The sequence below is a fragment of the Mariniflexile sp. HNIBRBA6329 genome, assembly GCF_043558645.1.
In the GTDB taxonomy this organism is placed as follows: Bacteria; Bacteroidota; Bacteroidia; order Flavobacteriales; family Flavobacteriaceae; genus Mariniflexile.
This window is the reverse complement of the sequence record NZ_JBIFXS010000003.1, coordinates 403,700-484,703: the sequence shown is the minus strand read 5'-3', so window position 1 is coordinate 484,703 and position 81,004 is coordinate 403,700. Positions and strand designations below refer to the sequence as shown.

The 81,004-nt window shown below is 33.3% G+C and carries 66 protein-coding genes and 1 other RNA gene (1 of these 67 only partly in view); 39 read left to right on the top strand and 28 right to left on the bottom strand.

Translation table 11 applies throughout. From position 1 onward, the window contains the following. Nucleotides 1-210: 210 nt before the first annotated feature. Nucleotides 211-1,338, bottom strand: coding sequence for a site-specific tyrosine recombinase/integron integrase (xerA, locus tag ACGK9U_RS06580; protein WP_394465567.1), 1,128 nt, complete (start codon nt 1,336-1,338; stop codon nt 211-213). Nucleotides 1,339-1,430: 92 nt separating this feature from the next. Between xerA and ACGK9U_RS06575 the strand changes: the two genes are divergently transcribed. Further along, nucleotides 1,431-1,811, top strand: a complete 381-nt coding sequence (locus tag ACGK9U_RS06575) for a hypothetical protein (protein WP_394465566.1) — start codon at nt 1,431-1,433, stop codon at nt 1,809-1,811. A 1,249-nt stretch (nt 1,812-3,060) separates the two neighbouring features. On the opposite strand, the gene ACGK9U_RS06570 is transcribed toward ACGK9U_RS06575, so the two are convergent. Beyond that, the gene (locus tag ACGK9U_RS06570; protein ID WP_394465565.1) at nt 3,061-3,213 is read right to left on the bottom strand and encodes an SsrA-binding protein; all 153 of its coding nucleotides are present in this window, start codon (nt 3,211-3,213) and stop codon (nt 3,061-3,063) included. Nucleotides 3,214-3,310: 97 nt separating this feature from the next. Between ACGK9U_RS06570 and ACGK9U_RS06565 the strand changes: the two genes are divergently transcribed. Continuing rightward, nucleotides 3,311-3,490, top strand: coding sequence for a T9SS type A sorting domain-containing protein (locus ACGK9U_RS06565; RefSeq protein ID WP_394465564.1), 180 nt, complete (start codon nt 3,311-3,313; stop codon nt 3,488-3,490). A 65-nt stretch (nt 3,491-3,555) separates the two neighbouring features. Here the strand turns inward: ACGK9U_RS06565 and ACGK9U_RS06560 are convergent, their stop codons facing one another. Together ACGK9U_RS06560 and ACGK9U_RS06555 are read right to left on the bottom strand one after the other, a co-directional pair. Further along, nucleotides 3,556-5,490, bottom strand: a complete 1,935-nt coding sequence (locus ACGK9U_RS06560; protein WP_394465563.1) for a M56 family metallopeptidase — start codon at nt 5,488-5,490, stop codon at nt 3,556-3,558. Between the two features lie 2 nt (nt 5,491-5,492). Next, on the bottom strand, nt 5,493-5,852 hold the full coding sequence (locus ACGK9U_RS06555) for a BlaI/MecI/CopY family transcriptional regulator (protein ID WP_209656990.1): 360 nt from the start codon (nt 5,850-5,852) through the stop codon (nt 5,493-5,495). A 232-nt stretch (nt 5,853-6,084) separates the two neighbouring features. Here ACGK9U_RS06555 and ACGK9U_RS06550 point away from each other — a divergent pair, with 232 nt between their 5' ends. Next, nucleotides 6,085-7,032: a calcium/sodium antiporter gene (locus ACGK9U_RS06550; RefSeq protein WP_394465562.1), complete on the top strand. Its 948-nt coding sequence runs from the start codon at nt 6,085-6,087 to the stop codon at nt 7,030-7,032. Between the two features lie 80 nt (nt 7,033-7,112). Here the strand turns inward: ACGK9U_RS06550 and ACGK9U_RS06545 are convergent, their stop codons facing one another. Next, the gene (locus tag ACGK9U_RS06545) at nt 7,113-8,135 is read right to left on the bottom strand and encodes a glutamine synthetase beta-grasp domain-containing protein (protein WP_394465561.1); all 1,023 of its coding nucleotides are present in this window, start codon (nt 8,133-8,135) and stop codon (nt 7,113-7,115) included. Between the two features lie 261 nt (nt 8,136-8,396). Between ACGK9U_RS06545 and ACGK9U_RS06540 the strand changes: the two genes are divergently transcribed. The 4 genes from ACGK9U_RS06540 to ACGK9U_RS06525 all read left to right on the top strand — a co-directional run bounded on the left by ACGK9U_RS06540 (nt 8,397) and on the right by ACGK9U_RS06525 (nt 15,743). Next, nucleotides 8,397-10,583, top strand: a complete 2,187-nt coding sequence (locus ACGK9U_RS06540) for a glutamine synthetase III (RefSeq protein ID WP_394465560.1) — start codon at nt 8,397-8,399, stop codon at nt 10,581-10,583. A 209-nt stretch (nt 10,584-10,792) separates the two neighbouring features. After that, nucleotides 10,793-11,971: an AIR synthase related protein gene (locus ACGK9U_RS06535; protein ID WP_394465559.1), complete on the top strand. Its 1,179-nt coding sequence runs from the start codon at nt 10,793-10,795 to the stop codon at nt 11,969-11,971. A gap of 74 nt (nt 11,972-12,045) precedes the next feature. Then, nucleotides 12,046-13,005, top strand: a complete 960-nt coding sequence (locus ACGK9U_RS06530; RefSeq protein ID WP_394465558.1) for a DUF3078 domain-containing protein — start codon at nt 12,046-12,048, stop codon at nt 13,003-13,005. 185 nt (nt 13,006-13,190) lie between these two features. Continuing rightward, entirely contained in the window at nt 13,191-15,743 is a 2,553-nt protein-coding gene (locus ACGK9U_RS06525; RefSeq protein ID WP_394465557.1) for an adenosylcobalamin-dependent ribonucleoside-diphosphate reductase, read from the top strand. Nucleotides 15,744-15,851: 108 nt separating this feature from the next. Here the strand turns inward: ACGK9U_RS06525 and ssrA are convergent. Then, nucleotides 15,852-16,247: a transfer-messenger RNA gene (gene ssrA / locus ACGK9U_RS06520) on the bottom strand. Nucleotides 16,248-16,512: 265 nt separating this feature from the next. Here ssrA and ACGK9U_RS06515 point away from each other — a divergent pair. Then, nucleotides 16,513-17,295, top strand: a complete 783-nt coding sequence (locus ACGK9U_RS06515) for an SDR family NAD(P)-dependent oxidoreductase (protein WP_394465556.1) — start codon at nt 16,513-16,515, stop codon at nt 17,293-17,295. Here ACGK9U_RS06515 and ACGK9U_RS06510 read toward each other — a convergent pair. The 6 genes from ACGK9U_RS06510 to ACGK9U_RS06485 all read right to left on the bottom strand — a co-directional run bounded on the left by ACGK9U_RS06510 (nt 17,292) and on the right by ACGK9U_RS06485 (nt 20,368). Beyond that, nucleotides 17,292-17,672, bottom strand: coding sequence for a DUF2809 domain-containing protein (locus ACGK9U_RS06510; protein ID WP_394465555.1), 381 nt, complete (start codon nt 17,670-17,672; stop codon nt 17,292-17,294). The two genes, ACGK9U_RS06515 and ACGK9U_RS06510, sit on opposite strands and share 4 nt — an antisense overlap. Nucleotides 17,673-17,674: 2 nt before the next feature. After that, a complete protein-coding gene (locus tag ACGK9U_RS06505) occupies nt 17,675-18,304 on the bottom strand; it encodes a vancomycin high temperature exclusion protein (protein WP_394465554.1) in 630 nt (209 codons plus the stop codon). 284 nt (nt 18,305-18,588) lie between these two features. Then, a complete protein-coding gene (locus tag ACGK9U_RS06500) occupies nt 18,589-19,086 on the bottom strand; it encodes a Coq4 family protein (protein WP_394465553.1) in 498 nt (165 codons plus the stop codon). Between the two features lie 44 nt (nt 19,087-19,130). Next, the gene (locus ACGK9U_RS06495; RefSeq protein WP_394465552.1) at nt 19,131-19,424 is read right to left on the bottom strand and encodes a winged helix-turn-helix domain-containing protein; all 294 of its coding nucleotides are present in this window, start codon (nt 19,422-19,424) and stop codon (nt 19,131-19,133) included. Between the two features lie 29 nt (nt 19,425-19,453). Then, nucleotides 19,454-19,756 (bottom strand): hypothetical protein, encoded by a 303-nt coding sequence (locus ACGK9U_RS06490; protein WP_394465551.1) that lies wholly within the window; start codon nt 19,754-19,756, stop codon nt 19,454-19,456. Nucleotides 19,757-19,759: 3 nt separating this feature from the next. Further along, nucleotides 19,760-20,368: a hypothetical protein gene (locus ACGK9U_RS06485; protein WP_394465550.1), complete on the bottom strand. Its 609-nt coding sequence runs from the start codon at nt 20,366-20,368 to the stop codon at nt 19,760-19,762. A 98-nt stretch (nt 20,369-20,466) separates the two neighbouring features. On the opposite strand from ACGK9U_RS06485, the gene ACGK9U_RS06480 reads away from it, so the two are divergent. Further along, nucleotides 20,467-20,844 (top strand): DUF1801 domain-containing protein, encoded by a 378-nt coding sequence (locus ACGK9U_RS06480; RefSeq protein WP_394465549.1) that lies wholly within the window; start codon nt 20,467-20,469, stop codon nt 20,842-20,844. Nucleotide 20,845: 1 nt separating this feature from the next. Here the strand turns inward: ACGK9U_RS06480 and kdsA are convergent, their stop codons facing one another. Beyond that, nucleotides 20,846-21,664 (bottom strand): 3-deoxy-8-phosphooctulonate synthase, encoded by an 819-nt coding sequence (gene kdsA / locus ACGK9U_RS06475; protein ID WP_394465548.1) that lies wholly within the window; start codon nt 21,662-21,664, stop codon nt 20,846-20,848. A gap of 300 nt (nt 21,665-21,964) precedes the next feature. On the opposite strand from kdsA, the gene typA reads away from it, so the two are divergent. The 6 genes from typA to ACGK9U_RS06445 all read left to right on the top strand — a co-directional run bounded on the left by typA (nt 21,965) and on the right by ACGK9U_RS06445 (nt 29,516). Continuing rightward, nucleotides 21,965-23,764, top strand: coding sequence for a translational GTPase TypA (gene typA, locus ACGK9U_RS06470; RefSeq protein WP_394465547.1), 1,800 nt, complete (start codon nt 21,965-21,967; stop codon nt 23,762-23,764). 1 nt (nt 23,765) lies between these two features. Continuing rightward, nucleotides 23,766-23,993, top strand: a complete 228-nt coding sequence (locus ACGK9U_RS06465) for a uroporphyrinogen decarboxylase (protein ID WP_394465546.1) — start codon at nt 23,766-23,768, stop codon at nt 23,991-23,993. A gap of 179 nt (nt 23,994-24,172) precedes the next feature. After that, nucleotides 24,173-25,474, top strand: a complete 1,302-nt coding sequence (locus ACGK9U_RS06460; RefSeq protein WP_394465545.1) for an O-antigen translocase — start codon at nt 24,173-24,175, stop codon at nt 25,472-25,474. Between the two features lie 35 nt (nt 25,475-25,509). Beyond that, entirely contained in the window at nt 25,510-26,802 is a 1,293-nt protein-coding gene (locus ACGK9U_RS06455; RefSeq protein ID WP_394465544.1) for an O-antigen translocase, read from the top strand. A gap of 260 nt (nt 26,803-27,062) precedes the next feature. Continuing rightward, a complete protein-coding gene (locus ACGK9U_RS06450; RefSeq protein ID WP_394465543.1) occupies nt 27,063-28,406 on the top strand; it encodes a phosphoethanolamine transferase in 1,344 nt (447 codons plus the stop codon). A 39-nt stretch (nt 28,407-28,445) separates the two neighbouring features. After that, nucleotides 28,446-29,516, top strand: a complete 1,071-nt coding sequence (locus ACGK9U_RS06445) for a glycosyltransferase (RefSeq protein WP_394465542.1) — start codon at nt 28,446-28,448, stop codon at nt 29,514-29,516. A gap of 10 nt (nt 29,517-29,526) precedes the next feature. On the opposite strand, the gene ACGK9U_RS06440 is transcribed toward ACGK9U_RS06445, so the two are convergent. After that, a complete protein-coding gene (locus tag ACGK9U_RS06440) occupies nt 29,527-30,471 on the bottom strand; it encodes a glycosyltransferase family 2 protein (RefSeq protein WP_394465541.1) in 945 nt (314 codons plus the stop codon). Further along, nucleotides 30,468-31,355, bottom strand: coding sequence for a glycosyltransferase family 2 protein (locus tag ACGK9U_RS06435; protein ID WP_394465540.1), 888 nt, complete (start codon nt 31,353-31,355; stop codon nt 30,468-30,470). The genes ACGK9U_RS06440 and ACGK9U_RS06435 overlap by 4 nt, the downstream gene beginning before the upstream one ends. Nucleotides 31,356-31,421: 66 nt before the next feature. Here ACGK9U_RS06435 and ACGK9U_RS06430 point away from each other — a divergent pair, with 66 nt between their 5' ends. Further along, nucleotides 31,422-32,249 (top strand): 2OG-Fe(II) oxygenase, encoded by an 828-nt coding sequence (locus ACGK9U_RS06430; protein WP_394465539.1) that lies wholly within the window; start codon nt 31,422-31,424, stop codon nt 32,247-32,249. A 3-nt stretch (nt 32,250-32,252) separates the two neighbouring features. Here ACGK9U_RS06430 and ACGK9U_RS06425 read toward each other — a convergent pair whose 3' ends face one another. Next, the gene (locus tag ACGK9U_RS06425) at nt 32,253-32,936 is read right to left on the bottom strand and encodes a cell division ATP-binding protein FtsE (RefSeq protein ID WP_394465538.1); all 684 of its coding nucleotides are present in this window, start codon (nt 32,934-32,936) and stop codon (nt 32,253-32,255) included. A 253-nt stretch (nt 32,937-33,189) separates the two neighbouring features. On the opposite strand from ACGK9U_RS06425, the gene ACGK9U_RS06420 reads away from it, so the two are divergent. From ACGK9U_RS06420 to ACGK9U_RS06410, 3 genes are all read left to right on the top strand, one after another. Beyond that, on the top strand, nt 33,190-36,213 hold the full coding sequence (locus ACGK9U_RS06420; RefSeq protein WP_394465537.1) for a tetratricopeptide repeat protein: 3,024 nt from the start codon (nt 33,190-33,192) through the stop codon (nt 36,211-36,213). A 161-nt stretch (nt 36,214-36,374) separates the two neighbouring features. Then, nucleotides 36,375-38,102 (top strand): TonB-dependent receptor, encoded by a 1,728-nt coding sequence (locus ACGK9U_RS06415; protein WP_394465536.1) that lies wholly within the window; start codon nt 36,375-36,377, stop codon nt 38,100-38,102. Nucleotides 38,103-38,141: 39 nt separating this feature from the next. Next, nucleotides 38,142-38,723, top strand: coding sequence for a DUF1287 domain-containing protein (locus ACGK9U_RS06410; RefSeq protein WP_394465535.1), 582 nt, complete (start codon nt 38,142-38,144; stop codon nt 38,721-38,723). A 76-nt stretch (nt 38,724-38,799) separates the two neighbouring features. Here ACGK9U_RS06410 and ACGK9U_RS06405 read toward each other — a convergent pair whose 3' ends face one another. After that, a complete protein-coding gene (locus ACGK9U_RS06405; protein WP_394465534.1) occupies nt 38,800-39,501 on the bottom strand; it encodes a class I SAM-dependent methyltransferase in 702 nt (233 codons plus the stop codon). 58 nt (nt 39,502-39,559) lie between these two features. On the opposite strand from ACGK9U_RS06405, the gene ACGK9U_RS06400 reads away from it, so the two are divergent. Next, a complete protein-coding gene (locus ACGK9U_RS06400) occupies nt 39,560-40,054 on the top strand; it encodes a YkgJ family cysteine cluster protein (protein WP_394465533.1) in 495 nt (164 codons plus the stop codon). 84 nt (nt 40,055-40,138) lie between these two features. Here the strand turns inward: ACGK9U_RS06400 and ACGK9U_RS06395 are convergent, their stop codons facing one another. Next, nucleotides 40,139-41,218 (bottom strand): serine hydrolase domain-containing protein, encoded by a 1,080-nt coding sequence (locus ACGK9U_RS06395; RefSeq protein ID WP_394465532.1) that lies wholly within the window; start codon nt 41,216-41,218, stop codon nt 40,139-40,141. Nucleotides 41,219-41,229: 11 nt separating this feature from the next. Beyond that, complete coding sequence (locus ACGK9U_RS06390; RefSeq protein WP_394465574.1) at nt 41,230-42,489, bottom strand: exo-beta-N-acetylmuramidase NamZ domain-containing protein; 1,260 nt, start codon at nt 42,487-42,489, stop codon at nt 41,230-41,232. 8 nt (nt 42,490-42,497) lie between these two features. On the opposite strand from ACGK9U_RS06390, the gene ACGK9U_RS06385 reads away from it, so the two are divergent. The 7 genes from ACGK9U_RS06385 to ACGK9U_RS06355 all read left to right on the top strand — a co-directional run bounded on the left by ACGK9U_RS06385 (nt 42,498) and on the right by ACGK9U_RS06355 (nt 52,527). Further along, nucleotides 42,498-43,733 carry an ABC transporter permease gene (locus ACGK9U_RS06385; RefSeq protein ID WP_394465531.1) on the top strand — a complete coding sequence of 412 codons (1,236 nt, stop codon included), beginning with the start codon at nt 42,498-42,500 and terminating at the stop codon, nt 43,731-43,733. Between the two features lie 312 nt (nt 43,734-44,045). Beyond that, the gene (locus tag ACGK9U_RS06380; RefSeq protein WP_394465530.1) at nt 44,046-44,666 is read left to right on the top strand and encodes a hypothetical protein; all 621 of its coding nucleotides are present in this window, start codon (nt 44,046-44,048) and stop codon (nt 44,664-44,666) included. Nucleotides 44,667-44,960: 294 nt separating this feature from the next. Then, nucleotides 44,961-46,055 carry a redox-regulated ATPase YchF gene (ychF, locus tag ACGK9U_RS06375; protein ID WP_394465529.1) on the top strand — a complete coding sequence of 365 codons (1,095 nt, stop codon included), beginning with the start codon at nt 44,961-44,963 and terminating at the stop codon, nt 46,053-46,055. Nucleotides 46,056-46,170: 115 nt separating this feature from the next. Continuing rightward, entirely contained in the window at nt 46,171-46,623 is a 453-nt protein-coding gene (locus ACGK9U_RS06370; protein ID WP_394465528.1) for a cell division protein, read from the top strand. 72 nt (nt 46,624-46,695) lie between these two features. After that, the gene (locus tag ACGK9U_RS06365; protein ID WP_394465527.1) at nt 46,696-47,604 is read left to right on the top strand and encodes a DMT family transporter; all 909 of its coding nucleotides are present in this window, start codon (nt 46,696-46,698) and stop codon (nt 47,602-47,604) included. A gap of 113 nt (nt 47,605-47,717) precedes the next feature. Beyond that, complete coding sequence (locus ACGK9U_RS06360) at nt 47,718-49,574, top strand: DNA topoisomerase IV subunit B (protein WP_394465526.1); 1,857 nt, start codon at nt 47,718-47,720, stop codon at nt 49,572-49,574. A 292-nt stretch (nt 49,575-49,866) separates the two neighbouring features. Then, a complete protein-coding gene (locus tag ACGK9U_RS06355; protein ID WP_394465525.1) occupies nt 49,867-52,527 on the top strand; it encodes a DNA gyrase/topoisomerase IV subunit A in 2,661 nt (886 codons plus the stop codon). A gap of 222 nt (nt 52,528-52,749) precedes the next feature. On the opposite strand, the gene ACGK9U_RS06350 is transcribed toward ACGK9U_RS06355, so the two are convergent. Both ACGK9U_RS06350 and ACGK9U_RS06345 read right to left on the bottom strand, forming a co-directional pair. Then, entirely contained in the window at nt 52,750-53,553 is an 804-nt protein-coding gene (locus tag ACGK9U_RS06350) for a TerC family protein (RefSeq protein ID WP_394465524.1), read from the bottom strand. Nucleotides 53,554-53,613: 60 nt separating this feature from the next. Then, complete coding sequence (locus ACGK9U_RS06345; RefSeq protein WP_394465523.1) at nt 53,614-54,882, bottom strand: carboxypeptidase-like regulatory domain-containing protein; 1,269 nt, start codon at nt 54,880-54,882, stop codon at nt 53,614-53,616. A 265-nt stretch (nt 54,883-55,147) separates the two neighbouring features. On the opposite strand from ACGK9U_RS06345, the gene bshC reads away from it, so the two are divergent. The 4 genes from bshC to ACGK9U_RS06325 all read left to right on the top strand — a co-directional run bounded on the left by bshC (nt 55,148) and on the right by ACGK9U_RS06325 (nt 60,674). Beyond that, nucleotides 55,148-56,746 (top strand): bacillithiol biosynthesis cysteine-adding enzyme BshC, encoded by a 1,599-nt coding sequence (bshC, locus tag ACGK9U_RS06340; RefSeq protein ID WP_394465522.1) that lies wholly within the window; start codon nt 55,148-55,150, stop codon nt 56,744-56,746. Nucleotides 56,747-56,801: 55 nt separating this feature from the next. Continuing rightward, nucleotides 56,802-58,337: a glutamine-hydrolyzing GMP synthase gene (gene guaA / locus ACGK9U_RS06335; RefSeq protein ID WP_394465521.1), complete on the top strand. Its 1,536-nt coding sequence runs from the start codon at nt 56,802-56,804 to the stop codon at nt 58,335-58,337. Nucleotides 58,338-58,539: 202 nt separating this feature from the next. Then, nucleotides 58,540-60,444 (top strand): LysM peptidoglycan-binding domain-containing protein, encoded by a 1,905-nt coding sequence (locus ACGK9U_RS06330; protein WP_394465520.1) that lies wholly within the window; start codon nt 58,540-58,542, stop codon nt 60,442-60,444. Nucleotides 60,445-60,449: 5 nt separating this feature from the next. After that, entirely contained in the window at nt 60,450-60,674 is a 225-nt protein-coding gene (locus ACGK9U_RS06325; RefSeq protein WP_209654025.1) for a DUF3820 family protein, read from the top strand. 94 nt (nt 60,675-60,768) lie between these two features. On the opposite strand, the gene ACGK9U_RS06320 is transcribed toward ACGK9U_RS06325, so the two are convergent. Further along, nucleotides 60,769-61,737, bottom strand: coding sequence for a bile acid:sodium symporter family protein (locus ACGK9U_RS06320; protein ID WP_394465519.1), 969 nt, complete (start codon nt 61,735-61,737; stop codon nt 60,769-60,771). Between the two features lie 6 nt (nt 61,738-61,743). Beyond that, nucleotides 61,744-61,980 (bottom strand): hypothetical protein, encoded by a 237-nt coding sequence (locus tag ACGK9U_RS06315; RefSeq protein WP_394465518.1) that lies wholly within the window; start codon nt 61,978-61,980, stop codon nt 61,744-61,746. A 168-nt stretch (nt 61,981-62,148) separates the two neighbouring features. Here ACGK9U_RS06315 and ACGK9U_RS06310 point away from each other — a divergent pair, with 168 nt between their 5' ends. The 8 genes from ACGK9U_RS06310 (at nt 62,149) to mazG (ending at nt 74,888) form a co-directional block, all read left to right on the top strand. Then, nucleotides 62,149-64,080, top strand: coding sequence for a peptidylprolyl isomerase (locus ACGK9U_RS06310; protein WP_394465517.1), 1,932 nt, complete (start codon nt 62,149-62,151; stop codon nt 64,078-64,080). Next, nucleotides 64,081-64,932, top strand: coding sequence for a peptidyl-prolyl cis-trans isomerase (locus ACGK9U_RS06305; protein WP_394465516.1), 852 nt, complete (start codon nt 64,081-64,083; stop codon nt 64,930-64,932). Further along, entirely contained in the window at nt 64,895-66,352 is a 1,458-nt protein-coding gene (locus ACGK9U_RS06300; RefSeq protein WP_394465515.1) for a peptidylprolyl isomerase, read from the top strand. The genes ACGK9U_RS06305 and ACGK9U_RS06300 overlap by 38 nt, the downstream gene beginning before the upstream one ends. Nucleotides 66,353-66,356: 4 nt before the next feature. Continuing rightward, complete coding sequence (locus ACGK9U_RS06295) at nt 66,357-67,310, top strand: AAA family ATPase (protein WP_394465514.1); 954 nt, start codon at nt 66,357-66,359, stop codon at nt 67,308-67,310. A gap of 21 nt (nt 67,311-67,331) precedes the next feature. Further along, nucleotides 67,332-68,468, top strand: a complete 1,137-nt coding sequence (locus tag ACGK9U_RS06290) for an acyltransferase family protein (protein WP_394465513.1) — start codon at nt 67,332-67,334, stop codon at nt 68,466-68,468. Nucleotides 68,469-68,731: 263 nt separating this feature from the next. Next, entirely contained in the window at nt 68,732-71,509 is a 2,778-nt protein-coding gene (locus ACGK9U_RS06285) for a bifunctional aconitate hydratase 2/2-methylisocitrate dehydratase (RefSeq protein ID WP_394465512.1), read from the top strand. A gap of 205 nt (nt 71,510-71,714) precedes the next feature. Further along, nucleotides 71,715-73,985, top strand: a complete 2,271-nt coding sequence (locus ACGK9U_RS06280; RefSeq protein WP_394465511.1) for an aconitate hydratase — start codon at nt 71,715-71,717, stop codon at nt 73,983-73,985. Nucleotides 73,986-74,114: 129 nt separating this feature from the next. Continuing rightward, the gene (gene mazG, locus ACGK9U_RS06275; RefSeq protein WP_394465510.1) at nt 74,115-74,888 is read left to right on the top strand and encodes a nucleoside triphosphate pyrophosphohydrolase; all 774 of its coding nucleotides are present in this window, start codon (nt 74,115-74,117) and stop codon (nt 74,886-74,888) included. A gap of 73 nt (nt 74,889-74,961) precedes the next feature. On the opposite strand, the gene ACGK9U_RS06270 is transcribed toward mazG, so the two are convergent. From ACGK9U_RS06270 to ACGK9U_RS06250, 5 genes are all read right to left on the bottom strand, one after another. Further along, nucleotides 74,962-76,962, bottom strand: a complete 2,001-nt coding sequence (locus ACGK9U_RS06270) for a DUF349 domain-containing protein (RefSeq protein WP_394465509.1) — start codon at nt 76,960-76,962, stop codon at nt 74,962-74,964. A gap of 105 nt (nt 76,963-77,067) precedes the next feature. Next, nucleotides 77,068-77,808, bottom strand: coding sequence for a shikimate dehydrogenase family protein (locus ACGK9U_RS06265; protein ID WP_394465508.1), 741 nt, complete (start codon nt 77,806-77,808; stop codon nt 77,068-77,070). Then, a complete protein-coding gene (locus ACGK9U_RS06260) occupies nt 77,801-78,820 on the bottom strand; it encodes a DUF368 domain-containing protein (RefSeq protein WP_394465507.1) in 1,020 nt (339 codons plus the stop codon). Before ACGK9U_RS06260 ends, ACGK9U_RS06265 begins: the two co-directional genes overlap by 8 nt. After that, entirely contained in the window at nt 78,820-79,740 is a 921-nt protein-coding gene (locus ACGK9U_RS06255) for a DUF368 domain-containing protein (RefSeq protein ID WP_394465506.1), read from the bottom strand. Before ACGK9U_RS06255 ends, ACGK9U_RS06260 begins: the two co-directional genes overlap by 1 nt. A gap of 50 nt (nt 79,741-79,790) precedes the next feature. Beyond that, nucleotides 79,791-81,004, bottom strand: partial view of a tetratricopeptide repeat protein gene (locus tag ACGK9U_RS06250; RefSeq protein ID WP_394465505.1) — the 3' portion only. Its footprint extends 175 nt past the window's final position; only the last 1,214 of its 1,389 coding nucleotides appear in the window; its start codon lies off the right edge, out of view; the stop codon is at nt 79,791-79,793.

Here is an 81,004-nt window from a genome sequence, read left to right as displayed (position 1 = left end):
CATTTTCACGGGGTTTACCGCCGAAAACTTGGACGGCGTATTATCTTCTATAATCCACTATATTTTACTGGGCACTGGCTGTTCCTTAGCGCAAAAACATTCGAATTAAAAGACTATATTGAAGTTGAGCTATTGCTTACAACAATTGGATATAGACAATTGTCTATATCCTACCAAAAGATACAATTGTCTATATCCACATTATAAGAACTAAGATAGTAAATCTTTTATTTCCATAAACGATCTATTTGCAACATGTGTGTAAATTTCTGTCGTTTTGGTAGAACTATGCCCTAACAATAGCTGAATATGTCTAATATCCGTTCCGTTTTCTAGGAGGTGCGTAGCAAAACTATGGCGTAACATGTGTGGTGTTACCTTTTTATGTATGCCAGCTTTTTTAGCAGCTTTGGAAATAATGTTCAAAACACTGGTAACGCTATATTTAATCCCTTTTTGTCCTTCAAAAAGATACTTTTCAGGGCGGTATTGTTTATAATAGGTTTGCAGATCCTTCAATATACTAGGGCTTAATATAGAAATTCGGTCTTTATTGCCTTTTGCATTTTTTATGATGACAACCATCCTTTTACTATCTATGTCCGTAACATTAAGGTTCAATAGCTCGGATCTTCTAAGCCCAGAAGAGTATAATAGCCCTACAATGCATTTGTGCTTTATGTTATTGGTATTGTTTATGATTTTAACGATTTCTTCTTTAGATAACACTTCTGGCAATTGTTTTTCTTTCCTAGGTCTTTCAATGGAATAAAACCGATTGGGCATACCATGTACAATCTCATAGAAGAACTTTATACTGTTAACGGCTAAATTAACATAAGAATTTGACCTGCCTTCCTGTATAAGTTTTTGCAAATATTTTCTAACATCAATTTCATTTAAATTCATGGGGTCGATGTCGTAATAATAATTGATAAAAGCTTCGAAGCATGCCACATAGTTGCGGACCGTGTTGCTTGAATATCTCTTTAGTTCCAGTTTGAGCAGGTATTCTTCGGGACAAGGCTTAAACCCATCCTTTGGTTTTCTGTTTCTGTAGTGTTCTAGATCAAGAACAGGGTTGTCTTCATTTATTACTTTTTCCGTAAAGAAATAATTGCCATTGATCCAAGCTACTCCATGAAATGTTTTAAATATTAGTTCTAGGTTATTCTTATTGTTGGCAACATAGAACATTCCAAATTCTTGACTCCAAGAAACATTTGGAAGTGTATCAACAAGTGCTTGAACGACCTTGTCAGTAGAGAACTGAAGTCCTATACACTTTTTTTGTTCAACAAGTAAATGCTTCAAGGTAATGTTCTTCTGTAGTGCCATAAATTTTTTATTGACTAATTTAAAGTATATAAATGATTTAGTCGTATCTTATTCGAATAGGATACGCATAAAATTCACTTAATATTAATGTTATGAGATTTTACAAGGAATGTTTGCACTGTAATAAAGAATTGATAGGGCGAAGGGATAAAAAATTTTGTGACCCACAATGTAAAAGTGCATACCAATACCAACAGGCACAGGAACAACCAGAGCGTTTTTACAATAGGGTAGATAACCAGCTGAAATTAAACAGGAGATTATTGAAGTATTTCAATAAAGCAGGAAAAGCCACAATAAGAACGGAGCAACTAAATTCGGAAGGGTTTAACCCGAACTATTTTACCCATTATTGGAAAAATGGTAAAGGGGATGTTTACTTGTTTGTGTATGAATATGGGTTTTTAAAAAGAGTGGAGAATACTATTGAAAAATACGTTTTAATACAATGGCAGGGCTATATGGAAAAATAGTTTTTGCTTGATTTATGGTTTTATATTTTCCGTTTAAATGATTGCACTCATGGTGTGATTTTTGTGGGTTTGTGGGTGCCATTTTAACCCCTAGATAAATATTTAGTTTAATTGGGGTATTTTTTACTACCAAAACCCACACCAAAAGATGCTTTTTGGGTGTGGGTGCTTTTGGTTATAGGAGATATAAAGTTTTTTTATTTCAGCATATTCAATATATGAATGAGTAATCAGATAAGTATTATACGGTGTGGTCGTATAATATTTGTTTTTTTACCAAACACCCGTAAAAGGTGCGGCATTGGTTTTTTTGGGTGTGGGTGCTTTTGGTTATAGGAGATATAAAGTTTTTTTATTTCAGCATGTTCAATATATGTATGAGTAATCAGATAAGTATTATACGGTGTGGTTGTATAATGTTTGTCTTTTTACCAAACACCCGTAAAAGGTGTGGTATTGGTTTTTTTGGTGTGGGTGATGTTGGTTATAGAAGATATAAAGTTTTTTTATTATAGTATATTCATTATGTGAATAAGTAATCAGATAAGTATTACACGGTGTGGTTGTATAATGTTTGTCTTTTTACCAAACACCCTTAAAAGGTGCGACGTTGGTGTTTTTGGGTGTGGGTGCTGTTGGTTATAGAAGATATAAAGTTTTTTTATTATAGTATATTCATTATGTGAATGAGTAGTCAGATAAGTATTATACGGTGTGGTTGTATAATGTTTGTCTTTTTACCAAACACCCGTAAAAGGTTCGGTGTTGGTTTTTTGGGTGTGGGTGCTGTTGGGTTATAGCTGGTGCGATTTTTGTACTTTGGTTAACGTATAGTTGTTTTACTAAATTGGCTTGGATGAAATGCTACACCGTACTTTTTTTGTGTTTTAGTACATCAATTAGAAACTTGCGATTATAATTAAATAATGGGACTGAAAGATTGTTGATTTAAAAAGTGAAATGCTATAACATTATCAAAAAAAATATTATAAGTTTAAAATGTATCTAAAATGTATCTTGATTATTTTTTACTGTATTAAATATTTGTAATACAGGTAATTAAGTTTGAAAAATACTTGATTACGGCTCAAGAGGTTACTGGTTTGAATCCAGTCGAGGTCACTAGTGTTTATAAAGGTTTCAAGAGATTGAAGCCTTTTTTTGTTTTAGTGATTTGTTTAAAAGTTGTGCTTTTTTCTAAATTAATCATTTTTAATAGTCTTAAAAATAATATTTTTAAGTTATAGGTTCAATCCAATGCATTTTTTGTTACAAACCATCTCCAACCAATAATAGCCATCTGAAGTTTGGTGGCTTTGGCTAAATCTAATCGTTGTTTAGAATAACTTGGTAAAACCGTTTTGTTAAGCTTTGCTAAAAATTTGAATATTTGCTTCTTCATATTACAAAAATACTAAACTTAGATAGAATTTTATTTTAAGGAAATGTACATTGGTTTTTCGTATATCTGCTCTCTTACATTAAGTTCGGTTAAAGTTTTGATAAGAGTTATAAAAAATGAAAGTACTGTAGAAGTGTTTTCTTTAGATGGTGGAAAATTGAAAACCTTTATAATAAATGTCAATTCTGAAATAGATTTGGATGTATCAAGCGGTATGTATTTACTTTATGTGAATTATGAAGGCAACACCAAAGCACATAAACTAGTGGTTAATTAGTTTTACAATTAAATAAGACCTCACAGGTTTTTAAAACCTGTGAGGTCTTATGTTCTAAAAGGAAATCACTTCTTTTTGGTTGTTACTTCCACCACACCGTTTTTTCCTTTGTCTCCATATTTTTTGGTGGCTTCCTCTCCTTTTAAAATGAGAATATCTTTTATGCTTTCTTCTAGTTTGCTTCCTTTTTTTATACCATCGATTTTTGTTTCTTTTCCATCAACAACATAAAGTGCGTTTTTAGGAATTGTTGACCTTGCTTTTAATTTTCTTGAAATTGAATCAAAATCTTTATTAACTATAAATTTGGTTTCCCATTTTTGTCTTTTTGTGGTAATTAAAACAACACCGTCTTTACCTTTATCACCATATAATCTTGTAGCATTATCGTCTTTTATAACTTCTACTTTTTCAATGGTATTTGGGTCTATAGAATTCATGCCATCTTTGGTTATTTCCTTTCCATCTACAATAAATAAAGGCTCTTTGTCTCCAGATGTAACAATCTTTACTTTAGACTTGCTTTCAGTATGAAAACTAACTTTCTTATCTTCATCTGAAACCCAATTTAAACCAACTCTTTTTTTAGAAGGCTGTGAATTAGAAGGGTGAAAACTTATAGTATCTGATACGGCGTTTTTTCCAACGGTTATCTTCCAAGTTTTTAAATTGTTGCCTGAATTTTTATTATGTTTAATGGTGTCTCCATTTTTTATTATAATTTCTTCTTTTACAATAGAATCATCATCGTCGTCAGAGGAAATTACAATTACCTTTTTTTCAGGGCCTGAATGAACAACTTTATCTTCACCATCATCTTCTTCATCAGAAATAATAACCACATGTTTTTCTTTCATCATGTTGCCATTGCCTATAGAGATATCATTATTGTTCAAGCTTATTTTTATAGGACTTATTGCCTCATCTCCATCAATGCTATAATTGGCATTTGAAGATTTTGAAGTTACTTCAATTTTAATAGCAGTAATTTCATTCTTATTATTACGCTTTATGCCCTTAAATTTTGCGGTATAACCTTCGTGTTTTAGTTCTTTTTGTAGATTTTCTAAATCGGCTTCAGTAAATTCCTTAGAAATTATAACTTCTACCACATCATGCTCCATGGAAGCCTCAGCAGAAGGTTTTTGCTGTTCAACATAAACTTCTTCCGTATTAAAACTCATGAGAAATACAGCAAGAAGCGGCATAACAAAAGCATACTTAATGAAATTGATTTTTTTTGATTTTGATTTGTGTAACATAACGATTCGTTTTTTGATTAATGAATTATAAAAAGGATTACTTAAAGCCATTTGATGAGATGGCATGCTTGTTTTAAGTAAGGTATATTGGTAACTTTTTTTGCAGTCGGTTTTGGTTGCAGCAATGTTATCGGCAATAAATTCCAGGTTTTGCTTTAAGTCTTTGTTATATAACCTTATAAAAGGATTAAACCAAAGCACAATACAAGCAAGGTGGGTTAATAAAATATCAAGAGAATGAAACTGTTTGGCATGCACTTTTTCATGGGTAATAATTTGCTCCAGTTCGCTGCTGCTAAATTGTTCAGGGTTGTAAACAATCCATTTGAAAAATGAAAATGGCGATATTTTATGCGCTGTTTTAATATATCTAAAACCACCTATTTTTTCAGCTTTATTTTTAAAAATCACGAGAGCTAAAGAAGCAAATTGGATTATAAATCGAACAGAAAAAAACAAAACACCCAAACCATAAGCTACAGGTAAATAATCTAAAATATTAAATGGTTTTTCAATGTTTTCGGCTGTTGGTACAGTTTCAAAAACATAATTGGAAAAATCTATAGGGGTAGCTTCAACATAAATAGGAATCACTAAAAAAGGTAGTAAAAACGCAGTAATTAAGCCCATTAACAAAAACCATCTGTTTTGCTCAAAAAAGGTTTCCCGCTGCAAGAATATCTTATAGCTTAAATAAAAAATGGCTACAATGGCGCTTACTTTTAGTAGATATTCCATAGTTACTTGTCTTTTTCAATTAAGGCAATTATTTCTTTTAAATCGGCTACACTTATCTTTTCTTCCTTTGCAAAAAAGGACACCACGTTTTTATACGAATTATTAAAATAGTTATCAATGGCTAAGGTCATAAAGCGTTTTTTGTAATCTTCCTTACTCACAATAGGGTAGTATTGGTGGGTTTTTCCATAGGCATTATAGCTCACATAGCCTTTATCTTCAAGGTTTCTAATAATAGTAGAAAGCGTGTTATAGTGCGGTTTTTCATCTTTAATTTCAGCCAAAACATCTTTTACAAAAGCCTTTTCAAGCTTCCATAATATGTGCATAATTTCCTCTTCTTTGTTTGTTAACTTTTCCATATAATTTTTTTTGGGCGTTACCACAAGGGTCGGGTTTTTCGCTGCAAGTCCTCGCTCGTACCTCGCTGTGGGCTTTCCGCTGCAACCCCTAACGCAATACAAACCTATAACTATTTTTATAGTTATACAACTAAATATATAGTTATTTAACTAAAAATTAAGTTTTCAAAAAACTTTTAACTTCACACTTTTAACTTTTAACTTTCATTTATCTTCGCAAAAAATAAAAAATATGAGTATAGTTTGGGTTGTTTTAGGATTTACATTATTGGTAGTAGGAGGTGAGTTTCTTGTTAGGTCTTCGGTAGCGCTTTCGTTTAAATTCAATATATCTAAAATGGTGATTGGTATGACGGTGGTATCGTTTGCAACATCGGCCCCCGAGCTATTGGTAAGTCTGCAAGCAGCATTGTCGGGTTCTCCTGCTATAGCCATTAACAATGTGATAGGTTCTAATATAGCCAATATTGGTTTGGTATTGGGGGTTACAGCCATGGTAAGTACCATTGCAGTCGATAAATCTTTTTACAGACTCAATTGGCCAGTTATGATGGTGTTTTCAATCGTGTTATATTATTTTCTTAAAAATGATAATGTACTTTCTGCTTTCGAGGGTACTATACTATTTTTAGGTCTTGTGTTGTTTTTGGTTATTTTGATAAGAAGCACCAAAAGCGATGCTGTAGTTGAAGAAGTAGATGAAACCTTAGCAGTTGTTTCAAATTTTAAAATAGGTACTTGGTTATTAATAGGTGCTACCTCTTTGTATTTTGGAAGTGAGTGGTTGGTAGATGGTGCCAAAGCTATAGCATTATCTGTTGGAGTAAGCGAAGCGGTAATTGGTGTATCTTTAATTGCTATAGGAACCAGTGTTCCAGAATTAGCGGCATCTATAATTGCGGCTGCAAAACAGGAAAAAGCTATTTCTTTAGGGAATTTAATTGGTTCTAATATATTTAATATCGCATCGGTTTTAGGTTTAACGGCTATTATTAAGCCCATTCCTGTTACCGAACCATTGATATTAACCAGCGATATTTTCTGGATGCTAGGTTTTGCTTTTGTATTGTTTCCTTTAGTGATGTTGCGTAAAAAGTTTGAAATAAACCGTGTAAAAGGCTTCTTCTTGGTTTTTGTTTATGGAATTTTTATGTTTCTGCTTTTTACCGCTGGAAAATAACTTAACGAATTGAATTGTTTGAATAAAAAAATGGGCTTGCAAATTGCAAACCCATTTTTTTTATGAATATGTATTTCAAATTAAATCTTAGCAGACTTAACAGTCTTAACAATTCTTGCTGCAATTTTGTATGGGTCACCGTTTGAAGCAGGACGTCTGTCTTCTAACCAACCTTTCCAGCCTTTGTTAACAGTAATTAATGGGATACGGATTGAAGCACCACGATCTGAAACTCCATAAGAGAAATCGTTAATTGAAGCAGTTTCGTGTTTACCAGTTAAACGTTGGTCGTTAAACTCACCATAAACCTCAATATGTTCTTTTACTACAGGACGGAAAGCTTCACATATTTTCTCGTAAACTTCTTTAGAACCACAAGTTCTTAAAGTTGTATTAGAGAAGTTTGCGTGCATACCAGAACCATTCCAATCCATATCTTTTCCAAGTGGTTTAGGGTGGTATTCAATGTAGTAACCGTATTTTTCAGTCAATCTGTCCAATAAATATCTAGCAATCCAAAGTTCGTCACCAGCTAATTTTGCACCTTTAGCAAACAATTGGAATTCCCATTGTCCACAAGCAACTTCTTGATTAATTCCTTCAAAGTTTAACCCAGCTTGAATACATAAATCTGCATGCTCTTCAACTAAATCTCTACCATGAGTATTCAATCCACCAACCGAACAGTAGTACATACCTTGTGGTTTTGGATAACCTCCAACAGGGAAACCAAGTGGTAATTGTGTTGCAGTGTCCATTATAAAATATTCTTGCTCAAAACCAAACCAGAAATCATCATTGTCGTCATCAATAGTAGCTCTTCCGTTAGATACGTGAGGTGTTCCATCAGCATTCATAACTTCAGTCATTACTAAATAACCATTGATACGCTCTGGATCTGGATAAATAGCTACAGGCACTAATAAACAGTCTGAAGATCCACCTTCTGCTTGTCTTGTAGAAGACCCGTCAAAAGACCAATTTCCTATTTCTTCAAGAGTTCCTTTAAAGTTTTCATGTTCTTCTACTTTGGTTTTGCTTCTCATGTTTTGAGTTGGGTAATAACCATCTAACCAAATGTATTCTAATTTAATTTTTGCCATAATTTTTTATAATGAGAAATTAATAATGTTTCAACAAATATATATTTTTATTAAGATACTTCATATTTACAGGGGTATTAATGTGAAAACATAAGTTATTTTTATTTATACCCTATTTTTTTAAGGCATCTATTAAAAAAAGCATATTTTTTTATATAAAAAATGAAAAATTCTTAACACTAAGAAAACATATACTTTATGTTATATTTACGATATTATTACTTTTGTAAAAAAAATCAATAACTTAATTATATAAAGCCAATGTCTACTTTAAGATTTCATGCTGTAAAAGAATCTCTTGCCAATAAACCCGTTTTGGTTGAAGAGAAAGAGCGCCGTTCGGATTTGTTTGGAAAAAACGTTTTTAACGAAAACACCATGCGTCAATATCTAACAAAGGATGCGTTTGTTGGAGTTATGAATGCGATTCAATTTGGTAAAAAAATTGATAGAAATATTGCAGACCAAGTATCGTCTTCCATGAAAGATTGGGCATTGTCTAAAGGTGTAACGCATTATACGCATTGGTTTCAACCTTTAACAGGAACTACGGCCGAAAAGCATGATGCCTTTTTTGAAACCATAGGAAATGGTATGGCTATTGAAAAATTTGGTGGCAGTCAATTAGTACAACAAGAACCGGATGCATCTAGTTTTCCTAGTGGGGGCATTAGGAATACGTTTGAAGCTAGAGGCTATACCGCTTGGGATCCCACATCACCCGCATTTATTTATGGTACAACGCTTTGTATACCAACAATTTTTGTGGCTTATACGGGTGAAGCTTTGGATTATAAAACACCATTATTAAGAGCGTTAAATGCAGTTGACAATGCTGCTACCGATGTTTGTAAATATTTTGATAAAAACGTAAAAAAAGTAACCTCGTCTTTAGGTTGGGAACAAGAATACTTTTTAATTGATAAAGCCTTGGCAGCTAGTAGGCCTGATATTTCTTTAACCGGAAGAACCCTTTTAGGACATTCTTCTGCAAAAGGGCAACAGCTAGACGATCATTATTTCGGCTCCATTCCAAACAGGGCATTGAATTTTATGCGCGAGTTGGAAACCGAATGTATGCTTTTGGGTATTCCGGCAAAAACTAGGCATAACGAAGTGGCTCCTAATCAATTTGAATTGGCGCCTATTTTTGAGGAAGCTAATTTGGCTGTGGACCATAACTCCTTATTAATGGATATTATGGGACGTATTGCTTCCCGACATAATTTCAAAGTATTGTTTCACGAAAAACCTTTTGCTGGTATCAATGGTTCGGGGAAACATAATAACTGGTCGCTTTCAACCGATACAGGTGTGAATTTATTAGCCCCAGGAAAAACCCCGATGAGCAATCTGCAATTCTTGACTTTTTTCATAAACACTATCAAAGCGGTTCGTGAAAATGAAGAATTGTTGAGGGCTTCCATAGCATCGGCAAGTAACGATCATAGATTGGGTGCTAACGAAGCGCCTCCGGCAATCATGTCGGTATTCATTGGTCAGCAACTTACCAAAGTTTTAGAAGAGTTAGAAGGTGTTACCAAAGGTAAGTTATCGCCCGAAGAAAAAACTGAATTAAAACTAAACGTAGTTGGTAAAATTCCTGATGTTTTATTGGATAATACCGATAGAAATAGAACATCGCCTTTTGCATTCACGGGTAATAAATTCGAGTTCAGGGCCGTTGGGTCTTTGGCAAATTGCGGAAACCCAATGACGGTTTTAAATACTATTGTAGCGAAACAATTAATAGATTTTAAAAAGGAAGTAGACCTTTTAATTGATAAAAAAGGACTTAAAAAAGACGAAGCTGTTTTTAATGTATTAAGGGAATATATTAAATCCACCAAAGCCATTTTGTTTGAAGGCAACGGTTATGGAAAAGCATGGGAAGACGAAGCAAAAAAACGTGGTTTAAGTAACAACAAAAGCACGCCAGAAGCCTTAAAAGCTAAAATTTCAAAAAAGTCAATCGCATTGTTTGAAGATATGAATGTGATGAGCAAAACTGAATCTGAAGCACGCTACGAAATCGAAATGGAAGCCTATATCATGCACATTCAAATAGAAGGTCGTGTGTTGGGTGATATTGCACGCAACCACATTGTGCCAACTGCTGTAAAATATCAAAACATCTTAATCGAAAACGTAAAAGGCCTAAAGGAGATTTTTGAAGAAAATTATAAGGCTGTATCGCAAGAACAAATAAATTTAATTGAAGAAATATCTGGTCATATTAAAGGCATAAACGCCACCGTTACTAAAATGACAAACGAACGCAGAAAAGCAAATGCCATTGAAAATATTGAAGAAAAAGCACAAGCATACTGCGATCAAGTAAAACCCTTGTTCGACGATATTCGTAAACATTGTGATAAGTTAGAGCTTTTGGTTGACGACGAAATTTGGCCATTGACAAAATACCGCGAACTCTTATTCACAAGATAAATTTGGGCGTTACCCTGTTGGGTCGGGTTTGTAGTTTGCCCTGAGTGTAGACGAAGGGTTGCAGGTCCTTGCTTCTGTGTCGCTGTGGACTTTCTACTACAACTCCTAGCGCAACCCAATAACAAGACTAGTAACAATTTATAAAATCCCGTTGTAAAAAGCGGGATTTTTTAATTCAAAAAATTAACTTTGCAGCTCAATACAATACTATGGGTCAAGAAGTTTCTAAACGCTATGCGCAACGTGGCGTTTCCGCATCAAAAGAAGATGTTCACAATGCCATCAAAAATATAGATAAAGGATTGTTTCCAAAAGCATTCTGTAAAATAGTTCCAGATTATTTAACAAATGATGACGATTATTGTTTAATCATGCATGCCGATGGCGCAGGAACAAAATCGTCCCTTGCATATATGTATTGGAAAGAAACTGGAGACATTTCCGTTTGGAAAGGCATAGCACAAGATGCCTTAATAATGAATATAGACGATTTGTTGTGTGTGGGAGCAACCGATAATATCATGCTGTCTTCAACTATCGGAAGAAATAAAAATTTAATCCCTGGTGAAGTCCTTTCAGCAATTATAAACGGAACTGAAGAATTAATTTCAGAGTTAAAAAATTTCGGTGTTACCATTCATTCTACTGGTGGTGAAACTGCCGATGTGGGCGATTTGGTGCGTACCATTATAGTTGATTCGACCGTGACAGCACGAATGAAACGTACAGATGTTATTGACAACGCCAACATTAAAGCAGGTGATGTTATTGTAGGTTTAGAAAGTTTTGGACAAGCTTCTTACGAAAAAGGATATAATGGAGGTATGGGTAGTAATGGATTAACATCGGCGCGTCACGATGTTTTTAATACCTATTTAGCGGATAAATACCCTGAGAGTTTTGATGCTTCGGTGCCAGAAGATTTGGTGTATTCCGGTAATGTAAAACTTACTGATACCGTAAAAGATTCTCCAATAGACGCTGGTAAATTGGTGTTATCGCCAACGCGTACCTATGCACCCATCATAAAGAAGATTTTATCTGAATATAAAAGTGACAAAATACATGGTATGGTGCATTGCTCGGGCGGAGCGCAAACTAAAATTCTTCATTTTGTTGGTCAATTCCATATTGTAAAAGATAACATGTTCTCAATTCCTCCACTTTTCAAATTGATTCAAGAACAATCAAAAACCGATTGGAAAGAAATGTATCAAGTATTTAATTGTGGTCATAGGATGGAATTATATGTGTCTCCAGAAATTGCAGAAAACATTATTAAAATATCTCAATCTTTCAACGTAAATGCTAAAATAATAGGTCGCGTTGAAGCATCAAAAACAAAAAAACTTACAATAAAAAGTGAGTTTGGGGAGTTTACTTATTAAATTTTATCTTTTTTCATTAAAACGGAATGATTATTGATAAAAAGCGTAATTTATTAAACCAACCTAAAACAATCATGAGGAACGTTTTATTTATAATTGTTTGTTTATTTTTTCAATTTGTACAAGCGCAACCCGATACCTTATTTTTAAGAGCAAAAAAGCAAAAATACGATGGTCCGGAATGGGTTCAAAAGAACAAAGCTTCGGTAAATTTAAGTGAAGTAGCTTTTGTTAACTGGAATTCTGGAGGTAGTAATTCTATTTCTGGACTTTTAGGATTGGAATCTTCAGCTAATTATACCGATAAGTTTTTTTCATGGAGAAATAATGCCTTGGTTCGTTATGGTGTTAATAAGCAGGAGGATAGAGAGTTAAGGAAAACCGATGATTTGTTTGAGTTAAATTCTGATATTGGTTTTAAACCGGACAGTATTTCTAATTGGTATTATTCCGCAAAACTAAATTTCAGGACACAATTAGCGAATGGTTATAAGTATCCAGATAAAGATACTCCAATTTCTAGATTGATGGCGCCTGGTTATTTATTTTTTGGTGGCGGTATGGAATATGGAAAAAATATCGACAAAATGTCCTTTTACTTATCTCCATTAACACTAAAAGCAACATTTGTATTGGATGAAGATTTGGCAAATGCAGGTAAATTTGGTGTAACGCCTGCAGTGCTTGATAGTGAAGGGAATGTTGTGGTTCCTGGCGAGCGTGTTAGAAAAGAATTAGGTGTTTTAATTAACAATAGCTACGAGATGGAAGTGGCAGCAAATATTAAAGTAAAGCACCAGGTAAGTCTTTATTCCGATTATGTACATAATTTTGGAAATGTAGATGTAGATTGGAGGGTCGATTTCGATTTTAAAGTGAATAGTTTTGTGAAAGCAACACTTGGCTCGCATTTACGATACGATGATGATGTAAAAACCACAAAGCCTTCGGCTATAGAAGGTGAATTAGATGAAGCTGGGGCGAAAGTCCAGTGGAAACAGTTTTTGGGAATTGGTTTTGCTGTAGATTTTTAATTGTTTCAGATTTAATTTGGTTTAAAAAATTTGTTAACTTTTTTATGTTGATAAATTTTTAATACGCTGATTTTTAAGTTTTTATGTTGTTTTTGTTGTAAACTTTATGATTTTATCATGTTTTAGGTTGAAATTATTTCGTTACTTTATGGTGTTATTAGTAATTGCCATAAACAAAAACAAAAATGAATCAAGAAGTCGCCAAAAAACTGCCTAAAACCTATTCCCAAGAAGAAGCTTTCAATGCTTCCTTAAGCTATTTCAATCAAGACGATCTTGCTGCTCGTGTATGGTTAAATAAATATGCCTTAAAAGATTCAGAAGGCAATATTTATGAGTTAACGCCAAACAATATGCACCGTCGTATTGCTAAGGAATTAGCAAGAGTTGAAAATAAATATGCCAATCCACTTTCAGAGGATCAGATTTTCGATTTAATTAAAGATTTTAAATACATTGTTCCTCAAGGTAGTCCAATGGCGGGAATTGGGAATCCGTACCAAATTGCTTCGCTTTCTAATTGTTTTGTAATAGGTAATTCTGGTGATTCTGATTCCTATGGTGGTATCATGAAAATAGACCAAGAGCAGGTGCAACTTATGAAGCGTCGTGGTGGTGTTGGTCATGATTTGTCGCATATTCGCCCTAAAGGTTCTCCAGTTAAAAATTCAGCCTTAACTTCTACGGGCATCGTGCCTTTTATGGAGCGCTATTCGAATTCTACAAGAGAAGTGGCGCAAGATGGTAGAAGAGGGGCACTTATGCTATCGGTATCCATCAATCATCCAGATTCAGAAGATTTTATCAATGCGAAGTTGGAACAAGGTAAAGTCACTGGTGCCAATGTATCGGTTCGAATAGATGATGCGTTTATGCAAGCTGTTAAAAATAATACCGAATACACTCAAAAGTACCCGATTTTTAGTAACCAACCTAAAGTATCAAAAACCATTGATGCCAATGCGTTGTGGAAAAAAATTGTGTATAATGCATGGAAATCAGCCGAACCTGGAATTTTGTTTTGGGACACCATTATTAATGAATCGGTGCCCGATTGTTATGCTGATTTAGGTTATAAAACCGTATCAACCAACCCATGTGGTGAAATTCCCTTGTGTCCTTACGATTCATGTAGATTGTTAGCGATCAACTTATTTTCATATGTTGAAAATCCATTTACTGAAAAGGCTAGTTTCAATTTCGAATTATTCAAAAAGCATGTAGCGGCAGCACAACGTATTATGGATGATATCATCGATTTGGAACTGGAAAAAATTGATAATATTCTTCTTAAAATAAATGAAGATCCGGAATTGGATGACGTAAAAGCAACCGAGCGCAATTTATGGATTAATATAAAAAAGAAAGCCGAAGAAGGTAGAAGAACGGGTGTTGGTATTACGGCTGAAGGCGATATGTTGGCAGCCTTGGGTATTAAATATGGTAGTGAAGCAGGTAATGCATTTTCGTTGGAAGTGCATAAAACTATAGCTATTGAAGCCTATAGAGGCTCGGTGCATTTGGCAAAAGAGCGTGGTGCGTTTTTGGTTTTTGATGCAGAACGAGAAAAAAACAATCCGTTTATTCAACGTTTAAAAGAAGCCGATAGCAAACTGTATTACGAAATGTTGGAATACGGTAGAAGAAACATTGCTTTGTTAACTATTGCTCCTACAGGAACCACGAGTTTAATGACGCAAACAACATCTGGAATAGAACCTGTGTTTTTACCAGTTTATAAGCGCAGAAGAAAAGTAAACCCAAACGACAAAGAAGCGCGTGTAGATTTTGTAGATGAATTGGGCGATTCTTGGGAAGAATACGTGGTGTTTCATCATCGTTTTAAACAATGGATGGAAGTAAACGGTATTGATACTTCTAAAAATTATTCACAAAAGGAAATTGATAAACTCATCAAAAAATCACCTTATCACAAAGCAACATCCAACGATGTGGATTGGATGAGTAAGGTGAGTATGCAAGGTGCTATTCAAAAATGGGTAGATCATTCTATAAGCGTTACTATTAATTTACCAAACGATGCTACCGAGGAATTGGTAGGGTCCTTATATCTAAAAGCATGGGAAGTAGGCTGTAAAGGTGTTACCGTTTATAGAGATGGTTCGCGTTCTGGTGTGTTGATTTCAAATGAAGAAAAAGAAGAAAGTCCAGAAGCTTCATTAACACCATTTCCAATAAAGCGTCCACAGACTTTAGAAGCCGATGTGGTACGTTTTCAAAACAGTAAGGAAAAATGGATTGCATTTATAGGTTTGATCGAAGGCAGACCTTATGAGATTTTTACGGGGTTGGCCGATGATGAAGATGGTATTTTAATTCCACGATGGGTAAACCAAGGAGCTATAATAAAAAACAGGAATGAAGATGGATCATCTCGTTATGATTTTCAATATAAAAACATCCGAGGTTATAAAACCACTATTGAAGGCTTGTCGCATAAATTCAATCCAGAGTTTTGGAACTATGCCAAACTTATTTCAAGTACGCTTCGCCATGGTATGCCTATAGATAAAATTGTCGATTTAATTAACAGTTTGCAATTGGATAGTGCCTCTATCAACACATGGAAAAACGGGGTGGGTCGTGCTTTAAAGCGCTATGTGGAAGATGGTACGCAAGCCAAAGGTTACGAATGCGATAATTGTAAATCTGAAAACTTAATATACCAAGAAGGTTGCTTAACCTGTAAGGATTGTGGATCTTCTAAATGTGGATAATGTGTTTTTTATTGAATTTTTGTTAAGTTAAGAATCGAATTAATTGTCATTGTAAAGTCCAGTCGATTAACAAAAAAACCTGTAAAATACTGATTTTACAGGTTTTTTTTGTGGAGTCGCCGAGATTCGAACTCGGGTCCAAACAAGTAACCAAAGGGCTTTCTACACGTTTATTCTTTTCTTGGGTTTTCGACTGCAACCTGGTTAAAGACAACCTAGTTACAACTTAGCTTCTTTAGTTTCAAAAGCAAATCAAAGCACTTTGCTTTCTATATTGACATTTACGATGCCTCAAAAAGGAACGCCGTCAATCAAGGCTTTCCGGAGACATAAAGCTTGTACACCTTGTGTACCTAGGCTAATCTTACTATAAATTCAGATTATGCAGCTAAAGCGTAGTTATTCTCGCCGTTTAAAGTTCGATTTAGTCTTTAAGGTGTTTCAAAATCATTGCACCACGTGCTTACCGTCCAATTAATCTCGCTGTCAAAACCAGTCGACCCCATTTTAATGAAATAGTAAATTTTTATTTTTAGCGTTACCCACTTTTGCTTTTCATAGCAAAAGTGCGTCAGGTTTTCCGCTATATCTTTTGCAAAAAAGCAAAAGGATGCCACTTCAATCCTTAACGCGGGCAGCAAAGGTATCAAAAACTTTGCAATTGAACCGAAATACAGCTAATTTAGAGCAAAAATTATTCCAAATAACGCTATGTTAGCTAAAAATTATAGCTTTGCGTTTTTAGACTCTCAAATTGGAACTTAAATCTATGACAAAAACCGCATTGATAACTGGAGCTGCTTCAGGATTGGGTTATGAATTATCGTTGTTATTAGCAAACGATGGTTATAATTTAATTTTAATAGACATTAATAACGACAATTTGCAAAATGCTAAAACCGACATTGAAAAATCGTTCAATTGTCAAGTATCCGTTCTAAAAAAAGATTTAAGCAAACCCAATGTAGCCATTGAAATAATGGACGAAATTAATGATGCGCCCATAGATGTTTTGGTAAATAACGCAGGTTTTGGTCTCTTCGGTACTTTTGCCAATACCGAATGGGAACGCGAGTCTGAAATGCTGCACGTACATATATTAACCACCACGCATTTAACCAAGTTGGTGTTAGATGGTATGATAAAAAGAGGGTCGGGTAAAATACTGAATATGTCATCGTTAGCGGCTTTCCAACCGGGGCCGCTTATGTCTATTTATTACGCATCAAAAGCCTATTTGTTATCTTTTTCTGAAGCTATTGCCAACGAGTTAAAAGGCACGGGAGTAACAGTAACCGCTTTATGTCCAGGGCCAACAAAAACTGAGTTTCAAAAGGTGGTTTCAAATAATACTTCAGAAAATAAGATTAGTTTTAATATGGCATGCCCATCTAAAGTTGCTCAATATGGCTATTCAGCAATGAAGAAAGGAAAAACGGTAGCAATTCCAGGTATTGTCAATAAATTTCTATCCACCATACACCGTTTTGTTTCCAGAAGAATGGCAACACAAATTGTTAGAAACATACAAGAGAAGAATAGGGATGTTTAAATATCTTGTATCTTTTTAAAACTCAATTCTGCAATTAAAACACTAATAATTCCTAAGGTGTAGGCCACTAAGTCTGAAATATGAAACGTGCTACCCAATATTAGTTTTGCTACATGACTATTTTCTAGGTTTAGCGGTTTTAGAATATTAATCAGTTGTAAAACTTCAATAGCATATGAAAAGGCTAACACACTCATGGCAATTTTAAAATGATTGCCTTTAATGAAGCTTTTAAAAAAGCAATACATTAAAATTACTACCAAATAATCGCCAAATGTATGGCGTATAAAGCCACTTTTTAAAAATGCTATTAATGCTTCGGTTGTGAAAAGTAATAGGGTTAGGATGATATAGGTTTTGTTGAATTGCTGTTTCATAATTATTTGATTTCAATTTTCTTTCCTAAAAACTTTGGTTGGACATCAAATAAAACGTCTAGACATGCTTTTGTTTTTGCAAAGTATTCTCGACATTGGATTTTAAAACCATATCGACTTTTAACATCTTCAGCATTAAATGCAATCGCTTTAATATCTACACTTTCTGCTAAATAAATTGCACGCTCATTATGGAAGTTTTGTGAAATAACGGTGAATTCAGTAAGTCCAAAAATTTCTTTTGCACGAATAACAGAGTCCAGAGTTCTAAAACCAGCATAGTCTAAAAAGATTTTGTCTTGAGGTATTCCAGCTAATATGAGATCTTTTTTTAAATCTTCAGGTTCATCATAGCCTATTTTACTATTATCACCACTAACCAATATAAATTCAATTTTTTTGGCTTTGAATAATTTCACAGCAGCTTCCACTCTAAATTTATAATATAGGTTAATGTTATTATTTGAAGTGTATTTACTTGTGCCCAATAGAAGCCCAACTTTACTTTTAGGTATGACTGAGGTGCTATTATAAATATTTCCTTTTGCATTATTGCAAACGCAATAGTTTGAACCGATTAAGACAATAAAAACCATTACAAAAAGGAACAATAGTGTTTTTAAAACTTTCATATTATTAAATTAAATAACTGATTATTATTTGATAGTAAATAAATGTTATTGGAATGTTTAAAAGTATAATTGCAAGTGATTTTAAGGTGTCTTTTTTGTTGTTATCAATTAACAAATAAATTAGTAATGCTATTACAATTACGATGTTGATAATAACTGAAAATAGCACATAATACAATCCAAAAATAGTAATTGCTGTCACATGTCCTATGACTAATTGAATTAGAAATAATGCGGTACCTATTGCAAAGAATGTTATTGCAATTTTAAATGATGTTTTAATTTTATTCATAAATAGATTTATTAATTATGGGTGTGTGTTTTTTTGAAAATATGGTATACCTAAAGTCGTGAATGTTTATTTTCAATAACTTTTTATAATCATAATGGTGAAAAGGATTTGCGTTTTTTCCAATTAGGTAGGATTGATAATAGTAATTATAATAATCAGGCAATATTATAATGCCAAGAATTAATGCACCATATAAATAAGGGCTTCTTTTACCATTTCCATAGCATAAGCATTGAAGTGCTATTTCATCTTCTACATTAGTGCCATAACCTGTTAGAGTATGATATGCATCATGACGTTCCACCTTTGGAATTAATTCAAAACCATTTTTATCTAAGAAAACACCTAAATGTCTTCCAAAAGATTTTTCAGGATATGTTAATAGTTCTTCTTTGTAAATACCCCAAGGTTGATGGTTTTTAAAAAGATTTGTGTAAGCAGTTTGAGACTTTTCAAACAACCACTCTATAAGTTTTTTTCTATATTCCATAATAAAGTACTTTGTATTTCAAAGTAAAATGATAAAAAAATGTGCTATTGATTGTTAATTAATTTTTCGAGGGCATCAATATGTTTTTTAAATTCAAGTTCACCCAATTTTGTGGTACTGTAGCGCGTGTTTGGTTTTCTCCCAATAAATTGTTTTTCAACTTTTATATATTCGGCACCTTCCAAAGCTTTTGTATGACTGGCTAAATTGCCGTCGGTTACATCTAAAAGTTCCTTAAGCATATTAAAATCGGCATACTCATTCACCATTAGAATTGACATGATGCCTAATCTAATTCTGTGATCGAATGCCTTATTGATGTTTGTTATTATGCTCATAAGCGATGTCTAACGACAGCATTTTGATATTAACTTCCTGCGAATGGTGTTCCAAATACACCAACAGCAAGTTCTGCCCAAGTAATAAGAAGTAAACTTATGACGATTATTGCTAAAATTATACGATTTCTTTTTGTTTTAACTTTTCGTAAAATCAGTTCGATAATTAATGTTGTGCCTAGTAATAATATACCAGCTACTACAAAATCAAATAACGACCAGTTGACTTCATCGGAAAATTGCATTGCAATTAATGGCACGGATAATAGTAGTAGAGGAATGGTTAAAATAATTAACAGCCTTTTGTTTGGGTTATTCATAATTGTTTTCATGATTCAATTTTTATCGTATTTAAAATGCATCCAAGTTCCATAAATAATATGCATGACACCAAACCCTAAAACCCAAAGCCAAAAACCATAGCCTGGTAATAATGTAGCAATAAGGCCTAATATTATTTCAATAAAGCCTAAATATTTTATATCTCCAATACTATATTTTGATGCATTTACTAGGGCTAAACCATAAAAGATAAGCATTAAGCCTCCTGTGTGTCCGTACTTTCCTTGACTCAGAATGATTATAATATAAAGACCTCCAGCGACTAGAGGTATTAAAAAGTTATATACTAATCTTCTAGATGTAGCATCCCAAATTTTAGAACCGGTTTTCTTTGCTTTTTTAGTGGTTAAAATAATACCCGTTACAATACTTAACAAAGCAACCATCAATAAAATGAAAACACAAATTCTAAATATTGTACCGTCTAAAATTAAATAACCTCTTACGGAAGAAGTAACAAGCCAATACGCAATGGCGGCACCAATAATGGCATAAACACCAGCCATAATCCCAGATAAGCCACTTAGCGATATAAAGCGAGACGATTTATTCATTAAATCTTTAATCTCGCTGAGGTCTTTTAAATAATCTTTTGATTCCATATAAAAGTACTTTGAATTGCAAAGTAAATAAATTAATTTAAATAATGCGTTGTAAAATTTTGTTAATTTTGATAAAAGAATAAAAACCCCAATAAAAAGTGAAACCTGTAGACGACTATTTTTTCAACCAAAAAGAACCGTATCAATCCATCATGCTATATGTACGAGGTGTTATTTTGAATACCTTACCAGAAGTAGAGGAACGGTTTAGCTATAAAATTCCGTTTTATAATTGCCACAAAAAGCCTATGATTTATTTAAATGTATTAAAGGGAACCAACTATGTTGATGTGGCTTTTGTACAGGGAATCCTTTTAGAAAATCAGTTTCCTATTTTAAAAAACGATAATAATAGAAAGCAAGTGCGTTCCATTCAACTAAAAACTTTAGAAGATTTAGATCACGATAATTTTGTAGCATTACTTCATGAAGCTTCCAATGTGCTTAGTAAAAGTAAAAAAGCTTGGTTTATTTGAGTTATAATGTGTTTACTACTTTTCTAATAGCTACCAAATTAGTAAGTAGTTTTTCTAAATTATCTAAATGTAGCATATTGGCGCCATCGCTTTTTGCATTTGCTGGGTCGAAATGGGTTTCAATAAATAAACCATCCACATTATTTACAATACCTGCACGGGCTATGGTTTCAATCATATCAGGTCTGCCACCAGTTACGCCAGTACTTTGGTTAGGTTGTTGAAGCGAATGTGTTACATCTAAAACTGTTGGCGCATATTGGCGCATGGTTGGGATGCCTCTAAAATCTACAATCATATCTTGGTAGCCAAACATGGTGCCTCTATCGGTTATCCATGCTTTATTATTACCAGAATCGTATACTTTTTGCACGGCGTGTTTCATGGCTTCTGGACTCATAAATTGTCCCTTTTTTAAGTTGACCACTTTTCCGGTTTCGGCTGCAGCCACTACCAAGTCGGTTTGGCGTACTAAAAATGCGGGAATCTGTAACACATCAACATATTGCGCTGCTAGATGTGCATCGGAAATTTCATGAATGTCCGTTACCGTAGGGATATCAAAAGTTTCTGAAACCTTTTTAAGAATTTTTAAAGCTTTTTCATCACCTATTCCTGTAAAACTATCCACACGACTACGGTTTGCTTTTTTAAAGCTTCCTTTAAATACATAGGGGATTTCTAATTTATTGGTTATAGAAACTACTTTTTCGGCTATGCGCAACGCCATATCTTCGCCTTCAATGGCACATGGGCCACATAATAGGAAAAAGTTGTTAGAGTTGGTGTGTTTTATTTTTGGAATATCTTGAAGCGTCATGTCTTAAATTTTAATGCTGCAAAGATAAGATTAATGCCCTAAATAAATACCCACTTTTTTAATTGAATTGACTGCACCAAGTTGATAAGTGCATTAGCGATAGAAATGGCAGCCTTTTTTGTGCGCGCTTATGCGCAAAAAAGCTATAATGGATAGCTCGACCCTTTGCGGCTTAAGTAGTTATGTTTTGGTTTGAGCAAAAACTTGATAGCCACAAAGGGTAATGCCTAAAAAAAAATTATTGTATAATATATTCCATAATTTATAGTTACCTTTGCACGCTTAAAATAAGGCACTATTATGGCTAATATTAAAAACATTGCAATTATTGCACACGTTGACCACGGTAAAACGACGTTGGTTGATAAAATTATGTATCACTGTCAGTTATTCCGTGAGAATGAGAATACAGGTGATTTGATTCTTGATAACAATGATTTGGAGCGTGAAAGAGGTATTACCATTACTTCAAAAAACGTTTCTGTTATTTACAAAGACACCAAGATAAACATTATTGATACTCCTGGTCACGCCGATTTTGGAGGAGAGGTTGAGCGTGTACTTAATATGGCCGATGGTGTATTGTTATTGGTAGATGCTTTTGAAGGCCCTATGCCACAAACCCGTTTTGTATTGCAAAAAGCGATTGATTTAGGTTTGAAACCTTGCGTGGTTATTAATAAAGTTGATAAAGAAAACTGTACCCCAGAAGAAGTGCACGAAAAAGTGTTCGATTTGATGTTTGAATTGGGAGCAGAAGAGTGGCAGTTGGATTTTCCAGCGGTTTATGGTTCGGCTAAAAATAACTGGATGAGTGACGATTGGAAAAACCAAACGGAAAACATCGAGCCTTTATTGGATATGGTTATTGAGCATATACCTTCACCAAAAATTCCTGAGGGTAATACCCAAATGTTAATTACATCGTTGGATTTTTCGTCGTTTACAGGACGAATTGCTATTGGTCGTTTAACAAGAGGTGAATTAAAAGTAGGACAAAACATTTCTTTGGTAAAAAGAGATGGTAAGATTGTAAAAAATAAAATTAAAGAACTACATATTTTTGAAGGTTTAGGCCGTAAAAAAGTAGAAGAAGTTCAAACTGGAGATATTTGTGCCATAGTTGGTTTAGAAGGTTTTGAGATTGGTGATACGGTTGCCGATTTTGAAAATCCACAAGGGTTGAAAACCATTGCTATTGATGAGCCAACCATGAGTATGTTATTTACCATTAACGATTCGCCTTTCTTTGGAAAAGATGGAAAGTTTGTAACCTCTCGCCATATTAAAGACCGTTTAACTAAAGAGCTTGAGAAAAACTTAGCATTACGTGTTAATGAAACCGACAGTGCTGATAAATTTATGGTTTTTGGCCGTGGTGTATTGCACTTATCGGTTTTAATAGAAACCATGCGTCGTGAAGGTTATGAGTTGCAAATTGGGCAGCCACAAGTAATCATCAAAGAAATTGATGGTGTTAAATGTGAACCAGTTGAAGAAATGACGATAGATTTACCTGAGAATGTATCTGGTAAAGCTATTGAAATGGTAACCCTTCGTAAAGGTGAAATGTTGAGTATGGAAGCTAAAGGCGACCGTATGGTTTGCCAGTTTATGATACCATCAAGAGGTATTATAGGTTTAAGAAACCAGTTGCTTACAGCTACCGCAGGTGAAGCTATTATGGCTCACCGTTTTAAAGAATACCAACCATTGAAAGGTGGTATTCCGGAGCGTCAAAATGGATCTTTGGTTTCTATGGAAAAAGGGCAAGCCATTCCTTATTCTATTGATAAATTACAAGATAGAGGTAAGTTTTTTGTGGATCCGGGAGAAGATATTTACGAAGGTCAGGTAATTGGAGAAAACTCTCGTGGTGATGATATGACTGTAAACGTAACTAAAACTAAAAAGTTGAGTAACGTACGTTCATCTGGTGCCGATGATAAAGCTAGAATTATTCCAGCAATTAAATTCTCGTTGGAAGAGGCGCTGGAGTACATTCAAAAAGATGAATATGTTGAGGTTACACCAAACCACTTACGTTTACGTAAAATCTATTTAACCGAAGTAGAAAGAAAAAGAAACAAATCGATATAAGATGGAATTCTTAGGAATTTCATATGTAGAATGGATTGGATATGCCGCTATGGCAACCGTTTTAATCTCATTCTTAATGAAATCGGTTCATAAATTACGAATAGTAAACTCCCTTGGGTGTTTACTATTTGTGTTTTATGGCGTTTTGTTAGAGCCTATATCGAACCCCATCATCATTACTAATACGGCTATTTTTTGCATCAATATTTACTATTTGCTAAAAAAATAACTTCCTCTATTTTATTTGTATTCTTATTCTTACGAATTAGTTAAGAATTAATATTTAAACGTAAAATCATTTTGTATATTTGACACCTTGTCAAAAAGAGGTAAAGAACATATAAAATTATTTTACGTAAATAACAATGTTTTTTACTTACAATCAAATAGTAAACCAACCTACAGTAATTGAAAAAATTAATCGATTATATAAATAATAACGTTTTAATTAAGGTTACTTCTTTACAAGCAGCCTCCGTAATAACCAGAATGATTGCGGGTATATTAACATCAAAGGCCATTGCGGTTTTTATTGGTCCTACCGGATTAGCATTAATAGGTAACTTGCGGAATTTTGTAAGTTCATTTCAAAACATTGCTACTCTTGGGTTTTATAATGGTGCTGTAAAATATATTTCAGATTTTAAAGATGATGTTGTTGAGCTAAGCAAAACCATTTCTACCGTATTTTATGCTGGTTTTACATCTACAATTTTAGTTTCTTTTTTCTGCTATTTTAATGCCCAATTAATTAACAATATTATATTCCCTGAATACAATAATTACGCTTTTGTAATTAAGATTTTTGCTATGGTGTTGCCGTTTTATGCTTTAAATATATTTTCATTCTCTATAATGAATGGTTTTTTAAAGTATAAAATACTTATTGTTATCAATATTATAGGGCAGATATTAAGTATGTCTATCGCATTACTTTTAATCTATCAAAATAAAATTATTGGAGCATTAATTTCTGTAGTAATAGCAGAATCGTTAATATTCTTAATAACCTTAGTAGGTATTACAAATAGACGTTCTTTAATACCTTTAATTAAAGTTAATAGTATTAGTTTAAGCTTCTTAAAGAAAATGAGTACCTACTCGGTAATGGCTCTATTCTCGGCTATTATCATGCCACTTGTAGCTATAGCTATTCGGTCTTATATTATTGAAAATGTTGGATATAAAGATGCTGGTTTTTGGGAAGCCATGACTAGGATATCTAAATACTATTTGATGTTGGTGAGTTCCTTAATGGCTTTATATATATTGCCTAGGTTTTCTGAAATTGATGATATTAAAGAATTCAGAAAAGAAGTTTTTAGCTTTTACAAAACCGTTATACCCATTTTGCTTGTTGGGTTGGTAGTCATATATTTTTTGAAACCATTTATAGTAACACTTATTTTTTCTGATGATTTTAAGCCTGTTGAAGACCTGTTTTTATGGCAATTATTAGGCGATTTTGTAAAAGTATTATCCATGGTAATAGCCTACCAGTTTTTAGCAAAAAAAATGTTTTGGCATTACATTTTAACCGAAGCTTTTTTGGTAATTATACTATACACAACCAGTGTTTATTTTGTAGATTTATATGATAATGTCCAAGGTGCAGTAATAGCTCATTTTGTAAGCTATATTATGTATTACGGCATTATTTTACTCATATTCGGTAGCTCGCTTTTTGGGGTTGATGCTGAAAAGAATTAAAATAGTTTCATTTTAATATTTTATTAAAGTAATTATTGAAAACACCAAGCTTTATAAAAAACAACTTATTGTTTAAAGTTACTTCGGCAAATACGCTTCTAGTTGTTGTTAGGATGCTGTTTTCTTTAATTTCTCAAAAAGTATTAGCGATATTAATTGGTGCTGAAGGGATTGCTCAAGTAGGTAATTTGAAAAATGTAGTAAGTTTTTTTGAGCAATTTTCAATCTTGGGAACATCAAATGGATTGATAAAATATATTTCAGAATTTAAAGATGATAAAGTACAATTAAATAATTTATTTTCTACAACTTTTGTTTTTGCTGCTTTTGCATCTCTATTGTCATTTATTGTCTTATTTTTTTTCTCCAGTGAATTAAATGAATTTGTTTTTGGAGCGAATAAAGAGTTTACATATATATTTAAAATTTTATCTTTTTTAATTCCTTTTATGGCTGTTAATTCCATTTTGTATTCATTATTAAATGGTCTTTCTTCTTATAGATTATATTCTAAATTAACATTAAGTACCATAATAATAAGTACATTTTTAATAGTAGTTTTAACTTTGAGTAAAGGTTTAAATGGCAGTTTATTGGCAATTAGTATTATCCCATTAATCCAGTTTTTAAACTTTATTTTGTTTTTTAACGAGGCTCATAGATCCTACTTTAACTTAAAGACAATATCTTTTAATTTAAACTTTAAAAATCAGTTATTATCGTATAGTTTCATGTCGGTTCTTGTTGTGTTGTCGGTTAATCTTGCAGAAGTGGCCATAAGGCGTCTAATAGAAAGTAAGGTTAGTATTTTGGATGCAGGATATTGGACAGCAATGACATCTATATCTAAAACATATATGCAATTTCCGGCAGCATTATTTCCCTTGTATATATTGCCTATTTACACAAGAATCAATAATACGTTTGATTTTAGGAAAGAAGTTGTAAAGATTTATAAACTGTTACTCCCTTTGATTGTATTTGGGATGTTCTTGATTTACCTCTTTAAAAATTTAGTTATTAAATTACTATATACCAACGATTTTTTGGTTATTGAAAGTTTTTTTAAATGGCAGTTATTAGGAGATTTAATTAAATTTATTGCAATAGTAATCTCGTATCAGTTTTTAGCAAAAAAACAAATATTATATTTTATAGTAACCGAAATGCTATCTGTGTTTTTGTTTTATGGATTTTCGGTTTATTTTATTGATATTTATGGTACAGAAGGTATTGTTATAGCGCATTTTGTTAGATATGTTATATATTTATTATTGATACTATATATTTTAAGACATAATTTTATTGGGAAAAACAGAGCGTTATAATGGTACTAAAATGGAAGCCAAATTTAAGTAAAGTACTGGAAAAATATTTTTATCTGGTGATTTTGGCATTTGCATTTGATTCTTTTTGTAATGTCGTAGAAAGGAATGTTTTTTTAAACTTAGTGGAAAATGTTTTTTTTGCAATAGCACTTATTTGTCCCCTATATTTTTTTAAAAACCATTCGGTTAAAGAATATTATTTTAGGTTTTCTTACCTTGTTTTTTCTGTAAGTATTTTTTTTGAAACGGTATATTATTACTTGTTTAAAACAAACTTAAACTCATCAGCTATTTTTGTGAGTTTAGATAGTAATTTAGAAGAAGCTAAAGAATTTATAGGTTTTTATTTAGATATCCCAATAGTATTATTTACAATCTTAAATTTCATTATTACGCTAATTGTATTATTTAATACAAAGAAGTTAATAACTAAAGCCCTGGTATTAAAAAAACAAGCCATTATCTTATTTGTTTTAGTACTTGCATTTTTAAAGTTTTCTAATTTAATAATATATAACCTGCCTTATTTGGTAATAAAGTCTAGTATAGAGTATAGGGTTGAATCCAGTAAATTAGGTGATTACAGAAAAAATAAAAATGGAAATTTTAAAAATGTTTCAAGAAATTCAAATGAAGAAGAACAGGAAGTTTACGTTATAGTTATTGGCGAATCTACATCAAAATCTCATATGGGGCTTTATGGCTATTATAGAGAAACTACACCGTTGTTAAATGAAATAAAAGACGAATTACAAATATATGATAATGTTATTACTCCACACACATATACGATTGCTTCTCTAACTAAGGCGTTAACTTTAAGTAATTACGAAAACCCAAAATCAAAATACAAAGGTAGCATTATTCAGTTATTAAATCAGGCAAAATTTAAGACCTATTGGATTTCAAACCAAAAACCAATTGGGGTTTTTGATTCTCAAGTAACAAAAATAGGATTAGGGGCTCAGGAATCTGTTTTTTTAAATTTAAAGCATACCGATGAAAAGACAACTTTTGATGATATTTTATTAGATGGATTAAAAAGTGTACTTGTTGAAAAGAACAAAAAAAAGGTGATATTTTTACATATGTTGGGAGCGCATATGGATTATAAAAAAAGATATCCAGACACGTTTAATTATTTTAAGAATAAGCCCATTACTGAATTTAAAGACGATAAATCATATGAAGCCATTAATTCGTATGATAATGCTATAAGATATTCAGATTTTATACTGAGAGATGTTATAGAAAATACCAAAGCACTAAATATTAAAAGTTGCGTTTTATATTTTTCAGACCATGGAGAGGAAGTTTATAATGACATTTATTTTAAAGGCCATTCAGTTGATCAGGTAGTTACTAGGAATATTTACGAAATCCCTATGTTTTTATGGATTTCTGATAATTACAAACAGGAAAGAACAATTGTTCCCAATTATAATTCAAAATATATGATCGATGATCTATTTCACTCTATTGCAGATTTGATAGGGGTTAAAGCTTTGGAGGTAGATAGTTCAAGAAGTATTTTTAATCAATATTTTAAAGAACGAAAACGAATTATAAAAGGCACAATTGATTATGATACTTATTTTAAATAAATTTCAATTAAATAAAGCTGTTTGTTTTAAAACTATCTTATGAAAAAAATCTGCATCATTACTACATCATTAGCCAAAGGGGGTGCAGAAAGATTTAGTGCGTTGCTTTCTAAAATGATGTTTGGACTAGGTTATGAAGTGCATTTAGTTACAACCAAGAATGACGTAGATTATAGTTTTAAAGGAACTTTATTTAATCTAGAATGTGAATTGAACGGTAATTATTCTCAATTCAATAAAATAAAGACTTTAAAAGCCTATTTTGAAAGGCACAATTTTGATGTAATTATAGATAACCGTCCTAGAAGTAGGTTTTTTAAAGAGTATATTTTATACAATTATGTATTTAAAGCAAAAAAGATTATTCCTATTGTACATAGCTTTTATCTTAAAAATTATTTGCCTAAATCTAAGTTTCTATCCAGATTGATATATAAGAATATTACTAACATAGTTGCAGTTAGTAAAGAAATACAAAGTGTAGTGACTTCCAAATACGGGTTTGAAAATTGTGTTCAAATATATAACCCTGTTGCATATGAAAGTATTAATAAAAGTGCTAATGAAAACATCAATACTAAAGAAAAATACATTTTGTTTTATGGACGCATAGAAGAATGTGTTAAAAATTTCAGCTTGCTTCTTACGGCTTATAAAAAATCCTGTCTACCATCAAAAAACATAAAATTATATATCATAGGGAATGGAGCTGATGTTTCTAGTTTGAAGAGCAGAATTAAAATGCTAAAAATAGAAAATCAAGTAGTTTACACTCCTTACATGAAAAATCCATTTCCTTATGTCAAAAACGCACTGTTTACAGCTTTAACAAGTTATCACGAAGGATTTCCAATGGTTTTAATTGAATCCTTAGCATGCGGAACACCAGTAGTTTCTGTAAATTGCAAATCGGGCCCTAAAGAAATTATTAAAAATAAGCATAATGGTTTATTGGTTGAAAACCATAACCCTCAAATGTTAGCAGATGCGTTTGATATTCTGATTGAAAATGAAGATTTATATACTTTTTGCAAAGATAATGCAAAGACTAGTATTGATAAGTTTTTAATTGAGAATATATCTAAACAATGGGAATTGCTTTTAGATTGATGATTTAAGTTTACTTATGGGCATTTAAATAAAGGCCATTTTTAATTAAAAAATTTTGAATTTTTTTTAAGCTTTTGATAAGGGTTTGAGGTGAATTAATTAGTATTTTTTGCTTCCAATTCAAATTGCTAAAATCAATCTCTTTTTTAACCTTTAAATAAAGTTGTTTGTCCCCATTTAACTTACTGCGCAAAGCAAGTGCGTACCGATTCACGTCTAAATACAATTTTAATGAAGGGTTGTTTTTGGCTTTTTCATTATAACTATTAATAAAATCATATCTAATGTAGTTATAGTTTTTCTCGTTTTTTGATAAGCTATTACCAATATAGAATTTGTAACTCATGGTTATAGTTGGATTGAAGCTTACCTTATAATTTAAAGCAAACCGAATCCATAAATCCAAATCTTGTGCTGTTTTATAATTAGTATTGAAACCACCTAACTTATTAAAAGCTTCTTTTGAAAAGCCAACAGCCGATGTCCATGCAACAGAATTTATTATGCTGGCTTTAAAATAATCTAGCACTATTAAACATTCAGTATCATAACTAAAATTGAAAGTTGCTTTTTTACAAACTTTTTCATTATGAAAAACTTCATAATTATTGCAATAAAGTCCAGCTTCAGGAAATAAATCCATTTGTTTTTTTAATTCAAATAAATGGTTGGGATACCAAATATCATCAGCATCTATCAATGCAATGTAATTAGCTTTAGCTTTTTGTACACCAAAGTTTCTTGCAACCGAAACGCCTTGGTTTTCTTGTTTAATTAAAGTGATTTTTTCATTATTTAAACTAGAAACTATTTGATAACTGTTATCTGTACTACCATCATCAACAATAATAATTTCAAAATCTTGAAATGTTTGTTGTAGAACACTTTTTAAAGTGCTTTTAATAAAAGTTTCCTTATTATACAACGGAATTACTATCGAGAAAAAAGGAGTCATTTCTTATTTTTTATAAAACAATAATAGCCTAATCTGTAAAAATCAAACAAAAGTATTGAAGGGTAATTGGAATTAAAATTTTTAAGCAGTAAAGGTTTTAGCCATTTAAAAAGTAAAGAAACAAATTTATCCAAGCCCAATGGGCTAAGCTGTATGTAGAGTTTGGATATTTTATAATTAGAAATACTTAGTTTGCCTTCATCAATTAACTGTATTAAATTTTCAATGGCATACTCTGTTTTTTTTACAAAAGTATTCGAATCATCATCTGCTTCATGAATTACAGGGTTGTCTATTTTAATTATTTCGATATTTTTTTTAAGTAGGTTATTAAAAAAAAGCACGTCTTCACAACCATATTTTTTTAAGGTTTCATCAAATAAGTTTAATTGAAATAAGCTTTTTTTAATTAAAAAATTAGAAGAATGTAATCCTTTGTTGGCTTCTCTTTTTTTTGTGTAAAGCCATCTTAATTTATAATTTTTTTCAAATGGCTCTTCACCATAGGTCATGCCTCCTATAATGACTTCCTTGTTATGAATTGAAATGTAATTTTTTATAAAATCTTTTTCTTTTGGAAATGTTCCGGCATCTATAAATAATAAAGTGTTGTATTTGGCATCAGTACCAAGAAGGTTTCTAATGGCACTTCTTCCAATATTATGGGTTAACACCTTAAAAAAACAATTTTCAAGAAGGTTAATTGATTGATTTTTAATGTTTAGTTTAGAATTTGAACCATCATCATAAACTAAAATTTCAAAGACAATATTACATTTTGAAACCTGTTCAAAAATTTCTTTAACTAAAGGAACTATGTTGTAGTTGAAAGTTGGAATTAAAATAGATAGCATCGGTGGTTGTAATAAAGCATAAAAATACATTTTTAAAATGTTTAATTTAACTTTTAGCTTAAAAGGTTATAAATTGCAATGAATAATAATAGGCTTATGACTGGTTTAACATCCAAAGAGATTTCAAATTTAATAGTTGATAAAATTGATAGTGTAAAAGATGAACTAAAGGTATCTTATTCAGCATCTAAAAATCAAATTGGTTTTTTTTATATTGATGACTTATTGCCTGAAGATTTAGCTCAAGCCTGTTTTGATGTATTTCCAGATAAAACAGAAATGCGTGTTTTAAAAAGCATTCGCGAATTTAAATGTGTATCTGCACAAATGGATAAGCATGATAAACTTTTAGAAGAAGTTATTTATGCGTTTCAAGATGAAAAAGTGGTAAATTTAATTGGTGAAATATGTGGCATAAAATCGCTGTATGCTGATGAATCGTTGTATGCAGGAGGACTTTCGTTAATGGCAGAAAACAATTTTTTAAACCCACATCTAGATAATTCCCATGATGCAGAACGTGCTCGTTGGCGTGTGCTTAACTTGCTTTATTATGTTACTCCCAAGTGGGAATTGAAAAATGGCGGACATCTTGAATTGTGGCCCAATGGTCCGAAAAAAAAGCCTGTTTTAGTAGAGAGTAAATTTAACCGATTGGTCATTATGGCAACGCATGATGCTTCTTGGCATTCGGTAAATAAAGTAACCGTTGATAGAAGTAGATGTTGTATTTCTAATTATTATTTTAGTGATGAAGCTTTAAAGGAAACCGATAAATTTCATGTTACTAAATTTAGAGGGCGGCCAGAAGATACTTTTAAAAACATACTACTAGACCTCGATGCTAATTTAAGAATGTTGGTACGTAAAATTTTTAAAAAAGGCATTCGTAAAAATCCTCATATTTATAAAAAAGATAATTGATAATTATCCTTTACGTTGCACCACCTCAAAAACCTGACTATCTTCACACTTTAACGTTTTGCTAGGGTATTTTAATAGCAAAGCATAATCGTGAGTAGCCATTAATATGGTATTGCCATTCTTGTTTATTTCCTGTAAAACCTCCATGACTTCAATGCTGGTTTGTGGGTCAAGATTTCCAGTTGGTTCGTCTGCAAGAATAAGCTCGGGGTTGTTAAGTAAAGCCCTGGCAATGGCAACACGTTGCTGCTCGCCGCCCGAAAGTGCGTGTGGATATTTAAACCCTTTGGTTTTCATATCCACTTTGCTTAAAACTTCTTCAACACGGTTGTTCATTTCGTTTTTATCTTTCCAACCAGTGGCTCTTAAAACAAAAAGTAAATTTTCATTTATAGTGCTTTCCGGTAGTAATTTAAAATCTTGAAAAACCACGCCCAATTTGCGTCTTAAATAAGGAATGTCCTTTTCTTTTAAGGTTTTTAAATCGAAATCTACAATATGTCCTTCACCTTCAGTTAAAGGTAAATCGCCGTAAAGTGTTTTCATAAAACTACTTTTTCCGGTACCGGTTTTTCCAATTAAATATACAAAGTCGCCTTTGTTAATTTCAACATTCACTTTTGAAAGCACCAAGCTATCTCCTTGGTATATAGAAACGTCTTTTAATTGTAAAATGGGAGTGGACATATGATAATAAATTTTGTGTTGTAAAAGTATTATATAAAAGTTGAAAGTTGAAAGGTAAAAGGTAAAAAGTTTCAAAGATTCAAAGATTCAAAGTAGCAAAGTTTATATTTACTGTAACTGAAAACTGCAACTGCGACTTTTTTTTTTTGTTTTTTCATCTTTTAATAAGTCGGTTTATAATTATAGCACGATTGTTGCGTTATAAGATTTATATTAAATTATCTTTGATTTTAAATTAAAAAATGAATCGTTAATGACTATAAAAAACAGTGTTTCCCTTTTGGTTGCCATAAGTTTTAGTTTTCAAATATGGGCACAACAATCTGCCACATACACCAGCAATTTAGCAGAATATCAAAAAGCCTTGTCGCTATACAATAACCAGCAATATTTGGCTGCGCAATCTTTATTCGGAAGTGTTAAAAAAAGCACGAAAGAAAATATTTTGTTATCCGATTGTGCCTATTACATTGCTAATTGTGCGGTAAGATTGAATCAACAAAATGCTGACCAATTAGTTGAAAATTTTGTAGAGGATTACCCAACAAGTACCAAGCGTAATACCGCGTATGTAGACGTAGCCGATTATTATTTTGAAAACGGAAAATATGCCCATGCTAGAAAATGGTACGATAAAGTGGATGAAAGCGGATTGGCAAGAAATGAAAAAGAAAAATTTTATTTCAACAATGGGTATTCAGCATTTTCAAGTAAACAATATAAAGAAGCCAAACAGTATTTAACCCGCGTAGAAAATTCAAAACAATACGGGTCGCAAGCTAAATATTACATAGGTTTTATGGCGTATGAAGGTGATGATTACGAGAATGCCAATAAGTATTTTGACCAAGTTAGCAATCAAGAACAATACAAAGAAAAGCTGTCTTACTATCAAGCCGATTTGAATTTTAAGTTAGGAAATTTTGAAAAAGCTATCGAATTGGCTAAAGCGAAATTAAAGAGCAGTGATAAAAATGAAGTATCCGAACTTTCAAAAATCATAGGTGAAAGTTATTTCAATTTAAAGCAATATGCCGAAGCTATTCCGTATTTGCAAGCTTATAAAGGCAAAAACGGAAAATGGAGCAATACAGATTTTTATCAATTAGGTTATGCCCATTACAAACAAGGCGATTATGAAAAGGCTATTTCAGAATTCAATAAAATTATTGGAGGTACTAACTCTATAGCGCAAAACGCTTATTACCATTTAGGTGAAAGCTATATTAAATTAGGTAAAAAGCAAGAAGCTTTAAATGCGTTTAAAAATGCTTCTGAAATGGATTTTGATTTAAAAATTCAAGAAGATGCTTGGTTAAATTATGCGAAAATCAGTTACGATATTGGTAATCCTTACCAATCGGCACCTCAAGTTTTAGCGGGTTATTTAGATAAATATCCTAAAACAACTTTTAGGGAAGAAATAGAAACCTTGTTGATTGATTCTTACATTACTTCAAAAAACTATAAAGAAGCGCTTAAATTATTGGAAGGTAAAAAGAGTTTTGAGAATAAAGTAGCTTACCAAAAAGTAGCATTTTATAGAGGTTTGGAATTGTATAACGAAAGCAATTATATGGAAGCCAAAAACCTTTTTGAAGCTTCTTTAAAAGAACCACGCGATGCCAGTTTTACAGCAAGAGCCACTTTTTGGAAAGCTGAAACCGATTATAACTTAACCAATTATAACGATGCTTTAGTTGGTTTTAAACAGTTTCAACAACAAGCAGCTTCCACATCAACCCCCGAGAATAAAAACATAGATTATAACTTAGCGTACACCTATTTTAAGTTGAAAAACTATACGCAAACTTCTCATTATTTCAGTCAATATATTGCATCAAATAAAAGAACGGATAATGTACGTCTAAATGATGCCTACCTACGTTTGGGGGATGCCTATTTCGTTTCGAGTGAATATAAAAATGCTATAAATGCCTATGAAAGTGCCATAAAGTTAAACACGGCAGATTCAGATTATGCTTTTTTCCAAAAAGCCATAAGTGCTGGTTATATTGGGCAAGAATCTAAAAAGATAAAAGAACTGGAGCAGTTTATTTCAGAATATCAAAAATCGAAACTTCGTGACGATGCCATGTACGAATTGGGCAATACTTACGTAAAAGCAGGTGATACCGATAAAGCGATGCAAATTTACAATCGTTTAAATGCCGAATACAAAATGAGTTCGTTTGTGCCTAAAGCTTTATTACGTCAAGGATTGGTGTATTATAATGGCAGTAAAAATGAACAGGCGTTAAGTAAGTTTAAGCAAGTAGCGGGCGAATATCCTAACACACCCGAAGCGATTCAAGCGGTATCTACAGCACGATTGATTTATATTGATTTAGGTCGTGTTAACGAATATGCTAGTTGGGTAAAAACCTTAAAGTATGTGGAGGTAACGGATGCCGATTTAGACAACGCTACATACGAAGCTGCAGAAAAGCAATATTTAGATAATAATACAGATAAGGCCATCACGCAATTTAACGGTTATTTAAACCAGTTTCCAAACGGGTTACATACACTACAGTCGCATTTTTATATAGCGCAATTATATTATAAAAAAGGATTGGTAAGCAATGCGGTACCACATTACAAATATGTTGTAGAAACTTCAAGGAGTGAGTTTTCAGAAGAAGCCTTATCGCGTTTATCACAATTTTATTTGGAAAGTAAAGATTGGAATAAAGCCATTCCATTATTGGAACGTTTGGAAGACGAAGCTAATTTTCCTCAAAACGTGGTGTTTGCACAATCGAATTTAATGAAAGCCAATTACCAATTGGAAAGTTATAATAAGGCGGTTGGTTATGCCGAAAAAGTACTGGCAAATTCAACCATCGATAACAAAATTAAAGCCGATGCGAATGTGATTATAGCACGTTCTGCTAAAAAAACCAATAATGAAGCTAAAGCAAAAGAAGCCTATGCAAAAGTAGAAGCGGTTGCTACAGGTGAAACAGCAGCTGAAGCCTTGTACTATAACGCCTATTTTAAAAATAAAGAATCGAAGTACGAAGCATCAAATACAGCGGTGCAAAAACTCGCAAAAGATTTTTCAGGTTACAAATATTACAGTGCTAAAGGATTGGTATTAATGGCGAAGAATTTTTATGCTTTAAAAGATGCGTTTCAAGCCACTTATATTTTAGAAAGTGTCATTCAAAATTTCACCGAATTTGATGATGTGGTTACAGAAGCTAAGGCAGAATTAAGTAAAATAAAAGCACAAGAAGCAAAAACCAATTCGTCTATTCAAGCAGGCAATTAAAATTAAAGTTGAATATTAGAAGTTGAAAGCATCAAAAATTCAAAATTCGTTAATCGTTAGTTTGTCTGGTCGAGCCTTTCGTTTTCGCTCAAGGTAAACTAAAGTCGAGACCTCAATAATAAATCGTCAATCGTAATTCAAAAATCGTAAATAAAAAAAGTATGCGTAAGCACATAAAAAATATATTATTAGCCGTTTTCACACTAAGTGTAACCCTTGTGTTTTCACAAAAGAAAACCAACGATACCATCAATACTGGTGTTATAGACGTTGTAAAACCATACACACCAACCATATCGGATGCTTTTAAGGTAAAGGAGGTTCCATCTACTGATGATGAAACGACCCAAGCTAAAAAAGAAATTAAATATAACATATTTTCCTTTCCAGTGGCTTCAACGTTTACGCCAGCAAAAGGAAAAGCCGCGGTTGTAGACAAAGCGAAACCAATCAAATTATACGATAATTATGCTACTTTAGGTGTCGGCACTTACACCACTATTTTAGGTGAAGTTTATTTAAACCATGCCATTAGCCGTACTGAAAGTGTTGGAGGTTATGTAAGTCATCATTCATCTGGAGGCGGTATCGAAGGCTTGTCTTATGATGACGATTTTCTAAATTCAAAAGCAAATGTAAATTATTCGTCGCGTTTACGGGATTTAGCATGGAATATTGAAGGAGGTGTTGGATACCAAAGGTATAATTGGTATGGGGTCCCCCAGTCGCAAATTGTTGCATCACAATCCAACAATATACAAGTAGACCATTCTTTTTTTAATGCGCATTTAGGTGGCGATATTGCTTTTGAAGATACCTATATTAATTCATTAAGCTTCTTGTTTAGACGTTTTGGTGACAATCAAGGTTCTGCTGAAAACAGATTTACATTCAAAGGAAAAGTAGATGTGCCAATTAATGATTACGAAATTGCAACCGATGTGGTTATTGATTATTTAGGAGGCGGTTTTGATATGGCATATAATGGGGATAGTGAATTGAATTACGGAAACATTCAAGTAGGCATTTCACCAACCTATGAATTAAAAGAAGATGATTTAACCTTGAATTTAGGTGTGTCGTTATTTTATATGAGAGATAATGAGGCTGAAGACAGCAAAATTTATTTGTACCCAAATGTAACAGCAACGTATAGATTGGTTAATGATGTATTGATTGTTTATGGAGGCATACAAGGAGATTTAATTCAGAATTCGTATTACGGTTTTGCAACCGAAAACCCGTTTGTATCACCAACTTTATTTATAACTCCAACGGATCAACTCTATAACGCATATGTAGGTTTAAAAGGAAAAGTAACCAGTAACGTGAGTTATAATTTTAGCGGACGTTATTTAGCCGATAGAAGCAAGGCATTGTTCAGAAATAATGAAATTACGTTAACCCCTCAAGATTATTCGTATGGAAATTCCTTTGGAATGGTGTACGATAACGTAAAAACTTGGGGAGTTTCGGGTGAAATAAATGTAGATGTAAACAGAAATTTCAAACTAGCTTTAAAAGCTGAAACTTTTACTTATAAAACCGATGATGAAGCTGAAGCATGGAATTTACCAGATTTTAAAGGCTCTTTGTTTTTAGATTATCAAATAAGCGAAAAGTGGTTTGCCGGTGCTAACTTGTTTTATGTAGGCGAGCGTAAAGACCAATTCTTTTTAAATGATGGTGTAACCGCTACAACACCTTTTACGGTAACTTTAGATAGCTATTTTGATGCCAATGCACATGTGGGTTACCATGTAAACAACCAACTTTCCATATTTGCAAAAGCGAATAATATAGCGAACGAAGGGTATCAAAAATGGCAAAACTTTCCGGTACAAAGTGCACAGTTTTTAGCAGGGGCTACTTATAAGTTTGATTTCTAAATTCCTGCGAAAGCAGGAATCTTTTAAATTTATATTTAAATGAAAAGGTTATTCTTAATAGTTCTATGTTTATGTTTTAATTTTTGTATTTCACAAAATGGAGTTCAGAATTTAACGCTTTCAGATGCAGCGTTAGAATTGACAAAACAAAGTGTAATGTACGACCCAAGTTATTTCTCTATTCCATATCCAAATGGAGATGTTCCTGCAAACAAAGGTGTCTGTACAGATGTAGTAATTAGAGCTTACAGAAAAATGGGTTTTGATCTACAAAAAGAAGTGCATGAAGATATGAAAACCAATTTTAGTCTATATCCAAAAATAAGGGGATTAAAAACTACTGATAAGAATATAGACCACAGAAGGGTTCCTAATTTAATGACGTATTTTGAACGACAAGGAGCAAAAAAGCCAATAACAAACAACACAAAAGATTATATACCAGGTGATGTAGTTTGTTGGAATTTAGGTGGTGCTATTACGCATATAGGTATTGTGGTTAATAAGAAATCAAATGATGGAAAAAGATATTTGATTGTTCACAATATTGGAAGCGGACAAGTTTTAGAAGATTGTTTGTTTGATTTTAAGATTATTGGGCATTATCGTTTTAAAAAATAATTTTTTTTGTCATTCCTGCGAAAGCAGGAATCCACTTTTAAGTATTTTATTTTCAAAGAATTAAAAAGACTCCTGCCTACGCAGGAATTAACCTAGCCAAATAATCAAAATGTTCCCCTTCAGCAACCAATTCACATTTTAAGCCAACAGTTTCGCAAGCTAGTTGTAGTTTTTCAAAATCCAAGTACAACCATTTCATCGGGGCTTCTTGTTCGCCTTTATAACTTAAAAAATAGTCGAGTTCGCCGTGGTAGGTGGAATTCATGTCCATCCAAACGCCACCATCTTCATCTTCATACATGTATTGAATATCTGAAGAATCAATCAAAATTTGTCCATTTGCATTCAACAGGCTTTTTAAATGCTTTAGGTATTTTGCAACTTGCGTTAATTCTTGAAAAATGCCCGTACCATTCATCAATAATAAAATGGTGTCAAAAGTTTCGGTTTCATCTAAAAGATTCTTTACTTCAGCCTGTAAAACACCACGCAGTTTAGCAACTTCTATAGCTCCTTTTGAAACATCGATGGCCTTCACTTGAAATCCTTTTTCTTGTAAATACAGACTGTGGCTACCTGCACCACAACCTACATCTAAAACGCTTCCTTTTGCTAATTTCAATGCTTTTTGTTCTAGTTTAGGCATCTCTTTAAACCCGCGGAATAAGTAGGGTAGTGGCAAGTCGTCTTCCTCTGAAATATTTGTAGAGGTGATGATGTCTTCACTGTAACGTCCGTTTTGGTAATCTAATAAGGCTTTTCCGAATAGGTCTTTCATTTTTTTCGTCATGCTGAACTTGTTTCAGCATCTCATTTAAAAGTATTATTTTTACACCATGCAAGACTTCATAAAAAACCTTCCAAAGCTCGCCAAAGATAAGCATAACGAGAATAAAAAATTCTTCGCGAAGCTAAAAAGTAAACCGCCTAAAAATTTGGATTATGTGATGCAAGATTTACATGATGCCGAGTTTAAAAAAACGGATTGTTTGGAATGTGCCAATTGCTGTAAAACTACGGGTCCACTGTTTACAGATAAGGATATTGAGCGCATTGCGAAGTATTTTAAAATGAAAACACAGCAGTTTGTCAATCAGTATTTGCAGATTGATGAAGATAACGATTATGTATTGCAAAGCGTACCTTGTACTTTTTTAGATGCCGAAAATTATTGTTCTATATATGAAGTGCGCCCAAAAGCATGCCGCGAGTTTCCACACACCGATAGAAAAAAGTTTCAACAAATTTCCAACTTAACTTTAAAAAATGTGGCTATTTGTCCTGCAGCTTTTAATATTGTGGAAGACATGAAGAAGCGGATTAAGGTTTAGTTTTTAGTATCGGCATCCAGTGAAAACAAGTTATGAACTTTGGTTCATAGTAGCTCTGTTATTATTTTTTTTTCATTTAACCCTCTAATCCACAAAAACAGTCTCAAGTTCTTTTCCAAAATCAGGCATGGAAATACCTGTAGTATTGGTTAAAACAGTAATAACAACTTCTTCTTTTGGATACACAATTAATATTGTTGAAGCACCAACGCCACCACCCGTATGGTAATATTTAGGCGTACCATTTTTAGAAGTTTCAACCGAAAACCCAATGCCATAACCTGTGCGTTCACCTGTTTTTAAATGTTGTGATGTAATAATTTCTAACAGCGCTTCTTTAGACACTATTTTAGGAAAAATTATTTCGTTTCCAAACTTTATAAGATCTTCAGAAGTTGATAAAAATCCGCCACCAGCAACCTTGTATTCATTGCAAACAGGACTCGCTTGAATGTGCCTTTTTAATAAGGAGTTTTTATAAAAATGTGTACAGTTTGGAACGATAACATCCGATGCATCCTTCATGGAATGCGCCATATTAAGCGGTTTAAAAATGGAATCGGTCACAAATTTATCAAAAGGTAAATTGGTAGCTTTTTGCATGACTTCGCTGAGTAAAACATATCCTAAAGAACTGTAGTTAAATTGAGTTCCAGGTTCAAATAAAAGCGGGTCGTTTTTAAATAAGTCTAATCCTTCGGTAATGCTCATTTTTTTGTTTAGTGCATACTCTGTATTGTCTTTATAATGTCTAATACCAGCTAAATTACCGCCCAATTGCCTAATGGTGATGTCGTATTGTTGCTTGGGGTAATCTGGCACAAAGTTGTAGATGCTAGAGTCCAAATCAATGCGTTTATCATCTAGTAATTTAGCTAAAGCAAGTGCTGTAATAGATTTTGAAATGCTGGCGATTCTAAAAATAGTGCTATCTGGATTTACGCGTGTTTTTGGTTTTCTTTTTGAAAATCCAAAGCCTTTAGACCAAATAAGTTCGCCATGTTGAGACACCGAAATAGACATGCCCGTAATACCGTGTTTTCGTAGAAATTTTTTAGCAAGTTTTTTAGCGGTTCTTGTTTTAACTTCTATTGGGTTTTCGGTGGTTTGTGTAAATCCTATAGCGCTTAAAAGGAGCATTATAGAGGCAATAATTCTTTTCATTAAATATATAACTATTTATAAATTAAATATTTGTTTCTGGTTTTTTTAAAGGTTTCTAACCCTTGTTGCCAAGAGTCTTTTATTACAGCTTCGGTTAAACCTGCTTCAATTTGTTGCTGTAATTTTTTTGTACCTGCTAATTTTGTAAAAAAGCTATTGAAAAAATCGGTTTTACTCTTAGTGTTTTTATAAGCCGAAATCAACCAGTTCAAATGAAGTTCAGACAGACTTTCTTCAGCAGATAAATTCATTCCAAAACATATTTTGTCTTGATGTGGAGGGTATTTGGCACCTTCGTTGGGCTTTGGAGTAAAACTGTATTTGAAGAAGCTGTTATCTAAAAACGGACTTCCAAAAACTTGAAACTGTTTATCTGTACCACGACCTACACTTACATTGGTGCCTTCAAAAAAACATAAGCTTGGGTATAGGTTTATGGAGGTGTCATTTGGTAAATTCGGACTTGGTTTAATAGGCAAACTGTAGCTTGTTTGGTGTGTGTAGTGTTTAATAGGGATTACCTTCAATTCACATTGAACACCATTTTTTAGCCATTTTTCACCATTTATCATTGTAGCATATTCACCAATAGTCATGCCATGTACCACAGGAATAGGGTGCATGCCTACAAAACTTTTATGTTCCATTTCTAAAACAGGACCATCTATATAATGTCCGTTAGGGTTGGGGCGATCTAAAATCAATACAGGAATGTTGGCTTCGGCGCAAGCTTCCATAACGTAATGCAGCGAAGAAATATAGGTGTAAAAACGTGCGCCCACATCTTGGATATCAAACACCACGATGTCTATATTTTTAAGCTGTTCGGGTTTTGGTTTTTTATTATCGCCATAAAGAGATATTATTGGGACGCCTGTTTTGGTATCAATACCATCTTTAATATGTTCGCCCGCATCGGCAGTACCTCTAAAACCATGCTCTGGTGCAAAAACGTTCTTGACGTTTATTTTTAAAGCAATTAAAGAATCAACCAGATGCGTGTAGTTTGGATTTTGGGTTTTGGATTTTGGATTTTTCTTAAAAATTACTGAAGTTTGATTAGCCACTACGCCAACACGTTTTCCTTTCAATAGCGATAAATAAGCATCGGTTTGGTTGGCACCAACTATGGGGTCGAGGTTTTGGATGTTAGGTTTTTGTTCTTCCGTCTCTTGTCTTTTGTCTTCCGTCTTCTCCTTATAAAAGTTTCCGCAAGAAATCATTACCAAAACAAATAATAAAACTGTATTTTTGAAAACCTTAAACCGCATCATATATTTTGAATTTCGAGTATTTTTTAGCTAAACGCATTATTGGTAGTAAAGCGTATAAAAGTAGTGTTTCAGCACCAATAATAAAAATTGGTATTGCAGCTATTGCTATTGGTATTGTGGTCATGATGGTTGCCATTGCAACAGGTATTGGCTTGCAGCAAAAAATACGCGATAAAGTAGTAGCGTTTAATGGTCATGTTACTATAACGAATTACGATAGCAACAATTCCCAAGAAAGTTTAATGCCCGTACCAAAGAAACAAGATTTTTACCCCAAGTTTAAATCAGTTGAAGGCGTAAAACATATACAGGCGGTTGCTACGAGGTTTGGTGTTATTCGTACTGAAACCGATTTTGAAGGCGCCTACCTAAAAGGCGTTGGAGCCGATTATAATTGGGAATATTTTAAAGAATTTTTAATAGAAGGCAAACTACCCGATTATACCAAAAAACGAAACGAAGATGTTTTAATATCGCAGTATTTGGCAAACCGTTTGGGTTTTAAAGTAAACGATACTTTTCAAATGGTATTTCCAAAAGACGATACCGAAAAGCTCCCAAACATCATCACCTACAAAATAGTAGGTATTTACAATTCGGGCTTTCAAGATTTAGATGCGCAATACCTTATAGGCGATATCCGCCATATTCAGCGCATCAACCAATGGAACGACAACCAAGTTGGAAATTTTGAAGTGTTTATAGACGATTACGACCAACTGCCCCGTAAAGGCATCGAAATTTACCGCGCCACCCCATCAACCCTAAACACCCAAACCATAACCGATAAATATGCCTCCGTTTTTGAGTGGATAAGTATTTTCGATAAAAATATCTACGGCATCATTGGTATCATGATTTTGGTAGCAGGCATCAATATGATAACCGCCCTTTTGGTTTTAATACTGGAACGCACCCAAATGATAGGTATTTTAAAAGCTTTGGGAAGCAATAATTGGAGCATCCGTAAACTATTTTTGTACAATGCCAGCTACCTTATACTTTTAGGGCTGTTCTGGGGTAACCTTATAGGTTTAGGGTTGCTATTGGCACAAAAATACTTCAAACTATTCCCGCTAGACCCTAGTGTATATTACGTAACCGAGGCTCCTGTTTACATAAGCCTAGGCTACATTATAGCCCTAAACATAGGCACCATGCTACTATGTTTACTTATGTTGTTGGTACCCTCGTATATCATCACCAAAATATCGCCAGTAAAAGCCATCCGTTTCGAATAGTTTTTTGGGGGTTCCCTGTCGGGTCGGGCTTGGAACCCTGAGCGCAGACGAAGGGTTACAAGTCCTCGCTCGTACCTCGCTGTGGGCTTTCCATTGCAATCCCTAACACACCAGCACCAATGTACATAGTTATGTTTTAAACATCATGGGGAGACACAAAGCCATTTGCTCATTATTTAGTGAAAAGCAGAGGTTTTTTTGTAAGTGAATATTTACTATATTCGTAAATATATAAAATTAGATATAAGCAATTGTTTTTATTTATCATTGTAGCTAATTTTGCCAAACCGAAAACATGCTATAAAATAGAAAATGAACGAGAATAAATTTATCGAAAAGTTTCAACGAAAAACTGATTCGGAATTAGAATATATTTTAGAGAATAAAAAAAGTTATAACGAACAAGCTGTTTCTGCCTCAATCCAAATTTTAAGAGAACGTAATGGAGAATCATCGCAATTAAAAAGCATAGAAAAAGAAATTGAAATCGAAAAAGAAGAAAAGGAAATAACTCAACGAAATTCAGTTGAAGAGAATAAAAAGAAAAATAATAATACCGACGATCCAAATGCTCCTGAATTACATTCCAAAAAAGTAATTATGGTTTTCTCTGGACTTTTTTCATCCATATTCGGAGCAGTTTTGTTAATGTACAATATGAAACAAACTAATAATAGAACAGGTCGAATTCAAGTCTTGATTTTTGGAATTTTATATACAATTGCAACTTTATTAGTTGTGAATTTAATGAATATTGGAGGAAACATTGCAATGATTTTTAATATTGCAGGAGGTGGAATTTTGACAGAATATTTTTGGAATAAATTTATTGGAAAAGATATTGAGCATAGAAAAAGAAGCTGGATTAAACCGGCAATAATATCTGTTTTAATAACAATACCAATATTTTTAGCAGCAATTTATGGACAATAAAAACTGCTTACAACAAAGAAAAGCGCTAAAAACCAATCCCTACATTACTTCAACAAGCAACAGACTACCATATTTAATACCCCGCTTGTTATTTACATGAAATACTCAAAGCATATACTTTAAATAATTAATGAATTAACTACATTTGCACTCGCAAAAACCAAAAATGTGGTTCTTGTATCTTTAATTTAATTATCTAAAGTAATGAAACGAGCATGTTGAAAACTATATCATTTAAAATAATGATTAATAGCGAACAGCATGTGTTCTTTATAAATCAATAAATTTATACACATGAAAGCAGGCATTGTAGGATTACCAAACGTAGGGAAATCAACCTTATTCAATTGTTTATCAAACGCTAAAGCGCAAAGTGCAAACTTCCCGTTTTGTACCATAGAGCCTAATATAGGTGTGGTAAATGTACCGGACAAACGTTTAGAAAAATTGACTGAGTTGGTAAACCCTGTGCGTGTACAACCAGCCACTGTGGAGATTGTTGATATTGCAGGTTTGGTAAAAGGCGCCAGTAAAGGTGAAGGTTTAGGAAACCAGTTTTTGGCAAACATTCGCGAAACCGACGCTATTCTACATGTATTGCGTTGCTTTGATAATGATAATATTGTACATGTTGATGGCAATGTAAACCCCATTCGCGATAAGGAAACCATCGATATGGAACTCCAGCTTAAAGACCTTGAAACCGTTGATAAGAAACTTGAAAAAGTAAAACGTGCTGCTAAAACGGGTAATAAAGACGCTCAAAAAGAAGAAGCTGTTTTGTTACGAATTAAAGAAAATTTAGAAGCAGGTATTTCGGTACGTGCATTGGAATTTACAGAAGATGATTATGAAGATTTTGTAAAACCATCGCAATTTATTACTGAAAAACCGGTGATGTACGTATGCAATGTAGATGAAGGTTCGGCAGTATCGGGCAATAAATATGTAGAATTGGTAAAAGAAGCTGTAAAAAACGAAAATGCCGAAGTTTTGGTATTGGCAGTTGGTACAGAAGCCGATATTAATGAGTTAGACGATTACGAAGAGCGTCAAATGTTTTTACAAGATATTGGGTTGGATGAAGCAGGTTCTGCTAAATTAATCCGTTCAGCTTACAAACTATTAAAGCAGCAAACTTATTTTACCGCTGGTGTAAAAGAAGTACGTGCTTGGACCATCGATATAGGTGCTTCTGCGCCACAAGCAGCAGGTGTGATCCATACCGATTTTGAAAAAGGTTTTATTAGAGCCGAAGTTATAGGGTATGATGACTATGTAGCCTATGGTAGTGAAGCCAAAGTAAAAGAAGCAGGTAAAATGCGCGTTGAAGGTAAAAATTACATTGTAAAAGATGGCGATGTGATGCACTTCCTATTTAACGTATAGTTTTTTTAGATAGTTAGAACGTTAGATTTTTAAAAGCTTCGCTTTTAGAAGGTGTTTGCTTGAATACGTCATTGCTAACGCAGAGAAGCAATCTGTTTAATTTGGAAATAAAATAATGTCTAAAATAGAAATCAATTCCCTTATAGATGCAGATATTGAAATCTGTTTTAATCTAGCAAGAGATGTTGATTTTCATAAAGAATCACTTAAACACTCCCATGAAAAAGCTGTAGCTGGAAAAACTTCAGGATTGATTGGTTTGGGTGAATGGGTTACTTGGGAAGCCAAACATTTGGGTGTAAAGCAACAACTAACTTCAAAAATAACAGAATTTGAATATCCCAATTATTTTGTAGATGAAATGGTTTCAGGTGCTTTCAAGTCGTTTCGACACGAGCATTATTTTCGCAAAAACAACAGAAAAACGTTAATGATAGATGTTTTTTATTTTGAATCTCCCTTTGGTTTATTAGGAAAATTAATAAACTGGTTGTTTTTGAAAAAGTATGTACAAAATCTTTTGACAACCCGAAATAAATTTTTAAAAGAACAAGCTGAATCTCTTTAGTTTTTAATTTGGACATCGTAATTTCTTCCTACATTAAAATCTTACAATTTTAGCAACGGTTATATTCGCTTTATGCAATCTAAAAAACAATTTATTTCAGGAATTTTAATAGGGATTTTAGGCATCGTTCTATTTTCATCTAAAGCCGTTATGGTAAAATTGGCGTATCAATACCAAGTAGATGCGCTAAGCCTGTTATTGTTGCGTATGGTTTTTTCGTTTCCATTTTACATGCTTATGGCCATTATTTACAGCCGAAAGGAAAACCCTGATAGCGTTGTTAAAAGCGATTATTATTGGCTTGCCTTTTTTGGTATAGTAGGCTATTATTTGTCCAGTTATTTTGATTTTGTAGGCTTGGAGTATATAAAAGCCAGTTTGGAGCGCATTATATTGTTTTTGTATCCAACCATCATAATTATTTTCAACAAGTTGTTTCTTAAAAAGCCAATAAATTCAACACAAGCACTGGCTATATTTTTAACCTATATTGGCATTGTTATTACCTTTTGGGGCGAAGTGGTTATTTCGGGTACCGATACTTATATTGGCGGTTTTTTTATTCTACTTTGTGCGTTAACCTATGCGTCTTATTTAGTGGGTAGCGGTTGGTTGATACCAAAGTTTGGGGTGGTTAAATTTACATCCTATGCTATGGTTGTTTCGTGTGTTTGTGTGTTTATCCATTTTGGTTTGTTTTCTAAGGTAAATATTTTTGGTTTGCCATGGGAAGTGTATTTATTAGGGTTTTTAATTGCTATTTTTGCTACGGTTATTCCATCGTATTTGGTATCGGAATCCATAAACCGTATCAACTCATCAAATTTTGCTGTTATTGCTGGTTTTGGACCTATTTCAACCATTATTTTAGCTGGTATATTTTTGAATGAAGTGCTTACTTTGTTGCAATTGTTTGGTGCTTTTGTAGTAATTTTTGGTATCTTGTTGGTGTCTATAAAAAAGGAAAAAGCCAGTAAATAGAGGTTCTCAACAAAAACGGAACCATATTGTTAATTACTTTGTGCAAAGGCAGTTTCTTTTTTTATGCGGTTGTATTATATTAGCGACCAATCACGAAATTTTACTCAAAATCTATGGCTGAATTAACCAATTACACCGAAGATAATATACGTTCATTAGACTGGAAAGAGCATATCCGTATGCGTCCAGGGATGTATATCGGTAAATTGGGTGATGGTTCTTCGCCCGATGACGGTATTTACATCCTGCTGAAAGAGGTTTTGGACAACTCCATTGACGAGTACGTTATGGGAGCAGGAAAAACCATTGAAATTTCCATTCAAGGGAGTAAGGTAACGGTTCGAGATTATGGTCGTGGTATTCCATTAGGAAAAGTGGTAGATGTGGTTTCTAAAATGAATACCGGTGGAAAGTACGATTCCAAAGCATTTAAAAAATCAGTCGGACTTAATGGGGTTGGAACCAAAGCGGTAAATGCGTTATCTTCATTTTTTAGGGTGGAATCGACTCGCGATAATAAATCCGCTTCTGCCGAATTTGAACAAGGTAATTTAATGAATCAGGATTTATTAGACGATACCTCACGCAGGAAAGGAACGAAAGTATCCTTTGTTCCCGATGATACCATTTTTAAAAACTATAAGTTCAGAAACGAGTACATCGTTAAAATGCTTAAAAACTATGTGTACCTAAACCCAGGTTTAACCATTGTATTTAATGGTGAAAGGTATTTTAGCGAGCATGGACTTAAAGATTTATTATCTGAAAACATTAACGAAGGCGATAGAGCATACCCCATCATTCATTTACGAGGTGATGATATTGAAGTTGCCATTACACACAGTAAAACACAATATAGCGAGGAGTACCATTCGTTTGTAAACGGTCAAAACACCACACAAGGAGGTACGCACTTAAACGCGTTTCGTGAAGCTTTTGTAAAAACCATTCGCGAGTTTTATGGTAAAAACTACGATGCTTCCGATGTCCGGAAGTCGGTTGTTTGTGCTGTAGCCATCAAAGTGATGGAACCTGTTTTTGAAAGTCAAACCAAAACTAAATTAGGTTCTACCGATATGGGTGGCGATTTGCCAACCGTAAGAACCTATATTAATGATTTTCTAAAAACCTATTTAGATAACTATTTACACAAAAATCCAGAAACAGCTGAGAAAATTCAACGTAAAATATTGCAAGCTGAACGCGAGCGTAAAGAACTTTCTGGAATTAGGAAACTGGCAAAAGACCGTGCGAAATCGGCCAGTCTTCATAACAAAAAATTACGCGATTGCAGAGTGCATTTTGGCGATACTAAAAACGAACGAAATTTAGAATCAACCTTGTTTATTACCGAGGGAGATTCGGCTTCTGGAAGTATCACAAAATCCCGCGATGTAAACACCCAAGCAGTTTTCAGCTTAAAAGGAAAACCTTTGAATTGTTATGGTTTAAGCAAGAAAATCGTTTACGAAAACGAAGAATTTAACCTATTACAAGCAGCTTTAAATATAGAAGAATCGTTAGAGGACTTACGTTATAACAATGTGGTTATTGCAACGGATGCCGATGTGGATGGGATGCATATTCGGTTACTATTGATAACGTTCTTTTTGCAATTCTTTCCAGAAGTTATAAAGGAAGGGCATTTGTATATTTTACAAACGCCACTGTTTCGTGTAAGAAACAAAAAGGAAACCATTTATTGCTATTCTGAAGAAGAACGCGTCAATGCCATTGAAAAACTAAAACCAAAACCCGAGATAACCCGATTTAAAGGACTTGGTGAAATATCGCCTGATGAATTTGTGCATTTTATTGGCGAGAATATAAGATTAGACCCCGTAATGTTGGATGATAATATGTCTATTGAAGATTTGTTGTCATTTTATATGGGTAAAAATACACCAACCCGTCAAGAATTCATCATTGATAATTTGAAAGTTGAATTGGATGTTATAGAGGACAATTAAATTCCTACTAATACATAAATCTCAAAAAAAATGAGAATAAATTATCTATTGAAATCTATAAATTTGGGCAAATAGTAACGTTACACACAACTAAATTAAAAGAAAAATATTTCTGCGAAAGCAGAAAAAATAAAAATTACAGTAGTATGCTTTATAATAAGAAGAAAAACACGGATGTTAAGCGTAGTTATGATCATTTGTCGATTGTTAATCATAAAATAGTAGCAATAAAAAATGCAAGAAAGTTAGGTAAAACTAAACTTAACGGAGCCCCTAAAAACAAAAGAAGTTAATGATTGAAGAAGGTGACGATTTAATTAACGACCAAGACGAGCCAAAAGAAACCATTACCCGTGTTACGGGCATGTATAAAGATTGGTTTTTGGATTATGCATCGTACGTTATATTAGAACGTGCTGTTCCTGCTATTGAAGACGGTTTTAAACCCGTACAGCGCCGTATCATGCACTCTATGAAAGATTTAGATGATGGGCGTTACAACAAAGTAGCCAATATAGTGGGGCATACCATGCAATACCATCCACATGGAGATGCTAGTATTGCCGATGCCATGGTGCAAATTGGTCAGAAAGATTTATTGATTGATACCCAAGGGAACTGGGGAAATATTTTAACAGGCGATAGTGCTGCAGCATCGCGTTATATTGAAGCGCGCTTATCTAAATTCGCTTTAGATGTTGTTTACAACCCTAAAATAACCGAATGGCAAGCTTCATACGATGGAAGAAGAAAAGAACCGATTAACTTACCGGTTATGTTTCCGTTGTTGTTGGCACAAGGTGGCGAAGGTATTGCGGTTGGACTTTCAACTAAAATATTACCGCATAATTTTATCGAATTGATTGATGCTTCCATCAAACATTTACAAGGAAAACGCTTCACCATTTTACCCGATTTTCCAACAGCAGGTATTGCCGATTTTTCCAACTATAATGATGGTTTAAGAGGGGGTCGTGTTCGTGTACGTGCCAAAATATCGCAGTTGGATAAAAACACCTTGGTTATTACTGAAATTCCTTTTGGTACCACCACATCGTCGCTTATAGATTCTATTCTTAAGGCGAATGATAAAGGTAAAATCAAGATTAAAAAAATTGAAGATAATACGGCCGCTGAGGTTGAGATTTTAATACACCTTCCGTCTGGTTTATCACCCGATAAAACCATTGACGCGTTATATGCCTTCACCAGTTGCGAATCGTCCATTTCACCTTTAGGTTGCGTTATTGAAGATAATAAACCTCTGTTTGTTGGTGTAACAGAAATGTTGCGTCGCTCTACCGATAATACCGTTCAACTTCTAAAAAGCGATCTGGAAATTAAGCTCGATGAGCTGGAAGAACAGTGGCATTTTGCTTCATTGGAACGTATTTTTATAGAAAACCGTATTTATCGTGATATTGAAGAAGAAGAAACTTGGGAGGGCGTTATTAATGCGATTGATAAAGGTTTAAAGCCCCATATCAAACATTTAAAACGCGCTATTACTGTTGAAGATATTGAACGATTAACCGAAATAAGAATCAAGCGTATTTCAAAATTTGATATTGATAAAGCACAACAGAAAATAGAAGCTTTAGAAGATCAAATAGCCGAAATAAAACATCATTTAGCGAATCTTATTGATTATGCCATTGCTTATTTTACGAGGCTTAAAAAAGAATATGGCGCAGGTCGTGAACGCAAAACGGAAATCCGCACCTTTGATGATGTAGATGCTACCAAAGTTGTTATTCGAAACACAAAACTTTATGTGAATAGAGAAGAAGGCTTCGTTGGAACCTCCTTACGAAAAGACGAATATGTTTGCGATTGTAGCGATATAGACGATATTATTGTATTTACCAAAGATGGTAAAATGATGGTTACCAAAGTAGATGCCAAAACCTTTGTAGGGAAAGATATTATAAATGTAGAAGTGTTTGATAAAAAGGACAGCCGTACTATTTATAATATGATTTATCGCGATGGTAAAAGTGGTCCGTCTTATATAAAACGCTTTTCGGTTACGGGAATTACACGTGATAAAGAATACGATTTAACCAACGGAAACAAAGGTTCCACGGTATTGTATTTTTCTGCAAACCCGAATGGAGAAGCTGAGGTTGTTAGCATTTTGCTTCGTCAAGCGGGAAGTATAAAAAAACTGAAATGGGATATTGATTTTGCCGATATTTTAATAAAAGGCAGAAACTCTAAAGGAAACTTAGTTACCAAATACCCTGTTAAAAAAGTAGAGTTGAAAGAGAAAGGTATCTCAACTTTAAAACCACGTAAAATATGGTTTGATGATGCTGTTCAAAGGCTGAATGTAGATGGTAGAGGCGAATTGTTAGGTGAGTTTAGAGGTGAAGACCGCATCTTGATTATCAATCAAAAAGGGATTGTAAAAACCATAATTCCAGAAGTGACTGCGCATTTTGATAGTGATATGATTGTGATGGAAAAATGGATTCCTAAAAAGCCTATTTCTGCTATATATTATGATGGTGAAAAAGAGAAATACTTTGTAAAACGCTTCTTAATTGAAAATGAAAATAAAGAAGAGTGTTTTATAACATCTCATGATAAATCGAATTTGGAAATTGTTTCAACCGATTGGATTCCAATGGCTGAAATTGAGTTTACTAAAGAACGTGGTAAAGATCGAAAAGATAATTTAGTAATTAATTTAGAAGAATTTATTGCAGTTAAAGGTCTTACAGCTTTAGGAAACCAGTTAACTAAAGAAAAAGTAAACCAAATCAATTTATTAGATCCGTTGCCTTATGAAGCTCCTGAAGAAGTTCATGCCGATGATTTAGAAGTTGTTGATGAAGAAGATGTTTCTCCAGATACAGATGGAAATACAGATGAAGCTAATAAAAACAGTAATGATTCTGATTCTGATGAAGATAAATTAGATGATAAAGGTCAAACCAAGTTGTTTTAATAACCTTATTTTATGATTTTCAGACTAATAATAATTGTACTTCTAGCTTTAATAGCCTACTATTTGTATCGTATTTACAAAGGCAATAGAAATTATTAGATCTTAAAAATATCAAAAGGAAGTGTTTTAAAAACACTGACCATTCTTTGTTCGAGCGCAGTCGAGAACTTTATGTAGTTAACATGTAAAAAAGGTTTTGACTGCGCTCAACCAGACACAATATTAAGATTCAGTACGTTTCTTATTCCTCTTTTGAATCCTAAAATTCAAAAACTCCACAAAAAGCGAAAACGCAATAGCAAAATACAAATAGCCTTTTGGTATGGCACCAACCTCATTGCCAAATAGTTTGGTATGCGATAGGTGAGCAGCTTCAGTAATTAACATAAATCCAATTAAAATTAAAAAAGCTAAACCTAAAAGTTGCATACTTGGGTGTTCGTTTATAAAACGGCGTATGGGGTTTGCAAAACCAATCATCACAATTATTGAAATAACTACGGCAATAATCATTAACACCAAATTGTAATTATGGTTGGGGTGCAAACCGTTGGTCATTCCTACGGCAGTTAAAATAGAATCGATAGAGAAAATAAAATCGATTAACATAATTTGCACGATGGCTTGCGATAAGCTTTTGATTTTTTTTCCTTTTACAGCATTTTCATCATGGTTTGGTAATTCTACTTTTTCATGAATTTCTGAAGTGCTTTTGTAAATTAAAAATAAACCACCTCCAAATAAAATAATTGCTTGCCAACTTATGGCTATATGGATCCACGACAGTTCAATAGTATAAAAAGGTTCTTTCAAACCAATTAAAAAAGTAACGAAAAACAATAGAATAATACGCTGTATCATGGCTAAAAGCAAACCAATGGTTGTTGCTTTCGATTGTTGATGTTCGGGTAGCTTATTGGCGGCAATAGATATAAAGACAATGTTATCTATGCCTAAAATAATCTCTAAAAAAGTAAGTGTTAAAAGTGCCATAATGGCGTCGCTGGAAAGCAAAAAATCTATCACAATATAAAAATTTAGTACGTAAAATTAATTAAAATTTATACGCGCTATTATGATTTAACACTAAATATTTGAAGTTTTATTTAATTGTTTTTTAATTTTTTCTATAGCCGCTTCAATAGATTTTTCAGGTTCAATAATGTTGTATTCGCCCCAAAAAGCAGGGTCTTTAAACCCTGAGGTTTCATCTGCTAAAATAGTAGTTGGTTTTAGCATGTGTTCTTTGGCTTTAATTAAATTGGGGTTGCTAATGCGCCAATCGGTAATAGCCATTTCACTGTTTAAGGTATATACGCTATTGAATAATTTGCCCTTCCAATTCACTTTAAACGTTAGTAAAATATTGCTATAAGCATAATGCCATTTCCCGTCTTGAGTACGGTAATTTACGCGGTAGGTGGCCTCGGTAGGATATACATCTACTTTTCTTGGTTTTTTCCTAATGTACATTTCGCTGGATAGCTCTTTGTTTTCCACATTCAATCTAAAAACGGCATTGGTTAAGGCCAAAGTTTCAGCATCTATATAAAGTTTACCATAGTACAAAGGTTCTTTAATGCTTGGTTTTTGTTTAAAATTGACAACGTATACGGGCTTGTTGTTTACTTGTGTTGACTCGCCAAAATCAAAATCATATAAAACAATGTTTTCATTTGAAAAAATGTATTCGGGGTATTTTATAATATCGGTGTATAAATTTGAAAACGGACCTCCTTGTAGTTTTACGGCTAAGGTATCCAAACGTGTATAGTCGGTGCTTTTTCTTGCTTTAATAAGCTCAATAGCATCGTTTTTAAAATTGCTATAGGGCTGTTTGTGTATTTGCACCACAGCTTCTGATAGTGAGGCATTTCTTCTTCTTTTTTTAATGGTTTCACGATAAAATGCCGTCATTAAGGCATTGTCGTTGTTATAGGCGTTGCTTCTATTTTTTAGGGTCTCCCTCAATAATGTTTCGGCATCTCTATACGTTTTAACTTCAACTTCGTTTAATTCGGTAACCGCAGGAAACAGTTTGATTTTTGAATGACCATTTAACTCTGAAATTTTCATTTCCTTTTTTTGGTATCCCAAATGGGAAAATGTTATCAATTTAGATGCAAGAGAATCTGGTATTTTTAGAGCAAACTCACCATCGGAGTTGGTTATGGTGCTAATGTTTGAGTCTTTAATAGTGATATCGGCAAACACTAAGGCATCGTTTGAATTATCATCTACAATTTTCCCTTTAATCTCAATAAATCCTGTTGAGGTTTGTGCAATAATGTATTGCATGCCACTAAAAAAAAGAAGGCAGGTAAGTATATACAGAAAAAAGCGTTTCATTTTCATGATGTATTGATAACTAAAGGTTTAGTTAGTATTAAAATACGAAAAAAAACGTTTGATTGTGTTTTTTATAGTGAATTATGGAGTTAAATTATTGTTAATGAAAGTTTAAGGGTGTTTTAAAAATGTAGAAGGACTTGTATATCATCTCCATTTGTATGTGAATGCAAATAACTGATATTATGGATTGGTCTAAATTCTTAACGTATTTTTTGGATTTCAAAAAACAGAATAACTGTATATTTACACTTTAAATCTCACTATTTATATGCCAACCGATTGTATTTCATTTAAAAAAACAGGATATTTTTCTTCACTTATTTGTGATTATTTAGATGAAAAACCAGAATTGAAGCCTTTTTATAATCGATTCCCTAAGCTTGAAAATTTTAAATCGCAGATTGAAGAGAAAGCCCGGTCTTTTAAAGCGCAGTCGAGAACAGTTTTAGTCGATACATTAAAAAAGCAATACCAAAGCATTGAAACTTCTGAAGCTACCTTAAAAAACATTGAAAGTTTAAATTCAGAAAATACGTTTACCGTTACAACAGGGCATCAATTAAACCTGTTCACGGGGCCACTTTATTTTCTTTATAAAATTGTATCGGCTATCAATCTTTCAAAAGAATTAAAAAACACATACCCTAATTATAATTTCGTGCCTATTTATTGGATGGCAACCGAAGACCACGATTTTGAAGAGATAAACTATTTCAACTTCAAAGGAAAAAAAGTGCATTGGAACAAAAATGCCAGTGGTGCTGTGGGCGAATTATCTAACGAAGGTTTAGAAGCAGTTTTCAATCAGTTTTCTTTGGAATTGGGCACTACTAAAAATGCCACTCATTTAAAAACACTTTTTGAGGAAGCCTATCTAAATCATGATAGTTTAGCCAATGCCACGCGTTTTTTAGCGAACGAATTGTTTAAAGCGTACGGTTTGGTCATTATAGATGCCAATGATGCCGCATTAAAAAAACAATTCATACCATTTATGGAAGATGAATTGCTTAACCAAACCTCTTTTAAAAAGGTATCAGAAACCAATGAACAAATAAACGAATTATCAAATTATGGTATTCAAGTAAACCCACGGGAAATTAATTTGTTCTATATAACCGAAAATTTAAGAGAACGCATTGTTTTTGAAGAAGGTGTTTACAAAGTCATCAATACTAATATAACTTGGAGCAAGAGTGAGCTGCTAAAAGTGCTCTTAGAGCACCCGGAAAGGTTTTCACCTAATGTTATCATGCGTCCTTTATATCAGGAGGTTATTTTGCCTAATTTGTGCTACATAGGTGGTGGTGGCGAGTTGGCATATTGGTTTCAACTAAAACAATATTTCAATCGGGTAAACGTGCCATTTCCTGTGTTGTTATTAAGAAATTCGGTGTTGATACAATCTGAAAATCAAGCTGAAAAACTTCAAAAGTTAAACATATCAAAGGAAGATATTTTTCTAAAGCGCACTACCTTCATCAATAAAAAAGTAAGAGAGATTTCGAATATAGACATTGATTTTACAGAACAAAAGCAACATTTAAAACATCAATTTGAAGCTTTATATGAATTGGCAAAACAAACCGATAAATCATTTTTGGGCGCCGTAAAAGCACAGGAAGTGAAGCAGTTAAAGGGATTGGAAGCTTTAGAAAAACGACTCCTTAAAGCCCAAAAAAGAAAACTATCAGATCAGGTTTTAAGAATGACAGATTTACAAAACGAATTGTTCCCAAACCAAAGTTTGCAAGAGCGTAACGCCAATTTTTCTGAGTTTTATTTGGAATATGGCGAATCGCTTATTCCTAAACTCATAGAAAACTTAGAGCCTTTAAAAGGCGAATTCACGCTGTTGAAAATTTAATTAAAAAAATCGCAAATCATAAATCGTAATTCTAAAATCCTTGTTATTTTTGCGCATGCAACATGATAAGGTACTTATTTTAGACTTCGGATCGCAATACACACAACTTATTGCCCGTAGAGTTCGAGAACTCAACATTTACTCCGAAATACATCCATTTAACAAAATTCCAACCAATTTTCAAGAGTATAAAGCCGTTATACTTTCAGGAAGTCCAAATTCTGTAAGAGGAGAAAATGCTTTACACCCCGATTTAACAAACATTAGAGGCGAAAAACCTTTATTAGCGGTTTGTTATGGTGCCCAATATTTGGCGCATTTTTCAGGTGGTGAAGTAGCTCCGTCAAATACGAGGGAATATGGTCGTGCCAAGTTGGCTTTCATTAAAGAAAACGAAGCTTTTTTCAAAGGTATAAACGTTGGTAGTCAAGTTTGGATGAGTCATAGTGATACTATTAAATCTTTGCCAACACATGGTGTTTTAATAGCAAGTACCCACGATGTTGAAAATGCAGCGTATAGAATTGAAGGTGAAGAAACTTATGCCATTCAATTTCACCCAGAAGTGTACCATTCAACCGATGGGAAAAGACTCTTGGAAAATTTTTTAGTAACCATAGCAAACGTAAACCAAGATTGGACACCCGATTCTTTTGTTGAAGAAACCGTAGCCGCCATACAGGAAAAAGTAGGTAATGATAAAGTGGTTTTAGGACTTTCGGGTGGGGTAGATTCTACCGTTGCAGCCGTTTTATTGAATAAAGCCATTGGCAAAAATTTATATTGTATTTTCGTTAATAACGGATTGCTTCGTAAAAACGAATTCGAAAACGTATTAAACCAATACAAAGGCATGGGGCTTAACGTAAAAGGCGTAGATGCTTCACAACGTTTCCTGGATGCTTTGGCTGGTATTGAAGACCCAGAATTAAAACGTAAAGCCATTGGTAATGCGTTTATTGAGGTTTTTGATGATGAAGCACACCAACTTATCGATGTAAAATGGTTGGCACAAGGTACTATTTATCCAGATGTTATTGAAAGTGTTTCGGCTACTGGTGGTCCTTCAGCAACCATTAAAAGTCACCATAACGTAGGTGGTTTGCCCGATTTTATGAAACTTAAAATTGTAGAACCGTTACGCGCTATTTTTAAAGATGAAGTAAGACGAGTTGGTGCTACTTTAGGCATAGATCCTGAACTTTTAGGGCGCCATCCATTTCCAGGTCCAGGTTTGGGCATTCGTATTTTGGGCGATATTACTGCCGAAAAAGTACGTATTCTGCAAGAGGTTGATGCTATTTTTATTAATGGTTTGAAAGCATGGGGACTGTATGATAAAGTATGGCAAGCAGGTGCAATGCTTTTGCCGGTAAATAGTGTTGGCGTTATGGGTGATGAGCGTACCTACGAAAAATGCGTAGCACTAAGAGCTGTCGAAAGTACCGATGGTATGACTGCCGATTGGGTAAATTTACCATACGAGTTCCTCCAAAAAACTTCAAACGACATCATAAACAAAGTTAAAGGCGTTAATAGAGTCGTTTACGACATCAGTTCAAAACCACCAGCAACCATCGAGTGGGAATAAATTCCTGCGAAAGCTGTAATCTTTTGATATTAAATAAGTTGTTGGATAAACAAAATTTATAAGTTATATTTATTGCGTTAAGTCGTCTTATTTTAATAAATCAAACGTATATGATTAAGTCAGAACAAAATGTTTTTTGGCATGTTATATGCATATAGAAAAATACCGTTTGGTTCTTAACGCAATTAAAAAATAGATTTACATGATTAAATTCTTTTCCGTTTTATGTTTAACATTCATCTTTAATGTGAATGCTCTAACTGCTCAAAACTTCAGCACCCATCAAGTAAAAAAAGGCGAAACCATTCATGGAATTGCTTCTCATTACGGCGTAACCACTTCTGATATTTATGCCTTAAATCCAGATGCTAAAAAAGAATTAAAAGCTAATACCATATTAATAATTCCTATTTCCAAAGCGAAAAAAGCAGAAGTTGTTACTACACAAGAATTGGTAGGCTATAAAGAACATAGAACCAACAGAAAAGAAACCTTATATAGCATTGCAAAACAGTACGATGTAACCGAAGAGGATATAAAAAAGTACAACACTTTTTTATACGCCAATACACTAAATAAGGGAGATAAACTTAAAATACCTGTTTTTAAAATTACCAAGAAAGAATCTAAAGCAGCTACTAAAGCCTATATAGTGAAGCCGAAAGAGGGTAAATGGCGTATTGCTTACAAATTTGGAATTACTGTTCAAGAACTTGAAGATTTAAACCCAGGTATGGGCGAAGCATTACAGGATGGACAACAAATATATGTGCCCAATAAAGATGGTGAAGAGGTAAAAGAGGTAGACGAAAAATACAGCTATTACAACGTGTTGCCAAAAGAAGGGTTTTACCGTTTAAAACTAAAATTAGGCTTAGAACAAGATGAATTGGAAGCTTTAAATCCGGAATTGAAAAACACTGGTTTAAAGGAAGGTATGGTTTTAAAAATACCGTATACAAATAATTTGAATCTAGCGGGTGAACCAGTTGCGAAAAAAACAAGTTTGGAAAATAAAATAACCAATTTTGATACGAAGCATATTGCGGTAATGTTACCTTTTAGAACCAACCGTGTTCAATTCGATTCCATTGCCCATATAAAAAGCAGCATAAAAAAAGACCCATATTTAGATGCTTCACTTGATTTTTACACAGGTGTTTTAACCGCTTTAGATTCCCTAAAAACCTTAGGTGTTTCACTTAAAGTGGATGTGTATGATACGAACTATCAAGTAAGTGATGTATTAAGGATATTGAAAGATAATAACTTTAAAGATATTGATGCCGTTATTGGACCGTTAACGTCTGATACGTTTGATAAGGTAGCTTCTGAATTACGTGATTATCATGTACCAGTAGTATCTCCCATAGGCACAAATTTAACATTGTACGATAACGTTTTTCAATCTAGACCTTCAGATGACTTGTTAAAAGACAGAATTATAAATTTTGTAAAAGCCGATTCTTTAGAAAAAAATATTGTTGTGGTTTCAGACACAAAAAATGAAGCAGTAGCGAACAGTATTAAGACTACGTTTGGTTATGCAAAATCTGTTTACTCCAGAAAAGGGAAAACGGGTAACGATTTAAATTTCCTTTATGTTGAAGATATACGAAGCACTTTAAAACCAGGTAGAAATTATGTGTTTTTAGAAACGCAAAGCGAAGGGTTTGTATCAAACGTTGTCAGTATTTTGGCGTCTTTAAATAGTGCCACTACCGAAATTATTTTGGTAACAAGCAATTTTAATGCAGCTTTTGAGGGTGACCAAGTATCAAACGACCATTTATCAAAACTTCAGCTTCATTTTGCAACCACATCAAAATCATACAGTGATAATGGAAGCAATTCGTTTGTAAAGCGTTACACCCAAACTTATAACACCACACCAAGTAAACGTGCCGTAAAAGGGTTTGATTTAACTATGGATGTGGTATTGCGTTTAGCTTCAGCAAAAGATTTATACATGTCTGTAAACAACGCACCTCTTACCGAGTATGTAGAAAACAAATTTGCCTACAAAAAGAAACTTATGGGCGGTTATTATAATGATGCCACTTATATAGTGAAGTATAAAGATTTAGAAATAGTTGAGGTAAAATAACCTAGGTGTTCGACAAACAATTCTTAATAGATTTAGCACATACCAAAATGCCTTTTGGCAAGTACAAAGATCGCTATTTAATAGATTTACCCGAGTATTATGTGGTTTGGTACCACCAAAAAGGCTTTCCTAAAGGCAAATTGGGCGATATGCTTAAACAAGTGTACGAGCTAAAACTAAACGGGCTGGAAGAGTTGATACGGAATATCAAGAAACAGTATCCAAAGTAGGTCATAGGGATGTCAATTAGTATTTTATGAACCGTAAAATTCCCATTATAATTCACGCCTAATTAGTTTGAGTTTTTTAAAGTCAAATTAACATCTATAGTGCATCGTTTTTATTCATTTTTGAAGCTATAATGCTGATAATGAATATTTGAATAAAGTGAAATAGCATAAGCGGAAGCAATATAACACCTACCGATACTGTATTTTGAAATAGTATTTTAGAAAAAACGGTACCATGTACGAGCGATTTTTTTGTACCACAGAATTGTGCTGTTATTCGGTCTTCCAAAGAAAAATTTAAATACATTGCAATTTGTTTGATAAGAAAAAACACCACAAAGAACAGTGCTATAATGGCAATGAAGATAAATAGTAAATCTGCAATATTTACCGAGTTAAAAACATGTTCCAAAAACGATTCAGCAAAACTTTTATAGATGATTAACAGAATAATGGCTTTGTCAAATAGAGTAAGATATTTAAGGTTTTTTCTAACAAAATCACCTAAATAGCGTTGTAAAGAGATCCCAATAATTACGGGCAATAAAATTTCGGTAAGAAGTTTTAGGTAAATGTTTCCTAAATCGAAGTGAGTGCTAGTTTTCTGTAAGAATAAACCAATCCAAAGAGGTGTAACAATAATACCTATTAACCCCGAAATACTAGCGTTAAATATAGCAGCAGGAATATTGCCCTTGGCAATAGATACCATAACCACAGATGATGATACAGTAGATGGAAGTGCCGCCAAAAACATAAAAGCCAACCAAATAGTATGGTCGTTTTCGTTAGCAATAAGTGGATAAAAACCCATAACAATTATTGGAAACAAAATAAAAGTGGATGCTTGCACTAACAGGTGCAGTTTCCAGTTTTTTAAACCTGTTTTAATTTTTTCGGGACTTAGTTTTAATCCGTAAAAAAAGAAAATAAGCGAAACACCAATGCTTCCAATTAGGTTTAAGGGTACGGGGCTATTTTTACTGCCCCAGTTAGGAAAAAAATATGCAGTAATAACAATGGCTATAATGGCTAGAACAAAACCGTCGAGTTTTATTTTCATTTATTCTTAATGTGTATAAACTTGTCCGCGATGTGGTTTTAAAGCATCTCTTATAGGTTTCATTTCGTTTTCATTTACAACTAAAAACGCAATGGAATGTACTTCATTTAAATTTTCAAAACCAGTAATTTTTATATCTAAATTTTCTTGTTGAATGTATTCTTTTAGGTGAATTTCATGGTGTTGGGCAATCCTACTGGCATCAGGACCACGAAAATCCCAAATTAACTTTAATTCGCGCATTATTTATTAGATAAAGAATAATTATTGAAAGGCAAAAATATATAATTTAAAATGGAATATTTTATCTTTTTAATCGTTTGTAAAAGCAACTTGCATTATAGGTTTATATTGTTATTTTTGTGCTATAATAAAAAATTTATTCAAATGAACTTTAAGTATTTATTTATTTTGATTTTTTTAGTTTTCATTACAAATGTTAATGGACAAACCTCTAGCAAAGAAGTTCTTTTTACTGTAGACAACGATCCTGTGTACGTTTCTGAATTTTTAAGGGTTTATAATAAGAATTTAGATTTAGTTCAGGACGAATCTCAAAAAGAAGTTGAAAGTTATTTAACACTTTTCACAAATTACAAGTTAAAGTTGAAAGAAGCGAAAGCGTTAAACCTTCAAGAAAATCCAAACTATATTAGGGAGTTGGATACGTACAAAAAACAGTTGGCAAAAAGTTTTATTTCCGATAACAAAGTAACAGATGCATTGGTAAAAGAAGCCTACGAACGCGTTTCTAATGATGTAAAAGCATCTCATATTTTGATTAAAATTCCAGAAAGCGCGAGTCCAACCGATACTTTAGCGGCTTATAATTCTATTATAAAACTACGTGATCGTGCTTTAAAAGAAGGCTTTGAAAAAGTAAGGAAGGAAGTGCATAACGGACAAACAATTTACGGTGAAGATTTAGGCTATTTTACAGGGTTCAGAATGGTTTATTCATTTGAAAATGCTGCATTTAAAACTAAGGTTGGCGAAATTTCACAACCTTTTAGAACCCAATTTGGATACCATATTGTGTTTGTGCAGGACAAAAGAAAATCAAGAGGCGAGCGTACCGTAGCGCATATTATGGTTATAGATAAACCAGGTGATTCTTTAGCGGAAAAGCCAGAGGATAGAATACAGGATATTTATAAAAAACTAAAACAAGGTGAAGATTTTGAAGCTTTGGCAAAACAGTTTTCCGATGATGCAAATTCAGCTCCAAATGGAGGTAAGTTAGCTCCATTTTCTGGAGGACAAATAAATGCTCCTGAGTTTGAAGACACTGCTTTTGGTTTAAATGAAATAGGCGATGTGTCAGAGCCTTTTAAAACCCAATACGGGTGGCATATTGTAAAACTATATGGTAAAAAACCAATTGCATCTTTTGAAGAGATGCAACCGGAACTGGAACAAAAAGTAAAGCGTGATGAGCGCTCTAAGATTATAGATGAAGCATTACACACCAAACTTAAAGAAAAGTATAATATTTCAACTAAACAGCCTGCATTGGATTATTTTGTGTCCATTTTAAATGACGATTTCTTTAAAAGATCTTGGACGTTGCCTCCTAGCTTTGAAGCAAAACAACCTTTAGTAAAAATAGGAGATAAACAGTTTGTTTTTAAAGATTTTGGAGATTATTTAGTTACTGCACAAAGTAACACATCTGTGAAAACCGATTTCAAAACGTTAGTTGCAAAAAATTATAATGATTTTTTAAACACAAATTTAATAGCATACCAAGAAGATAATTTAGAGAATGAAAATGAAGATTATGCTAATGTTGTAGCTGAGTATAGAGATGGTTTGTTATTATTCGATTTAATGGAAACGACCATTTGGAATACGGCTAAAACCGATTCGTTAGAAATTCAAGATTATTACAACTCACATAAAAACAAGTACATTACACCAAAAAGAATTGATGCGGTGGTTGCTTCTTCAAAAGAACAAAAAACACTTAAAAAAGTAGCTAATTTGTTAAAAGAAGGTATGGAGTTACAACAAATTAAAGCACTTATTAATAGTAATGATAAAATAGACGTTATCTTTACTGTAGATGCCATGGATGCTAACCATCAGACTTTGCCAAAAGATTTTGAATTTAAAAAAGGCATTTCTAAAATATATAAACACAATAATGCTTTTGTTTTGGTTCAGGTAAAAGAGATTTTACCAGAAACTTTAAAAACATTTGAAGAAGCGAAAGGTTTGGTAATAAGTGATTATCAAGCATACAAAGAGGAGAAATGGCTTAAAGAACTGGCTCAAAAATATACAGTAGTCGTAAACCCGGAGGCTTTAAAAAGCGTAAAAGCTCAAATAAAAAAACAATAGGTGCAAAATAGAATCATCATATTATTGCTTATAATATCGGTAACCTCGTGCAATTTTTTCAAAAAAACCGATGATAGGGTTCCTATTGCTAGGGTTAACGAGACTTATTTGTATTATGATGACATTAAAGATTTAGTATCTGAAGGAACACCCAAAGAAGATAGTATGTTGGTGGTTCAAAACTTTATAAACCGTTGGGCAACGCAACAGTTGTTTGTAGATGGCGCCAAGGTGAATTTAAGTGAATCTAAACAGGCAGAGTTCAATAAATTGATAAGGCAATATAGAAATGACTTGTACACCAAAGCCTATATTGAAGCATTGGTAAAAAGGGATATGGATACGGTTGTTACAAAAGTTGAAGCCGAAACATATTATAATCAAAATAAAGATATTTTCAGATTAAATGAAGAACTGGTAAAGTTCAGATACATTCATTTGGAAGAAAACATCATCAATTACAATGCTATTGTTGAAAAGTTTAAACGTTTCAATTCTAAAGACAAAAAAGATTTAAACGCGATTTCAATTCAATTTAAATCCTATTCTTTAAATGATACTATTTGGATAAAAGCAAATCAAGTAATCAATAAAATTTCAGCTATTACTCCCGAAAATAAAAATCAACTGTTAAAAAAATCTAATTTTATACAACTCAAAGATTCATTAGGAGTATATTTGATGCAAATTAATGACGTTTTGTTACGAAACGATACAGCTCCGTTGGAGTACGTAAAACCTACAATAGATCAAATTGTCGTTAACAAAAGAAAGCTTGAACTTATTAGAGAACTAGAAAAAGATATTACTAAAGATGCTATTAAAAATAAACAATTTGAAATATATAAATAATTTAAAACAACTAAGTGTTTTATTCATAACCTTACTAATAGTAAATAGTGCATCTGCTCAAGAGGTAATAAATGAAGAAGTAGCAGTAAAACAAGAATCAAAAAAAGTAGATTCAATCCTAACTAAAAATGCCAAAAAAGTAGATGGGGTAGCAGCGGTAGTGGGCGATTATATTATTTTAGATTCTGATGTAGATAAAGCTTATTTACAACTTCAAGCGCAAAACGTCAATACGTCCGATATAAAACCTTGCGAATTGTTCGGGAAGCTTTTAGAGGATAAATTGTACGCACACCAAGCTATTCAAGATAGTATTCAAGTATCTGATTCTGAAATTAGAAGAAATGTAGACTACCAAATAGAACAATTTTTGGAACAAACCGGTGGCTCTATGGAAAAGCTTTTAGAGTTCTATAAAAAAGACGATGAGAAAGCTTTTAGAGATGAGATGTTTGAAATTAACAAAAGCAATCAATTAGCGGCAAAAATGCAAGCTAAAATTGTAGATGAAATAGAAATAACCCCTGAAGAAGTTCGTGCATTTTTCGAAAAAATACCTAAAGAAGAACGTCCAACATTTGGAACGGAACTTAAAGTAGCCCAAATAGTTTCGGTACCTAAAGTGTCTGAAGAAGAAAAACAACGCGTTGTAAACAGATTGAAAGAGTTTAAAGCCGATATTATTGAAAACGGAGCAAGTTTCCGTTCTAAAGCCGTTTTGTATTCCGAAGATCCTGGATCTGCAAGTAAAGGAGGGAAATATACCTTGAACAGAAAACAACCTCGAATGGTTAAGGAGTTTAGGCAAGTAGCGTTTTCGCTTCAAGAAGGTGAAATTTCAGAACCTTTTGAAACCGATTTTGGATACCATATCATTCAATGTGAAAAAATAAGAGGACAAGAATACGATGTAGCTCATATTTTACTATCACCAAAAGTATCTACAGAAGCTGTAAAAGAAGCAAAGGAGCGTTTGGAAAAAGTAAGACAACGTATTGTTGATGGTAAAATATCATTTGCCGATGCTGCAAGAGAGGCGAGTGATGAAAAAGAAACACGTGGTGACGGCGGGCAATTAATAAACCCAACCACACAAGACTATAATTTTGAGTTAACCAGAATGGAACCAGAATTATATGCTCAAATTCAAAATTTGAAAGATAATGAAGTAAGTCTTGTTTTAAAAGAAGAGGACCGAACTGGTAAAGTAAAGTTTAAAATTTTAATGGTTACCGATAGAATCAATGAACACGAAGCAGATTATGCTCGTGATTATTTAAAAATCAAAAGCTTGGCTTTAGATGAAAAGAAAATAAAAGCAATTGCAAAATGGCAAGAAGAGAAAATTCTAGATACTTATATAAAAATTAGCGGAGAGTACAGAAATTGTGAATTTTCTAGTAACTGGTTAAAAAAGTAATTGTATGTCTGATGTAGCTGCCATTGAACAATTTGTAAAAAGATATAAAGATTTAAAAACCGAAATAGCCAAAGTTATAGTTGGTCAAGATGAGGTAGTAAACCAAATATTAATATCTATATTTTCTGGTGGCCACTCATTGCTTATTGGTGTTCCTGGTTTAGCAAAAACTTTAATGGTAAATACCATTGCCCAAGCTTTAGGACTCGATTTTAAGCGTATTCAATTCACTCCAGATTTAATGCCGAGTGATATACTTGGTAGTGAAATTTTAGATGAAGACCGCCATTTTAAATTTATAAAAGGTCCCATATTTTCTAATATCATTTTAGCAGATGAAATTAACAGAACGCCTCCAAAAACGCAAGCAGCTTTGTTGGAAGCGATGCAGGAACGCGCAGTAACCGTAGCGGGTCATCATTATAAATTAGAATTGCCGTATTTTGTTTTAGCAACTCAAAACCCAATTGAGCAAGAAGGAACTTATCCGCTACCTGAGGCGCAGTTAGATCGTTTTATGTTCGCTATCAATTTAGATTATCCATCGTTTCAAGAAGAAGTTGAAGTTGTTAAGGCAACTACTTCTGATACACAAGCAAAAGTCAATGCGCTTTTTTCAGCAAAAGAAATAATAGATTTTCAACATTTAATAAGAAGAATTCCTGTAGCTGATAATGTTATTGAATACGCCGTAACCATGGTTGGTAAAACAAGACCTAATGGAAATTCCGCTAATGAGTTGGTTAAAAACTACATCGATTGGGGAGCAGGACCAAGAGCTTCTCAAAACTTAATTTTAGCAGCCAAAACACATGCAGCCATACACGGTAAGTTTTCTCCAGATATTGAGAATGTGCAAGCGGTAGCTTACAGTATTTTAACGCATAGAATTATTAAAAACTACAAAGCTGAAGCTGAAGGTGTTTCTGAAACACAAATTATAAAGAGCTTATTTTAAAATACCAAATCAGAAATCTCTATGGATATTGATTATAAACATAGGATTTTTGGGTTAGATGTTATTCGAGCCGTCGCCATTCTTTTGGTTATGTTTTCTCATTCCACAATATTATTATTTCCCCGTAAGGAAACGACTTTACTTGTTATTATCCGTTTTTTTGGAACTATTGGTGTCGATTTGTTTTTTGTACTCAGTGGTTTTTTAATAGGTGGCATCATCTTAAAGCAGTTAGTCCAAGGAAAAATAGCGTTAAAAGATTTTGTCTATTTTTGGATACGGCGTTGGTTCAGAACATTGCCTAATTATTTTCTAATTCTTCTTTTAAACATTTTTTTAGTATTTATCTTTTATGGTGAAATTGTTGCAGGCATTGGCTATTACTTCGTTTTTTTACAGAATTTTTATGAAGGACAACCTGATTTTTTTACAGAATCGTGGAGCTTATCCATTGAAGAGTATGCCTATATTATTGGTCCTTTTTTATTATATGTTTTAATTTCGTTTTCAAAAAGGATTCCAAAACATTGGTTGTATTTATTTGTAACGCTGCTAATAATTTTAAGTGTAACGCTGTTTAGGTATCATTTTCATTTATATAACATAGTTAGTTCGGGGCAAGAATGGAGCCACCAATTACGAAAAGTAGTTGTTTATAGGGTTGATAGTGTTTATTACGGATTTATAGCCGCTTATGTTTTCATGTATTTTAAATCTGTTTGGGAACGCTATAAAACACCTCTTTTTTATTTGGCATCCGTAGTTTTTACCTGTTTACATGCTATTATTTTCATCTTTAATGTCACTCCAGAAAATGCTTCTCTGTTTTTCAATGTATTCTATTTACCAATCATATCTATAAACTTGCTTTTGTTTTTTCCTTTGGCAACTTGTTCAGAAAACAGAACTTTTCTTAAAACTCAAATAACTAAAATTAGCATTCTATCATATGCAATCTATTTGGTTAATTATTCTATTGTATTGCTAAGTATCCAATATTTTATCGATGTTTCACAAGTAGCATTAGTCTTTAAAATTTTAATTTTGTTAGCGTATTGCGTACTAACATATCTGCTTAGTTACTTGCTATTCGTGTATTTTGAAAGACCAATGACCAATCTAAGAGACAATAAGTTCTTTAAACCAAGATTGTATTAATTAATTGTTGTTAAATCGTCATTAATAATCTGAAAATATTGAAAAAAATATAATTAGATTAATTTAAAATGTGACTATAATAAATTGCAATCTAAAGCCAGTGTATTGCAGCGTTATGTTTTTACTTCTAAAGATTAATTTTGTAATTTGCCGAACTTAAAAAATTAAAAATTAATTCAGCATGCTTCCGCGCAAGTGCTATTATCACAATTCATGCAAATCATTTTGATTTAATTGAATTTAACATTGAAAATATTTTTCCTATGAACATTTATGAAGATTACATCAAGGAGATCGAAGAGAGAAAAGATCAGGGGCTAAATCCAAAGCCTATTGATGGTGCCGAATTGTTAAGTGCAATTATTGAGCAAATTAAAGATTTAGATAATAAGTATAGAGAAGATTCTCTTAACTTTTTCATTTACAACGTAGTACCTGGAACAACCAGTGCTGCTGGAGTGAAAGCTGAATTTTTAAAAGAGATCATTCTTGGTGAATCTGTAGTTAAAGAAATTTCTCCTGCATTTGCTTTGGAATTACTATCGCACATGAAAGGAGGGCCTTCTATTGAAGTATTACTAGATGTTGCTTTAGGTAATGATGCTTCGAAAGCAAAAGCAGCAGCCGAAGTTTTAAAATCACAAGTTTACCTTTATGAGGCAGATATGTATCGTTTAAAAGATGCATATAAAAATGGTAGTGAGATTGCAAAAGATATTCTTGAGAGTTATGCGAAAGCGGAGTTTTTTACTAAACTTCCAGAGATTGAAGAAGAAATAGAGATTGTTACTTTCATTGCTGGTATTGGTGATATTTCTACCGATTTGTTATCCCCGGGTGGAGATGCACATTCAAGATCCGATCGTGAGTTGCACGGTCAGTGTATTTTTGAGCATAATAAAGAGATGCAAAAGAATCTTTTAAAATTAAAAGAACAGCATCCAGACAAACGTGTGATGCTAATTGCTGAAAAAGGAACCATGGGAGTTGGTTCTTCAAGAATGTCAGGTGTAAACAATGTGGCCTTATGGACAGGTGTTCAAGCAAGTCCTTATGTGCCATTTATCAATATAGCACCAATTATTGCGGGTACTAATGGTATTTCTCCAATTTTCTTAACTACAGTTGGTGTAACAGGAGGTATTGGAATTGACTTGCAAAACTGGGTAAAGAAAAAAGATGCAGATGGGAATACAGTAATGGATGCCGATGGAGAGCCTGTATTAGAGCAAAAATATTCTGTTGAAACTGGGACTGTTTTAACAATAAACACAAAAGAGAAAAAATTATACAAGGGCAACCAAGAGTTAATGGATATTTCGGCTTCATTAACTCCGCAAAAAGTGGAGTTTATCAAAGCAGGAGGTTCTTATGCTATTGTATTTGGTAAAAAATTACAAACATTTGCAGCTAAAACTTTAGGAATCGATATTCCTCAAGTGTATGCGCCATCTAAAGAAATTTCTATTGAAGGTCAAGGTCTTACTGCTGTTGAAAAAATATTCAATAAAAACGCTGTTGGTAATACACCAGGTAAAGTATTACACGCCGGTTCAGATGTTCGTGTTGAAGTAAATATTGTTGGTTCGCAAGATACAACTGGATTAATGACCGCTCAAGAGCTTGAATCTATGGCAGCTAAGGTTATTTCGCCAATTGTTGATGGTGCTTACCAATCAGGATGTCATACGGCTTCAGTTTGGGATAGTAAATCTAAAGCTAACATTCCAAAGCTAATGAAGTTTATGAATGACTTTGGTTTAATTACGGCTCGTGATCCTAAAGGCGTTTATCATTCCATGACGGATGTAATCCATAAAGTTCTTAACGATATCACTATTGATGATTGGGCTATTATTATTGGTGGCGACTCGCATACGCGTATGTCAAAAGGTGTTGCTTTTGGAGCAGATTCTGGTACCGTTGCTTTAGCGTTAGCAACAGGAGAGGCAACTATGCCAATTCCACAATCTGTAAAAGTGACTTTTAAAGGAAACATGAAGAGTTATATGGATTTCCGTGATGTAGTTCATGCTACACAACAGCAAATGTTAAAACAATTTGGTGGTGAAAATGTATTCCAAGGACGCGTTATTGAAGTTCATATTGGAACATTAACTGCAGATCAAGCTTTTACATTTACAGATTGGACTGCTGAAATGAAAGCAAAAGCTTCTGTTTGTATTTCAGAAGATGAAACTTTAATTGAATCTTTAGAAATTGCTAAATCAAGAATCCAAATCATGATTGAGAAGGGTATGGATAATGAAAAGCAAGTACTTCAAGGATTAATCGATAAAGCCAATAAACGAATTGCTGAAATTAGATCTGGTGAAAAACCCGCTTTAACTCCTGATACAAACGCTAAGTATTTTGCAGAGGTAGTGGTAGATTTAGATGCTATCGTAGAGCCAATGATTGCAGATCCAGATGTTTATAATGAGGATGTTTCTAAGCGTTATACGCACGATACAATCAGACCTCTTTCTTATTATGGAGGAAATAAAAAAGTAGATTTAGGATTTGTAGGATCTTGTATGGTTCACAAAGGTGATATGAAAATATTAGCTCAAATGCTTAAAAATATTGAGTCGCAACAAGGAAAGGTTGAGTTTAAAGCACCGCTTGTTGTTGCACCTCCAACGTATAATATTGTTGATGAATTGAAAGCAGAAGGCGATTGGGAAGTTTTACAAAAATACTCTGGTTTCGAGTTTGATGATAATGATCCTAAAGCGGCAGCACGTACTAAGTATGAAAACATGTTGTATTTAGAGCGTCCAGGTTGTAACTTATGTATGGGTAATCAAGAAAAAGCAGAACCAGGTGATACAGTAATGGCGACATCCACACGCTTATTCCAAGGAAGAGTTGTTAAAGACTCGGGTGATAAAAAAGGAGAATCATTACTTTCTTCTACACCAGTAGTAGTGCTTTCTACAATTTTGGGTAGAACTCCAAATTTATCGGAGTATGAAGCTGCGGTAGACGGTATCAACTTGACAAAGTTTAAACCTTCAAGTAAATTATTAGTGATGTAATTATAAATTACAATAGCATAATTCAAAAGCCCGAGTTTTATGCTCGGGCTTTTTATTTAGCTGTGTATGGTTTCTTTTCTTTTTAGCAATGATTAGACGATTTATATACTATCATTGTTAAAAATTATTAAAACTAGAAATCAATTTTTTAAGACGTCCTATATTTCGTATCTTGTGTTGATTAAAATAGAAAAAAATAGAATTTATGGCATTTGACATTGATATGATAAAAGGGGTTTACGCTAGAATGAAAGAACGCGTAGATGTTGCCCGAGACATTGTTGGTAAACCACTAACATTATCTGAAAAAATATTATACAATCATCTATGGGATGGAAACGCAACAACAGCTTTTGAAAGAGGTAAGGATTATGTAGATTTTGCTCCTGATAGAATTGCATGTCAAGACGCAACAGCGCAAATGGCCTTATTACAGTTTATGCAAGCTGGAAAAAGCAAAGTTGCTGTTCCTACTACAGTGCATTGCGATCACTTAATACAAGCTAAAGAAGGTGCGGCAGTCGATTTAAAGCATGCAAACAGTGTAAGTAGTGAGGTGTTTAACTTTTTAGAGTCAGTTTCAAATAAATACGGAATTGGTTTCTGGAAACCAGGCGCGGGGATCATCCACCAAGTAGTTTTGGAAAATTATGCATTCCCTGGAGGTATGATGATTGGTACCGATTCGCATACTGTTAACGCTGGTGGTTTAGGTATGGTTGCTATCGGTGTTGGTGGAGCAGATGCCGTTGATGTGATGGCAGGTATGGCTTGGGAACTTAAATTCCCTAAATTAATAGGGGTGAAGTTAACAGGTAAATTATCGGGTTGGACAGCACCTAAAGACGTTATTCTAAAAGTAGCCGAAATTTTGACTGTAAAAGGAGGAACCGGAGCAATTGTAGAGTATTTTGGATCTGGAGCAACAGCCATGTCTTGTACCGGTAAAGGAACCATTTGTAATATGGGTGCAGAAATAGGTGCTACCACATCAACTTTTGGTTATGATGAATCTATGGAGCGCTATTTACGTTCTACCGATAGAGCAGATGTTGCCGATGCCGCTAATAAAGTTAAAGAATATTTAACTGCCGACCCCGAAGTTTATGCTTCACCAGAAAAATATTTCGATCAAGTTATAGAAATCAACTTATCAGAACTTGGGCCTTTATTAAACGGTCCATTTACTCCAGATTTATCAACGAATGTTGGTAAAGAAATGAAAGAGAAAGCAACTGCTAACGATTGGCCAATTGCCGTAGAATGGGGATTGATTGGATCTTGTACCAATTCATCATATGAAGATTTATCGCGTGCAGCATCTATTGCACAACAGGCTTTAGATAAAGGCATTAAAATGAAATCTGAATTGGGTATTAATCCAGGTTCTGAACAAGTAAGATATACTGCCGAAAGAGACGGTATCCTTCAAGTATTTGAAAAATTAGATGCAAAAATTTTTACCAATGCTTGTGGCCCTTGTATTGGGCAATGGGCTAGATATAGCGATCCAAAAAATGCTCCAAAAAACAGTATCGTGCATTCCTTCAATAGAAACTTTGCGAAGCGTGCCGATGGAAACCCAAATACGCACGCCTTTGTGGCTTCACCAGAAATTACAGCGGCTATTGCCATTGCAGGTCGATTGGATTTCAACCCTATGACAGATACACTTATAAGCGAAAATGGTGAAGAAGTCATGTTCGAAGAGCCAACAGGATGGGAATTACCTCCGAAAGGTTTTGAAGTTAAAGATAATGGCTATTTGGCTCCCGAAGAAGATGGTAGTCATGTGCAAGTAAATGTGTCTCCAACTTCAGAGCGTTTACAATTATTAGAGCCTTTCGAGCCTATCGGAAACACTATAAAAGGTGCTAAACTATTAATTAAAGCATTCGGAAAATGTACAACCGACCATATCAGTATGGCTGGACCTTGGTTACGTTTCCGTGGGCATTTAGATAATATTTCAAACAACTGTTTAATTGGTGCTGTAAATGCCTACAACCAAAAAACAAATTTTGTTAAAAATCAACTAACGGGTGAATACGGCGGCGTGCCAGATGTACAACGTCAATACAAAGCTAAAGGCATTAAAACGATTGTTGTGGGTGATCATAATTACGGAGAAGGTTCTTCACGAGAACATGCAGCTATGGAACCTCGTTTTTTAGGTGTAGCCGCTGTTATTGTAAAATCGTTTGCCCGTATTCATGAAACAAACCTTAAAAAACAAGGAATGTTAGGGTTAACGTTTGCTAATGAAGCCGATTATGATTTAATTCAAGAAGATGATACATTCAACTTTTTGGATTTAAATGAATTCGCTCCAGGAAAGCAATTAACCCTTGAAGCGGTTCATGCAGATGGCAGCAAAGACCTTATCAAATTAAATCATACATACAATCAACCCCAAATAGATTGGTATAATGCGGGGTCTGCGTTAAACTTAATTAAAAGACAAAACGCCTCCTAATTGTTTTTAAATAATTATCAGACCTGTCAAGTTTTTTGAATTTTTAAATCCAGCTTAATGGCTGGATTTTTTGTTTTCTAGAATGAATTAAAAATCATTTATAATTGTATTTTTACCAAAACACTTTTTATGAGTTCTAGAGAAAATCAGTTAAAAGCTTTTGACAGATTATTAACCATTATGGACGATTTAAGGGCTAAATGTCCGTGGGATAAGAAGCAAACCATGGAAACCTTACGTCATTTAACTATTGAAGAAACCTATGAATTGGGAGATGCCATTTTAGATAACGATTTAGAGGAAATCAAGAAAGAATTGGGTGATGTTTTGCTTCACATAGTATTTTATTCTAAAATAGGAAGTGAAACCAACAATTTTGATATTGCCGATGTATGTAATAGTATTTGCGAAAAATTGATAAGCAGGCATCCACATATTTATAGTGATGTAACCGTTGAAAATGAGGAGGATGTTAAGCGGAATTGGGAAAATTTAAAGTTGAAAGAAGGAAAAAAAAGTGTTCTAGAAGGCGTTCCAAATAGTTTGCCCGCATTGGTTAAAGCCAATAGAATCCAAGAAAAAGTAGCAGGCGTGGGTTTTGATTGGGAACAACCTAACCAAGTATGGGAAAAAGTTGAAGAAGAACTTGCTGAATTTAAAGTAGAAGTAGAAAAAGGCGATAAAGATGCTATTGAAAGCGAGTTTGGAGATGTCTTGTTTTCAATGGTTAATTATGCCCGTTTTTTAAAGATTAATCCCGAAAATGCTTTAGAACGTACCAATAAAAAATTCTCAAAACGCTTTCAATATCTTGAAGAAAAAGCAAAGTCAATTAATAAACCTTTAAAAGACATGACATTGGCTGAAATGGATGTGTTTTGGGAAGAAGCAAAGCGTATTTAATCAGAAAAAACTGGAATAAAATAAAAAGCTTGAGAAACCTCAAGCTTTTTTAATTAGTTTATGTTTTTAATACCTAATAAAGTTCTTTTATTTTACTAAGTTTTTCTTTCCATAATTTTAAAGCGTCTTTGTGGGCTTTAATATTTTTATGAACTTCTTTTACAACTGGATTATCATCTTCAACATTCGTGAAAAATTGAAGGTTATTTTCCAATTGATTGATTTGACTTCTAACTTCGTCAATCTTTTTTCTAATGAAGTGACGTTCGTTATCTAAATCTTTCGAATTATCCGAATCACTAATGGCATCAAGTTTATTTTCAAACTTAATCATTTCCACTTCATTTTTATCCATTTTCAGGTTGATAAGGAAGTCTTCAATAGCCTTGTTGAACTTGCCTTCTATATAACGTTTATCGTTTGGAACCCTTCCTAAATCTTTCCATTTGTTTATAAACTCTTTTACGCTTTCAATATCTTTTTCTTTATCACCAACAGGTTTTAAATTTTTTAGAGTTTCTAAAAGCGTTACTTTATTGTTAAAAGCATCAAGACTTTCTTTATTGGCGGCATTTCGTGTAGCATGTAGTTTATCAAAATAAAAATTACAAGCTGCTTTAAAACGCTTCCAAATTTTATCGCTGTCTTTACGAGGTACGTGTCCAATTTTTTTCCAATCGCTTTGAATTTTTTTCATCAAAGGAGTGGTTATCTCAAAGTCATCACTGTCTTTGTTATCTTCAGCAATTTTAATTAATTCTAATTTCTTTTGAAGATTTGTGTATTGGTCTTTTTTAAGGTCTTTGTAAAAAGCATTTTTTTGTCTGTTAAAGGTTCTTACAGACTCTTTAAACTTTGCCCATGTGCTTTCGTTTACGTCTCTAGGCACTTTTCCAATACTAAAAAATTGCTCTCTTAAATCTTCAATTTCTTTAATTTTCTTTTGCCAAGCGTTATGGGAATTGGTGTTTTGAGCGTTTATAGCTTCAATATTTTCAATAAGTTCAAGTTTTTTCTCAAGGTTTTTTTCGTAAATTTTATCTATATCTTGATAGTAAGCTTGACGCTTATCGTTTATTTTTTTTGTAGCGGCTTTAAACTTTTCCCAAATAACTTCTCTGTGTTCTTTATCTACAGGACCAAGTTCTTCTTTCCACATTTTATGAAGCTCTTGCAATTCTCTAAAAGCACGCATCACATTATCGTCTTCTGCTAGTTCTTCGGCACGTTCAATTATCAATAACTTACGTTCTAAATTGTGCTTGAAATCTAAATCGCGGAGGTCTCTGTTTAAATGTAAAAAGTCGTAAAACATTTCTACATGGTGGTGGTAACTATTCCAAGCGTTGTTGTATTTATCTCGTGGTATAGGTCCCGTGGTTCTCCAACGTTCTTGTAGTTCTTTAAAATGTTTATAGGTGGTATTTATGTTTTCTTCAACATTAATTAAGCCTTTTAACTCTTCAATAATTTCAAGTTTGTCGGCTAAATTTTGTTTTAGGTTTTTTTCTAAATTTTGGTAGTGGTCGTTAAGCTTTCTTCTATATTCGTTGTAAGCTTCTTTGTATCGCTTTTGAATTGGGGATACGTAATAAAAATCTATTTCGTTGCCACCATCATTTAAAAACTCTTCTTTTTTCTCGTCTAATAAGGCTTGGAATTTATCTTTAAACTCACTATTGATGCTATCGACATGCGATTTGATGGCTTGAACTTTTTCGTTTTTCACCAGCTTTTCCAGTTCTATTGCAAGAGCTTCTAACGACATGGTGTCGTATGCTTTCACTTCAATAGTATGTCTGTCTTTATTGCCTTCGTCTTCGGCATCCTCAGCATTAGAATCTTCTATTTCATTTAAGACTTCGTCGTTTTGGTCGTCTGAATTTTTAGTCGCTTCGTTATTCTTTTCAACAGAGTCAATAGATTTTTCTTCTGAAACAGCTATTGTATCTTCTACTTCAGGATTATTGGTTTCTACCGATTTGTTTTCTTCCGAGGCGTTATCCGAATGGCTCACATTCTTGTTAACTTCTTCTTCTCCTTCTGCTTTTGGCAAGTTATTTATATCAGACATTTTGAAAATGTTAGGGTTCTTTAAATTTGTTTCGAGTTTAAAGATACTAACAAGTCTATTATTTACAAAGTACTATATGTGGTTTTAATGGTTTGGAAGTTGTTTTTAATATAATTTCCAGATAGACCAAGCTTTTTCTGCCTGTAATTTTAGCATATTTAGACCGTTTATGGTAGTAGCTTGTTGCTCTTTGCCCAATCTTAAAAATTTGGTTTCTTCGGGATTGTAAATCAAGTCGAATAAAATATGATTATCTGTAATGCCGTTGTAAGGAATATTTGGACAATCTTCTACATTAGGAAAAGTACCTAACGGCGTGCTATTTATAATGATTTGATGGTTTTTGATATCAGTTTCCGTAAGTGAATCATAAGTAAAACTAACGGTTTCTGATTGTTTTCTAGAAACATAATGGTAAGGGATGCCTAACTCTTTAAAAGTGTACGCAATAGCTTTACTGGCGCCACCTGTACCTAAAATCAAGGCACTTTTGTGTTGTGGTTTTAAAAAAGGTTTTAGTGTTTTTTTAAATCCATAACAATCTGTATTATAACCAACTAACTTGCCTTTTTTTGTTATTTTTATGGTGTTTACGGCTCCAATGGCTTTGGCTTTTTTGTTTACTTTATCTAGAAATGGGATAACCACTTCCTTATAAGGAATGGTAACATTTAAACCTTTTAAGTTTTTAGTGTTTTTTATTATTGAAGGAAATAAATCAATACTTTCTATATCAAAATTTTCATAAGTAGTATCGGTAATTTGTTCATTTTCAAACTTTTCTTTAAAATATGCTCTAGAAAAAGAGTAAGATATATTTTTGCCTAAAAGCCCTAATTTATTCATTTATTTTTTTGGTTTTTTTTCCGTAATATTCAAGTGCCAAAACTATGGCAATTCCAAGGATAATAAAAGCGATAGCATAATAAGTATCGGTACTAAGTTTAGGAATGTAACGTTCGTAGTTCAATACCACTTTTGTTCCAGTAGAATCTAATATATGTGTACCATCTTGGTTCAATTTGTAAATAGTGTTTTTCCAAGGCCATACAACACCTAAAGAGCCTACTATAAAACCGATGATTGCCGAAAGTGTAATGCTTTTATAATGTTTTAAAATATAGCTTAACATATGCGAAAAGGTAACCAAACCTGTTACGGAGCCTAGTGTGAAAACAGCTAGTACTTTTAGCATTCTCAGGCGTTCAGAATTATCAATAAAACTGAAATTACCACCTAAAACCTCATAAAACGTATCGAATAAAGCATTAACAGAATCGACCAGGAGCAATACATAATTTCCTAAAAGGATGAGTATAAAGGAACCGGAAAACCCCGGAAGCGTCATGCCCGAAACACTTATAATACCACAAAAAAATACAAACCAAAGGTTGTCGTTTTCTTTGGCAGGATTTAAAAAGCTAATACTTAAACCAACTAAAATGCCTAAAGCTAATGATGTATAGGTTTTATAATTCCAATCTTTAAAATCTTTGTTTATATAATAAATGGAGCCAATAATCATTCCGAAGAAAACGCTCCAAATATAAAGTTCATAATGTTTAATAAAGTAATCCAACACTTTTGAAACACTAAAATAACTTACCACCATTCCGAAGAAAAGCAAGAATAAAAAACGACCATTTATATAATTGTAAAAACTTTTGAAGCGTCCGTTTATGAGTAACAGAAGGGCTTTTCGGTTTACTTTTCTTAAAGAATAAATGAACTCTTCATAAAAACCAGCAACAAAAGCAACAACACCTCCAGAAACTCCAGGTACCTTATTGGCAGCACCCATACCCAATCCTTTCAAGATTAGAAATAGTTTGTCTTTAAGTGTTCGGGTGCTTTCCATTATTGTTTTTTTGAACCTACTTTTTCTAGAATAAAAATAGTCAAAAATCCAAGAACCACTAAAATTATTGCAAATACTAGTTGATTGTCTCCTTGAAACGAAAAAGGGGATACGCTTTCTTGTAACAACGGACTTTTAATTCCTTTAGAATCGGTGTGCCATGTTAATGTTTCTTTCCAAGGCCACACTTTGTTTAATGACCCCAAAATAAACCCTGTAAGTAATGCCAAAGTTATATTGTGATAGTTTTTAAAAAGCCATTTTAAAACATGACTAAAACTGAGCAAACCAATAACAGCTCCAGCAATGAATATGATTATCTTTTTTATATCAACATCATGAATGGCATCGCTTAATGTTTTGTATGCCCCAAGAATTATTAAAATGAAGGAACCGGAAATACCAGGTAAAATCATAGCACAAATAGCAATGGCACCTGCAATGAACAGAAATGAGTTGCTGTTATTATTTGCTTGTGCCGGAAGCATGGTAATATAAAATGCAATGCCTGTACCTATTAGAAACGCAATAATTACAGGTATGTTCCATTTTGTTATTTGCTTGCCTACAAAGTAAATACTGGCTATAATCAATCCGAAAAAGAACGACCAAATTAAAACTGGGTGGTTTTCTAAAAGGAATTTTGCAAGTTTCATAAAGGAAACATAGCTAATAATGATGCCGCTTAAAAGAGCCAAAACAAAATTACCATTGGCCTGTTCCCAAAAAGTTTTGATGCCTTTGTTAAATAAAGTTTTAAAAAGAGATGTGTTGATATTACTGATGGTTGAAACCAACTCTTCGTAAATGCCAGAAATAAAAGCAATGGTACCACCGGAAACTCCAGGAACTGCATCGGCAGCACCCATAGCCAATCCTTTAAGAGAAATAGTTAAATAGTCTTTAAAACGTCGTTGCATAGGTTGATTTTTAAGCGAACCAAAGGTATGGATTTTAGCTTGACGTTTGGCTATTGATTTTCTTTTAGGAAATTTTTAACAAGTATTTTATTGGCAACTTCCGGGAAAAGTTCATCGATTATAAACGAGTAATCCTCATTGTAGCCTAAACCATTTTTTAAGTGGAATAAACCTTTTTCATTTTCATTTAAAGAAAAATAACAACCGGCCAATCGGTATTCCAATTCGGCGTTTTCTGGATAAAACTCCACGGCTTGTTCAAAATTGAAAATAGCGGCTTCGGGTTCTCCCAATTTAATTAATAAATCCCCACGGGACAACCATGTGCTTAACTCGTAATTACCTAGCTCTAATGTTTTTTTAAATCCGCGTTCGGCTTCTTCAAAATGGTTTAAACGATGGTTTATTTGAGAATATAATTTCCAATAAGTTACATTTTCAGAATCAATATTGATGGCTTTGTTAATGTAGTATAGCGCTTTTTGGTAGTTGCGTTTTCGATTGTAATATCTTGTAATAGCAATCCAACCTTTATCCAATAAGGGATCTTCATGGACTGTTTTATAGTAATATTGAACCGCTAAATCATCATTTCTCAACTTTTCATAACAAAAACCAATGCGTAAAAGTGCGAATGATGTTGGTTCATCCAACTGAAGGGTAATGGTATAGTTTTCAATCGCTTCTTCAAAACGTTTTAGTTTTTCTAATACTTTACCACGTTCAATATAGGCGCCCACAAAAGTATCGTCTGAAATGATGGCAAAATCAAAGGCAGCCAATGCTTTTTTGTAATTTTTAAGCGTGTAATACTGTTTTCCTAGTTGGTGCCATGCGACTTCGCAGTATGGGTTTTTATCTAAGAAAAGATTCAAATAAGCGATGGCTTCTTCGGTTTGATTTAAAAATTCAAAACAATAGATGATGTTGTAAAGCGCCGAATAATCTTCAATATCTTCTTCTAAACATTTCATAAAGAATTCTTTGGCTTCTTCAAATTGGTCTAAAAACAGGTATTCCATTCCTATAAGGGAATACAGATCTACCACATCATCGGTTAATTCCAAAGCTTTTTTCAACACTTGAATGGCTTGCTCGTGGTCATCTTTTTTAGAGAAAATATTAGCCTTTTGAATGAAAATTTCTTCATTAGTTGGGTCTAAATTGTAGAGCTCGTTCAACAAGGTATCTGCTTGAATAAGTTTATCTTCAAAGACATAAATTTCAACTTTGAAAAGCCTTAAGTTGATAGATGTAGGATGCT

Bases quoted from the DNA above. Each gene is read 5' to 3' on its own strand.
- ACGK9U_RS06525 (WP_394465557.1), top strand. From the start codon at position 13,191: ATGAATCAAGAAGTCGCCAAAAAACTGCCTAAAACCTATTCCCAAGAA.
- typA (WP_394465547.1), top strand. From the start codon at position 21,965: ATGGCTAATATTAAAAACATTGCAATTATTGCACACGTTGACCACGGT.
- ACGK9U_RS06395 (WP_394465532.1), bottom strand. From the start codon at position 41,218: ATGAAAAGAATTATTGCCTCTATAATGCTCCTTTTAAGCGCTATAGGA.
- ACGK9U_RS06560 (WP_394465563.1), bottom strand. From the start codon at position 5,490: ATGGAATATCTACTAAAAGTAAGCGCCATTGTAGCCATTTTTTATTTA.
- ACGK9U_RS06535 (WP_394465559.1), top strand. From the start codon at position 10,793: ATGGGTCAAGAAGTTTCTAAACGCTATGCGCAACGTGGCGTTTCCGCA.
- ACGK9U_RS06315 (WP_394465518.1), bottom strand. From the start codon at position 61,980: ATGCGCGAATTAAAGTTAATTTGGGATTTTCGTGGTCCTGATGCCAGT.
- ACGK9U_RS06465 (WP_394465546.1), top strand. From the start codon at position 23,766: ATGGAATTCTTAGGAATTTCATATGTAGAATGGATTGGATATGCCGCT.
- ACGK9U_RS06285 (WP_394465512.1), top strand. From the start codon at position 68,732: ATGAACATTTATGAAGATTACATCAAGGAGATCGAAGAGAGAAAAGAT.
- ACGK9U_RS06295 (WP_394465514.1), top strand. From the start codon at position 66,357: ATGTCTGATGTAGCTGCCATTGAACAATTTGTAAAAAGATATAAAGAT.
- ACGK9U_RS06500 (WP_394465553.1), bottom strand. From the start codon at position 19,086: ATGGAATATAGAAAAAAACTTATAGAGTGGTTGTTTGAAAAGTCTCAA.
- ACGK9U_RS06570 (WP_394465565.1), bottom strand. From the start codon at position 3,213: ATGAAGAAGCAAATATTCAAATTTTTAGCAAAGCTTAACAAAACGGTT.
- ACGK9U_RS06260 (WP_394465507.1), bottom strand. From the start codon at position 78,820: ATGGAAAGCACCCGAACACTTAAAGACAAACTATTTCTAATCTTGAAA.
- ACGK9U_RS06550 (WP_394465562.1), top strand. From the start codon at position 6,085: ATGAGTATAGTTTGGGTTGTTTTAGGATTTACATTATTGGTAGTAGGA.
- kdsA (WP_394465548.1), bottom strand. From the start codon at position 21,664: ATGACGCTTCAAGATATTCCAAAAATAAAACACACCAACTCTAACAAC.
- ACGK9U_RS06575 (WP_394465566.1), top strand. From the start codon at position 1,431: ATGAGATTTTACAAGGAATGTTTGCACTGTAATAAAGAATTGATAGGG.
- bshC (WP_394465522.1), top strand. From the start codon at position 55,148: ATGCCAACCGATTGTATTTCATTTAAAAAAACAGGATATTTTTCTTCA.
- ACGK9U_RS06360 (WP_394465526.1), top strand. From the start codon at position 47,718: ATGGCTGAATTAACCAATTACACCGAAGATAATATACGTTCATTAGAC.
- ACGK9U_RS06425 (WP_394465538.1), bottom strand. From the start codon at position 32,936: ATGTCCACTCCCATTTTACAATTAAAAGACGTTTCTATATACCAAGGA.
- ACGK9U_RS06380 (WP_394465530.1), top strand. From the start codon at position 44,046: ATGAACGAGAATAAATTTATCGAAAAGTTTCAACGAAAAACTGATTCG.
- ACGK9U_RS06510 (WP_394465555.1), bottom strand. From the start codon at position 17,672: ATGAAACAGCAATTCAACAAAACCTATATCATCCTAACCCTATTACTT.
- ACGK9U_RS06515 (WP_394465556.1), top strand. From the start codon at position 16,513: ATGACAAAAACCGCATTGATAACTGGAGCTGCTTCAGGATTGGGTTAT.
- ACGK9U_RS06445 (WP_394465542.1), top strand. From the start codon at position 28,446: ATGAAAAAAATCTGCATCATTACTACATCATTAGCCAAAGGGGGTGCA.
- xerA (WP_394465567.1), bottom strand. From the start codon at position 1,338: ATGGCACTACAGAAGAACATTACCTTGAAGCATTTACTTGTTGAACAA.
- ACGK9U_RS06410 (WP_394465535.1), top strand. From the start codon at position 38,142: ATGAAAAGGTTATTCTTAATAGTTCTATGTTTATGTTTTAATTTTTGT.
- ACGK9U_RS06390 (WP_394465574.1), bottom strand. From the start codon at position 42,489: ATGCGGTTTAAGGTTTTCAAAAATACAGTTTTATTATTTGTTTTGGTA.
- guaA (WP_394465521.1), top strand. From the start codon at position 56,802: ATGCAACATGATAAGGTACTTATTTTAGACTTCGGATCGCAATACACA.
- ACGK9U_RS06415 (WP_394465536.1), top strand. From the start codon at position 36,375: ATGCGTAAGCACATAAAAAATATATTATTAGCCGTTTTCACACTAAGT.
- ACGK9U_RS06290 (WP_394465513.1), top strand. From the start codon at position 67,332: ATGGATATTGATTATAAACATAGGATTTTTGGGTTAGATGTTATTCGA.
- ACGK9U_RS06300 (WP_394465515.1), top strand. From the start codon at position 64,895: ATGCTATTAAAAATAAACAATTTGAAATATATAAATAATTTAAAACAA.
- ACGK9U_RS06545 (WP_394465561.1), bottom strand. From the start codon at position 8,135: ATGGCAAAAATTAAATTAGAATACATTTGGTTAGATGGTTATTACCCA.
- ACGK9U_RS06365 (WP_394465527.1), top strand. From the start codon at position 46,696: ATGCAATCTAAAAAACAATTTATTTCAGGAATTTTAATAGGGATTTTA.
- mazG (WP_394465510.1), top strand. From the start codon at position 74,115: ATGAGTTCTAGAGAAAATCAGTTAAAAGCTTTTGACAGATTATTAACC.
- ACGK9U_RS06345 (WP_394465523.1), bottom strand. From the start codon at position 54,882: ATGAAAATGAAACGCTTTTTTCTGTATATACTTACCTGCCTTCTTTTT.
- ACGK9U_RS06330 (WP_394465520.1), top strand. From the start codon at position 58,540: ATGATTAAATTCTTTTCCGTTTTATGTTTAACATTCATCTTTAATGTG.
- ACGK9U_RS06270 (WP_394465509.1), bottom strand. From the start codon at position 76,962: ATGTCTGATATAAATAACTTGCCAAAAGCAGAAGGAGAAGAAGAAGTT.
- ACGK9U_RS06530 (WP_394465558.1), top strand. From the start codon at position 12,046: ATGAGGAACGTTTTATTTATAATTGTTTGTTTATTTTTTCAATTTGTA.
- ACGK9U_RS06555 (WP_209656990.1), bottom strand. From the start codon at position 5,852: ATGGAAAAGTTAACAAACAAAGAAGAGGAAATTATGCACATATTATGG.
- ACGK9U_RS06370 (WP_394465528.1), top strand. From the start codon at position 46,171: ATGTCTAAAATAGAAATCAATTCCCTTATAGATGCAGATATTGAAATC.
- ACGK9U_RS06495 (WP_394465552.1), bottom strand. From the start codon at position 19,424: ATGAGCATAATAACAAACATCAATAAGGCATTCGATCACAGAATTAGA.
- ACGK9U_RS06430 (WP_394465539.1), top strand. From the start codon at position 31,422: ATGACTGGTTTAACATCCAAAGAGATTTCAAATTTAATAGTTGATAAA.
- ACGK9U_RS06485 (WP_394465550.1), bottom strand. From the start codon at position 20,368: ATGGAATCAAAAGATTATTTAAAAGACCTCAGCGAGATTAAAGATTTA.
- ACGK9U_RS06320 (WP_394465519.1), bottom strand. From the start codon at position 61,737: ATGAAAATAAAACTCGACGGTTTTGTTCTAGCCATTATAGCCATTGTT.
- ACGK9U_RS06405 (WP_394465534.1), bottom strand. From the start codon at position 39,501: ATGAAAGACCTATTCGGAAAAGCCTTATTAGATTACCAAAACGGACGT.
- ACGK9U_RS06435 (WP_394465540.1), bottom strand. From the start codon at position 31,355: ATGTATTTTTATGCTTTATTACAACCACCGATGCTATCTATTTTAATT.
- ACGK9U_RS06540 (WP_394465560.1), top strand. From the start codon at position 8,397: ATGTCTACTTTAAGATTTCATGCTGTAAAAGAATCTCTTGCCAATAAA.
- ACGK9U_RS06490 (WP_394465551.1), bottom strand. From the start codon at position 19,756: ATGAAAACAATTATGAATAACCCAAACAAAAGGCTGTTAATTATTTTA.
- ACGK9U_RS06420 (WP_394465537.1), top strand. From the start codon at position 33,190: ATGACTATAAAAAACAGTGTTTCCCTTTTGGTTGCCATAAGTTTTAGT.
- ACGK9U_RS06400 (WP_394465533.1), top strand. From the start codon at position 39,560: ATGCAAGACTTCATAAAAAACCTTCCAAAGCTCGCCAAAGATAAGCAT.
- ACGK9U_RS06440 (WP_394465541.1), bottom strand. From the start codon at position 30,471: ATGACTCCTTTTTTCTCGATAGTAATTCCGTTGTATAATAAGGAAACT.
- ACGK9U_RS06255 (WP_394465506.1), bottom strand. From the start codon at position 79,740: ATGCAACGACGTTTTAAAGACTATTTAACTATTTCTCTTAAAGGATTG.
- ACGK9U_RS06265 (WP_394465508.1), bottom strand. From the start codon at position 77,808: ATGAATAAATTAGGGCTTTTAGGCAAAAATATATCTTACTCTTTTTCT.
- ACGK9U_RS06355 (WP_394465525.1), top strand. From the start codon at position 49,867: ATGATTGAAGAAGGTGACGATTTAATTAACGACCAAGACGAGCCAAAA.
- ACGK9U_RS06280 (WP_394465511.1), top strand. From the start codon at position 71,715: ATGGCATTTGACATTGATATGATAAAAGGGGTTTACGCTAGAATGAAA.
- ychF (WP_394465529.1), top strand. From the start codon at position 44,961: ATGAAAGCAGGCATTGTAGGATTACCAAACGTAGGGAAATCAACCTTA.
- ACGK9U_RS06505 (WP_394465554.1), bottom strand. From the start codon at position 18,304: ATGAAAGTTTTAAAAACACTATTGTTCCTTTTTGTAATGGTTTTTATT.